This is a genomic window from Bradyrhizobium lablabi, assembly GCF_001440475.1.
Lineage (GTDB): Bacteria > Pseudomonadota > Alphaproteobacteria > Rhizobiales > Xanthobacteraceae > Bradyrhizobium > Bradyrhizobium lablabi.
Window position 1 is genome coordinate 17,864 of the sequence record NZ_LLYB01000094.1, and the last position, 92,891, is coordinate 110,754.

The 92,891-nt window shown below is 63.3% G+C and carries 89 protein-coding genes and 1 pseudogene; 46 read left to right on the forward strand and 44 right to left on the reverse strand.

Going from position 1 to position 92,891, the window contains the following annotated elements:
* A pseudogene (locus tag CQ14_RS46830) lies at positions 1 to 106 on the forward strand (DUF2076 domain-containing protein); the annotation flags it as partial.
* 157 nt (positions 107 to 263) lie between these two features.
* On the opposite strand, the gene CQ14_RS27130 reads toward CQ14_RS46830, so the two are convergent.
* The gene (locus tag CQ14_RS27130) at positions 264 to 1,052 is read right to left on the reverse strand and encodes a L,D-transpeptidase (protein WP_057860893.1); all 789 of its coding nucleotides are present in this window, start codon (positions 1,050 to 1,052) and stop codon (positions 264 to 266) included.
* Positions 1,053 to 1,360: 308 nt separating this feature from the next.
* On the opposite strand from CQ14_RS27130, the gene CQ14_RS27135 reads away from it, so the two are divergent.
* Entirely contained in the window at positions 1,361 to 2,134 is a 774-nt protein-coding gene (locus CQ14_RS27135; protein ID WP_057860894.1) for a protein phosphatase CheZ, read from the forward strand.
* A gap of 177 nt (positions 2,135 to 2,311) precedes the next feature.
* On the opposite strand, the gene CQ14_RS27140 is transcribed toward CQ14_RS27135, so the two are convergent.
* Positions 2,312 to 2,827, reverse strand: coding sequence for a hypothetical protein (locus tag CQ14_RS27140; protein WP_057860895.1), 516 nt, complete (start codon positions 2,825 to 2,827; stop codon positions 2,312 to 2,314).
* 333 nt (positions 2,828 to 3,160) lie between these two features.
* Here CQ14_RS27140 and CQ14_RS27145 point away from each other — a divergent pair, with 333 nt between their 5' ends.
* From CQ14_RS27145 to CQ14_RS27165, 5 genes are all read left to right on the forward strand, one after another.
* Positions 3,161 to 3,457: a co-chaperone GroES gene (locus CQ14_RS27145; RefSeq protein WP_057838092.1), complete on the forward strand. Its 297-nt coding sequence runs from the start codon at positions 3,161 to 3,163 to the stop codon at positions 3,455 to 3,457.
* Between the two features lie 257 nt (positions 3,458 to 3,714).
* Positions 3,715 to 5,361: a chaperonin GroEL gene (gene groL / locus CQ14_RS27150; protein WP_057860896.1), complete on the forward strand. Its 1,647-nt coding sequence runs from the start codon at positions 3,715 to 3,717 to the stop codon at positions 5,359 to 5,361.
* 214 nt (positions 5,362 to 5,575) lie between these two features.
* On the forward strand, positions 5,576 to 6,775 hold the full coding sequence (locus CQ14_RS27155) for a hypothetical protein (RefSeq protein WP_057860897.1): 1,200 nt from the start codon (positions 5,576 to 5,578) through the stop codon (positions 6,773 to 6,775).
* Positions 6,776 to 6,981: 206 nt separating this feature from the next.
* Positions 6,982 to 7,359, forward strand: a complete 378-nt coding sequence (locus tag CQ14_RS27160; RefSeq protein ID WP_057860898.1) for a hypothetical protein — start codon at positions 6,982 to 6,984, stop codon at positions 7,357 to 7,359.
* Between the two features lie 171 nt (positions 7,360 to 7,530).
* On the forward strand, positions 7,531 to 8,160 hold the full coding sequence (locus tag CQ14_RS27165) for a hypothetical protein (protein ID WP_156435483.1): 630 nt from the start codon (positions 7,531 to 7,533) through the stop codon (positions 8,158 to 8,160).
* A gap of 131 nt (positions 8,161 to 8,291) precedes the next feature.
* Here CQ14_RS27165 and CQ14_RS27170 read toward each other — a convergent pair whose 3' ends face one another.
* A complete protein-coding gene (locus tag CQ14_RS27170) occupies positions 8,292 to 8,708 on the reverse strand; it encodes an META domain-containing protein (protein ID WP_057860900.1) in 417 nt (138 codons plus the stop codon).
* Between the two features lie 226 nt (positions 8,709 to 8,934).
* On the opposite strand from CQ14_RS27170, the gene CQ14_RS27175 reads away from it, so the two are divergent.
* A complete protein-coding gene (locus CQ14_RS27175) occupies positions 8,935 to 9,411 on the forward strand; it encodes a hypothetical protein (RefSeq protein WP_199805628.1) in 477 nt (158 codons plus the stop codon).
* Between the two features lie 244 nt (positions 9,412 to 9,655).
* The gene (locus CQ14_RS27180) at positions 9,656 to 11,110 is read left to right on the forward strand and encodes an acetamidase/formamidase family protein (protein ID WP_057860902.1); all 1,455 of its coding nucleotides are present in this window, start codon (positions 9,656 to 9,658) and stop codon (positions 11,108 to 11,110) included.
* A gap of 71 nt (positions 11,111 to 11,181) precedes the next feature.
* Here CQ14_RS27180 and CQ14_RS27185 read toward each other — a convergent pair whose 3' ends face one another.
* Complete coding sequence (locus CQ14_RS27185; protein ID WP_057860903.1) at positions 11,182 to 12,846, reverse strand: L-lactate permease; 1,665 nt, start codon at positions 12,844 to 12,846, stop codon at positions 11,182 to 11,184.
* Between the two features lie 341 nt (positions 12,847 to 13,187).
* On the opposite strand from CQ14_RS27185, the gene CQ14_RS27190 reads away from it, so the two are divergent.
* Complete coding sequence (locus CQ14_RS27190) at positions 13,188 to 14,930, forward strand: ABC transporter ATP-binding protein/permease (protein WP_057860904.1); 1,743 nt, start codon at positions 13,188 to 13,190, stop codon at positions 14,928 to 14,930.
* Positions 14,931 to 15,041: 111 nt separating this feature from the next.
* On the opposite strand, the gene CQ14_RS27195 is transcribed toward CQ14_RS27190, so the two are convergent.
* The 6 genes from CQ14_RS27195 to CQ14_RS27220 all read right to left on the reverse strand — a co-directional run bounded on the left by CQ14_RS27195 (position 15,042) and on the right by CQ14_RS27220 (position 20,900).
* Entirely contained in the window at positions 15,042 to 15,554 is a 513-nt protein-coding gene (locus tag CQ14_RS27195; RefSeq protein WP_057860905.1) for an HPP family protein, read from the reverse strand.
* A gap of 67 nt (positions 15,555 to 15,621) precedes the next feature.
* Positions 15,622 to 16,632: a TorF family putative porin gene (locus CQ14_RS27200; RefSeq protein ID WP_057861043.1), complete on the reverse strand. Its 1,011-nt coding sequence runs from the start codon at positions 16,630 to 16,632 to the stop codon at positions 15,622 to 15,624.
* Between the two features lie 404 nt (positions 16,633 to 17,036).
* On the reverse strand, positions 17,037 to 17,387 hold the full coding sequence (locus CQ14_RS27205) for a hypothetical protein (RefSeq protein ID WP_057860906.1): 351 nt from the start codon (positions 17,385 to 17,387) through the stop codon (positions 17,037 to 17,039).
* Positions 17,388 to 17,622: 235 nt separating this feature from the next.
* Positions 17,623 to 18,948 carry a glycolate oxidase subunit GlcF gene (glcF, locus tag CQ14_RS27210; RefSeq protein WP_057860907.1) on the reverse strand — a complete coding sequence of 442 codons (1,326 nt, stop codon included), beginning with the start codon at positions 18,946 to 18,948 and terminating at the stop codon, positions 17,623 to 17,625.
* On the reverse strand, positions 18,945 to 20,183 hold the full coding sequence (locus tag CQ14_RS27215) for an FAD-binding protein (RefSeq protein WP_057860908.1): 1,239 nt from the start codon (positions 20,181 to 20,183) through the stop codon (positions 18,945 to 18,947). Before CQ14_RS27215 ends, glcF begins: the two co-directional genes overlap by 4 nt.
* A 33-nt stretch (positions 20,184 to 20,216) precedes the next feature.
* Positions 20,217 to 20,900, reverse strand: a complete 684-nt coding sequence (locus tag CQ14_RS27220; RefSeq protein ID WP_057860909.1) for an ArsR/SmtB family transcription factor — start codon at positions 20,898 to 20,900, stop codon at positions 20,217 to 20,219.
* A 337-nt stretch (positions 20,901 to 21,237) separates the two neighbouring features.
* On the opposite strand from CQ14_RS27220, the gene CQ14_RS27225 reads away from it, so the two are divergent.
* Positions 21,238 to 21,573: a putative quinol monooxygenase gene (locus CQ14_RS27225; RefSeq protein WP_057860910.1), complete on the forward strand. Its 336-nt coding sequence runs from the start codon at positions 21,238 to 21,240 to the stop codon at positions 21,571 to 21,573.
* Between the two features lie 155 nt (positions 21,574 to 21,728).
* Here CQ14_RS27225 and CQ14_RS27230 read toward each other — a convergent pair whose 3' ends face one another.
* Positions 21,729 to 22,904 carry an acyltransferase family protein gene (locus CQ14_RS27230; RefSeq protein ID WP_057860911.1) on the reverse strand — a complete coding sequence of 392 codons (1,176 nt, stop codon included), beginning with the start codon at positions 22,902 to 22,904 and terminating at the stop codon, positions 21,729 to 21,731.
* 32 nt (positions 22,905 to 22,936) lie between these two features.
* The gene (locus CQ14_RS27235; protein WP_057860912.1) at positions 22,937 to 24,430 is read right to left on the reverse strand and encodes an FAD-linked oxidase C-terminal domain-containing protein; all 1,494 of its coding nucleotides are present in this window, start codon (positions 24,428 to 24,430) and stop codon (positions 22,937 to 22,939) included.
* Between the two features lie 227 nt (positions 24,431 to 24,657).
* On the opposite strand from CQ14_RS27235, the gene cycA reads away from it, so the two are divergent.
* A complete protein-coding gene (gene cycA / locus CQ14_RS27240; protein ID WP_057860913.1) occupies positions 24,658 to 25,050 on the forward strand; it encodes a cytochrome c-550 CycA in 393 nt (130 codons plus the stop codon).
* A 221-nt stretch (positions 25,051 to 25,271) separates the two neighbouring features.
* Here cycA and CQ14_RS27245 read toward each other — a convergent pair whose 3' ends face one another.
* Together CQ14_RS27245 and CQ14_RS27250 are read right to left on the reverse strand one after the other, a co-directional pair.
* Entirely contained in the window at positions 25,272 to 25,565 is a 294-nt protein-coding gene (locus CQ14_RS27245) for an antibiotic biosynthesis monooxygenase (protein ID WP_057860914.1), read from the reverse strand.
* Positions 25,566 to 25,830: 265 nt separating this feature from the next.
* Positions 25,831 to 26,793: an alpha/beta fold hydrolase gene (locus CQ14_RS27250; protein ID WP_057860915.1), complete on the reverse strand. Its 963-nt coding sequence runs from the start codon at positions 26,791 to 26,793 to the stop codon at positions 25,831 to 25,833.
* A gap of 263 nt (positions 26,794 to 27,056) precedes the next feature.
* Between CQ14_RS27250 and CQ14_RS27255 the strand changes: the two genes are divergently transcribed.
* Positions 27,057 to 27,236, forward strand: a complete 180-nt coding sequence (locus CQ14_RS27255) for a hypothetical protein (protein WP_057860916.1) — start codon at positions 27,057 to 27,059, stop codon at positions 27,234 to 27,236.
* Between the two features lie 46 nt (positions 27,237 to 27,282).
* Here CQ14_RS27255 and CQ14_RS27260 read toward each other — a convergent pair whose 3' ends face one another.
* The 5 genes from CQ14_RS27260 to CQ14_RS27280 all read right to left on the reverse strand — a co-directional run bounded on the left by CQ14_RS27260 (position 27,283) and on the right by CQ14_RS27280 (position 29,711).
* A complete protein-coding gene (locus CQ14_RS27260; protein ID WP_057860917.1) occupies positions 27,283 to 27,564 on the reverse strand; it encodes a hypothetical protein in 282 nt (93 codons plus the stop codon).
* Positions 27,565 to 27,662: 98 nt separating this feature from the next.
* On the reverse strand, positions 27,663 to 28,262 hold the full coding sequence (locus CQ14_RS27265) for a tetratricopeptide repeat protein (RefSeq protein ID WP_245320546.1): 600 nt from the start codon (positions 28,260 to 28,262) through the stop codon (positions 27,663 to 27,665).
* A 158-nt stretch (positions 28,263 to 28,420) separates the two neighbouring features.
* Positions 28,421 to 28,546, reverse strand: a complete 126-nt coding sequence (gene ykgO / locus CQ14_RS27270) for a type B 50S ribosomal protein L36 (protein ID WP_002718645.1) — start codon at positions 28,544 to 28,546, stop codon at positions 28,421 to 28,423.
* 224 nt (positions 28,547 to 28,770) lie between these two features.
* On the reverse strand, positions 28,771 to 29,220 hold the full coding sequence (locus CQ14_RS27275; protein ID WP_057860919.1) for a MaoC family dehydratase: 450 nt from the start codon (positions 29,218 to 29,220) through the stop codon (positions 28,771 to 28,773).
* Positions 29,221 to 29,234: 14 nt separating this feature from the next.
* Positions 29,235 to 29,711 (reverse strand): MaoC family dehydratase, encoded by a 477-nt coding sequence (locus tag CQ14_RS27280; RefSeq protein ID WP_057860920.1) that lies wholly within the window; start codon positions 29,709 to 29,711, stop codon positions 29,235 to 29,237.
* A 108-nt stretch (positions 29,712 to 29,819) separates the two neighbouring features.
* On the opposite strand from CQ14_RS27280, the gene CQ14_RS27285 reads away from it, so the two are divergent.
* From CQ14_RS27285 to CQ14_RS27300, 4 genes are read left to right on the forward strand one after another with little or no spacing between them, the layout of a single operon-like run.
* Positions 29,820 to 30,704, forward strand: coding sequence for an amidohydrolase family protein (locus tag CQ14_RS27285; RefSeq protein ID WP_057860921.1), 885 nt, complete (start codon positions 29,820 to 29,822; stop codon positions 30,702 to 30,704).
* Positions 30,705 to 30,741: 37 nt separating this feature from the next.
* Complete coding sequence (locus CQ14_RS27290; RefSeq protein WP_057860922.1) at positions 30,742 to 31,584, forward strand: dienelactone hydrolase family protein; 843 nt, start codon at positions 30,742 to 30,744, stop codon at positions 31,582 to 31,584.
* Positions 31,581 to 32,327 carry a haloacid dehalogenase type II gene (locus tag CQ14_RS27295; protein WP_057860923.1) on the forward strand — a complete coding sequence of 249 codons (747 nt, stop codon included), beginning with the start codon at positions 31,581 to 31,583 and terminating at the stop codon, positions 32,325 to 32,327. Before CQ14_RS27290 ends, CQ14_RS27295 begins: the two co-directional genes overlap by 4 nt.
* A gap of 1 nt (position 32,328) precedes the next feature.
* A complete protein-coding gene (locus tag CQ14_RS27300) occupies positions 32,329 to 32,814 on the forward strand; it encodes a YbaK/EbsC family protein (RefSeq protein WP_057860924.1) in 486 nt (161 codons plus the stop codon).
* Here the strand turns inward: CQ14_RS27300 and CQ14_RS27305 are convergent.
* From CQ14_RS27305 to CQ14_RS27315, 3 genes are all read right to left on the reverse strand, one after another.
* Complete coding sequence (locus tag CQ14_RS27305; RefSeq protein WP_057860925.1) at positions 32,811 to 33,164, reverse strand: hypothetical protein; 354 nt, start codon at positions 33,162 to 33,164, stop codon at positions 32,811 to 32,813. The two genes, CQ14_RS27300 and CQ14_RS27305, sit on opposite strands and share 4 nt — an antisense overlap.
* A gap of 124 nt (positions 33,165 to 33,288) precedes the next feature.
* The gene (locus CQ14_RS27310; RefSeq protein WP_057860926.1) at positions 33,289 to 34,278 is read right to left on the reverse strand and encodes a tripartite tricarboxylate transporter substrate binding protein; all 990 of its coding nucleotides are present in this window, start codon (positions 34,276 to 34,278) and stop codon (positions 33,289 to 33,291) included.
* Between the two features lie 256 nt (positions 34,279 to 34,534).
* On the reverse strand, positions 34,535 to 35,446 hold the full coding sequence (locus tag CQ14_RS27315) for a LysR family transcriptional regulator (RefSeq protein ID WP_057860927.1): 912 nt from the start codon (positions 35,444 to 35,446) through the stop codon (positions 34,535 to 34,537).
* 117 nt (positions 35,447 to 35,563) lie between these two features.
* Here CQ14_RS27315 and CQ14_RS27320 point away from each other — a divergent pair, with 117 nt between their 5' ends.
* From CQ14_RS27320 to CQ14_RS27335, 5 genes are all read left to right on the forward strand, one after another.
* Positions 35,564 to 36,316, forward strand: a complete 753-nt coding sequence (locus CQ14_RS27320; RefSeq protein ID WP_057860928.1) for an SDR family NAD(P)-dependent oxidoreductase — start codon at positions 35,564 to 35,566, stop codon at positions 36,314 to 36,316.
* Between the two features lie 73 nt (positions 36,317 to 36,389).
* Positions 36,390 to 37,088 carry a pirin family protein gene (locus CQ14_RS27325; RefSeq protein ID WP_057860929.1) on the forward strand — a complete coding sequence of 233 codons (699 nt, stop codon included), beginning with the start codon at positions 36,390 to 36,392 and terminating at the stop codon, positions 37,086 to 37,088.
* Positions 37,089 to 37,265: 177 nt separating this feature from the next.
* Positions 37,266 to 37,865 carry an NAD(P)H:quinone oxidoreductase gene (gene wrbA / locus CQ14_RS27330; RefSeq protein WP_057860930.1) on the forward strand — a complete coding sequence of 200 codons (600 nt, stop codon included), beginning with the start codon at positions 37,266 to 37,268 and terminating at the stop codon, positions 37,863 to 37,865.
* Between the two features lie 68 nt (positions 37,866 to 37,933).
* The gene (locus CQ14_RS47680; RefSeq protein WP_283807275.1) at positions 37,934 to 38,065 is read left to right on the forward strand and encodes a hypothetical protein; all 132 of its coding nucleotides are present in this window, start codon (positions 37,934 to 37,936) and stop codon (positions 38,063 to 38,065) included.
* A 73-nt stretch (positions 38,066 to 38,138) separates the two neighbouring features.
* Positions 38,139 to 39,086 (forward strand): DUF5996 family protein, encoded by a 948-nt coding sequence (locus tag CQ14_RS27335; protein WP_057860931.1) that lies wholly within the window; start codon positions 38,139 to 38,141, stop codon positions 39,084 to 39,086.
* A 98-nt stretch (positions 39,087 to 39,184) separates the two neighbouring features.
* On the opposite strand, the gene CQ14_RS27340 is transcribed toward CQ14_RS27335, so the two are convergent.
* From CQ14_RS27340 to CQ14_RS27350, 3 genes are all read right to left on the reverse strand, one after another.
* Positions 39,185 to 39,379 carry a hypothetical protein gene (locus tag CQ14_RS27340; protein ID WP_057860932.1) on the reverse strand — a complete coding sequence of 65 codons (195 nt, stop codon included), beginning with the start codon at positions 39,377 to 39,379 and terminating at the stop codon, positions 39,185 to 39,187.
* 194 nt (positions 39,380 to 39,573) lie between these two features.
* On the reverse strand, positions 39,574 to 40,746 hold the full coding sequence (locus CQ14_RS27345) for a GNAT family N-acetyltransferase (protein ID WP_063800430.1): 1,173 nt from the start codon (positions 40,744 to 40,746) through the stop codon (positions 39,574 to 39,576).
* An 11-nt stretch (positions 40,747 to 40,757) separates the two neighbouring features.
* Positions 40,758 to 41,690 (reverse strand): cupin-like domain-containing protein, encoded by a 933-nt coding sequence (locus tag CQ14_RS27350; RefSeq protein ID WP_057860933.1) that lies wholly within the window; start codon positions 41,688 to 41,690, stop codon positions 40,758 to 40,760.
* A gap of 235 nt (positions 41,691 to 41,925) precedes the next feature.
* Between CQ14_RS27350 and CQ14_RS27355 the strand changes: the two genes are divergently transcribed.
* The gene (locus CQ14_RS27355) at positions 41,926 to 43,077 is read left to right on the forward strand and encodes a glycosyltransferase family protein (protein ID WP_057860934.1); all 1,152 of its coding nucleotides are present in this window, start codon (positions 41,926 to 41,928) and stop codon (positions 43,075 to 43,077) included.
* Here CQ14_RS27355 and CQ14_RS27360 read toward each other — a convergent pair.
* The 4 genes from CQ14_RS27360 to CQ14_RS27375 form a co-directional block, all read right to left on the reverse strand.
* Entirely contained in the window at positions 43,016 to 44,329 is a 1,314-nt protein-coding gene (locus CQ14_RS27360; RefSeq protein ID WP_057860935.1) for an O-antigen ligase family protein, read from the reverse strand. The genes CQ14_RS27355 and CQ14_RS27360 overlap by 62 nt on opposite strands.
* The gene (locus tag CQ14_RS27365) at positions 44,326 to 45,327 is read right to left on the reverse strand and encodes a glycosyltransferase family 2 protein (protein WP_245320559.1); all 1,002 of its coding nucleotides are present in this window, start codon (positions 45,325 to 45,327) and stop codon (positions 44,326 to 44,328) included. Before CQ14_RS27365 ends, CQ14_RS27360 begins: the two co-directional genes overlap by 4 nt.
* Before the next feature lie 261 nt (positions 45,328 to 45,588).
* Complete coding sequence (locus tag CQ14_RS27370) at positions 45,589 to 46,587, reverse strand: glycoside hydrolase family 26 protein (RefSeq protein WP_057860937.1); 999 nt, start codon at positions 46,585 to 46,587, stop codon at positions 45,589 to 45,591.
* Positions 46,574 to 48,472, reverse strand: coding sequence for an acyltransferase family protein (locus tag CQ14_RS27375; protein WP_057860938.1), 1,899 nt, complete (start codon positions 48,470 to 48,472; stop codon positions 46,574 to 46,576). The genes CQ14_RS27370 and CQ14_RS27375 overlap by 14 nt, the downstream gene beginning before the upstream one ends.
* Positions 48,473 to 49,041: 569 nt before the next feature.
* Here CQ14_RS27375 and CQ14_RS27385 point away from each other — a divergent pair.
* From CQ14_RS27385 to galE, 7 genes are all read left to right on the forward strand, one after another.
* The gene (locus tag CQ14_RS27385; RefSeq protein ID WP_057860940.1) at positions 49,042 to 50,559 is read left to right on the forward strand and encodes an oligosaccharide flippase family protein; all 1,518 of its coding nucleotides are present in this window, start codon (positions 49,042 to 49,044) and stop codon (positions 50,557 to 50,559) included.
* Positions 50,559 to 51,767 (forward strand): hypothetical protein, encoded by a 1,209-nt coding sequence (locus tag CQ14_RS27390; RefSeq protein ID WP_057860941.1) that lies wholly within the window; start codon positions 50,559 to 50,561, stop codon positions 51,765 to 51,767. The genes CQ14_RS27385 and CQ14_RS27390 overlap by 1 nt, the downstream gene beginning before the upstream one ends.
* 40 nt (positions 51,768 to 51,807) lie before the next feature.
* A complete protein-coding gene (locus tag CQ14_RS27395; RefSeq protein WP_057861045.1) occupies positions 51,808 to 52,605 on the forward strand; it encodes a class I SAM-dependent methyltransferase in 798 nt (265 codons plus the stop codon).
* Positions 52,606 to 52,609: 4 nt separating this feature from the next.
* Positions 52,610 to 53,362, forward strand: coding sequence for a polysaccharide deacetylase family protein (locus CQ14_RS27400; RefSeq protein ID WP_245320550.1), 753 nt, complete (start codon positions 52,610 to 52,612; stop codon positions 53,360 to 53,362).
* A 154-nt stretch (positions 53,363 to 53,516) separates the two neighbouring features.
* The gene (locus CQ14_RS27405) at positions 53,517 to 55,802 is read left to right on the forward strand and encodes an exopolysaccharide transport family protein (RefSeq protein WP_057861047.1); all 2,286 of its coding nucleotides are present in this window, start codon (positions 53,517 to 53,519) and stop codon (positions 55,800 to 55,802) included.
* On the forward strand, positions 55,795 to 56,619 hold the full coding sequence (locus tag CQ14_RS27410; protein ID WP_057860942.1) for a WecB/TagA/CpsF family glycosyltransferase: 825 nt from the start codon (positions 55,795 to 55,797) through the stop codon (positions 56,617 to 56,619). Before CQ14_RS27405 ends, CQ14_RS27410 begins: the two co-directional genes overlap by 8 nt.
* The gene (gene galE / locus CQ14_RS27415; protein WP_057860943.1) at positions 56,616 to 57,614 is read left to right on the forward strand and encodes a UDP-glucose 4-epimerase GalE; all 999 of its coding nucleotides are present in this window, start codon (positions 56,616 to 56,618) and stop codon (positions 57,612 to 57,614) included. Before CQ14_RS27410 ends, galE begins: the two co-directional genes overlap by 4 nt.
* A 105-nt stretch (positions 57,615 to 57,719) precedes the next feature.
* On the opposite strand, the gene CQ14_RS27420 is transcribed toward galE, so the two are convergent.
* Positions 57,720 to 58,322, reverse strand: a complete 603-nt coding sequence (locus CQ14_RS27420; protein ID WP_057860944.1) for a 3-keto-disaccharide hydrolase — start codon at positions 58,320 to 58,322, stop codon at positions 57,720 to 57,722.
* Between the two features lie 269 nt (positions 58,323 to 58,591).
* Between CQ14_RS27420 and CQ14_RS27425 the strand changes: the two genes are divergently transcribed.
* From CQ14_RS27425 to CQ14_RS27435, 3 genes are all read left to right on the forward strand, one after another.
* Entirely contained in the window at positions 58,592 to 59,002 is a 411-nt protein-coding gene (locus tag CQ14_RS27425; protein ID WP_063800433.1) for a cupin domain-containing protein, read from the forward strand.
* Positions 59,003 to 59,064: 62 nt separating this feature from the next.
* The gene (locus CQ14_RS27430) at positions 59,065 to 59,304 is read left to right on the forward strand and encodes a DUF2171 domain-containing protein (RefSeq protein ID WP_057838047.1); all 240 of its coding nucleotides are present in this window, start codon (positions 59,065 to 59,067) and stop codon (positions 59,302 to 59,304) included.
* A gap of 61 nt (positions 59,305 to 59,365) precedes the next feature.
* Positions 59,366 to 59,710 (forward strand): hypothetical protein, encoded by a 345-nt coding sequence (locus CQ14_RS27435; RefSeq protein WP_057860945.1) that lies wholly within the window; start codon positions 59,366 to 59,368, stop codon positions 59,708 to 59,710.
* On the opposite strand, the gene CQ14_RS27440 is transcribed toward CQ14_RS27435, so the two are convergent.
* Positions 59,684 to 63,772 (reverse strand): sensor domain-containing phosphodiesterase, encoded by a 4,089-nt coding sequence (locus CQ14_RS27440; RefSeq protein WP_057861049.1) that lies wholly within the window; start codon positions 63,770 to 63,772, stop codon positions 59,684 to 59,686. The genes CQ14_RS27435 and CQ14_RS27440 overlap by 27 nt on opposite strands.
* 353 nt (positions 63,773 to 64,125) lie before the next feature.
* On the opposite strand from CQ14_RS27440, the gene CQ14_RS27445 reads away from it, so the two are divergent.
* The 4 genes from CQ14_RS27445 to iaaH all read left to right on the forward strand — a co-directional run bounded on the left by CQ14_RS27445 (position 64,126) and on the right by iaaH (position 69,105).
* A complete protein-coding gene (locus CQ14_RS27445; RefSeq protein ID WP_057860946.1) occupies positions 64,126 to 65,178 on the forward strand; it encodes an Ldh family oxidoreductase in 1,053 nt (350 codons plus the stop codon).
* A 31-nt stretch (positions 65,179 to 65,209) separates the two neighbouring features.
* Positions 65,210 to 66,577 carry an LLM class flavin-dependent oxidoreductase gene (locus tag CQ14_RS27450; protein WP_057860947.1) on the forward strand — a complete coding sequence of 456 codons (1,368 nt, stop codon included), beginning with the start codon at positions 65,210 to 65,212 and terminating at the stop codon, positions 66,575 to 66,577.
* A 14-nt stretch (positions 66,578 to 66,591) separates the two neighbouring features.
* Positions 66,592 to 67,377, forward strand: a complete 786-nt coding sequence (locus CQ14_RS27455) for a fumarylacetoacetate hydrolase family protein (protein WP_057860948.1) — start codon at positions 66,592 to 66,594, stop codon at positions 67,375 to 67,377.
* A gap of 300 nt (positions 67,378 to 67,677) precedes the next feature.
* Entirely contained in the window at positions 67,678 to 69,105 is a 1,428-nt protein-coding gene (gene iaaH, locus CQ14_RS27460; RefSeq protein ID WP_057861050.1) for an indoleacetamide hydrolase, read from the forward strand.
* Positions 69,106 to 69,119: 14 nt separating this feature from the next.
* On the opposite strand, the gene CQ14_RS46835 is transcribed toward iaaH, so the two are convergent.
* Both CQ14_RS46835 and CQ14_RS27470 read right to left on the reverse strand, forming a co-directional pair.
* Positions 69,120 to 69,854: a helix-turn-helix transcriptional regulator gene (locus tag CQ14_RS46835; protein WP_057861051.1), complete on the reverse strand. Its 735-nt coding sequence runs from the start codon at positions 69,852 to 69,854 to the stop codon at positions 69,120 to 69,122.
* A gap of 60 nt (positions 69,855 to 69,914) precedes the next feature.
* Positions 69,915 to 70,904: a tripartite tricarboxylate transporter substrate binding protein gene (locus CQ14_RS27470; protein ID WP_057861052.1), complete on the reverse strand. Its 990-nt coding sequence runs from the start codon at positions 70,902 to 70,904 to the stop codon at positions 69,915 to 69,917.
* A gap of 173 nt (positions 70,905 to 71,077) precedes the next feature.
* On the opposite strand from CQ14_RS27470, the gene CQ14_RS27475 reads away from it, so the two are divergent.
* Positions 71,078 to 71,539 carry a carboxymuconolactone decarboxylase family protein gene (locus tag CQ14_RS27475; RefSeq protein ID WP_057860949.1) on the forward strand — a complete coding sequence of 154 codons (462 nt, stop codon included), beginning with the start codon at positions 71,078 to 71,080 and terminating at the stop codon, positions 71,537 to 71,539.
* Between the two features lie 15 nt (positions 71,540 to 71,554).
* A complete protein-coding gene (locus CQ14_RS27480) occupies positions 71,555 to 71,968 on the forward strand; it encodes a cupin domain-containing protein (RefSeq protein WP_057860950.1) in 414 nt (137 codons plus the stop codon).
* A 170-nt stretch (positions 71,969 to 72,138) separates the two neighbouring features.
* Here CQ14_RS27480 and CQ14_RS27485 read toward each other — a convergent pair whose 3' ends face one another.
* The 6 genes from CQ14_RS27485 to CQ14_RS27510 all read right to left on the reverse strand — a co-directional run bounded on the left by CQ14_RS27485 (position 72,139) and on the right by CQ14_RS27510 (position 77,403).
* The gene (locus CQ14_RS27485) at positions 72,139 to 72,996 is read right to left on the reverse strand and encodes a D-amino-acid transaminase (protein WP_057860951.1); all 858 of its coding nucleotides are present in this window, start codon (positions 72,994 to 72,996) and stop codon (positions 72,139 to 72,141) included.
* A gap of 150 nt (positions 72,997 to 73,146) precedes the next feature.
* A complete protein-coding gene (locus tag CQ14_RS43925) occupies positions 73,147 to 73,878 on the reverse strand; it encodes an amino acid ABC transporter ATP-binding protein (protein WP_057860952.1) in 732 nt (243 codons plus the stop codon).
* A 6-nt stretch (positions 73,879 to 73,884) separates the two neighbouring features.
* Positions 73,885 to 74,577 (reverse strand): amino acid ABC transporter permease, encoded by a 693-nt coding sequence (locus CQ14_RS43930; RefSeq protein ID WP_057860953.1) that lies wholly within the window; start codon positions 74,575 to 74,577, stop codon positions 73,885 to 73,887.
* A gap of 2 nt (positions 74,578 to 74,579) precedes the next feature.
* On the reverse strand, positions 74,580 to 75,311 hold the full coding sequence (locus CQ14_RS27500; protein ID WP_057860954.1) for an amino acid ABC transporter permease: 732 nt from the start codon (positions 75,309 to 75,311) through the stop codon (positions 74,580 to 74,582).
* Between the two features lie 168 nt (positions 75,312 to 75,479).
* Positions 75,480 to 76,331: an amino acid ABC transporter substrate-binding protein gene (locus CQ14_RS27505; RefSeq protein WP_156435507.1), complete on the reverse strand. Its 852-nt coding sequence runs from the start codon at positions 76,329 to 76,331 to the stop codon at positions 75,480 to 75,482.
* 103 nt (positions 76,332 to 76,434) lie between these two features.
* Positions 76,435 to 77,403, reverse strand: coding sequence for a LysR family transcriptional regulator (locus tag CQ14_RS27510; protein ID WP_063800431.1), 969 nt, complete (start codon positions 77,401 to 77,403; stop codon positions 76,435 to 76,437).
* A 421-nt stretch (positions 77,404 to 77,824) separates the two neighbouring features.
* Here CQ14_RS27510 and CQ14_RS27520 point away from each other — a divergent pair, with 421 nt between their 5' ends.
* The 4 genes from CQ14_RS27520 (at position 77,825) to CQ14_RS27540 (ending at position 82,555) form a co-directional block, all read left to right on the forward strand.
* Positions 77,825 to 79,084, forward strand: a complete 1,260-nt coding sequence (locus CQ14_RS27520) for an FAD-dependent oxidoreductase (RefSeq protein WP_057860957.1) — start codon at positions 77,825 to 77,827, stop codon at positions 79,082 to 79,084.
* Between the two features lie 349 nt (positions 79,085 to 79,433).
* Entirely contained in the window at positions 79,434 to 80,360 is a 927-nt protein-coding gene (locus CQ14_RS27530; protein ID WP_057860959.1) for a tripartite tricarboxylate transporter substrate binding protein, read from the forward strand.
* A gap of 194 nt (positions 80,361 to 80,554) precedes the next feature.
* A complete protein-coding gene (locus CQ14_RS27535; protein ID WP_057860960.1) occupies positions 80,555 to 81,040 on the forward strand; it encodes a tripartite tricarboxylate transporter TctB family protein in 486 nt (161 codons plus the stop codon).
* A gap of 6 nt (positions 81,041 to 81,046) precedes the next feature.
* A complete protein-coding gene (locus CQ14_RS27540) occupies positions 81,047 to 82,555 on the forward strand; it encodes a tripartite tricarboxylate transporter permease (RefSeq protein ID WP_057860961.1) in 1,509 nt (502 codons plus the stop codon).
* A gap of 167 nt (positions 82,556 to 82,722) precedes the next feature.
* On the opposite strand, the gene CQ14_RS27545 is transcribed toward CQ14_RS27540, so the two are convergent.
* Positions 82,723 to 84,108: a M20 family metallopeptidase gene (locus CQ14_RS27545; RefSeq protein WP_057860962.1), complete on the reverse strand. Its 1,386-nt coding sequence runs from the start codon at positions 84,106 to 84,108 to the stop codon at positions 82,723 to 82,725.
* Positions 84,109 to 84,297: 189 nt separating this feature from the next.
* Here CQ14_RS27545 and CQ14_RS27550 point away from each other — a divergent pair, with 189 nt between their 5' ends.
* A complete protein-coding gene (locus CQ14_RS27550; protein ID WP_057860963.1) occupies positions 84,298 to 85,686 on the forward strand; it encodes an LLM class flavin-dependent oxidoreductase in 1,389 nt (462 codons plus the stop codon).
* A gap of 236 nt (positions 85,687 to 85,922) precedes the next feature.
* Here CQ14_RS27550 and CQ14_RS27555 read toward each other — a convergent pair whose 3' ends face one another.
* The 3 genes from CQ14_RS27555 to CQ14_RS27565 all read right to left on the reverse strand — a co-directional run bounded on the left by CQ14_RS27555 (position 85,923) and on the right by CQ14_RS27565 (position 89,584).
* Positions 85,923 to 87,587 carry a thiamine pyrophosphate-binding protein gene (locus tag CQ14_RS27555; RefSeq protein ID WP_057860964.1) on the reverse strand — a complete coding sequence of 555 codons (1,665 nt, stop codon included), beginning with the start codon at positions 87,585 to 87,587 and terminating at the stop codon, positions 85,923 to 85,925.
* Between the two features lie 263 nt (positions 87,588 to 87,850).
* Complete coding sequence (locus CQ14_RS27560) at positions 87,851 to 88,363, reverse strand: GFA family protein (protein ID WP_057860965.1); 513 nt, start codon at positions 88,361 to 88,363, stop codon at positions 87,851 to 87,853.
* A 96-nt stretch (positions 88,364 to 88,459) separates the two neighbouring features.
* Positions 88,460 to 89,584 (reverse strand): alkene reductase, encoded by a 1,125-nt coding sequence (locus tag CQ14_RS27565; protein ID WP_057860966.1) that lies wholly within the window; start codon positions 89,582 to 89,584, stop codon positions 88,460 to 88,462.
* 106 nt (positions 89,585 to 89,690) lie between these two features.
* Between CQ14_RS27565 and CQ14_RS27570 the strand changes: the two genes are divergently transcribed.
* Entirely contained in the window at positions 89,691 to 90,074 is a 384-nt protein-coding gene (locus CQ14_RS27570; RefSeq protein WP_057860967.1) for a winged helix-turn-helix domain-containing protein, read from the forward strand.
* A gap of 238 nt (positions 90,075 to 90,312) precedes the next feature.
* Here the strand turns inward: CQ14_RS27570 and CQ14_RS27575 are convergent, their stop codons facing one another.
* Positions 90,313 to 91,809 (reverse strand): aldehyde dehydrogenase family protein, encoded by a 1,497-nt coding sequence (locus CQ14_RS27575; RefSeq protein WP_057860968.1) that lies wholly within the window; start codon positions 91,807 to 91,809, stop codon positions 90,313 to 90,315.
* Between the two features lie 194 nt (positions 91,810 to 92,003).
* Here CQ14_RS27575 and CQ14_RS27580 point away from each other — a divergent pair, with 194 nt between their 5' ends.
* Positions 92,004 to 92,855, forward strand: a complete 852-nt coding sequence (locus CQ14_RS27580) for an SDR family NAD(P)-dependent oxidoreductase (RefSeq protein ID WP_057860969.1) — start codon at positions 92,004 to 92,006, stop codon at positions 92,853 to 92,855.
* Positions 92,856 to 92,891: the final 36 nt, after the last annotated feature.

Here is a 92,891-nt window from a genome sequence, read left to right on the forward strand (position 1 = left end):
GCAGCAGGGATTCTTCGATCAGGGCTCGTACGACGACGAAGACGACATGGATCACGATTCCGACGGCTTCGACGGCGACGATGGCGGCGACAGCGATTACGCGTAAGCGTCGCTATATCTGAAAACGGAAACGGCCGCCCGATCGGGCGGCCGTTTTTTTGTTTCAGTAACCCGGATGGAGCGAAGCGCAATCCGGGATTCGGTGCCGGCCCGTTCGACGGTCCCGGGTTGCGCTGCGCTTCACCCGGGCTACGCAGAAACTCTCAGATCACCACAACCCTCGCCCCGACGCCGACGCGGCCGTAGAGATCGATCACGTCCTCGTTGCGCATGCGGATGCAGCCGGACGAAACGTTGGTGCCGATGGTCCAGGGCTCGTTGGAGCCGTGAATGCGATAGAGCGATGAGCCCAGATACATCGCGCGCGCGCCGAGCGGATTTTCCGGGCCGCCCTCCATGTAGCGCGGCAGATCGGGGCGACGCGCCAGCATTTCCGGCGGCGGCGTCCAGGCCGGCCATTCCTTCTTGGCCGAGATCGTCTTCACGCCCGACCAGGTGAAGCCGGGCCGGCCGACGCCGACGCCGTAACGCAGCGCCTTGCCGTCGCCCTGCACCAGGAACAGAAACTTGTTCGGGGTGTCGATCACGATGGTGCCCGGGCTTTCCTTGCCGTGATACTCGACCACCTGCTTTTCATATTTCGGATCGAGCCGGTGCTGTGCGGGGTCGATCAGCTCTTCCTCGCGTCGCATCGACTGCTGCGGATCCATCGGCGGCAGCAGCATGCGCTGCCCGCCATAGCCGTAATCCGGCTGCTGCTGATAGGCCGGCTGCTGGTAACGGCCGCCCTGCGGTGCGTCACCGAACAGGAATTCGATGAAGCCGCCGCCCATATTGGAGCGCCCGGCAGCGGCCACGCGCACCGGCGCAGGCTGACGGGCGTAGATCACGCTGGGTTCAGCCGACGATGAGGCGTCGATCGCTGCGGCCTCACTGGCAAGGCAAAGGCAAGACACGCTCGCGAGGAGCGCAAAAGGGATTTTTCCGGACATCGACGCACTCTGTACTGTTCGTCACTGCGGGTTCGACGCAACGGCGCGATTGAAGCGTCGCTGCACGCGAACAATACAAATCAAAACCTAATCGGTTTGGTAAACGGAAACCGCGTTTGGATTCACCATTTCGGCAAGCGCGCCCGGATTTGTCCGGTAGCGTTTATTTTGGGTGAACGCAGGCCTTCATGGTTAATCGTTGGTGTGCGGCCGCGGGCAAACCGCTGGCACGACGCGTTCCGGCGTGAACCTGACGTTAAAGGGCATCCGCTAAAAACACACGTGAAGTGAAGGGGTGGGAAAAACTCATGTCGGTCAATCGCAAACGTTTTCGTATCGAACAAGCCATTCTGGGCGACGCGCCAATTGTCATGCCGACCGAAGGCGGCGAGATCGGTCCGATGCATCGCGAGATCATGGCCGAGTTGCGCCAGATCCGCGCACAGATGGCGAGCTTCGGCCACGCCCGCGCCGCAGGCACCGAGGTTGCGGATGTCGCACGCGAGATTGCCGAATCCCACGCGCTGCTGGAAACCTATCGCGCGCAGATCGAGCAGTGCGAGAAGCTGAAGGTCGAGCTCGACCTCATTCACGACGCCATCAACCGCACCAAGCGCGAAATCGCCACCCTGCACGGCAAGAGCTTTGACGGCCAGGAAATGGCCAAGGTCAACGGCGAACTCGGCGCCGTCGTCGGCGGCACCGAACAGGCCACCCAGCAGATTCTCGAAGCCACCGAGGCGATCGACCAGGCGGCGACCGCGCTGTCGAAGAACATCTCGCCCGACCAGCAGAAGCTGCTCAGCGAAGAAATTCAGGAACGCGTCGTCTCGATCTTCGAAGCCTGCAACTTCCAGGACCTCACCGGCCAGCGCATCAGCAAGGTGATGACCACGATGAAGTTCATCGAGCAGCACATCTACACGATGATGGATATCTGGGGCGGCGTCGACGCCATCAAGGCCCACGCCCAACCGATCGTCGACACCCGCGAAGGCGACGCCAAGCTGCTCAACGGCCCGAAGCTGGACGGCGACGTCGGCCACGCCTCGCAGGACGACATCGACGCGCTGTTCGATTGATCGGACGGTTAACGCGGAACAAACAAAACGCCGGCAGCGATGCCGGCGTTTTTTGTTGTGCGATGGCCTGCCCCGTCATTGCGAGGAGCGAAGCGACGAAGCAATCCATCTATCCCCGTGCCGAGATGTGGATTGCTTCGCTTCGCTCGCAATGACGGCTTGTTGATTACCGGGGCCTCACGCCCGCGGGGCGCAGCGGACATAGACCATGTTGCCGTAACGGACCGCGGCGTCCTTTTCGATGAAGCGGGTCACCAGTACGCGGCCGTCGAACGAGACGATCTCGCGGTCCTGCTCGCCGCCGGCGGGACCGGGCGGACCGATATAGTTCTTGCCGCTCGGGCTGCCCTTGAGGCGCAGCTCCTGCGGGGTGGCCTGGTCGGCCAGATGCATGACGACGCCGCCGGACGTGCCGGCGCCGATCACATAGGGCTGTTTGCACTGCCCGCGCGCCGCAGCTTCGGTGCGGGCGCGGTCGTTGGGATTCTGGAACGAGGCGAGGCCCCAGCGGCCGACGATCTCGTCGGAGCGGATGGTGGCCGGCATTTCCGGCGCAACGCCGGGTTCGGCATCGGGTGCCGGGCTGGACGACAGCGACGGCAGGCTCATGCTGCTGCACGCCGCCAGCAAGACCGTCAGCGCCGATGCGATCGCCAGATTGGCAACCGTACGCGCATTACGAGAGCTGATCATCACATTCCCCCGAGCAATTTGGCCGCTCCCGTCAAGCAGCCAACCGTAAAAAGCCTGCCGGAGCAATGACGTCCGTTGAATTACGCCGCTGCACCGATTTGGTTTCCGTTGAGCATCCTATACTGGCCTCAAGAAGGCCTTAACCCCCTTGTTTGCTTGACAGGATCAGCGCCAAGCCATATTTCCCGGCCCCACGTTTAGCACTCAAATCCGAAGATTGCTAAGGGGTGTGCTGTCCCGCCCGGGGCGGCGTCGAATACCCGGCATTCCAGCCATTTTCAATGGCGCAGACCCGAAACCGAGCCTCCCAGAGGAACTTCAAGAGGAGACGTCATGGCCAAAACCAAATTCCGTCCGCTGCACGACCGCGTCGTGGTCAAGCGAATCGATGCCGAAGAGAAGACCAAGGGCGGCATCATCATTCCCGACAGCGCCAAGGAAAAGCCCTCGCAGGGCGAAGTTACCGCCGTGGGTCCCGGCGGCCGCGACGAGGCCGGCAAGCTGATTCCGATCGACCTCAAGGTCGGCGACCGCGTGCTGTTCGGCAAGTGGTCGGGCACCGAGGTCAAGCTCGACGGCGAGGAACTCCTGATCATGAAGGAGTCCGATATCATGGGCGTGCTGAGCTGACGCACATTTCCGCCGTCGCACGTCAGTCGTGGGCGGTTGCTTTTCCCTTCTCCCCTTGTGGGAGAAGGTGGCGCGGACAAAGTCCGCGCCGGATGAGGGGTCTCTATCCGCGGAGACAGACCCCTCACCCGTCACGAATGAGCTGCGCTCATTCATGCCACCCTCTCCCACAAGGGGAGAGGGAAAGAGAAGCCCTACACTGACAGTCAGAGACGCGCGGCAAGCGACCTTTATTCATTCAATCAGGAGCAACACACATGGCTGCCAAAGACGTTAAATTTTCCGGCGACGCCCGCGACCGCATGCTGCGCGGCGTCGACGTTCTCGCCAACGCGGTGAAGGTGACGCTCGGCCCCAAGGGCCGCAACGTCGTGATCGAGAAGAGCTTCGGCGCGCCCCGCATCACCAAGGACGGCGTCACCGTCGCCAAGGAAATCGAGCTCGAAGACAAGTTCGAGAACATGGGCGCGCAGATGCTGCGCGAGGTCGCCTCCAAGACCAACGACACCGCGGGCGACGGCACCACCACCGCCACCGTGCTGGCGCAGGCGATCGTGCGCGAAGGCGGCAAGGCGGTTGCCGCCGGCATGAACCCGATGGACCTCAAGCGCGGCATCGACATCGCCGTCCACGCCGTGGTCAAGGATATCGAGAAGCGGTCCAAGCCGGTCGCGGCTTCCTCGGAAGTGGCCCAGGTCGGCACCATCTCGGCCAACGGCGACACCGCCATCGGCAAGATGATCGCGCAGGCGATGCAGAAGGTCGGCAATGAAGGCGTGATCACGGTCGAGGAAAACAAGTCGCTGGAGACCGAGGTCGACATCGTCGAGGGCATGAAGTTCGACCGCGGCTATCTGTCGCCCTACTTCATCACCAACGCCGAGAAGATGACCGCCGAGCTGGAAGACGTCTTCGTGCTGCTGCACGAGAAGAAGCTCTCCGGCCTGCAGTCGATGCTGCCGGTGCTGGAAGCCGTGGTGCAGTCCGGCCGTCCGCTCCTGATCATCGCCGAGGACGTCGAGGGCGAGGCGCTGGCGACGCTGGTCGTGAACCGCCTGCGCGGCGGGTTGAAGGTCGCCGCCGTCAAGGCCCCGGGCTTCGGCGATCGCCGCAAGGCGATGCTGGAAGACATCGCGATCCTGACCGGCGGTCAGCTGATCTCCGATGAGCTCGGCATGAAGCTCGAAAGCGTCACCATCAACATGCTGGGACGCGCGGGCAAGGTCGTGATCGACAAGGAGAACACCACGATCGTCAAGGGCGCCGGCAAGAAGAAGGACATCGAAGCCCGCGTCACGCAGATCAAGGCGCAGATCGAGGAAACCACCTCGGACTACGACCGCGAGAAGCTGCAGGAGCGTCTGGCCAAGCTCGCCGGCGGCGTCGCGGTGATCAAGGTCGGCGGCGCGACCGAAGTCGAGGTCAAGGAGAAGAAGGACCGCGTGGAGGACGCCCTCAACGCGACCCGCGCGGCCGTGCAGGAAGGCATCGTGCCGGGCGGCGGCGTGGCGCTGCTCCGCGCCAAGAAGGCGGTCGGCCGCATCAACAACGACAATTCCGACGTCCAGGCCGGTATCAATATCGTGCTGAAGGCGCTGGAAGCCCCGGTTCGCCAGATCTCGGAAAACGCCGGTGTCGAAGGCTCGATCGTGGTCGGCAAGATCCTCGAAAACAAGTCGGAGACCTTTGGCTTCGACGCCCAGACCGAGGAATATGTCGACATGGTCGACAAGGGCATCATCGACCCGGCCAAGGTGGTGCGCACGGCGCTGCAGGACGCCTCCTCCGTCGCCGGCCTGCTGGTGACCACCGAAGCCATGGTCGCCGAACTGCCGAAGGAAGCCGCGCCGGCCATGCCCGGCGGTGGCGGCGGCATGGGTGGGATGGGCGGCATGGGCTTCTAAGCCCTGCCCCACCCCAACAACAGATCGAAGGCCGCCTCCGGGCGGCCTTCTTTTTTGGCGAATGACAAGCACCGCATCGGTCCAGATGGAGCACCGATACGGCGCTTTCTCTTTGTTTTGACGCGTTTTCCTCACGCAAAACCGGCATCGAAAACGCTACCGGGATTTGCTAGGTACGACGACGCCAATTCTGTCCCGTCTGAGGAACTTCCAAATGCGCCTGCTCTTGCCTTGCCTGCTCGGTCTGATGATGGCGGCTCCGGACTTCGCCTTCGCCCAGATGAAACTTCCCTCCAAGACGGCGCCGGGCACCACCGAGACGCGCTATTTCACCGCGATCGACGGCCTGATGGACGGCAATGCCGACGTCGTGCTGAAGGAAACCCGCCAGGGCAAGAATGTCACCGCGGCGACCCTCGACGTCTGCTATCCCGCCGCGAAAGGCTCCGACCGCAAGGACCGCTTCGTCGCCACCCTCACCGTCAACGGTCAGAACCTGACCGGCACCACGCAGAGCATCGGCGACAAGCTGCCGGTCACCGTCAAGCTGTTGCGCAAGCCTGTCGGCGACACTTTCGAATTCCGCGGCCAGATCACCGTCGGTTCGAACGTGACCGAAGTCGCTTCCACGGATAATTCCGATCTCAGCGAGAAGGAATTTTTGGACAACCAGACCAGCGACGACGGCATCACGCCGGCGCCGAAGGATTTTACCGACGTCTCGCCGGAGGCGATCGGCGTGCGGATCAAGCTCGACGCCGCGCTTGATTTCCTCAAAAGCCTGAAGGGCGAGGCCGTCGAGGTCGGTATCTCAAGCCTTTCGGTCTCCTGCGACGCGCTGCGCGCCGGCGAGCAGACCATCAACCTCACCGCCGATCCGGAACGCTCAGCTGCGCTGATTGCGAAGGTGAAGGCGACGCAAGGCGTGGTCACTGCCGGATGGACCAGCGGCGCGATCGAGATGGACCGCACCATCCGCTTTGCCGCCGCCGACTGGCGCGACGGCGACAAGATCAACCGCGACAAGATCGCGGCGGCCATTTCAGGCGTGCTTGCGAAAACGCTGGCCGCCAAGCCGGCGGGCGCCGACTGGAACGCCAACACCGGAAAACTGAAGCTGAGCTTCAAGCGGCCAAGCCCGATCTATCCCGCGCTCGCGCTGACCGAAACTGTCGAAATCACCGCACTGGTTTCGCCGGACAAACCGGGCTCCTCCGACCGGCTGATGCTGTGGATCTCAAGCCCGGTCACCACAACCGCCGATGAAGGAGCGGGTCCGAAACTGCATCTGTCGGAAGATTCCACCGGCGACGAGGAAGGCGGCGAGCCGAAGGAGGACAACGGCTCGATCGACGCGCTGGCGAAAGAGTTCAAGGGCCAGCGCTGGGACGCGGACAAGAGCGTGTGGAAGTAGGACGGTGCGAACATTCTCGGCTCGCTTTCGGTAGCCGGCCGGTTCGAGGCTCATTCGCGATGAATTGGAACGCTGGGGGATTGCTCTCAGACCGTCAACGTCCAGGGACCTTGGTCGTACATCTCGGGCTCGGGCTCATCGTTCTTGCCGTAGTGCAATCGCGCGCCTGCTCCTAGCCGCGTGCAAATCCGCACCACGAGCGGCTCTTGAGGCTCGACGCCATGGACAGCAAGAGCCGCCCGCAGTTGCCGCCACCGTTTCTCGGTGAAGGCGCCGGTATGGCACATGGCTTCGCAGCAGCAATACGTTCGACCGGCACGAAACGTGACGCGCAGTTCGAATGCCTCGCCGTGGCCTCGGATGTTCTCGACGCTCAGGGCATAATACTGGTCGGGACGTCCTTCGACGCCTCTGTTCCGTCGGAGCAAGTCAATCCAAGCAGCACAGATGCGGGCTTGAAGGGTCGCGTGTTCGTCCATGGGACTGGCGCTGACAGCGCGTTCTTTCGGATTAAGGACCTCGTGGTTCGGTCCGGTGTCGCAAACCAATACTGGCGCGACATCAGGAACAACCCCTCCGAGTGAATGTAAACCATGGTCAATCCGCGAGTACCCGACTGTAGTGTTAAATCAGCACGGATACTCACTCGAGCCTCGAAAATTAAGATTCGATTCAGCTTAAGGGAACATCATCGGCTGACCAAAAATTTGGGTTAAGCCATGTACGACCGCGAGCCGAGTACTGTTGAAAGCATCTTGTCGGGGAATGTGGCTGGCGGGCTGGGACCGTCGAGCCTGCGCAATTTTCTCAACTCCGATCGTGACGACATATTGGTGGTGCGGGAGTCGTCTCGCGACCGGGCGCGCAACGCCTCGCTGGTCATCGTGGCCGTGGTGGCAAGCTTCGGACTCGGATGGGCCGGCGGTCTGAGCTGGCCCGAATTCGCAGGCACGCTCGGCCTTGAAACGGTTGTGTATACGGAAATGCCGGCGCCGCGAATTGCCGAAGCACGGCCGGGCAAGATTGAAGGCGCCCGGAAGACGGCATCTGCATCTGATGCGCCCGCGATCGTCGGGAGCATTCCCAAGCCGTCGGCGCCATTGTCGGCGGCCGCGCGGCCGGCCGCCCAGGCCAATGCGAGCCCCTCCGCTGCGATCGCGATGCGGCAGCCGCTGGTGGCGGCGCCGGAAACCAGGCCGGCAACGATTCCCGGATGGACGGTCGTCGACGTTCGCGACGGCACCGCCGTTCTCGAAGGTCCTGACGGTATCAGGATGGCCGCGCGCGGCGACACCATCCCGGGACTCGGACGCGTGGATTCCATCGTGCGCTGGGGCAACCGCTGGGTGATCGCCACCGCCAGCGGCCTGATTGCGACGCAGTAACTGAGCGCCAGATTATCGGTTCTGATTGCATCAGAACCGAAGCTCTGGATTCTTGCTTTGACGCGTTTTCTTCCCGCGAACCGGTATCCACCCCGGATCAAGTCCGGGGCAGGCTTTCGCTCGAGAACGCTCTAATTCGTATTGATGCGGAAGCGCAGCGTCTTCGTGCCGATGAACGACACGAAATCGCCCTGCCGCTTCCAGGTGCCCGCAGCGGCGAGCGCTGCGATCAACTCGTCGTCCGCTTGCGCGCGGTCCGGCGGACAGGGCCGGTCTTCCATCGCGCCGGGTACGAAGATCACGGTGTTGCCCGCCACCGAGAACTGGCCCTTGCCGCCCTTGCACCAGAGTTCAATGGCCACCTCGCCGGCATCGCCGATATCGAGATTGGGAATCCGCTTCGAGCCGGGCTGGCGGGCGACATCGAGCTGCATCTCCGTGCCGAACGGAAAGCCGTCATCGGCGCGCGCCGGACTGAATTGCAGGGCGGTTGCGATCACCAGAAGCGAAGCGGCACCTGCCCGGGCCGTACGTACGAATGAAATCATGCATCCTCTCGAAATTGCGGGACCCTACCGCGCCGCGCCGTTCTATTGGACGGCGACGTGATTGGCTAGGGCCGTGAATGCCACCGCCCGGCAAATTGCAGCCAGCTTCGCCCGGCTTTGCGTTCCCTCCCCGACGTTCTATCGTTGGTCAAGCGATCCAGCAGCCGCCTGGCGAAAGAAGGGCCCTGTCGCGGTGCAGCAGCGAACCATCATCGTGAACGACCGGATGCAGCGCGGTTATCGCTACATCCTCGTCGCACCTGTCGGCCGCAGCTTTGACCCGGACTTCCGCCCCGACCTCACGCCGCCGGAAATGCTTCACCTCGGCGTCTTCGGCGGGAAGTACATGACCGATTGCGGGGACGAATTTCCGGCAAGCTGGTTCGCGAAGGCCAAACTCTCTCCCGAACGCGCGGACGCCAGGCTGAATTTCTTCGGCGTTGCCGCCAGCCAGCCGCTCTCGGTGTGGCGCCGAAAAGGCTGGATACATCCGGACGACCCGCGCGGCTGGTTTCAATGGTATTGCCGCTATTATCGGGGCCGCCGGCTTCCGGACGAAGATGCGCGGCAGATCAAACGCTGGGCCGCGATACGCAGGCACGTTCGACAGCTTCAGGCGAATTGCGAACGGGGCGATCTGTTCTGCCGCAAGCGCCAGCGGCAGGCGCTGCTGCATTGGGCCTATGACAGCAGGAAACTCTGAAGTCTCCGTGGGCTGTTGTCCGCGAGGACTTGGACGGCGCCGCTACTTCGGCACCAGCATCGTGAATGGATAGAAGCAGCAATGATGTGGGATCTCTCAAGAGTTGAGCGCGCAAGGCCCAAGCAATAAGCAAAGGAGCTATTTTTCATTCACTTCATGATGCAGCAACGCTTTGACTGTTGCGATGAACTGAGGTGGGATCAGGCGTGCGCCTGAATGCGCGTTCAAATCGGGGAGAGACACGATGTGCGCGGGTGATGACAAGAACTGTCCGGAATTTAAATTGCACCATCGCAAGTTCAAGGAAACGCTCGATCGCGAACGCCGATCGTTCTTGAGGTCCAGCTTCGCCGCGGCCGGAGGCGCCGCAGCGATGACCGCGGGCAGCATTTCTCTGGTGACGCCGCAGATGGCGGCTGCCGCCGAAAAGAACCAGCCCGCCAAACGCTCCTATCATCATTTGCCGGCAACTGCCGAAACGGTGCATTGGGGCTATTTCAGCAAGAAACTGAAACCGCAGGTCGAGATCGATTCCGGCGACTTCATTACCATCGAGGCGCTAACTCACCATGCCAATGACGACGCCGAGCGCATGGTGAAGGGCGATCCCGGCGCCGAAAGCGTGTTCCTGTGGACCAAGGAAAAGAAGGGCGTAAACCGCCGCGGCGCCGGACCGATGGATGCCTCGCTGTTCGGGCGTGGCGCCGGCGAGGGCCTTGGCGTGCACATCTGCACAGGCCCTGTCTACGTCCGCGGCGCCCAAGAGGGTGACGTGATCGAGTTGCGTATTATCGACGTCACTCCCCGGCCCTGTGCCAATCCGCAATATCGTGGAAAGGCTTTCGGCAGCAACGCGGCGGCATGGTGGGGTTTTCACTATAAGGACTTGTTGACCGAGCCTAAGCCGCGCGAAGTGATCACGATCTATGAGGTCGACGCGTCAGGCGAACGCAACTGGGCGAAAGCCGTGTACAATTTCCAATGGACTCCACAGACCGATCCTTCGGGCGTCGTGCACAAGACCATCGACTATCCCGGCGTTCCCGTTGATCACTCGACGATCAAGGAGAACCACGGCATCCTGAAGAATGTGCGCATTCCGATACGTCCGCATTTCGGCGTAATCGGCCTGGCGCCAAAGGAAGCCGATATCGTCGATTCAATTCCGCCGAGCTATACCGGAGGCAACATCGACAATTGGCGGATCGGCAAGGGCGCCACGATGTATTATCCGGTCGCGGTCGAAGGCGGCCTGCTGTCTGTTGGCGACCCGCACGCTTCGCAGGGAGACTCCGAGCTTTGCGGCACGGCCATCGAAAGCTCGCTGAACGGCACCTTCCAGATCATTCTGCACAAGAAAGCCGACCTCGTCGGCACGGCTCTCGAAGCCCTCGACTATCCGATGCTGGAAACCAGGGATGAGTGGCTGGTGCACGGCTTCAGCTTCGCCAATTATCTCACCGAATTGGGAGACAAGGCGCAGTCAGACATTTACTCGAAATCGTCGGTTGACCTTGCCTTGCGCGATGCGTTCCGCAAGATGCGCAAGTTCCTGATGACGACCAAGAAGCTGACCGAAGATGAGGCAATCTCTTTGATTACGGTTGGGGTCGACTTCGGCATCACCCAGGTGGTCGATGGAAACTGGGGCGTCCATGCGGTCATCAAGAAGGATATCTTCGCCGGTGGCGAGACCTGATCCAAAACACCGAGGTAGAAATCCCCGCGGCGGCGGCCGCGGGGATCGTCGACGGGTCGCCCCGACGGCGCCTACTTCAGCACCATCATCGTGAACGGAGAGACATAGGCCTGCAGCGTCACCAGCACGCCGACGAGGCAGGCCAGCACGATCGAGTGCAGGAAGACGTAACGCAGGATCGAGCCCTCATGGCCGTACCAGTTGGTGGCGGTGGAGGCGACGACGATGGATTGCGCATCGATCATCTTGCCCATGACGCCGCCGGAGGAATTGGCCGCGGCCATCAACACCGGCGACAGGCCGAGCTGTTCGGCGGTGATCCTTTGCAGATTGCCGAACAGCACGTTCGACGACGTATCCGATCCCGTCAGCGCAACGCCGAGCCAGCCGAGCAGCGTGCCGAAGAAGGGATAGAGCACGCCGGTGGCGGCGAAGGCGAGGCCGAGCGTGGCGTCGACGCCGGAGAGCCGCGTCAGCGTGCCGATCGCCAGCATCGCCGAGATCGTGATCAGCGAAATCGCGCATAGTCTGATGGTGCGGCCATACTCGGCGACCATCTTCACCGGCGAAAACCCCATCAGCAGGCCGGAGATGATGGCGGCGATCAGCATGCCGGTCCCGGTGAAGGACAGATAGGTGAAGTCGAACAGCGCGGCCTCCGGCGTCGGCTTGGCGGCCACCGGCGGCACCTTGTTGATCATGTTGTGCAGTTCGGGCACCTCGAATTTCCAGGCGAAGTTCGCGTTCGCCCAACCCTTGAACGCGCCGGTGCCCCAGATCAGCATCACGATGCAGACGATGATCCACGGCAGCAGCGCGCTCCAGAGCTGGGCCTGGCTGAGCTTCGTCGTATCCAATGGCCTGGCGGCCTTCATGGTCGCGGCCGATTCATCGTGGCTGCGCAGCGCCGGCGACAGCCAGAGCTCGCGCGGTTGCCAAACTTTAAGGAACAGGATCAGGCAGCCCATCGAGATCAGCGACGCCCCGATATCGACGATCCAGGGGTTGATGAAATTCGAGATCACGAATTGCGGGACCGCAAAGGAAACGCCGGTGACGAGGATGGCCGGCCAGATCGCGATCATGCCGCGCCAGCCCGCGAAGGCCCAGATCAGCCAGAACGGCACGATCAGCGAGAAGAACGGCAATTGCCGGCCGACCATGGCGCCGAGAACATAGGGATCGAGGCCGGTCACCGTTGCCAGGCCCTGGATCGGCGTGCCGAGCGCGCCATAGGCCACCGGCGCGGTGTTGGCGATCAGCGACAGGCCGGAAGCCGCCAGCGGCGAAAAGCCGAGCCCAATCAAAATCGCGCCGGTGATCGCCACCGGCGTGCCGAAGCCGGACGCGCCCTCGAAGAACGCCCCGAACGCAAACGCGATCAGGAGCAGCTGCAGCCGGCGATCGGTGGTGACGCCGCCGATCGCGCGCTGCAACAGCTCGAAGCGCCCGGTCTCGACGGTGATGCGGTAGAGGAAGATGACGTTGAGCACGATCCAGCCGATCGGGAAGAAGCCGATGACAACGCCGAGCAGCGAGGCGCGGATCGACATGCCGGCGGGCATGGTGAAGATGACGATGGTGATGATGTTGGCGACGACAAGCGCGACGATGGCCGCCAGATGCGCCTTGACCCTGCCGCTCGCAATCAGCACCAACAGGGTGACGACGGGTACGGCGGCAGCGATTGTCGACAGCGCGGCGTTGCCAAGCGGATTATAGTGTTGGTCCCACATTTGCGGTTCTCCCACATTGTTATTGACGCGCCGGGGTGGATGGTCCGGTCACGTGCTGATCGATCGGCGGGAACAACCTTGGAAAAGCGAGGTTGGGCAGCCTTGGAGCGCGCCTTGGACTTGTCCGTGGACCGTGCCTTGGACTTTGTCTTGGGCTCGCCAACGCTCACAACCTCGCGAAGTTCGATGGCCATCGCCCCTCGCCGCCGCAGCCATGCTAGGGTCTAGCCGAGGGCTGCGACAAGCCGTCGCAGGCGACGAATGGCCCAGCCTTTCGTAGCAGACCCCAATTCTTCCATTCTTTCAGGGCGTTAGGCCCAATTCTCCGGAGACGGTGATCTGTGAACAATATCCGCTCGACGCTCGCCACGGTGTGGCGCATCGCTGCCCCGTATTTCAGCTCCGAAGATAAATGGGCCGGCCGCGGGCTGCTGGCCGCGGTGATCGCCATCGAGCTTGCGATCGTCGGCATCAACGTCCTGATCAACCAGTGGAACCTTCGTTTCTACAACGCGCTGCAGGAACGGAATTGGGACAACTTCGTCTACGAGATCATCTATTTCAGCGTCCTGGCCGCCATTTTCATCGTGCTGGCGGTCTACCAGCTCTATCTCAATCAATGGCTGCAGATCCGCTGGCGGCGCTGGATGACCGCGCAATATCTCGGTGAATGGCTGCATCACGCCAACCACTACCGGATGCAGCTTCAGGGCGATGCCGCCGACAACCCCGACCAGCGCATGACCGACGACGTCAAGCTGTTTGTCGATCGTACGCTCAACATCGGCGTCGGCCTTCTAAGCTCGATCGTCACGCTGGGCTCCTTCGTCGCGATCCTGTGGGGCCTTTCGAACGCCGCGCCGCTGCATTTGTTCGGCCAGGAATATGCAATTCCCGGTTACCTCGTCTGGGGCGCACTGATCTATTCGGTGCTTGGCACCATCCTGACCCATCTGATCGGCTGGCCGCTGGTCGGCATCGATTTCAAGCAGCAGCAATATGAAGCGGATTTCCGCTTCAACCTGGTGCGCGTGCGGGAAAACTCCGAACAGATCGCGCTGCTGCACGGCGAGCAAGCCGAGCGCGAGCGCCTTCTCGTCCGCTTCGGACGCGTGGTGGACAATTGGCTCGCCATCATGAGCCGGACCAAGAAGATCACGGCGTTCACAGCGAGCTACAATCAGGCTTCGGTGATCTTCCCCTATGTGCTGGTGGCGCCGGCCTACTTCGCGGAAAAGATTCAGCTCGGCGGTATGATGCAGACCGCATCGGCGTTTTCGAGCGTTCAGGGTGCGCTGTCGTTCTTCATCGGCATCTATCGTCAGCTCGCGGAGTGGCAGGCGGTGGTCAACCGTCTCGACGGTTTCGAGGCGGGCATCGTCGCCGCGCGCGAACTTGCGACCCGCGATGACCGGGTTCACGTGGTCGAGACCGGCGCCGGCGCGATCGACCTCAAGGGCCTGGCGATACGTCTGCCGAACGGAACGCCGCTGGTGAACGCGGATGGATTCAGCCTGCGCAAGGGCGAGCGCACACTGGTCACTGGCCCGTCCGGCTCCGGCAAATCCACCCTGTTCCGCGCCATCGCCGGCATCTGGCCGTTCGGCGCCGGTACGATCGCCATACCTGCCGGTGCAACATTGATGATGCTGCCACAGCGACCGTATTTCCCGACCGGCTCGCTGCGCGCGGCAGTCGAATATCCGGCCAAGGAAGGGACGTTCACCGACAGCCAGATCAGTAATGCGATCGAAGCGGTGGGACTGCCGAAGCTTGCCTCGCAGATCGGCGAACTGGGACACTGGAATCGCACGCTCTCGCTCGGCGAGCAGCAGCGCCTCGGGCTCGTACGCGCGCTGTTGCACGCGCCGAACTACCTGTTCCTCGACGAGGCCACCGCCTCGCTCGACGAGCCGTCGGAGGCAGCACTGTATCGCCTGGTTGAGCAGAAACTGCCGCAGACCACGATCGTCTCGATCGGCCACCGCTCGACGCTGGACGCGTTTCACGGGCGCAATGTCGTGTTCACCCGTGATGGCGACCGCTTTGCATTGAGCGATGGAAAGCGCGCGGCCGCGTCATAGTCATGCAGGCGTAGATCGTAGCCCGGATGAAGGGGAGCGTAATCCGGGAAAATCTCTCCGCACGCGAAAGTGGTCCCGGATTGCGCTTCGCTCCATCCGGGCTATGGCGTTCTACAGCCAGCGCCGCGGCCAGGACTGGCGGCGCACCCAGCGGTGCCAGACGTAGGAGAACGCGGTCAACAGTAGCGCGCCGGCCAGCACCGGCGCCAGCAGAAACGTCCACGGCAGGTTGCCTGAAACCACCAGCAGCGGGTTGATGCCCGCGGGCGGGTGAAAGGTGCCGGTCACGTACATCGCCAGAATGGAGAGGCCGACGGCCATTGCTGCGGCCCAGGCTTGCGGCCCCGTCAGCTTCAACACGGCAAGGCCCACCAGCGCCGACACCAGATGACCGCCGATCAGGGCACGCGGCTGCGCCGGCGCCACCTCGGGCGATCCGATCACCAGCACGATCGAGGTGGCGAACGGAATCACCGCGAGAGGATAATGCGCAGCGAACGAGAACAGCTCCATGACGCCGATCGCGATCGCGCCGCCGAGACCTGCGACCGCACCCGCCACGACGCTGCGGTGATCGTTGCGGGAGACCGCATTTCGTAACGCGCGCCGCCAATCCCGTTTCATCCGCGCCACCCAAAAGAAATGGGGCGGCAGATCGCTCTGCCGCCCCCTCGTCTTCGACAGGAAGATCTTACTTCAGGTTGGTCATCGCGGTCAGGTCAGCCGAAAGCTTGACGATGCCGGCCGCGCCGCACCAGTTCGAACCGACGCCGGTGGGATTGATCGGGGTGACGAAGGTACCGAGGTTGGTTCCGTTGATGTTGCCACGAGCCGAGAAGTCGCTGGTGAAGGCGTTGCAATCACCCTTCGACAGGTTGGTGTCGGAGTAACGGAAGTCCAGCGTGAACACCTTGTAGGTGAAGCCGATGCCGATGTTCCAGGTGTTGTAGTCGGCATAGTTGATGCCGTTCGGGAATTGCGGGACGCCGTAGAAGGAGCTCGAGGTGCCGAGCCACTGGCGGCCGAACTCACCCGACACATACATGCCGATGCCGCTGGCGCCGAACCAGGCGCTGGGTGCGATCGCCTTGCCAACGATCGAGGCGTAAGTGCCTTCGGCGCCGCTGTTGAGGAAGCTCGGCGTATAATAGACGTTGCCGCCCATCGAGAAGTTGTCGTTGAAGGTATAGTTCACCTTGCCATAGACCTCGAAGAAGCTGAGGTCCTTCTTGATGACGTTGCCGTTGAGCAGCGCGTTCAACTGGCACTCGGTGCTGAGCGGGACGCCAGCCGTATCGGTGGCCGCGCCGTAGTGGCAGGTACCGCCCGGATAGAGATAGCCCCAGGCGCCGACGTCGAAGGCGAACTGGCCGACCGTCAGGCGGGCGCCGCCGTAGGCGTCGACTTCAGCCGCAGCGCGGTTCGGGAAGGAGATGCTCGCGGCGCCGAGGCCGACATAGAGCTGGAAGTCTTTGGTGACGTTGTAGCGCGGCTCGAAATAGGCGTTGACCGACGGCTTGTGATTGGACTGGGTGATGCCGCGGAAGATGTAGTCGTTGGCGATCCCGGCGCCGAAGGCGAAATCCCAGGGATCGAATGCCGGCGGCGGCGGCGCCTTCACAGCCTTCACCCGCAGGTCAGCAGCGAGAGCCGAACCCGATACCATTGCCAGCGCCGTTGCTAACAAAACCAGTTTCTTCATGACGATCCCCATCCACCCTTCTTGACAGTCCCGCTCCGGCCCCCCGGGGCAAACGATAAGAGACTGCGGCCAAATGTCTTAACGCGGTCACACAGTGGGCTGCGGCGTCATGGTCGTGAAGCAAAAAAGTCAAGCAGCAGCCGCCTTTTTAGGCATTCTGGCCGTTTCGTTAAACGTTGTCCGCGTGTGTTGCATTCTCACAACAATTTTGGAGGTCTAGCGCTCGTCAGCACGAGAGTTGGGACGGGAAAAGGCGACACCGGCGACACACCACAGCGCGCCTTTTTGCGAATCAACCTCCCCGTGAACGTACGGTCTGTGGCGCCTCGCAAGGGTCCACGAAAAAAGGCCGCAGCGCTGACGCTGCGACCTTTCGAAAATTCAAGCCCCTGACAGGCGACCGTCTAGTTGTGATCGCCGCCGTTGGACGAGCCGGCGGCCCATGAGGGATTGGACGGTTCCGGGCTTGCCCAGCTCGCCGCCGGAGCGGGCGCGGGTTCTGGCTCGGGAGCCGGCGCCGGCTCCGGCTTGGGAGCAGCGGGCTTCCTGGCAGCCGCCTTCTTTTTCTTCGCCGGGCTCTTCTTGGCGGCCTTCTTCGGCGCAGCCTTTGATTTCTTCGCAGCCTTCTTGGCCGATTTCTTTGCGGTCTTCTTCGCAGCCTTCTTCGCCGATTTCTTCGCAGCCTTCTTCTTCTTCGCCACTACGGCCTTCTTGGCCTTTTTAGCTTTCTTGGCCTTCTTACTCTTCTTCGCCATCTGGTCCTCCTGTTGACGCTGTCCATGTCTGTCGAGCGCTTCGAATAGTCCTGTTCGGACAGTCCTGGGCCAGACCGGGGCGACACTTCTTCGAAGTGTCCTCCCGCTCCATCCCACTATCAGGACACGATCTCCGGGCAGACATGTTCGCGTCTGTCCCGGTGAAGAATCGGACCCCAACCGGCGCCCCCGGTGCAGGGCAGGCTCTTCCAGATCATGCCCGTAGGCTGATCGATCAATTCAATCCTGTTAACGATCCAGGCTTTGGACCTCCCGTCGCCCAATCGAGAAGCTCAATCGTGTGCACCACAGGAACTGACGTACCGCCGGCAATCTGAACCATGCATCCAATATTGCCTGCAGCGATCATGTCCGGTTTGACTGTCGCAATGTTGGCGACCTTCCGATCGCGCAACCTGCTTGCAATGTCGGGCTGGAGAATGTTGTAGGTCCCCGCCGAACCGCAACACAAATGGCTCTCGGGTACATCTTTCACCACGAATCCATTCTTGGAAAGCAATTCTTTCGGAAGGCCTGTGATTTTCTGTCCATGCTGTAGCGAACAAGCCGAGTGATAGGCGATTGTGACGTCGCCTTTTTGCGTCGTTGGCGCGAGCGCGATGCCACTGAGAAACTCGGTGATATCCTTTGCCAGCGCGGAGATTTGCGCTGCGGCAGCAGCGTATTCGCGATCCTCGCGCAGCATGAAACCATAGTCCTTGATGACCGTGCCGCAGCCCGACGCGGTGATCAGGATGGCGTCGAGGCCGCCTTGTTCCGCTTCCTTTTTCCACACCTTGATGTTGGCGCGCGCCCGCGCCAGCGCGTCGCCGTCCTGCCCGAGGTGATGGGTTAGCGCGCCGCAGCATTGCTCGTCCCGGACCAGGACAACCTCGATGCCGTGGCGGGTGAGGAGATTGATGGCGGCCTGGTTGATGCGCGGCGCCAGCACCTGCTGGGCGCAACCCTGCAGCAGCGCGACGCGCCCGCGCTTCTCGCCGATCGCCGGGAACACGCTGCCGCCCGAGGGCCCCGGCGCCGGCAGGCCTTTGGGCGCGAGCGCCAGCATCGCCTTGATCCGCCGCAGCAGGCTAGGGGTCGCCGCCGCCTTTGGCGCCGGCAACAGCGCCGCGAACGGCCGGGCGAGCCGCGCCATGATCATGCTGGCGCGAAACAGGTTGGGCCGCGGCAGCACCAGTCCCAGCACTGCGCGCAGGGCCCGCTCGGTGAGCGGCCGCGAATAGTCCTTCTCGATCCGCACCCGCGCCTGATCGACCAGGTGCATGTAGTGCACGCCCGAGGGACAGGTGGTCATGCAGGCGAGGCAGGAGAGGCAGCGGTCGATATGCTTGACCACCTCCGCCGTCGGCGGCTTGTCCTTTTCCAGCATCTCCTTGATCAGGTAGATGCGCCCGCGCGGGCTATCGAGCTCGTCGCCGAGCAGCACATAGGTCGGACAGGTCGCGGTGCAGAAGCCGCAATGCACGCAGGCGCGCAGGATCTTGTCGGCTACGGCGATATCGGGGTCGGCGAGCTGGGCGAGGGAAAATTCGGTTTTCATGTCGCAGACCCCCTCAGCATCCGGCCGCGATTGAGGATGATCCTGGGATCGAAGCTGTGGCGCACGCGCTCGCTCAGGGCGGCAAGGCCGCTTGCCTGTGGATGGAAGACATCGACATGGCGCCGGACCTGCTCGGACGCCCGGATCAATGCTGCATGGCCGCCGGCCGCCTCGACGCGCTGCCGCACCAGCGCCGCCTGCGCATCCGGCTTGGGCGGCAACGCCGCCCAGATCAGGCCGCCGCCCCAATCATAGATCATGTCGCCCCCGCTCTCGCGGGCCAGCGCCTGGCCGAGCACACCGCCGGAAGCCGGCGGACAGACGATCCGCCACACCGGCCAGGCGCCGAGCGCGCCTCCGGCTGCGAACGGCTCGACATCGCGGATGGCGCTCCAGGCCGACGCCGAGGCCGCATCCTGCAGCGTGTCCACGGACCCGAACGGCGCCAGCGTCTTGGCGAGCGAGGTGGCGCGATCCGCAACCGAGGCCGCGATGCCTTCGAGCCGCAGCAGCGTGACCGCCCGCCCCTGCGCCGCAAGACCCGCCAGCGACCCCGTCGCGGGCCGGAACGCCTGATAGGGCAGATGCGCCGCGCCCGAGACGTCGTAGGGCGAACCGAGCGCCGCGGTCATCGCCCGGTTCGCGGCGACATCGTCGAGCCCCGACAGCACCAGCGTGCGCTCGGTCTCAGGCTTCGGCATCACCTTGAGCGTGACTTCCGTCATCACCGCCAGCGTGCCCCACGATCCCGTCAAGAGCTTGCAGAGATCGTAGCCGGTGACGTTCTTCACCACCCTGCCCCCGGTCTTGAAACTGTCGCCGAAGCCGGACACCGCATGCGCACCAAGCAGGTGATCGCGCGCGCCGCCGGCCCTGATGCGGCGGGGACCGGCCAGCCCCGCGCCGATCATGCCGCCGATGGTCCCGTTGCCCGATGCGCCAAGCAGGGACGACGTGTCCATCGGCTCGAAAGCGAATTGCTGGCTCTTGGAATCGATCAGCGACTGCACGTCGGCGAGCGGCGCGCCGGCCTGCACCGTGATGATCAGTTCGTTCGGCTCGTAGGAAGTGACAGCGTTCAGCGCGGAGACATCGAGCACAGCATTGGTCGGCATCGGATGACCGATGGCGCGCCTGGTGCCATGGCCGATGATCTCGAGCGGCTGCTCGCTGGCGATCGCCGCGCGCACCACTTCCTCGACGTCTTTGGCGTCTCTTACCTTGAGCGTATCCACGCCTTTAGCGGGTAGCCAAATTTGGCTCCGAAATCAAATGCGTGCACCGAACAGATTTCTGAACGCCGCAAGCCCCGCCTCGGTGATTTCGACGGAGCGGCCCTGTGGCCGGCGCCGGATCCAGTCCCGCTGGAACGCGAGGTCGGCGATCGAGGCCCCTGCCCGTCCGGCGAGATGCCGACGCCGCTCGCTCCAGTCGAGACAGGGTCGGCACAGCGCCCGCCGGCGCCGCGCCGGTGAACGCAGGTCGAGGCCGAGACTGCCGAGAAATACCACGCCCGCGGCGGTCAGTTCGCCGGCATCCTGGTCCAGGGCGAGATAGCCGCGTTCCAGCATCGCATCGGTGACCGCGACGCCAAGTTCGCCCGCAAGGTGGTCGTAACAGGTCCGGGCCCGCCGCATCTGATCGTCGATCCGTGGCGGCGGCCGGGATGGACCAGTGACGGCAACCGTCATCATGCCCTCGAGCATCTGCGCGACCAGCGGGGTGGCCAGTTGGTAGAGCCGACGCGGACCGCGCCGCTCCACCTTCAGAAGCGCGCGCTGAACCAGCCTGGAAAGATGCCAGCTCGCCGTCTGCGGCGTGATGCCCGCGAGCAGCGCCAGTTCGCTCGCCGTCTGCGCACGCCCGTCCATCAGCCGCGACAGGATGCGGGCGCGCCCGGGATCGGCGATCAGTCCGGCCAGTTCGGCAAGCTGCGGTGCGATGGTCGGCATGGCCAACTCCTGCTTCCGGCGAAGAATCCACCCTGCTTGTCGCATAGCGTTCGGACGCAACGCTTCGATTGCGATCGAAATGTTCACGACATCGATACTTCGATCGCAGGCGAATCGAGGCCGCCAGGCTCGCCGCTACAACGGTCGCACTGATCGCGATCGAAACCAACCGATGGAGACAGACATGGAGCGATCGATAACAGCGCGGCACACGCCGCGATCTACCGAAATGTTCAGCCGCAGGTCGGTGATCCGAGCATTCGGAGCGGTCCTGGCGATCTATCTCTCGCCATGGACGATATCGTCATCTCAATCCCAGGAGCAAGGAGCCCGGACCATGAATCAATATGCAACGAAGAAATCGATCAACGACGCTGTCGATGGCGGCGGGCTGCTCGTTGTCGCGCAATGGGAAGCGAAACAGGGGGAGGCCGACAAGGTCGCCGCGATCCTCGACCGCTTCCTGCCCGAGGCGCAGCGCGAGGAAGGCGTCAAACTGTTCCTGATCTCGAGAGCCAAGGATAATCCGGCCCAGTTCCTGTTCTACGAACTGTTCCGCGATGAGGCCGCCTTCAAGGCGCATCAGGACAGCGCGCATTTCAAGACCTACATCGCAGGCGAAGCGCTGCCGTTGCTGGCGAAGCGCGAGCGCACGCAATACGGGCTGCTGTAAGCCTTTCGGCACAACCGGATGGAGCGGCCTTGGCCGCGCCATCCGGCGCTAGAGCCTTTTCCGCTCCGATCGAATCGGAACGGAAAAGGCTCTAGATTTTTGATTTGACGCGTTTTCGTGACGCGAACCGGTCCCCCACTTCGCTGGAAAACGCTCTAGACGATGGCGCGCAGCGGCGATCTCCGCAACACGAAGGCGGAGGCCGCGAAACTGCCGATGGCGGCGACCACCGTCAAAAGCAACGCCTTGGCAATGGCATTCCACGCCAGCGTGTGCAGCAGGATGGCGGCGGCGATTAGGACCGGCGGGTGAATGAGGTAGACGCCGAAGGCGTTGTCGGACAGCCATTTTGAAACCGGCCCCTGCCAGTCGAAGTGATGGCGATAGACGGCGAGCATCAACAGACCCATGCCGACGCAAACCAACGCCTCCCACAGGCATTTGCCCGCGCTGACCCAGTTGAAGCCGCCGGAATATTGCTGCGTCTCGCCCTGCAGGCCGCCACCGAACAGGATCAGCACGGCGATCAACGGCACGGAACCCACGAGCGCTACAGTTCCAAGGCGGATGCAAAAGCGCTCGGGGAGCCCGCTCATCCAGTTGCCGCGGCAGCCGAGCGAGCCGGCGGCAAGCATCAGGACATATTGCGGGAAATCTCCGGGATGGACGTTGAGAACCGAGGCGCCCTCGTCGATCCCGATCCGGACCAGGAATGTCGATGCAGCCATCACGATGACGAACCCGGCGAGCCGGAGCCGGCTCGCACGATCGTCCCCCAGCGATACCAGAGGCTCGTTCCAGCCGCTGCGGCGGATCAAGCCGTAGACGATCGAGAACAGCAGCAGCGCCGCGCAAAACCACATCGGCCCGGTTTCCGACAGCCACTCGCCGTCCCTGATATGCTTGAACCATTGATGGCCGAAGCCGCCGCTGCCCCAGGTCCATGACAGAAAATACTGCGTCAGCGGTCCGATGACGAACATGAAGAGCAGGGTCGGAACGCCAAGCCGCAGAAAGCAGTCGCGGACGAACGGCGCAAAGCCCTTGCGGTCGTAGGCCGCGGCCGCGAAATAACCGGCGACAAAGAACAGCGCGGCCATGAAAAAGGCCTGCAGGAAGCTCTGGTAGATGCCGAAGAAGAGCGCCGTGCCGAGGTCCGTCTTTTGCCGGTCCACATAGTACCAGTTTCCGAACGGGCTGTAGGTGTCGCAGGCGTGCATGCTGAGCACGAGGATGATCATCGACCAGCGGATGTTGTCGATGAACAGCAGCCGCGGCGCGCGGCTTGCATTCGCTGTGGCGGCCGTCGTGCCCAGGGACAGATCAGCCATCGCGCATCACCGGGATCGGCATACGCACATCTTCAGAACCGCGGGATGTCCGGAAACGCCAGCTTGCCGCCGTGCACATGCATGCGGCCGAGTTCGGCACAGCGGTGCAGGGTCGGAAACACTTTTCCGGGGTTGAGCAGGCCCTGCGCGTCGAAGGCGCATTTCAGGCGCTGCTGCTGGTTGAGGTCGATCTCGGTAAACATCTCCGGCATCAGATCGCGCTTCTCGATGCCGACGCCGTGTTCGCCGGTCAGCACGCCGCCGAATTCGACGCAGGCGCGCAGGATGTCGGCGCCGAAGGCTTCCGCCCGCTCGATCTCGCCCGGCTTGTTGGCATCGTAGAGAATCAGCGGATGCAAATTGCCGTCGCCGGCGTGAAACACGTTGGCGACGCCGAGCTGGTACTTTTCCGAGAGGTCGCGAATGCGGGCCAGCGCCTTCGGCAGCGCCCCGCGCGGGATGGTGCCGTCCATGCAGAGATAGTCGGGCGAAATGCGGCCGACCGCCGGGAACGCCGCCTTGCGGCCGGCCCAGAACAGGTTGCGCTCGGCCTCCGATGTCGAGATCTGCAAGGTGACGGAACCGCAGCCCTTGGCGATCGCCTCGACCCGGGTGATCAGTTCGTCGACCTCGATGACCGGGCCGTCGAGCTCGATGATGAGGAGCGCCTCGACATCGAGCGGGTAGCCGGCATGGACAAAAGCTTCGGCGGCGTGGATCGCGGGCTTGTCCATCATCTCCATGCCGCCGGGAATGATGCCGGCGCCGATGATCCGCGCCACGCATTCGCCGGCGGCCTCGACCTCGGCGAAGCCGACCATCAGCGCGCGGGCCGTCTCCGGCTTCTGCAGGATACGCACCGTGATTTCGGTGATGACGCCAAGCAGCCCCTCCGAGCCGGTGATGATGCCCATCAGGTCGTAGCCGGCGTTCTCCGCGGCCTTGCCGCCGATCCGCAAGATCTCGCCGGACATCAGTACGATCTCGCAGCCCAGCACGTTGTTGGTGGTCATGCCGTATTTCAGGCAATGCACGCCGCCGGAATTTTCGGCGACATTGCCGCCGATCGAGCAGGCGATCTGCGACGACGGATCGGGCGCATAGTAGAAGCCGGCATGCGCGACCGCCTGGCTGATGGCGAGGTTGGTGACGCCGGGCTCGGTCACCACCACGCGGTTGTCGAAATCGATCTCGCGGATGCGCTTGAACTTGCCGAGGCCCAGCAGCACGCCGTCCACCAGCGGCAGCGCGCCGCCCGACAGCGAGGTGCCGGAACCGCGCGGCACCACCTTGATGCCCTGCTCGAAGCAGTATTTCAGGACCTGCGAGACCTGCTCGGTGGTGTCGGGCAGCACCACCACCATCGGCGGTTGCCGATAGGCGGTGAGGCCATCGGACTCATAGACCTGCATTTCGGCCGCGCTGTCGATCACGCCCTCGCCCGGCACGATCGCGCGCAGGGCCGCCACGATCTCGGCGCGACGGCCAAGAACCGCCTGATCTGCGGCCGGCATCATGATGGCCATGCGTGTCCCTCCAAGCCTAGCGAACCAACGATTTATGGTGGCAAATCAAGCACGTCTACCAAGGTTTGGGTAGATTATCCGAAGGTTGCATTGCGACGCGTCAAACGTCAGTTCTCTCTGGGACAAGTCGGCAATGGTGAAACCTGTCAAGGTTTCGTGGCTTGTCCAATCCAAGCGGGCCTGCCACAAGAAATCCGCCTCCCCTGGGAAGAAACGAAGAGCACCACATGAAAACATCGACTTTGAGCGCGCTGGTTGTCGTTACCTCGTTGGCCGCGGCGCCGGGCGCGCTGGCGCAGGACGCCGCCGCCGGCAAGACCTCGTTCAACAAATGCCTGGCCTGCCACGCCATTGGCGAAGGCGCCAAGAACAAGGTGGGTCCAGTGCTGAACGGGCTCGATGGCCGCCACTCCGGCAGCGTCGAAGGCTACTCCTATTCCGACGCCAACAAGAATTCCGGCATTACGTGGAACAAGGATGTATTCCTCGAATACATCAAGGACCCCAAGGCAAAGATCCCCGGCACCAAGATGATCTTTGCCGGCATCAAGAACGAGAAGGAGGCCGGCGACCTCTGGGCGTATGTCGCCTCGTTCGACAAGGACGGCAAGACGAAGTGAGGGTTGGGCCTCTGCACCCTCCCCTGGACGGGTCCGAGACGAGCGAAGCTCGCTCGAGGGTCGGCTCGCACGAGCGAAGCGAATGCGAGACGGGGTGGGGTGACGGTCTCTCCACTCGCTCACTGTTGGGTGTGGAGAGACCGTCACCCCACCCCGCCGCTGCGCGGCGACCCTCCCCCTCCAGGGGAGGATGATTGAGAGAGCTTCAGCCTTCATCCGCATCAAGCCAGCGTGTGCACGATCACCGGCCCGGCCATCGCGGTGGCCGGCCCGGTCAACAGCGGCGCCAGATCTTGCTCGATCCATGCCAGCGCACGCTTGTTGGATTCCTCGGCGGCGGCAAAATTATTGAACAGGCTGATCGCGATCACCGTGTCATCGGGCGCATAGACCACGTAGTAGCCCATGAATCCCTCGACCCCGCTGATGACGGGGATCGCGCCTTCCTTGATCCGGCGTGTCAGTTCTTCGGCCTTGCCGGGTTTGGCTTTTCCCTGACGGATGGCGGCGTACATGGGGCTCTCCCTCGAAGGTCGGCTGCCCGATATCGCAACTCCTAGAGCGTGATGACTTTTCTTCGAATCATCATCCCGCTCTATCTCTTTGATTTGAGCATGATCTTCTCGGAAAACCGGTACCCACTTTTCCGGATCATGCTCCAAAGCTTCATCCCGGCGGGACGAGCAGCGGAATCCCGCGCACGCCAATCGTAGCCCATCCGAAGCCGTCAGGCACGCACGGTCTCATCGTCCTTGATCGCACAAAAATTTCTCGGACGCCTCAATGGGCCGCCGCTGTCGCGTCCGGCGCCGAGGCAGACATCATCGCCTCGACCTCGGCAATGACGAGATCGGGAACCGCTTGCTGGATCATGTGGCCGACACCGGGCAGCACCATCAGTTTTACGTTCGGCGCAGCCGCCGCGAACGGCCGTGAATGCCGGTCGGTTGATACGGTCTTGTCGGCATCGCCGGTGATGATGGTGACCGGTGCCCTGATCTCGCCGTAGCGCGGCGCCTGCTCGGCCACCGCCGCCTTCAGCGTCACTAGATCGCGCGCATTGGCGATGAATTCGCGCGGGCGCAGCAGCAGCGGGGTGGCGGTATTGCGGACAAAGCCGTCCGGCATGGTCTGCGGCAGGAACACGCCCCGCGCCCCCGGCTCCGCCAGCAGGAGGCCGAGCGGCAGCGTGATGGTGTAGGCGAACAGCGGACCGATCACCGGCGTGGCAATCAGCCTGTTGTAGCGCCCGACGCCGCCGGGCCACGGATAGGCCACCGGGGCCAGCATCAGAAGGCCAGCGACGGTTTGCGGGTAATCCAGCGCGATCCGCGCCCCCAGCGCGCCGGCCCAGGAATGCACCACAAAGATCGCCTCGCCGACACCGAGCCTGGCCAGCGCCTCACTGATCATGCGGGCCTGAATTTCGGGCGTGGAGTCCTCCAGCCGGGCGCGGGTACTCCAGCCATGACCGGGGCGGTCGATCAGGATCACGCGGTGCTTTCTGGCCAGCAGTTCCCCGACCGGCTGCCGCATCACTTCGAGGTTGGAACTCGCGCCATGCAGCATCACGACCGGCGGACCGGCCGCGTCGCGCGGACCGATATCGAGGATGTGGAGGGCCCCGCCGTTGACCTCGACCATCCTGCCCTGGGGTGGATGGGCCCGCTGCGCGAGAACAACGCCGATCTGCGTGACCAGCGCCAGCACCGCCAGTGCCGTCACTGCAATCACTACAAACATCTGAAATTTCCGACTGATCTTTTGCACCTGCGAGCTACGGCTCGGGCCGGCGCAGGTTTCGGACGTTGTCCACAGCGGGACGATCCTGTGGATAGCGGGGTCATACTGACGTCATTGACAGGTTTGTACAGTGACGTTGCCACTTTCGCCATGTGTGCGCGTGCCTGATTGGGGGGTAGCCGGGCGCCTGCACTGTACCCAACATCCACAGGAACATGGCCGCTCACTACAAATTGTTCCAGCGTATCATCGGAGGACTACCCATGATTTCCGACGCAAGCGAAGCCGCCATCGATCAGATCGTTGCGAGTTGCAATGGCGACATCCGCGGCGCACTCAAGGCGCTGTTGCGGGTCAACGAGCAGCTTGAGACGGAATTGGCGCAAATCTACGCGGCAGTCGGCCTTGATGGTCTGGCCCGTGGCAGCCACGCCGTACACTAGAGCTTTGGGCCGCCGCGTTTCCTAACGCGAAACGGCTCGAAAATGGCTAGTCGGATTTTTTCTCGTCGTCCTGCGTTTTCGCGGGCGGTTCTTGCACCGCCGGACATTGGGGGATGGTCGAACGGGCCAGCTTGGCGTCATTGCGCGACTGGTAGGGTCCGGTTCCGAACCAGATATTCCCGCCGACCTGGGCGTTGATCACGGGGTTGCTCGTCACAATCTCGCATTTGCCGGTGGCTTGGTCGCCAACCACCCAATAGCCGCCTTGCGCCAAAGCGCAGGCTCCGGCCGCGACCATTATCGCGCCGGCCAGCAGCAATGATTTCATGGCCCGCTCCTGTCACGCAGTCAGCCAACAAGGCGCTTTGACGGCGCTACGTTCCTGCCTGAAGTAATTCGTCGGAAATCAGGGTTAACCGCGAGAGTTCAGATATCGCGGCCTTCGACCTTTTCGGTCAGCGTCTTGACCAGTTCCGGCACCTTCTCCAGATGCGGATTGACGGCCAGCGCCTTGCGGAACGCTTCCAGCGCGCGCCTGTCGTCGCCGATTTCCTGCATGATCATGCCAAGGCCGGCCAGCGCACCGAAATGCCTGGGCTCGCGGATCAGCACCTGCCGGATGTCATCCAGCGAACGGGTGTAATCGTTCTTCAGGTAGTACAGCGTCGCGCGCCGGTTCCACGCCTCGGTATAGTCGGGACGGAGCTTGACGACGGAGTCGAGCAGTTTCAGCGCAACGTCGATCTTCTGCGCATCCATCGCAGCCTTGGCGCGCAGCATCAACAGCGCAGCCGTGTCGCTCGGTGTCTGCATCCACAGCGCCCAGATCCGGGCCTCGACGTGCTTGGCGCTGGCCTCATCCGGGGCGGCTTTCAGCGCGCCGAACAGGAAATCCAGCCCGCGGGTGCGGTCGGCGCCGACCTTGGGAAGCTTGCTCGGCGCTTCCGGCAACTTCTTCTGTGCCTTCGGCGGGGGAATGACTCTGGGGTCTTCCTGGGCAAAAGCGGCCGCGGGCACGGCTGCCATGACAGCCGCGAGAATGACGATCCGGCAGTTGCGGGCGTCCAAGAATCTCAAAACCATAAGACAAGTCTAGACGTGCAAAATCGCGCCGCAAAGCAGCGTTTCGTCAAAGACCTGTGAAGCGAACGAAGATTTTGGCGGCTTAGCCCTTTTAAGGGGGCTTAGCCTTGGCGGGCCTTGAACCGGCGCTGCACCTTGTTGATCACGTACACCCGGCCCTTGCGGCGGACCAGACGGTTGTTGCGGTGACGGCCGCGCAGCGATTTCAAGGAGTTACGGACTTTCATGGGACAATCCTGATGCTTTGAAAGGCCGTGCTGGAGGCCCGAACCTGAGCTACCCGAAAGTGGCAAAATGGGATTTATCCCGAAAAGCGGCCAGCCACCCGGGATGGGCGGTTTCTAAGGAAGGCGGCACCGGATGTCAATCCGAATGGGGCCGGTTTTGGCTCCATCCGTCCCGTTCCGGACCTAACGCCGGACAGCCTCGCCCGCGGGAGAACGCTCCGGAATCACTGGCAAAACAGGTCGCGCGGGAACTCGACCAGGGCCTCGCCGGTCGCAACTTTTTCGCCCGCCTGGTTCTTCACCATCACGTCGATCAATACCCAGCGGGATTTCTCCGAGGTCTGCTTGGCCTTGATGATTCCAGAGGGCTGGATGGTGTCGCCGGGCCGGACCGGCTTGACCCAGCGCGTTTCCAGCCGGCGGTGGATAGCGCCCGCGGGATAGGCCCAGTCAGTCAGCATCCGCGAGATCAGCCCGAAATTGTTCATGCCGTGCATGATGATGCCGCCGAAATTGGTCTTGCCGAAACTGCCCTTCATGTAGTCGTCGTCGAGATGCAGCGGGTTGTAGTCGAGCGAGGCATCGCAGAACAGGCGGATGGATTCGCGTGAGACCGCGAATTTCGGACCGTCGATGACGTCGCCGGCGGAGAGATTGTCGAACGTGGCAGTCATTGATCGCTCCCCTCTTACATCGGCCGAATCGTCCAGCCACGGCCGGAGCAGATTACCTCGCCGCGCTGGTTGAAGAAGACGTTGTCGTGCACCACGAACAGCCGTTCGCGCTTGATGAACTTGTCGAGCGCGCGAGCCTGCAGCGTAATCACGTCATTGGGGCGCGCCGGAATGTTGTAGCTCCAGGATTGCCCGGCATTGACGGTTCCGGGCGAGCGCATCCAGTCGTCCGCCGGGGTGCAGGAAAACATCAGGAGGATGTGGATCGAGGGCGGCGCGATCAGCCCGCCATAGCGGGTGGTCCTGGCATAGGCCTCGTCGAAATAGATCGGGTGGGTCTCGCCAACCGATTTGCAGTACAGCTCGATCGCCTCTTTCGTCAGCGTGTAGGGAATGGTCTTGCGCGGCTCGCCGGGAACGATGTCGTCCCAGACCTTGCGCAGATTGGCGTCTTTCCAGAAATCGGTCTCGAAAGTCTGCGCTTCGGCCATGCCGCACTCCCCTTATTTTCCGCCTTTTATTTCTGCCGTCTTGCGGAATTCGTTATATAGTATAATCAATTTTCCAGACCCAAAAATCAAGCCGGCGGGAAACCCCATATGCCCAAGCTCAAGCTGCCCGATATCGAGAAGGTTGTCGCGATCGACATCCACACCCATGCGGAAGAGCCGTGCGGCCTGCATGGCGACGACGGCTATGACGACTTCCAGGAGCGCATGGCCGAGTACTTCAAATCCCCGCACAAGCATCCGCCGACCGTGCCGGAGACCGCGGCCTATTACCGCTCGAAGAATATCGCGGCCGTGATCTTCCCGGTCGATGCCGAGCGCGAGACCGGTTTCCGCCGCTACAACAATTACGAGATGCTCGAGGTCGCCTCCGACCATCTCGACGTCCTGATCCCGTTCGTCTCGATCGATCCGCACAAGGGCAAGTTAGGCGTGCGCGAGGCGCGCAAGCTGATCGAGGAATACGGCGTCCGCGGTTTCAAATTCCATCCGACCATGCAGGGCTTCTACGCCAACGACCGCATGGCCTATCCGCTTTATGAAGCGATCAACGAGGGCGGCGCGATCGCGCTGTTTCACACCGGGCAAACCGGCGTCGGCTCGGGCATGCCCGGCGGCATGGGCATGCGCCTGAAATATTCCAACCCGATGTACATGGACGACGTCGCGGCGGATTTTCCCGGCCTGAAGATCATCCTCGCGCATCCCTCTTTCCCCTGGCAGGAGGAGGCGCTGTCGGTCGCGACCCACAAGCCGAACGTCTATATCGATCTCTCCGGCTGGTCGCCGAAATATTTCCCGCCGATCCTGGTGCGCTACATCAACTCCATTCTGCAGGACAAGATGCTGTTCGGCTCGGACTGGCCGGTGATCACGCCGGACCGCTGGCTGGCGGATTTCGCAAAGCTCGAGATCCGCGAGGAAATCCGGCCGAAGGTGATGAAGGCCAACGCAAGGAAGATTTTGGGTATCTAAAAGAGTATCATCGGCGGCAAAACCTGCGAGGTGGTCGATGACGAACTTCGCCAGAATTATCGCCCTGCTCGCCGCGCTCCCAATCTGGGGAGCCGGCCTGAATATTGCGCCGGCGGCCGACAGTGCGCCACGCCTTATCGAATTCGAAAGCCCGCTGGCGGGCCCACAGGCGCTGCAGGGTTACCTGCGATTACCCGATGGTCCTGGCCCCTCGCCTGCAGTCGTGATGTTGCACGGCTGCGGCGGCGCATGGCGGGGAATCGACGAGCGCTGGGGCAAGCTGCTTGCGGAGTGGGGCTACGTCACGCTGACCATCGACCGGTTCGGCACGCGTGGCATCACGAACGCCTGCACGGGCGGACTGCCGCCACAGACCCTGAATGATGCCTACCGCGCGCTGAATTTCCTGGTCGGACAGTCATCGGTCGACCCGAGCCGTGTTGCCGTGGTGGGATTTTCCCAAGGCGCCATGTTGGCGCTGCTCTCGGTTGAGCGCGGTCAGCTCGAACGCAGCTCAGTAGAAAAATTCCGTGCAGCAATCGGTTTCTATCCGCCCTGCGTCGGTCTCAAGGGCAACATGACCGTGCCAACACTGATCCTGATCGGCGAGCTCGACGACTGGACGCCAGCCCAGGCGTGCCGCAACCTTGCCGAAGGCCGTGACGACTGGGGTATCTCGCGCGAGAAGGGACAGGGAAGTCCCATCGAGATCACCGTCTATGCCGGCGCCTATCATGATTTCGACGTGCCGCGCTTCCGAACGCCCGAGAAGTTCCTGGGCCATCACCTCGAATTCAACGAAGAGGCGCGGGATCGATCCGTCGACGCGCTCAGGAAATTCCTGTATGCGACGATCGGCGGAAAAGAGAAACAACCGTGACCATCAAAGCCGTTGTCTTCGATGCCTATGGTACGCTCTACGACGTCCAGTCGGTGGCTGATGTCACCGAGGACGCGTTTCCCGGCTATGGCGAGATCATCACGCAGGTCTGGCGCATCAAGCAGCTCGAATACACCTGGCTGCGCTCGCTGATGGGACGTTATCAGGATTTCTCGGTCACCACGCGGGACTCGCTGGCCTACACGCTGCGCAGCCTCGGGCTGGAATATGACGACGATACGTTTGCGCGCATTGTCGAGAAATACCTGCATCTCGATCTCTATCCGGATGCCCTTGCGGCCCTATCGGCGATGAAGGATTGCAAGCTCGCGATCCTGTCCAACGGCAGTCCTGATATGCTTGAGGCGCTGGTGCGCAATAGCGGGCTGGACCAAGTGCTCGACGCGACCATCAGCGTCGACGCGAAAAAAGCCTTCAAGCCCCGTCCCGAAGCCTACGCATTGATCGAGGAGGTGCTGCATGTGCCGCCTGCGGAAGTGCTGTTCATCTCCTCCAATCCATGGGACGTCTGCGGCGCCAAGGCGTTCGGGCTCAACGTTGCCTGGATCGAGCGGGTGACGCCGGAAGCGATGGCGCTGGCCTGCCTCGAAAGCGAGACGCTGCCGCCATTGACAATGTTCAAGATCCTGCGCACCCAGATGGACGAACTCGGCGTGATGCCAGACCATCGCATCCACAGCCTCTCCGAACTGCCTGCCCTGGTGTCCGCCCAAAGGTCCTGAAATGAGTCTTGAATCCGTTCGCGCCTTCTTCGCCGAGAAGGCGCCCGATATTGCCGTGATTGAATCAGAGGTGAGCTCGGCGACCGTCACACTGGCCGCCGAAGCCTACGGCGTCGAGCCGGCGCGCATTGCCAAGACGCTATCCTTGCGGATCGGCGAGCGCGTGATCCTGATCGTGGCGGCAGGCACGTCGCGGATGGACAACAAGAAGGTGAAGGCGCTGTTCGGCGGAAAGCCGAAGATGCTCGGCCTCGACGAGGTTGCCGAGATCACCGGGCACGAGGTCGGCGGCGTCTGTCCGTTCGGATTGAAGACACCGCTGCCGATCTATTGCGATGTTTCGCTGAAGGCGTTCGACATCGTGGTGCCGGCCGCGGGCTCAACCCACAGCGCGGTGAAGATCACGCCCGCGCGCATGGCGGAACTGACGGCGGCCGAATGGGTCGACGTCTGCGAGATCAGGCCGGTTGAGGCTGCGTCAGCCTAATCTTCCTCGAAGTACGGCCTCGGCGGTGGCGGCGCTTCTCGCTGCATTTGCTGCGGCGCGCGGCCGCGTGGCGCCTGCTGCGGCACACGCTGCCCAGGCGCACGATTGGCCTGCTGCTGCTCGGCGCTCGTTTCGAAAACCGCACGGCAACCGCTGGAGAGCTGCGGCGTGTTCTGCCGCAAGCAGGCCACGATCCGGTTGACATCCGGGATCTGGTCGCCGCAGAGCCGCCAGACATCGGGCGTGCACGCCATCTGCTGTTCCCAGGTTCCGCGATATTCCTGCGAGAATGCGGGGGCGACGCCGCCGATCGCAATGGCAAGGCCGAGGACAATCCGCTGCGTTCGCATGCACGGGTCCTTTCTTTGTGTTTTCTGTTAGGCGCGGAAGTTTCCGCGCGGCGATGCATTGAGCCTGCTGGATGAATGCGGCCACGCGACGTTGGTGCGAACAAAAAAATGTGAAGCGGGTTCCCTATTCCACCTTACCGATTTTCTTCACCGCCGCGACCAGCCGCGCGCTGTCTTCCGCGACGAATTTTGCAAACTCGGGTGCGTCGAGATAGGCGACCGGACTGCCGGCGGTCTCATACGTCTTCACCACCTCGGGCGCCTTCACCGCTTCCGCCATCGCTTCGCGCAGCCGCGTCATGATCGGCGCCGGCAACGCGCTTTGCGCGAAGAGTCCCGCCCAGATGTAGAACTCGACATCCTTGTAGCCGAGCTCCTTGAAGGTCGGCAGATCGGGAAAACTCTTGATGCGCTCGGCGCCCCAATTGGCGAGCACGCGCATCTTGCCGTCATCGACCTGCTGCTTCAGCGTGCCGGGCGCGGACGCCACCGCCTGAATGGTGCCGCTGAGCAGCGCGGTCAGCGCTGGGCCGGCGCCGCGGAACGGCACGTGCAGCAATTTGATGCCGGCGCTCGCGGCAAACATTTCCATCGCCACATGCAGCGTGCCGTACGGCCCGGACGAGCCATAGGGAATCTGCCCGGGACGCTTCTTCGCATCGTCGACGAATTCCTGCAGCGTCTTCCACGGCGCGGATGCGGGCACCGCGAGGAGCGTCGGGTCGGCGAGCACGCGCGCTACCGGTGCGAACTGCGCGACTTCATAGGCCACCGGGCGGTCGAACAGCCGATCGGCCTCGGGCAGCACTGCGAGCGAGGACAGCGTCATCAAAAGCGTATGCCCGTCAGGCTCGGCGCGTGCCGCCGCCGCGTTGCCGACCGATCCGCCGCCGCCACCGGCGCGGTTGTCGACGATCACGGGCTTGCCGAGAATCCGCTCCAACGCCTGCGCCACCGGCCGCGCGGCCAGATCGGCCTGCCCGCCGGGCGGGAACGGCACGATCATGGTGATGTTGCGCGAGGGGTATGGGGTTTGGGCGAAGGCGGTGTTGGAGAGCGCGGTATGCGTCAGCGGCAGCGCGGCGGCGGCCTTGAGAAGTTCGCGGCGGTTCATGGGTAGTTTCTCCCCGGCAGTTTGTTTTGGTTATCGGGCGAGCCTAGCCGATCCAGAGCATATGGCGATAGCACGCGACGTCTCACCCTCCCCTGGAGGGGGAGGGTCGGCTCGCGTTGAGCGTAGCGAAATGCGAGACGGGGTGGGGTGGTCTCTCAACACGGGCGCTGTTGGATGTGGAGAGACCGTCACCCCGCCCCGCCGCTTCGCGGCGACCCTCCCCCTCCAGGGGAGGGTGAAAGTTCAAACCTACCGGCTACTTCCGCTTCTTCGCTTTCGCAAACTGCTTTGCCAGAAAATCCGCCAGTACCTCCACCCGCGCAGGCCTCGGGCCGCCGGGGGGCGTCACCAGATGCACGGCGCCTTCGGGTTGGTGCCAGCCTTTCAGAATCACCTCGACTTCGCCGGACGCGATGGCGTCTCCGATGATGAAGTCCGGCAGATCGGCGATGCCGAGGCCGGCAATGACGCTCGGCAACAGTGCCTCGCCATTGTTGACGCGGAGCTGGCCCGCGGGGCGTACGCTGGCCTCCTCGCCTGAGGCATTGGTGTAGTGCCAGACATTTGCGGTCGAGAGATAGGCGTAGCCGAAGCATCTGTGCTGGGCGAGATGCATCGGATGCGTCGGGCGACCGTGACGCTTCAGATAGGATGGCGCCGCCACGGTGTAGCGCGGCATCGCACAGAGCCGCCGCGCGATCAGCGAAGAATCCGGCAGCCGCGCGATGCGCAGGCCGGCGTCAAAACCTTCGCCGATCAGGTCGACGGTTGCATCGCTCAGGTGAAGATCGATCGAGACCTCCGGGAAGGCTGCGAGAAACTCCGGCAACATCGGCGCTACCGCCTTCACGCCGAACGTCATCGGCACCGCGAGCCGCACCAATCCGCGCGGCACCATCGATTGCGACAGGGCTTCGTTCTCGGCGTCCTCGCCATCGGCCAGCAGGCGCGCGGCGCGCTCGGCCAGCCGTTGCCCGGCATCGGTCAGCGCGAGCCGCCGCGAGGTGCGGTTGAACAGCCGGGCGCCGAGCCGTTGTTCCAGCCGGCTGACCGCCTTGGAAACCGTGGCCTTGGACAGGGCGAGCTCAGTCGCGGCCGACGCAAACGACCGTAATTCCACGACTTTTGCGAAAATCGCCAGCGCCTCGAAATCCGGAAGCTTGGACATTGGGATCGCCTCCAAGGTTTAATTTTTGGAAACAATGAGTTTCAATAGTTTCTATTTCTATACCACGGCAGACGGCATATCCAATGCCCATCGGAATTCAAGCAACGGAGAAATCCAATGACCAAGAAGCTCTCAGGCAAGGTAGCCCTCGTCACCGGCGGTTCGCGCGGCATCGGCGCAGCAAGCGCACGGGCGCTTGCGGAAGAAGGCGCCAATGTCGCCATCAGCTACGTCGCCTCTCCCGACAAGGCCGAGGCTGTCGTCACCGAGTTGAAAGCAAAAGGCGTCAACGCCCGCGCTTACAAGGCCGACCAGGCCTCCGCCGCCGACGTCGACCAACTGGTGAAGAACGTCGCGAAGGATTTTGGCCGGCTCGACATCCTCGTCAACAATGCGGCCGTCGCCGTCGGCGGGGCGATCGATGACGCCAACACCGATAACACGGCGCTGGCCCGCCAGGATGCCATCAATGTGCATGGCGTGATTACCGCGATCCGCGCGGCGTCAAGGCTGATGGGTGAAGGCGGACGCATCGTCACCATCGGCTCCGGCATCGCCACCCGCGCCTCGTTCCCGGGCCTGGCCGACTACGCCGCCACCAAGGCTGCGATCGTCGGTTACAGCAAGGGCGCCTCGCGCGACCTCGGACCGCGCGGCATCACGGTGAACGTGCTGCAGCCTGGCTCGATCGACACCGACATGAACCCGAAGGACGGTGGTGATTTTGCCGAAGCCCAGCGTGTCCAGCACGCACTGCAGCGCTTCGGCACCGCTGAAGAAATCGCCGCCGGCGTCGTCTTCCTCGCGAGCCCCGAAGCCTCGTTCGTGACCGGCACGGTGCTCAACGTCGATGGCGGCTTCGGCGCGTAATGCAAATCCAGAGAGGCCGGGCGGATCCCCGCCCGGCCCCCGAATCAAAAAACTTTCAACGAAGGAACATCCCATGATCGAACTCAGACCTTTTGCAAAACTCGGCAGCGCCGATCACGGCTGGCTGAAGGCGAAGCACCACTTCTCGTTCGGCGGCCACTATGATCCCGACAATATGGGCCATGGGTCCTTGCGGGTGTGGAACGATGACGAGATCGCGCCGAACACCGGCTTTCCCGCCCATCCCCACGCCAACATGGAAATCATCACCTATGTTCGCGAAGGCGCGATCACGCATCAGGACTCGCTCGGCAACAAGGGCCGCACCGAGGCCGGCGACGTGCAGGTGATGAGCGCAGGTTCCGGCATCCGTCACTCCGAGTACAATCTGGAGCCGTCGAAGACCAAGATCTTCCAGATCTGGATCGAGCCGACGACGACGGGCGGCCAGCCGACCTGGGGCGCCAAACCGTTTCCGAAGTCGGATCGCTCCGGCAAGCTCGTCACCATCGCCAGCGGCATCGAAGGCGACAAGGACGCGCTGCCGATCCGGGCCGATGCGCGGGTGCTCGCCACCACGCTGAAGGCGGGCGAAAGCGCGGAGTATTCGGCGGAGAAGGCGCGGCATCTATATCTGGTGCCGGCGGCCGGCAGCGTCGAAGTCAACGGCGTGCGCGTCAACGCCCGCGATGGCGCCGCGATCCGCGACGAGGCGAAGCTGACCATTACCGCGCTGGAAGATTCCGAGCTGGTGCTGGTCGACGCGGCGTAGCTGCGAACACTGGTCGTCATGCCCGGGCAAAAGCGCGAAGCGCGTCTTCGCGCAGGTGGCCCGGGCATCCATCCGCTTTGCGAGAGTCTTCAAGGGCGATGGATTGCCGGGTCAAGCCCGGCAATGACACCTCAACAATCCACAACACCTCATATCAAACTCAAAGGAAAAGCCATCATGGCCAAAGTACTCGTGCTCTATTATTCCGCCTACGGTCACATCGAGGCGATGGCGAATGCCGTCGCGGAAGGCGCACGCAAGGCCGGCGCCACCGTCGACGTCAAGCGCGTGCCTGAGCTGGTACCGGAAGCCGTCGCCAAGGCCTCGTATTACAAGCTCGATCAGGCGGCACCGATCGCGAAGATCGAAGACCTCGTCAATTATGACGCCATCATCGTCGGCACCGGCACGCGCTTTGGCCGGATGGCGTCGCAGATGGCTAACTTCCTCGATCAGGCCGGCGGCCTCTGGGCCAAGGGGGCACTGCACGGCAAGGTCGGCGGCGCCTTTACGTCAACGGCGACCCAGCATGGCGGACAGGAAACCACGCTGTTCTCGATCATCACCAACCTCTTGCATTTCGGCATGACGGTGGTCGGCCTGAACTACGGCTTTGCCGGACAGATGACGCTCGATGAAGTCACGGGCGGTGCGCCCTATGGCGCGACCACGATCACCGGCGGCGACGGCAGCCGTCAGCCGAGCGAGAACGAGCTCGCCGGCGCGCGCTATCAGGGACGCGTGATCGCGGAGACTGCCAGCAAACTGCATGGCTGATGCGACAGAGGCGGCATTCTCATTCGAGAGTGCCGCCCTATCTGGTCCATCGGGGCGATGGATTTGGCATGATCGAAATTCTCTTTATTGCTCAACTGGCGCAGCGGCCGCTGCAGGCGGTCGTGCGGCGCTGGTGGTGCAGGAGCCTCTACCGCGCTTCGCGCGGGCAGCGCCGCTGCCCGGAGTGCACGAAATCGTGACGCACGGCTTCTAAACGCCCGATGAATTCTTGATAGCCTTCGACCTCCCGGTCGGCACGCTGGAGATTCTGGCATGAGCAGCAATTCGCAAGTTCCGTGGCCGGAATTGCCGACCGCGGCATGGCGTGACACCTGTGCGACGCTACAGCTCTGGACCCAGATCGTCGGCAAAATTCGCCTGACCAAGTCGCCGTGGCTCAATCATTCCTGGCATGTGGCGCTGTATGTCACGCCGCGCGGATTGACGACTTCACCGGTGCCCAACGGTGCGCAAACGTTCCAGATCGATTTCGATCTCATCGATCATTGCTTGCGCATCTCGACCAGTGACGGCGCGCATCGGGACTTTGCGCTGTCGGGTCATTCCGTCGCAAGCTTCTACACCGCTACGCTTGCCGCGCTCGGTGAACTCGGCATTGCCGTTGCCATCGACGAGACGCCGAACGAACTGTCCGATCCGATAAGATTCTCCGAGGATACCGCGCATGCTTCCTACGATCCCGACGCCGTCAGACGCTTCCTGCAAATCCTCGTCAATAGCGATCGCGTCTTCAAGCAATTCCGCACCGGCTTTCTCGGCAAGGCGAGCCCGGTGCATTTTTTCTGGGGCAGTTTCGATCTTGCGGTGACGCGTTTCTCCGGCCGCCGCGCGCCGCGTCATCCCGGCGGCGTGCCGCATCTGCCCGACGCAGTCGCACATGAAGCCTATTCACACGAGGTCAGCAGCGCCGGCTTCTGGCCAGGCGGCGGCGCGATCGATTACCCTGCGTTCTATTCCTATGCCTATCCCGAGCCACCGGGTTTCCGCGCAGCGAAGGTGCGACCGGATGCGGCCTTCTTCAGCGAAGCCCTTGGCGAATTCATCCTGCCTTACGACGCCGTGCGTACAGCTGCTGACCCCGACAAGGCGCTGCTCGATTTCCTGCAAAGCACCTATGAGGCCGCAGCGATTTCAGCGAAGTGGGATCGCGCCGCACTTGAGTGCGATCCTGGCCAACCCGGTGTGGTGCGCGAGCTTTGAGGTACTGTGTGGGGTGGGCAGCGCGTGCCCACCTTCCCTTCTGTAGTTATGATGGGAAGGTGGACACGGCGCGCCCGTTCCCCCCACGATCCCCCAAGCTAATGCCGCAGTTCCGGCTTCACGATGGTCTGGCGAACCTCGGCGCCGCAATCGGCGCACTCATAGGTGAAATCGATCTTCGCCATGCTCCAATGCGGCTCGACGTCGCGCACATACATTTCGAGCCCCACACAACTCGGGCAGATAACGATGCCCGGTTCGAATTCGTCGTGCTGATGGATATAGGCTGGCATGTCGGCTCTCCCCAAGAAAACGCCCAAGAAAGCATTTACCAGTGGTCCCTGACCCGTAGCGCAGCATACGCCTCTGACGTGCAGGCGATCATGAACTCTCGCGAACGCAGAGAGAACATCCCCACAATCCCAGCATGTGTGACAGATTTGCATCGTTGTGGAACTCAACCCAGAACGTGCCAAATCTCCTCGTGTCACAAGGGCTTACCGAACGCGCGTCGCAGCCTTGCATCGAGTTGCGGATGGTTTCGCAGGGCGAGCACCGCGCGATCGCGCAAGGCAAAAGGCCATCCGCGCCAGCTCAGGGCGGCGCTGATGTCGATCAGCGGCAACTGCATCACGCCGAAGCGGCGCTTGTAATCGTAATTGCCGACAGAGAAATCGAACTCGCGCACGCCATCCCTGTGCAGGGCTGCCATGGTGCGCTCGATGATCAGCCGGCCCGGCGAGCAGTTAGACCATTTCTCGCCGGCATTGCTGATGCGGACCATCACGTAGCGTGAGCCGGTCCTGATGCCGAGCAGTGTCGCCACGACTTCCTCGCCGACGGTGAGCGCCGAGACCAGCGCATAGCCGGTGCCGACGCCGTCGCGCACCAGGTTGCGGTAGAACGCCGCGCAGGCCTCGTCATCGAGAATGTAGTTCACCCCGAGGCTCTGCATCCGCGCGCCCTGTTGAACCTCGGTGGTCGAGAGAATTCGCAGCGCCTCGTTGGTATCGGTGACGATTGCGAAGGAAGCGGCCGGATCGCGCGTAAACACGCGCCAGCTCCGCTCCAGTTCCTTGCGCTGGGTCTTTTCCAACGTGTAGCGCCAGGCGTCGTAGTCCTCGCCCGTGGTGACGAGGTTGCCGTTGAGCACGCACGCTCCAGCCGCGTCGAGGAAGGCCAACGGGTTGGGCTTGCCGCCGAGATCGTTGGGCATCTTGCGAAGGCGGATGAGATCGGCGGCATCCTGCATCCGGCGCAGCGCCGACAAAAGGCTTCGCCACAACGCACGCGCAGCCTTCGCATCGCGCGGCGCGGCGCTGCCCAGGATCGGCGCGTTGTAGTCGGTCAGATTGAGATCGGCGAATTCGATCGCCGCGATTTTTTCTTGCTGGCGACGGATCAGCGGTAGCAGCGCCGCCGGTTCGCCGGTCGATGCATCCGTGACAACAGCGATCAGCGGCGCCACGCCCTCGGCGCCGGCGAAAGCGCGGTACCAGGCGTCATACCATTGCGGATGCTGGAACGGTGTCGACGGGCCGATGTCGTTCCAGCGCGCGGCGGCCTGTTGCCAGTCGCGCAGCAGCTCGACGCGGAATTGTGCCGCGCGGCCGGTTAAGCGCGCCGCCGGTAGCCCCGCACTGGTCGTCAGCACCGTCATCGGCGTTGCGATTATGCCGCCTTCGGCAGATCTACGATTTTGCTGGGCTCGTTGGCATCGAGGCGGAAATCGATCGCGCGGCGGGCCTTGCGCTCGCGCCTGACCCATTGGCTGTCACGCACGAGCTTCTGCAGCACCTTCTTGGCGAAGAAAGACGGCCCGCGCAGATTGCTGGTCTTCGGCATATAGCCGAAGCGATGCCGCAGCAGGCCGTTGGCGAGATGAACGATCTGGGCGCGGCGGATATCGTCATTGCCATAGGAGACCGTCATGGAGATGTTGACGGTGCCGAGATTTTCGACGCGGTGCGGCGCGTTCAGCGGCCAGTTCAGCATCTGCCCGGGTTCGAGATCGAACACCTGCGCGTGCGCGTCGTACCAGGGCGCGTAGGGCAGATCGACCTCGACGTCGAACAGCGCGATGTCTTCGAGATGCTCCGGCTTGATGAACGGCGCGGTGTTTGGATAGACGTAGACGCGCTTGCGGCCGGCGATCTGGATCAGGCCCTGCCCCGGCAGATCGGCGTGGTAATAAACCTGCGCGTCCGGCGAGGAGACGAGAATGCCGGCCTGATGGTTCGGCACCACAAAGCCCGGAACCTTGGCGGCGATCTCCTCGAACATCCGGTCGATCAGCTTGCGGAAGCGGCTATCAACCGCGCCGACGTCGCGCATGTTGAGCCAGAGCCCGCCGCGCGAAATCGCTTCGATCACCTGCCGTCCCGAGAGGTTGCCGATATCACCCTCGCGCCAGACGCGGCTGGAGCCCTTGGCACCGGTTTTCACCAGGCTGTAGTGCTCGCGCGGATAGCTCTCGATCAGTTGGGCGAGCTCGTCCATCGAGAACGCCGGCGATTTGTGCATCTCGTGCTGGAGCCGGATCGGCTGGTGGCTCCAAAGCTCGGAATGCGTCTCATCCCATGTGCTGAAGATCTTGCCCGTCATCGCCGCCGCTCCTGCTGACTTCCGTTGCCTCAGCGGCCGCCTTTTTCGGCTGTCCCGAAATCGCCGCCTGCAGCCATTGCCGTCGCCGCCCGATGTCCCGTTATGAGACGGCCGGACGATTTTCATGGTCGGATTGGCAAGAACAGTGCCGGGCAGACGCTGCCGCTTACCTGAAGCTAATGTCTGCGTTGTATGGCTAACGCCGACCGTTTCTGGAACCCCCGCCGCCGCAACGATGACTGGAGAAACCCGATATCGGGCGCTGTTTCTCGGCGCGGGACCGCAGATGCATTGCGGCGTCGGCCAGTTCACCCGGCTGCTGCAGGAAACGATCGAAAAGCTCCAGCCTGGAACCAGCGCGACGTTAACCCTGACGCGCAAGGAAGGAACGTTCGCCGAGATCTGGCGCGCGGTCGGTTCGGCGCAAAGCGTGGTCTGCAACTTTCCGATCGTGGCCTGGAAGCGCGTGATGTTTGCGCCGCTCGCGGCGATGGCGATCGCCCGGCTGCGCCGGCGCAAGGTCGTCCTGATTCAGCATGAGTGGCGCGGGCTGCACTGGCTGCGCCGCATCACCTACATGCCGGCGCTGGTCGTTGCCGATGTCATCGTCATGTTCTCGCCGCTGGTGCGGCAGGAGCTGGCAGGCGATCCCCTGCTCGGCTGGACCGCGAAAAAGAGCGTGCTGGCGCCGCTGCCACCGAACATCGAGGCACCGGCAGGCATCGAGGATTCGAAATTGCGGCATCGCCTCATCGCAGCCAAAGGCGACGGGCGGCTCCTGATCGGTCATTTCGGATCGATCTATCCGGGCAAGCAGCCCAACGCGCTGCTCGAGATCGGCGCCATTCTGAAGCAACGCGGGCTCAAGCCGCTGATCGTCTATGTCGGCTCCTTCATCCGCGGCATCGACAAGGTCGAGGAGGAATTTCATGCCCGCGCCAGAAAGCTCGACGTCGCCGAGGACGTGATCGTCTCCGGCTTCGTCGCCTCCGATCACGAGGTGTTCGGCCTGTTCAGCGAGATCGACGCGTTCTGCTATCCGCTCGACGAGGGGCTCACCGCGCGGCGCTCCAGCATTCTCACCTGCGTGCAATCGGGCCGTCCGCTGATCGTCGCGGGCTCCGTGTTGCCCGAGGAATTCGACCATCACCCGCGCTTCAAGGAATTGATCAGCCGCGGCGCCATCGTGCTGGTCGCGCGCGGTTCGGACAATGAGGCGTTTGCCGACCGGATCGCCGCGGTGGTCAAGCGGCCGCCGATACCGTTCCCGTTCGATTTTGACGGCTGGTGGAAGGATGTCGCTGACGCGGTGCAGGCGCAGCTCCCTATGCTTGCGCCCGAAACCGCGCGAGATAGTGCAGACCGAACACCGCCAGCAGAAACGTGAACCACAGCGGATCGGAGCGGTCGAGGAAGAAGCTTTCCATCGTCGACAGATAGAGCCCGAACAGCCAGATCCGCAGCAGCACCATGGCGAGCGGACCGTTGTTGCCGCCCTCGTCGGCTCGCTGGAAATTCCGCAGAGGCAAAATCACCAGGACCAGGATGAGCAGTGCAAGCCCAGGCACGCCCATGCCCAGCGCGGTGTCGAGATAGCCATTGTGGCTGTGCGCGGCGAAGCCGGCCCACTCCTTGCCTTCTGGGAGATTTTGAATGGCGCTGGAGCCCCAGAAGGACGCAAAGCCGTAGCCGGTAAGCATTCGCGCATGCAGCGACTGCAGCGCAAATGCCCAGATGTCGGTGCGGCCGGTGAACGTCGAGTCGAAAGGCAGCAGTTTTGAAATTCCGGCGAGGCTCTCCAGCATCACCGTGCCGATGCTCAGAAGATTCAGCAACAACAGCGGCGTGAGCAAGATGATCGCGCGAAGCCAGAACGCGCGGACGACTGATGTGACCGACGTCAGCAGCAGCACGGCAAAGCACAGCGTCAACGAGCTCTTGCCGGCCGAATACAGCAGGAACAGCGAGGCAAGCGCGATGATGGCGGCGCCGGAAAGCCAGAGGCCGGAGCGGACGCTGTAAACGCCGAGAAACAGCACCATCACCATGATGGCCGCGGCCTGGTTCTTGTGGCCGAACGCGCCGCGCCAGTTGCCGGCGAGCCCCGGCTCCTGCGGGTCGCTCGCCAGGTGGATCGAAAGATCCGGCGCCAGCAATATTCCGAGATAGCAGACCGCGAGCAATGCGAGCGCCGCGATCGTGAACCAGTGCATCAATTCCTGCTGCGATTTCGGCAGCAGCATCAGGGCAGCCGTCACCGCGACGACGCAGACCGTCAAGGAAAGACGCTTGATCGACGTCCCCGGATCGAACGACAGCAGCACCGTCAACACCAGCCAGGCGCCGAACAGCATGAATGCCGGTGATAACAACGTCGCCAGTCCGCGCGCGTCGTTTCGCATCGCCAGCGCGATGGTCAGCACACTCAGGGCGCCGAACAACGCGTAAGTCGCCAGCTCGTTGCCGGTGCCGACGTCGCCGATCTGCAGATCGCCGAGGCTTTCAAACGGATGCAGCGATATCCAGCCCACGAGCAGCGTTCCGACAAAGGTTGCGCCGCGAACGATATCCATCACCTGCTGCCGCTCGACTCCTGCTGCCACGAGGCGGATTTCGGATGCGTCGACGAGCTGGCTCATGAGGCGATCTTCGACGCCTTGTAGGGCTGCGGTTCGAGCCCGAGCGCGGCCAGCGCGCTGCCGATCGCTACCGTGACCGGATGCACGGCAATGGTACCCTTGCGTTCGGTCAGGATCGCGTACGCGGCATAGACGAGCGACAACGGCAGGGCCGCCAGCAGTTTGACGGTCAGCTTCGCCTGCAACCAGACCGTCGGCGTCGCCTTGCGCTGGACGTGATAGTTGATCGCACCGATCCGCAGGCCCCGCGTCATCAGCCATTTCAGGCTGGTCCGGCTTTCCGGCACCGTCTCGCTGATCGTAGCTTCGGCCACCCAGTGAAAGCGCATGCCGAGCCTTTTACAGCGGTAGAAGAAATCGGTGTCCCCACCACCGAGGAAATTGAAACGGAGATCGAACGCCGGCGCGCCCAGCCGGTCGAATACCGAGCGCCGGATCAGGCAGTTGCCGCAGCCATAGATCACCGGCACCGGACCCGACGCGTCGTACGCCGGTGCAAAAGCCGGGTGGCGCCGCAGTCCGCGCTTCCGTTCATCAACGAATTCAGGGAATACCGGCCCACCGACAATTTCGGCGCCGGTCGCGTCCGCGGTCCTGAGCATCAGCTCCAGCCAATCCGGTGAGGCGACCTCGTCGTCGTCGATCATCAGGAAGCTGCTGGCGTTCGGGAACATCTGCTGCGCCGTTTCGAAGGCGGCGTTGATCGCATGGCAATTGCCCTGCCGCGGCTCGATCACGCAGAGGCCTGACAATTTCGCCGACGCGAGATACTCGGCGGCCACTGGCACGCTCTCGCTCCTCGATGCATCGTTCTCGATCAGGACGACGGCGAAGCGGCGACTGGTGCGCTGACCGGCAAGCGACTCCAGTGTGCGGCGCAGGTAATCCGGACGGCGGAAACAGGGAACGCAGACGACAGTTTCGATCGTGGGATCGAGGCCTGCCGAAAGCGCCACCAGCGCGCGCAACGCCCTGACGGACGGATCGGGTCCGTCCATCCGGAGATCGCTGGTCGATATCCCTGCCATGACACTCAGGTCGTTCACGAATATGTCTCATCGTCTCGAAACGGGATCGCCGGCTTAAATTCCGGGACACTTCCGTCTCGATAAGGCCGTTCGTTCCGGAATGACCCGGCGTTTGCGAACGTAACGCCGGCGATGTTGCAAATTTCGATCCGCCGGCGCCGTGCGACATGCCGAACTCCGGGGACGGTTAATGGACGGAGTTAATCCGCGCTGAACAAGCCCGGCCGCAGATCAGCGGCTGAACAGCTTTCGGAACAGAAGCTGCGACTTCGGAAACGCGCCGTTGTCGATCTGTGTCGGCCATGCCCCGTCGACGTCGAAATAGGCGGCGTAGGCAATCCTGTCCTCGTTCCTCATGAACCAGTCGTGCATCTGCTGAATGAAGAACGGGTTGTCGCCGGCATTGCCGACGCCCCACTCGGGGTAGCTCATGCGCTTGCCGTGCAGACGCGCAAACTCGCGGTGCCATTCCAGGCCGAACGGCGCCTTGACGTAAAAATTGTTCCAGCGCTCCTCAGGCGTGCCTTCATGCTTGAAGTCGTAGACGTCGAGGCCGATGTAGTCGACGACATCGTCGCCGGGATAGCTCGCATCCGCCGGCATGTCCTGCGGTCCCCATCCCGGACACCAGTCGAACTTGAAGCCTGAGGAGTGGCGGCGGAATATTTCCACGACGCGGCGGAACGCCCCGATGTAATCGGCTTCATGCCCCTTCGCGAACCACGCCATCTCAGCCAGGTTCATTTCCCAGCCGAGCCGGATGATCGCCGTCGGATGCGCTTCCGAAATCGCCCGGGCCGCCGCTTCGAATTCGGCATCGTGGAGCCCTTCGGCGACGTCGGCGAGCGGCGTGCCTTTCATCGTCAGCGGGATCGACCAGACCACGTTGCGCGCGGAGTTGAGCTTCTTCCAGACACCGGGGACCCAATTCAGTTTGGAGAAATCTTCCCAGGTCGTCTGGCCGTAGAAGTCGACACCCAGCACCGAGGACGGCTTCTGCTTCAGCCATTTTTCCCACGCCTGCAGCGTATGCTCACGCCCGACCGGTCCCCAATTGACGAAGGCGCCGGCGAACTTCGCCGGGTTGGAAACGCCGCGCGAGGCCGCATTGCTGTCGACGCGGGCCAGCAGCAGCACCGTCAGAACGAAGACGGACAGCAACAGCAGCAGTCGCTTCAGGCCATGCCCCTTGCGTCGCCTGGGATCGATTCTTGGATCAGTTCGAAACATCGGCTGCCCTCGCATGCTTTCTGGCAAAGAGTACCGACAGCCTTCGCCCGACTTCGATGGCGCCCTCCGCCGTGAGATGACCGGCGTCGAACTGCATGGGGATGTTGCCCTGCACGAGTTCGTCGCAATGGTCGTCGCGGCATATGGCATCGTAGACGGAAAGATAGGTAGCGCCTCCGGCCATCACCATTCGCTTCATGGCCAGATCCCGCTCGCGAATGCCGGGTGTCCGCCTCGCGCTCGCCGTGGACGGCAGGTCGTGCAGGATACCGTCCACCAGAAGCCGCGGCAGCGCCGCATCATACTCGACGATCGGACCGAGCACCGTGACGTCGATGCCGCTTGATTTCAGGTACCGCAGCGTGGCCGACAGAAACGGCAGGTCCTCGTCCTTCCATGATGCGGCAAGGAGTACGCCATCGATCTTGGTGTGGACGAGAAAATCGCCAAAGACGAATTCCATCAGACTGCGGCATACGGGAGTGTCATGGCGCGAGCCCGCCGTGCTGGCCGGGCGGCAAAGGCTGGCGGTCGCCTGCATGATGTTGATGTCGGGCATCGCCAGCGAAAGCCCTGACCAGAGATGCGCGGCGTGGCTGTCACCGACGAGCAGGTAATTCGGCCGCACCGGATCGGACTTCAGGCAGGTCTCGGTGTCGAGTTGCTGGCGGCTGGTCGACAGAAAGCAGCGCCCGGTGCGGAAGGCGACCGAGGAATCGTAGGCCAGGAACGAACCGATCTCGACGATGCGCTTGGGAAAACGGAACGGCACGCCGCTCAACAGGATCACCAGTCCGCACAGCCCGACCGTCGAGGCCATCGTAGCCGAGGTCACTCCGAAAATGGCGGCCCTCGATGTTCCCTTTGCAAGGTTACGGAACGGCGTCTCGATCAGCTTCCACGACAGGTAAGCGATGCCGACGGAGAGCGCGATCAGGGACAGCCTGGCCGATGCCGACCTCTCCGTGAAGAAGATGGCATCGGTGCGCTGAAACACCGTCAGCGGCCAGTGCCACAGATAGAGCGAATAGGATATCAGCCCGACGAATACGATCGGCCGCAGCGACAGCAAGCGGCCCACCGCCGATGCTGCGTGTTCGCTGGAGGCGATCACCAGCGTCGCGCCGATCGCGGCGACGCCCGTCATCGCCAGCAGCGGCACCGAGGACGATCCGAACGTGATGACGCCCAGCAAGAGCGCCAGGCCCGACGCGCCGCTGGCGTTGCGCCAGAATACGGATTCCGGCACGGGAAGAAATTCGACCGAGAGCAGCGCGCCCAGCGCCAGCTCCCATGCCCGGAACGGGGTGAGATAGAATGCAAAGGCGGGATTTCGCACGCTCATCACCAGAGCGCCGGACAGGGAAACCGCGGCGATGACGGCGAACAGAAGTCCGACGCGCTTCGGCAGGAAGCGATGAACCAGCAGCATCAACAGCGGCGCGATGAAATAAAACTGCTCCTCGACGCCGAGCGACCATGTATGCAGCAGCGGCTTGGTTTCCGCGGGCGCGTCGAAATATCCGGCGGTCTGCGCGAAATAGACGTTCGAGACTGACGCTACGGCGCTCGCAAGGCTTCGCGCGTAATCCACCAGCTCGACCGGCAAGCAATAGATGGCGGCGAGTACACTGGTGACCAGGAACATCACGAACAGCGCCGGCAGAATGCGCAGGATGCGGCGCTTGTAGAAATTGGCGAGCGAGAACGATCCGTTGCGGATATCAGCGCCAATCATGCCGCAGATCAGATATCCTGAGATGACGAAGAAGATATCGACGCCGACAAAGCCGCCGGAAAAGCCGGGGACACCGACGTGGTAGAGCAGCACGGGAATGACGGCGATCGCCCGCAGGCCGTCGATGTCGGCGCGGTACCTCGTCACCTCGGAGCCACCGACCTTGCAAGGATATCCCGGACGGCGGTGCCGGAAGCCGCGGCGTTAACATGAGCTCTCGCCGTCGCAAAAGGAGACAGGCCGGACAGGGCGGCTGTCCCAAAAAGAACAGCAGCCTCGCGGCCCACTCTTTGTGAAAAGAGATTCCCTCGAAAAAAACCTAAACAAAAGCTCATCGGCAATCCATTCGCCGACAAGGCCGGCAATTTCGGCGATCCGCTTTGCAATATCCAGTCCACCGCGAACGCACGCCCGAGCCGCGCCGCCACCATGGTTACCGCGGAACCGCAGCGGCGCCGGGCGTGTCGCAAATGCGGACATCGCGGACAGGCCTGATGTGCCGAAAGTTCCCGGTCTTGTCGCCTATCCGCAGCAGACGACGGAAAACCGTCGGATTAACCACGCTGACGCACCGCAAGACATGCAGCGCGGGTTCGGCACCGATCTTGCTCCAATGGGCCATCGCGGGAGGTTTGCGCCTGATAACGGCGAGCCTTCGGTGGATTTGTCGCGATCAATAGTGCCGTGTTGTTAACCTTGGACCCATTGCCGAAGTAATGCTCAGCCAGACGTTCCATTATTCGGTTGCAAGCGTCGTGTCGGCCGCCGTCGGCCTGCTGAGCGCGGTCGTATTCACGCGCCTGCTCTCTCCGGACGAATACGGCGTCTATGTCGTCGGACTGAGCACGGCCGGCATCGTCTCGGCGCTGCTGTTCACCTGGGTTCGCGTCGCCGCGCTGCGTTTTCAGTCGGAGGGCGGCGCCGTCGATGTCAGGAAGACGATTTTTCTCGCCTATCTCATCTCCGCGCTCGCCACGCCGATCGCACTGCTCGTTGCGACGCTGACGACGTCGGTATCGCTTGAACGGAATATCGCCGCCATCTTCTTTGCCCTTGGGCTCGGCCTGTTTGAGCTCGGGCAGGAACTCTTGAAGGCGCGGCTGCAGTCGCTTGCGTTCATGACGGCGTCGATCATCCGCGCCTGCCTGGCGTTCGCGCTGTGCCTGGCCGCGGCACTCTTGGGCGGCGGCGGATTGTGCCAGCTCGCGATGGCGGCCATCACCTATTTCATCACAACGACGCTGTTCGCGAGCACGATCCTTCGATCCCCCGTCGCCGGGCCGAAGATTTCAGACCTGCGGACATTTGCATCCTTTGGCATTCCGATCACGCTGTCCGGTATCGTCTTCGCGATCCATGCCGCGCTCGACCGGATGCTGGTGTTTCATTTCATGGGCGACCATGCGGCCGGCCAGTACGGCGCTTCCGCCGATCTCGTCCGGCAGATGATCCTTATTCCCGCAGTCAGCATCGCATCGGCCACGATCCCGCTGGCGGTGCGCGCCTACGCCAACGGCGGCGACCGCGAAGCGCGGCCGCATCTGGAATTCAGCCTCGAAATTCTGCTGGCCGCCGTGCTGCCGGCGGTCGTCGGCGTGGCGCTGACGAGCAGCTATATCGCCGGCGTGATCCTCGGCATCGAGTTCCGGGAGACCGCGGCGCAGATCATGCCGATCCTGGCTTTTGCCTGGCTGTTCCAGTCCTTCTCCCAATCCTACATCCACGCGAGCTTTCATCTCGCCAAGACGCCGTTCATGATGACGACGCAGAGCATCGCGATGCTGATCGCCAACCTCGCCGTCATGCCGGTCCTGCTTGCCCGATTTGGCTTGGTCGGCGCCGCGGCTAGCCTCGTCATCGTCGAAGCCTTCGGTGCAGCGTTTGGATGGTATCTGACGCGGAAGGCGTTTCCGCTGCCCTTCAACGCGTTCCAGCTCATGCGCATCGTCGCGGCCACGGCGATCATGGCGCTGGTGCTGACATTCATCAAACCGCTGCTGCCAATCGGCGTGGTCTCATTTGCCGTACTGGCTGCAACCGGCTGCATCATATACACCCTCGCCGCCTTCGCGTTCGACATCGCGGGCCTGCGCAAGGCCGTGATCGCCTATGGTGCGCGACGCAATCTCTGGCCGGCTGCAGGCCAATCAAACCAGGAACGACACGTCCTCCCGGCCGCGTCCGTCACCGCCCCGTCCACGGGACTACCCAGCATGTCGGCAAGAGAACCATGATGCGGCTCGCCAACAAGAACGCAGTCGTTGCCGCCGACAATCGACACGCGATTTGTCGAACCAACCCGGTGTCGCTGTCGGACTTCACCGACAAGCGCCGCGAGGCGACGCGCCCGCTTGCCTTCCGGGGTGAGAATTTCGACCGCGACTTCGACAGCAACACGCTGTTCTACGACGCGGTGCAGGTAAGCAAATCACAGATCGCCCTCTTCGCGCCGCCGTTCTTCAACCTGGCGCGCGACGTCGCGACGACGACCTTCATCAGCGGCGCCGGGACCCGCAAGGCGCGGGCACGGCATCTCGACCGCCACGCCCAATTGTGGCTCGACATCCCTGAGAATACCGGTCCGGTCCAGGCATTGGGCGACCTTGGAAGCTTCGCGTTCTCGGTGTCGCCAAACTTTTCGGAGATGTTCCGGGATTGCCGCGTCATCTTCACGATGTCGAAGGACAATCCGATCGAATGGATCCTCGACTGGGTGAGGTTCAACCGCGACATTCACGACGCGGATGCCGTTCTCATCTATGACAACGGCTCCAGCGCCTACGACAGCGCCACCCTGAGCGCGGCGCTCCGGTCAGTTCCGGGCATCCGCTGCTCGGTCGTGATGGAATGGCCGTTCAAGTACGGCCCGCAGGGCGCCAATAGCTGGGATCACTGGGATTCTGATTTCTGCCAGTTGGGCGCTTGGGAGCACGCCAGATGGCGCTTCCTGCAGCATGCCCGAAGCGCCATGAACTCTGATATCGACGAGCTCGTGCTGTCGAAGACGGGACAATCGGTGTTCGAAGCCGCCGAACAGTCATGGACCGGCCTTGTCCGCTATCGCGGGCGATGGATCATCGGCATCGACGACGGCGTCCGCGACGAGGCGCGCGCTCCGCATCGCCATACCGACTTCTCGATCTTCATGCCGCCGAAATACGAACGTTCAAGGTTCGCGATCCGGCGCGACGCGAATGCATGCCTGCCGAAATGGACGGTGGTTCCCAGCCGATGCCCCACCCATGCGCAATGGCATGTGCACTCAATCTTCTCCTGGTGGGCTTCGTACTTCTGCACAGGGAATTTTTCGTTCCGCCACTTCCGCGAGATCGGCAGCAACTGGAAATATCAGCGCACCAACCGCGTGCCGTTCGATCCGTCGATTCACCGGGCGGACCAGGCATTGATGGACGCTTTCAAGCGCGTCGATTGGGAAAACTGAAATGAACAAGGCAACCTCCACGTCAGAATGGACGAAGTCGATGAATGAAGCGGTCACGATCCGACACGCGCAGGCGGCAGCCGCCAATCCGGAAGCCGTGCAGCACCCGCAGGCGCTGCTCGAACTGGTGCATGGTGAGGCGCGTCAGAGTCTGCTCACCGTTCACGGCATTCTCGAAGCGACGCTGCCCGAAGGCGAACTCTCGATCTACGAGGCCGGCGGCGGCTCGACCAGCTTCCTGCCGCTCAAGGTGCTGCATCGCGCCCACGTCACCGTGGTCGATATCGACGAGGACCAGATCCGCAACAACGACTATGCGCACAGGGCGATCCTCGGCGACATCCAGACCTATCGCTTCAAGCCCAACAGCTTTGACCTGGTGATCTGCTACAACGTGATCGAGCACGTGCCCGATGTCGAAGCGGCGCTACTGAACTTCTGCGAGGCGCTGAAGCCGAGCGGTATGATCCTGATCGGCGCACCGAACCCGCGCTCGCTGTCCGGCGTCGTCACCAAATATTCGCCGCACTGGTTCCACGTCTGGTTCTACCGCCATGTCCGCGGCGACAAGAAAGCCGGCCTGCCCGGCCACGCGCCCTTCCCGACGCTGTTCCATCCGCTGGTCACGCTTCCCAATCTGGAGGCGTTCGCCGAACAGCACGGCCTGCAGATGCTCCATCGCAAGCAGTATGAGAGCCCGCGCTATCCGGAGATGCGGCTGCGCATGCCCGCCTTCGCGGCCCTGGTCGATGCCGCCGCGCAAGTGATGAACTTCTTCCTGCCCGGCCGCACCGACGTACGCCACGGCGACTACCACGTGATCCTGCGGAAGCGCTGAGACCATGAACGCGATGTTGTCAGAGGCAAGGGCAAAGGTCGGCCACCGGCTGGCGATGCATCTGCGCGTCGATCTGTTCCGGCTGCGCAACAGCACGCCGATGGTCAGCTTCACGTTCGATGATTTGCCAAAGAGCGCGGTGACAACAGGCGCGGCGATGCTCGAAGCGCATGGTGCGCGCGGGACATTTTACGTCTCCGGCAGCCTGGTCGGCGCCGATGCGCCGGACTGGGTCGCGGGCAACGCCGACGACGTGGTCTCGCTGCACCGCCGGGGTCACGAGATCGGCTGCCACACCTTCTCGCATCAGCGCGCCTGCGACCTCGACGAAGCCGGGATGCGGCAGGAGATCGCGCGCAACCGCGCTTACCTTCGCGCGCTCGATCCTTCGATACGGGTCGACAGCTTCGCCTATCCGTTCGGCTACGGCTCTTACGCCCGCAAGTATCAGCTCAGAAAGGCGTTCCAGACCTGCCGCAGCATCGTCCAGGGTGTCAATTCCGGCGGCGTCGACCTGCAGTTCCTGCGCGCCATGCCGCTGATCGATCGCGAGATGGATCGCGACGGGATCGAGCGCGCATTCGACGAAGCGCAAAGCAATAATGGATGGTTAATTTTCTACGGCCACGACGTCACGGAACGGCCGAGCCCCTATGGCTGCTCGCCTGCCTTGCTCGAGCATGCGCTTCGGGCGGCATCCCGGCGGAACATTTCGGCCCTGACCATGGCGGAGGCGATGCGATGCGCCAGCGCTTAAACCCTTTGTTTGCCCTTTCAGTGGATAGTCCCTTGGTGAGTATGGTTAATTTTCCCTGTTGCGTTTCAGCGCTTTTTTTCCAGCGCACCCGGCGTAGCCCGAAGAGTAACCCCTCAGCCGATGCGTGCGGCAGTTCGAATGGAAGCTGGGGTCGATGCTGATCTATGACCAGCCGATAAAGCCTGACGCCCGGCCCGGCGCGGCAACCGCGCCGGCCGGCTTCAGCGTGCTCGATCTGGCCCAGCTCCTGTGGCAGCGGAAGGTCGCGATCGCCTCGGCGGCGCTGATCTCGGCCTGCGTCGCCATAACCGTCGGCAAGAGCCTGACGCCGAAATACACCGCCTCCGCGCAGCTCTACGTCGATCCCCGCGAATTGCAGCTGGTCGATCGCGAATTGACGCCCCGCGCCCAGGACATCTCCGGCCTCGCCATGGTGGTGGAGAGCCAGGCGCGCGTCATCACCTCGAACAACGTGCTGCTGCAGGTGATCCGCGATACCAACCTGGAAAAGGATGCGGAGTTCGGCGGCGGCGACGCCAAGGGTCTCGTCGGATCATTGCTCGGCCTGGTCGGGATCGAGCTGCAGCCGACCGCCGAGCAGCAGAGGCAGATCCAGATGGGCGCGCTGGAAGCGCTCATTCGGCACATCAACGTCAAGAAGACCGACCGCACCTTCATCGTCGATATCGACGTCTGGTCGTATGAGCCGGCCAAAGCGGCGATGCTCGCCAACGCGATCTCGAAGGCCTATCTTGCCGAATCCAAGCAGTCGCAGGCCGCAGCCGCGCGGCGCGCGACCAGCGATCTCTCCGGCCGGCTGAAGGAGTTGCAAGAGCGGCTTCGCAACGCCGAGAATGCGCTCGCGGTCTACAAGGCGCAGAACAATTTCGTCGGCACGCAGGACACGCTGATCAGCGACCAGCAGCTTTCCGCCAGCAATCAGCGGCTCGCCGCCGCGCGTGCGCTGACGCTCGACGCGAAGGCCAAACTCGACCAGATCGAAGCCAGCCGCAAGGCGTCAAGCGACGCCGGTGCGATCCCCGAGGCGCTGCAGTCGCCCACGATCGCCAATCTGCGCGCGCAGTATGCCGAAGCGCGCAAGCGCCAGGCCGAACTGCAGGCCGAACTCGGACCGCGACACCCGGCGCTGCGTCAGGCGGAGCAGCAGGTGCAGGATCTTCGCCGCACCATCAACGAAGAAATCGAGCGCTTCGCACAGGCCGCGAGGAACGACCTGGTCCGTGCCCGCGACTATGAAGCCTCGCTCAACAAGGCGCTGGAAGCCCAGAAGCGCCAGAGCGTCCAGATGAGCCAGGCCTCGGTTCGGCTGCGCGAACTCGAACGCGACGTCGAGGCCAGCCGCGACGTCTATCAGTCGTTCCTGAAGCGCTCGCGCGAGACCGAGGAACAGGAGAGCCTCAACACCTCGAACGCCCGCATCATCGGCGAAGCCACCGTGCCGCAGCGGCGCACCTTCCCGCCGGCCATGAGCCTGCTTGCGATGATCGGGTTTGTCCTTGGCGGGCTCGCTGCCGCCGGCTGGGTCATCGCCGTCAACCAGTTGATGCCGGGCAGCAGCCCGGTTCAACCCCGGGACAAAGCGCTATCGGACGCGTTGGAAAAGCCGGCCGCTCCTGAGGCCGCAAGTCAGCCGTCCGCCGCCGAACCCCAGCCGCAGCCCGCGGTCAGCCTGATCGAAAAGCCACCGATCGCGCAGCTGCAGGAAGCCGATGTGATACGCACGCTCGGCGGTATCCTCGCAACCGGCGACGCCGCCGACGTCACCCGTCTGGGCTGGCCGACGCTGCGCGCGGGCTTTCCGCAGATGCCCATCCTCAATGCCTTGCGCAAGATGCGCGGAGCGCTGGCCAGGCGCGCCGGAAACACGCCAGTGATGGCCGTGATCGGCGCCAGCCCGGACCAGGACCGCAGCATCGCCGCACTGAACATCGCGCTCGCCGCCGCGCGCGACGGCGCCAAGGTTCTGCTGATCGATGCCGATTTCAGGGAACGCGCGCTGTCGAACAAGGTGAGCCACCTGGACAAGACCGAGCCCAGCCGCTTCGGTTGGCTCAACATCGGCGCCAAGCCACCCCGCGCGATCGCGACAGCGAACGGAATTTCGATCCTGCCGGCCATCAAGGCCACGGACGCCAAAGCGGGTAACGCTATCTGCAAGGCGATTGCGCAGGCTCGTTCCGCCGGCAGCTATGACCTCGTGGTCCTCGACGGTCCCGCCATGCCGTGGAGCCCGGCCGACCGCAAACTGCTCGACATTGCCGAGGGCCTGGTCGCGATCCTGCCGGTGCAGCTCGATATCAACGATTGCATGGAAGACATCATCGCTGCCCTCGGCGGAACCGAGCGCAAGCTCGTTGGTGTCGTCCTCAGCGAAGTCAACCCGACGGTCAACCAGCAGCGAGACAAGCAATATGCTTGAGCGCCGCATAAATACCGTCGGGCGGGCGGCCACGGCCAGCATACCCCGCATCACGCTGGGCGGGCTGCGGCTTGCCGTGCTGGATCTCGAGCAGACCGCGAACTTCATGATCGACACGGTGTTCCCGCAGCGCCGCGCCAATCGTCCGCTCTACCTGACCTCGGCAAATGGCGAGGTGCTGGCGCGCTGCTCGACCGAGCCGATGACCGACCGGCTGTTCCGGGCCGCCGATCTGATCAACGCCGACGGCCAGCCGCTGGTGACCGTGTCGCGATTCAAATCGAAGACACCGCTGCCCGAGCGCGTCGCGACCACCGACCTGTTCCACGTCGTCGCCCGCAAGGCACAGGCGGCCGGCCTGACCTTCTACCTGCTCGGCGCGGATGAGGCGGAGAACGCCGCCGCGGTCGCCTGCGTCCGCAAACAATATCCCGATCTCAAGATCGTCGGCCGCTGCCACGGTTTTCTCCGCGGCGAAGCGCTGCGGGCCAAGGTTGCCGAAATCAACGCGCTGGCGCCGGACTATCTCTGGCTTGCGCTCGGCGTTCCCTATGAACAGGCGTTCGTCGAGGAATTCACCTCCGCCCTCTCCAATGTCGGCGTCATCAAGACGGCAGGCGGGCTGTTCAATTTCCTGTCGGGCAGCCGCGTCCGCGCGCCGCTATGGATGCAGCAAGCCGGCCTCGAATGGGCCTGGCGCATCTGGCTGGAGCCGCGCCGCCTGTTCTGGCGTTATCTGACCACCAATCCGCGCGCGCTCTATCTGTTGCTGAACCGGAGCCGATCGACGGACATCAACGGAAGACGCAATCGATGAGCAGCCGTCCAGCCATTCTCGTCACCGGAGGCGCCGGCTATATCGGCTCGCATTGCTGCAGGGCATTGGATGCGGCAGGCTACCTGCCCATCACCTATGACAATCTTTCGACCGGCCATCAGAGCTTCGCCGCGGGCACGCTCGTCGTCGGCGACATCGCCGACAAGGCGACGCTGGCGCGGACCTTTGCCGAGCATGACATCGTGGCGGTCATGCACTTTGCCGCGTCGAGCCTGGTCGGCGAGTCCGTTGCCGATCCGCAGAAATACTACGCCAACAACCTCGCCGGCACGCTGTCGCTGCTTGCGGCCATGCGCGAAGCCGGCTGCAATCGCCTGGTGTTTTCATCGACCGGTGCGGTCTACGGCAACGCCGACAGCAAGGCGCTGCGCGAGGATTATCCCTGCGTGCCGATCAACCCCTACGGCGCCTCGAAATGGATGATCGAGCGCGTGCTGGCGGATTATCGCTCAGCCTACGGCCTCGGCTCGTTCGCGCTGCGCTACTTCAATGCCGCGGGCGCCGATCCGGCCGGCGGCATCGGCGAGTTGCGCGACGTGGAGACACATCTGATCCCCCGCGCCATGATGGCGCTGCAGGGGCACGTGCCTGATTTCGCGGTGTTCGGCGACGATTACGACACGCCTGACGGAACGGCGATCCGCGACTATATCCACGTGACCGATCTGGCAGCCGCCCATGTGCTGGCGCTCAAGCTCCTCTTGGAAGGACATTCCGGCGGCGCCTTCAATCTCGGCACCGGCAACGGGTTTTCGGTGCGCGAGATCCTCGCCGCGATCGCAGCCGAGACCGGCCGCGAAGTCCCGCATGTCGTCAAGCCGCGGCGATCGGGCGATCCGACCTATCTGGTCGCCGACCCCACCGCCGCTCGCGCGACGCTGAAGTTCAATCCCGTTCATTCGGATCTTGCGACCATCATTCGCACCGCCTGGGCGTGGCACAAGAAGGCGCATCCGTTGAAGACGGGTGCTTGAGGCGAGCCAACCTTTCAGCAATCCCAATGCGGAAGCACCCCCACCCCGACCCTCCCCCGCAAGCGGGAGAGGGAGCCGCGCACCATGCAAAGTGAACGCTGCGATCTACAGCGACTTGATCTGCACCTTGCGGAACTTGATCACGCCGGAGCCGTATTGCAGGGCGAACGGACCGCCGGCGTGTTTTGAATCCTGAACGTCGACGGTCTTCTGGCCGTTGAACACGACGACGAGGTGCGGGCCCTTGGCCGTGATTTCGTAGGTGTTCCATTTGCCGCCCGCCTTCGGCATCGGATCGACCTTGGCGACATCGACAATGGCGCCGGTGCCGTAGGTCGGATCGGGGCGCTTGTCGAAGATGTTGACCTCGTAGCAGATCTTGGCGTCGATCTTGGCCGACTGGTCGCAGCGGATGAAGATGCCGCTATTGGCGTCGTCGTCGGCCCAGAACTCGACCTTCATCTCGAAGTCCTTGTAAGACTCCTTGCTGACGAGATAGGAGGGGTCCTTGCCCTCGGTGATCTTGTCGGCGACCAGCGCGCCGTCCTTCATCGCCCAATTGGCTTTTCCGACTTCGGTCCAGTCACCCATCTTGCTGCCGTCGACGAGCGTCACCCAGCCATCACTCTGGCCGGACGCCACGCTGGAAAATTGAATGGCGGCGGCCCCCATCAGCAGGCCGGCCGCAAGTATCGACAAACGCTTCATGAACGTAACCCTCCCATGGCTGCTTTTAGTTGGGCGGCAAACTAGCATTACAATATCAGGCGTAAATCCGTTTTTCATGCTGCAGTTGCGTCATGCGCATCGTATCCCGGAAGCCGCCGGCCACGCATGCAGATGCGCGCCTTGTGTCCGAAGAAGCGGACCGGCTAGCGTGCGGCAGGCAGTTCTGATTGTGCCGAGCAAGGGAGGAATCCATAAAGCTGGCAAGGCGGCCCTGGCGATACCTTACGACGCTGCTGGCGTTGACCGCGATGACGGGCATCGGCGCGGCTGCGGAACTCAATCCGGCCGCGGTCATCTACAAGCTGCCGGACCAGATCCCCTGGGGCCCGGTCAACCCGGCCGGCGCACAAAGCGCCGTCGTGGTCGGCGATCCCTCAAAACCCGGCTTCTACATGGTCTACAACAAGTGGACCAAGGGCAACCATTTCAGCCGCCCGCATTTCCATCCCAACGATCGCTACATCGTGGTGCTGCAGGGCACGTGGTGGGTCGGCTCGGGGCCGAAATTCGATCCGGCCAACTCGACGCCGATGCCGGCCGGCAGTTTCGTCACGCATTTCGGCAAGCAGGTGCACTGGGACGGCGCCAAGGATGAGGACGCGGTGCTGCTGATCATGGGCGAAGGCCCAGCGACCTCGACGGCGGCGGAGGAGAAGTAACCGCAGCAACCATTTGGGCGACGGCGCGTTTCATAACCCCAACCATCTTACGGATATGAAACATGGCTGTTACCGAACAGATCAAGGAACACATGGACGTCATCTCGTCGGATAAGAAGACGGTCGGCAAGGTCGACCACATGGAAGGAACCGACAAGATCAAACTGACCAAGCAGAGCTCGCCCGACGGACAGCATCACCACTTCATTCCGGTGTCATGGGTCGACCATGTCGATCAGCATGTCCACCTCAACAAATCGGGCGCGGACGTGACTTCGCACTGGCAGCATGGCCGGCAGTAACCGGCTGACGCGCATTTGCATGGCGTGAGGATACGGCTATCATCCACTGTCAGGAGATAGAATGCATCCGGCGGGGCGACTGCAATTCGAACGCATGATCGGCGAATACGCACGGTGGCGGGCTGTTCCCGAAGCGGAGCGGTCGCCCGCCCCGGCGTGGTGGTGGGGGCCCGCGATCGAGCTGCGCGACGCACCACAATCCTTACCCGCCGAATGGTGCGCTGAACTTGGCCTGCCCGATCGGGCGACGTATGCGGCCGCCGCTGAAATCTTTCTCCAGGCGTTCGCGGGGCAGACGTCCCTGCCCTGGCCGTACGACTTTCCCCGCATGGCTGAAGCTCCCGACGCAAAGGTCGTGCGCGAGCTGCACCCGCAGCCGTCAGACGACAGCGCCTTCCAGCCCTGAGCCTGCTTCCGGTTGCAGCGGCGGCGAGGCGAGCCGCGGCTCGGAGCGAAGCAGATCGGCCATCTGCTTGGCGGGCAGCGGCTTGGAGAACAGAAAACCCTGCATTTCGTCGCAGGCGTGGCTGCGCAGGAAGGCCTCCTGCTCCACGGTCTCGACACCCTCGGCAATGACGGTCATGCCGAGCGCCTTGCCCATGCTGATGATCGCCTGCGCAATGGCCTGGTCTTCGGAATCGACCGGCAGGTCGCGAACGAAAGAACGATCGATCTTGATCGTATCGATCGGAAACTGCTTCATCAGCGACATCGAGGAATAGCCGGTGCCGAAATCGTCGATCGCCAAGCGAATGCCGCGGCTCTGGATCGCATCGAGCACCTTGATCGCGCGCGAGACGTTGCGCATCACCATGCTCTCGGTGACTTCGAGCTGCAGCAGCACCGGCGACATGCCGCTTGCCAAGAGCGCCTCGTCGACGTCGTGCAACAGGTGGGAATCGGCGAATTGCCGCGGCGACAGGTTGACCGCCATCGTCACCGGTCGCAAGCCGCGGCGCTGCCAGGCCATGTTCTGCGCGCAGGCTTCATTGAGCACCCAGCGGCCGATCGGGACGATCAGTCCGGTTTCCTCGGCCAGCGGAATGAATTGGCCCGGCGAGACGGTGCCGAGTTCGGGATGATCCCAGCGCAAGAGCGCCTCCACGCCGGTGATCTGGCCGCTCGCCATGTCGATCTTGGGCTGATAGTGCAACGAGAACTGGTCGCGTTCCAGGGCGCGGCGCAAGGCGCTCTCCAGCGTCAGCCGCTCGATCGATTGCGTCTTGATCTCCTTGGTGAAGAAGCGGAAGCCGTTCTTGCCGTCCTCCTTGGCGAGGTACATCGCCATGTCGGCGTTCTTGGTCAACGTCTGGATATCGGTGCCGTCGGACGGGTACATCGCGATCCCGATCGAGGCCGTGGTGTGGCATTCGTGGCCGCTGAGCTGCAGCGGCTGGCTGAGCACGGCAAGAAGCTCGACGGCAATGCGCTCGACCTCGTCCCGCTCGGCCGTCTCCTCCAGGATGACCACGAACTCGTCGCCGCCGAGCCGCGCCACCACATCGCTCGAACGCAGCGCGCGGCGCAGCCTGCCGCCGATCTCCACCAGCAGCATGTCGCCGGCGTCGTGGCCCAGCGAATCGTTGATGACCTTGAACCTGTCGAGATCGATGAACAGCAGCGCAAACTGCCGCTGGTAACGCGCGGCGGCATCGATCGCGGCGCGGAGCATGCCGTTGAACATTTCGCGGTTCGGCAGATTGGTCAGGCTGTCATGCGACGCCAGATACTCGATCCGCTCGTCGGCGCGGGTCTTTTCATCGGCGCGATCGAAATTCTCCAGCGCGAACGACACATTGTCGGTGAGCCGCTGCAATAGCTCCGCAAACTCTGATGTGAACGTATCCTTTTCCATCGACATGAAAGACATCACGCCGACGACCTGCCCTCGCACCAGCAGGGGAAATGAGGCGCCGGAATTCGTGCCGTCACTGCGCGCGGTGCCGTGAAACGCCGCGGCGCGCGAGTCAGCAAGGTAGTCGTTGATAATGCAGGCCCGGCGTGAACGTATCGCCGAACCACAGAGCCCGCGTCCCTCCGGGCGCGCCTCGCTGGTCGATATCGTCGCCTGGCGCGCGCTGGAGGCGGTCGGACCGGCAGCGGCCACGACGTCGAGATATTCGCTGTCGGGTTTTGTCAGCGCGATGGAGGTCAGAGTAAACTTGCCGCCGTGTGCCGCCGCTTCGCACACCAGTCCGAACAGCTCCGTCCGGGATGACGCACGGATGATCGCCTCGTTGGTTGCGCTCAGCGCCGCCAGCATGCGCGTCAGGCGTTCCTTCTGGACTTCGGTCCTCGCCTTGTCGTCGGCGCGGTCGAAATTCTCCAGCGCGAACGACACATTGTCGGCTAGCCGCTGCAGCAGCTCAGTAAATTCCGGGGTGAAAGTGTCCTTGTCCAGGGACATGTAAATCATGACGCCGACCGGCTCGCCGCGAACCAGCAGGGGGAAGGCGGCGCCTGACTGAGCGCCATAGGTGCCGACGATGGCCTGGAACGCGGCGACGCGCTGATCGGTTACGTAATCATTGGTGATGCATGGCCGCCTGGTTCGGAATGCTGTCCCGCTGAGCCCACGGCCCTCGGGACGGTTTTCATCGATAGACAGCCTGACATGCCGTGTCGTTTCGGCCGCCGGGCCCGAGGCAGCGACGATTCTGAGAAGGTCGCTGCCGGAATCGGCCAATGCGATGGTGGTCGATGTAAACCTGCCGCCGCCCGCCGCGGCTTCGCACACCAGATCGAACAGCTCCTTGCGGGACTTGGCCCGCATGATGGCTTCGTTGGTTGCGCTCAGCGAGGCGAACATCCGCGTCAGGCGCTCTTTCTGGCTTTCGGTCCTCGCCTTCTCGTCGGCCCTGTCGAAATTTCCGATCGCGAACGACACGTTGTCGGTGAGCCGTTGCAACAGTTCGGCGAATTCGGGCGTGAACGTGTTCTTCTCGGAGGAGATGAAGAACATCACTCCGACCGGCTGACCGGAAACCATCAACGGGAATGCCGCGCCCGACATGGCGCCGTCGCTGTGAATGAATTGGTGAAAGGCCGACCCGCGAGGATCGGTACGCAAATCGTTGGCGATGCAGGCCTGGCGGGAACGGAAGGCGTTGCCGCACAGTCCGCGCCCTTCCGGATGATCCGCGTTGGTCGAAACCTTCACCCGGCGCATGTTGGCGGCGGTCGGTCCCGCCACGGCGACCATGTCGGTATAGTCGCTATCCGAACGGGCCAGCAGAATGCTGGTCGAGTTGAACCGTCCGCCTTTCGCGGCGGCTTCGCATACCAGCTCGAACAGCTCCGTCCGCGACGTCGCGCGAACGATCGCTTCGTTGGTGGCGCTGAGCGCCGACAGCATGCGCGCCAGCCGTTCCTTTTGCGCGTCGGCCCTCGCCTTTTCGTTGGTCCGCTCGAAATTGTCCAGCGCGAACGAGACGTTCTCCGCGATCCGCGCCATCAGCGCGACGATCTCTTCGTCCTCCGCCCACAACTTTCCGACAAAGAACAGCAATACGCCGATGCTCTCATCGGCCTTGATCAGGGGAACAGCGACGCAGGCGGTGACGCCTGTCTCGCGCGCGGCCTGATGCCAGGGCTGCCCCTGCGTCGAGTTGAGAATGTCGTTGTTGACGGACGGCTGCTGCGTTCGGAAGGCCTTGCCGCAGACGCCCGTTCCATACGGGTTGCCCGCGTCGATCGAGAACGGCGCGCGCATGATCTGTTCGACGATTTCGCCGGTGCCGGCAACCGGCTTCAGCCAGACCGAGTCCGGTTGTGCCAGCAGCACCACCGTGGCGGCGGACTTTCCGCTGTATACCGCAGCATCGCAGACGCGCTGGTAGAGTTCCTGCTCGGTCTTGGCGCGAAGAATGGCTTCGTTGGTCGCGCTGATGGCGCCGAACATCCGGTTCAAGCGGCGCGTGGTGCGTTCGCCGTTTTTGCGCGCGGCCTCATGGTCGAAATTGTCGAGCGCGAACGAAATGTTGGCCGACACGCGCTCCAGCATCGCGACGAGCTGGCCGTCGATCGAGTGCACCTCGCGCCGCGAAACCAGCAGCACGCCGACGCTCTCGCCATTGCAGAGCAGCGGCAGGGCGGCGGCCGCGCCGACCTGGTTGGCCTTGGCGCCCTCGCGCCAGGCCAGCGAGCGCTGGTCGTTGAGGAAATCATTGCTGACGCATACGCGCCGGTCGCGAAAGGCGGGCCCGGAAACCCCGGATCCCTCGGGCGTACCAGCCACAATCGAAATATCGATGCTGCGCAGGCGGGGCACGTCATCGCCGCAACCGGCGGCGAAGCGCAGAAGATTGGTTTCAGGTTCCAGCAGGAAGACCGCCACGGCCAGGAAGTCGCCGACCGAGAACGCGGCTTCGCAGACCTTCGCGTACAGTTCTTCGGGCGATTTGGCGTACAGAATCGCTTCGTTGGTCGCATTCAAGGCCGCGAGCGTACGCGCGATATCGGTATTCACCGTCCCCAAGCTCCTGCCGGCAGCGCCGGGCTGCCCCCGCGGATTTTATGCGTGCAGCAGGCCTAAATGCTCGTTATTGGCGGCATGCCGTTGCCAATCAGAGTAAATGTCAGACCAACGGCAATTGGCGTCGCTCAGGAGAACTACGGTACTTTCACGATTTGTCAGCCATATCGCCGGTCCGCATGGGCCGAATTTTCCTCTGATGGAAATCCCCGGCAGGCGAGAGCCGTGTCCGCAGCATGGCTAACAGGATATTTCCACCCTTGCCCTGCCGCCGTCGCTTTGAGAGCATGCCGGCACCAAGCAAGACCCGCCACCCGCGCGGGCGTTAAAAGTAAGAGGAAATTGCCATGCCGAGGGTCCAGGCCGACCGTCTCACGCGCATCGGCGCGGCGCTGCTCAGGGCCGCCGGTGCGTCGCAGGAGGAAGCCGATGCGGTTGCTGTCGGCTGCGTCAACGCCAACCTCGCCGGCCACGACTCGCACGGCGTGATCGCGATCCCGACCTATATCGACCGCATCAAGGCGGGCCATATCGTGCCCGGCGCCAAATGGACCATCGTCCAGGAATCGCCGACTACGACCGTGATCGACGGCCATTGGGGCTTCGGCTTTCATGTCAACGCCAAGGCGATGGCGCTGACGATCGAGAAGGCGAAGACCGCCAACGTCGCCGCCTGCACCGTGTTCCGCCAGAGCCATGTCGGGCGGCTCGCCGCCTATCCGCTGATGGCGATGCGGGCCGGCATGATCGGCATTGCGGCCGCCGATTCCGGCCGCTCGCCAAAACATGTCGCGCCGTTCGGCGGACGTGAGGCAAGGCTCGGTACCAATCCGATCTCGATTGCGGTGCCGTCCGATCTCGAGGCGCCGTTCTATCTGGACATGGCGACGTCAGCGGTCGCGGCCGGCAAGGTCGCGCTGTCGCTCGCACGCGGCGAACAGATTCCGCAAGGCTGGATCATCGACGCCGAGGGACGGCACACCACCGATCCCTCGCAATATCGCAAGGGCGGCGCGCTGCTGCCGCTCGGCGGCAGCGAGGGCTACAAGGGAAGCGGGCTGGCCGCGATGGTGGAGGTGCTGTGCGGCCTGCTCACGGGCCTGGGTTTTGGCGTCGAGCCGACCGGCCGGCACAATGACGGATGTTTTATGGCGGTGTTCAATGTCGCGGCGTTCCGTCCGCTGAGGGATTTCGAGAAAGAGGTCGGCGAATTCGCGCGCTATCTCAAATCAACCCCGCCGTCGGAAGGCTCGCCCGGCGTGTTCTATCCCGGCGAGATCGAGCATATCCGTGAGCAACAACGCCGACGCGACGGTATCGAGGTCGAGGACGCCACCTGGGAAAAATTGAAGGCGCTCGCCACCGATTACAAGCTCGCCGCCGAACTCGACCTGAAATGAAATCCAATCCCACGCGCGCAAGGAGAACGGCATGACACGGCAAATGGCGCTGGTGGGATTTTTGCAGGCGCAGAACTGCACCAACCTGCCGAGTTCGTGGCGCCACCCGGAATCGCGCGACGATTCGATGTCGGCCGATTACTACCAGGAAATCGCCCGAATTCTCGAAGCCGGCAAATTCCACATGGCGTTCTTCGACGACCGGCTGGCGATGCCGGACCGCTACGGCAACGATCACGCCCACACCGTCGAATACGGCATCCGCTGCGTGAAGATGGACCCGCTGATCGTGCTTACCACGATGGGCATGGTCACCGAGAAGCTCGGACTGGGATCGACCTGCTCGACCACCTATTACGAGCCGTTCGACGTCGCGCGCCGCTTTGCCACCCTCGATTTGATGTCGGGGGGACGCGCGGGGTGGAACGTCGTCACCTCGCTCAATGACGGCGAGGCCCAGAACATGGGCAAGGACGCCCATCTCGAACATGACTTCCGCTACGACCGCGCCGACGAATTCATGGAAGTCGTGCTCGGCCATTGGGACACCTGGGAAGACGGCTCGCTGATCACCGACAAGAAGAGCGGCCGCTTCGCGGATCCGGCCAAGGTGAAGCGGCTCGACCACAAGGGACAATTCTTCAAGTCGCGCGGGCCGTTCACCGTGCCCCGTTCGGCGCAGGGCCACCCGGTCATCATCCAGGCCGGCGCATCCGGTCGCGGCCAGCGCTTTGCGGGGCGATGGGGCGAGGTGATCTTCACGGCAGCACGCAACGTGGTCGCCGCCAAGGAAGGCTATGCGGCGGTCCGCAACGAAGCCGCGAAAGCCGGCCGCGATCCCGACCAGATGTTCCTCTGCAACCTCACCACGCCGGTCTGCGGCGCGACCAAGGCCGAGGCTGAGGACAAGATGGCCGTCATCAACAAGCTGCCGCTGGAAATCGATGCGCTGTCGCTGCTGGCGGAAGCACTGAACTACGATTTTGCGTCCAAACCGCTCGACGAGCCGCTGACCACGGAAGAGCTCAGGAGCATGCAGGGCATTTTGGGCATTCGCGACGGTGTGCTCAAGAACTCAGGCAAGACCAATCCCAGCGCGCGCGACTTCGTCACCTTCTCCGGCCGCGGCCAGGTGCAGGACGCCATCGTCGGCGGCCCGAAGGAGATCGCGGACAGGCTGGAGGAGATGTTCGTCGAGCGCGGCTGCGACGGCTTTGTCATCGCGGCCACCATCGTGCCCGGCTCCTACGCCGATTTCGTCAAGCACGTCGTGCCAGAACTGCAGCGCCGCGGCCTGTTTCACAAGGATTACGCCGGCAAGACGTTGCGCGAAAATCTCGGCCTGAAGCGTCCTGTTGCGGGTGCCTGGAAAACCAGTCCGCGGGCCGCGGCCGAATAAGAAAAGGAAGAACCATGCGTTGGCTCAAATTCACCGCCGCCGGCAAGACATCCTGGGGAATCGTCGAGGGCGACAAGGTGACCGCCGTCAATGGCGATCCGTTCGGCGAATGGCAGCGGGAGGCGCAGTCGCACTCACTGAAAGACGTCAAGATCGAGCTGCCGCTGATCCCGCGCACGTTCTATTGCGTCGGGTTGAACTACCTCAAGCATCTCAAGGAAGCCGCCGACAAGGCCGGCACGGTGCCGAACGTGCCTGACAGGCCCGAGATCGGCTACCGCGCGCAGAACGCGCTGATCGCCCATGACGAGGATGTGGTGATCCCGGCGAGCGCGACCGAGAAGATTCACTACGAGGGCGAACTCGTCGTCGTCATCGGCAAGAAGGCAAAACACCTCACCGAGTCCAATGCGATGGATTGCGTGTTCGGCTACACCATCGGCAACGATGTCAGCGAGCGCACCTGGCAGAAGGCCGACCGCAGCCTGTGGCGTTCCAAGAACGCCGATACCTTCAAGCCGATGGGGCCGTGGATCGAGACCGATGTCGACCTCGACAAGATGGAGACGGTCATCCGGGTCAGCGGCAAGGAGACCGGCCGCTTCCGCACCAATGACATGATTTTCGGGGTCGTTCCCTTCCTCGTCGAACTCTCCAAATACTTCACGCTGTCGCCGGGCGACGTGATCTGGATGGGCACCGACGGCGCCTCGCCTAACTTGAAGGCCGGCGACGTGGTCGAGATCGACATCACCGGGATCGGGACGTTGCGGAACAGGTTTGTGAAGGAGAAGGTTTGAGGCGCTTCGACCATCATCCCGAGAGACGGTGAAACTATGTCCACCCATCATTGCGAGCGCAGCGAAGCAATCCATCTATCCCCACGTCGAGATCTGGATTGCTTCGCTTCGCTCGCAGTGACGGGGAGACCGAGTCCTCAGAAATGAGGACAGGCGCCAGAAGCAGCAGCGGCTAAAGTTCGTCCGAACGGGTACCTATTCGCACGGAGGATCATCATGGCTCGGAGTTCCGTCCTGCTCGGCTCGGCCCTTGCCGGCTTCGCCCTTGCCGCGGCATTGCCGGCGACCGCCCAACCCGCAATCAATCTGGATCAGCTCACCGCAACGCAAGCGGCCGCCGATCTCTGCGCCGGCAAGACCACCAGCAAGGCGCTGACCGCAGCCGCGCTGGCCCGCGCCAGGGCGAAGACCGATCTCAACGCCTTCATCACCCTCGACGAGGCCGGCGCGATGAAGGCCGCCGAAGCCTTTGACGCCAGCCGCAAGAAAGGCTCGTGCAAGCCGCTCGGCGGCGTGCCCATCGTCATCAAGGACAATATCGAGGTGGCCGGTCTCCCCAGCACAGCCGGAACGCCGGCGCTGAAAAATTTCGTGCCGAAGAAGGATGCGCCGGTGGCCGCAAAGCTGCGCGCGGCGGGCGCCATCATCATCGGCAAGACCAACATGCATGAGCTCGCCTTCGGCATCTCCGGCTACAACGCGGCGTTCAAGACGAGTGCGGAGTCGGGGGTGCGCAGCGCCTATGACGCGACAAAGATTGCCGGTGGCTCATCATCCGGAACGGGCGCCGCGGTCGGCGCGCGGATCGTCACCGCGGGCCTTGGCACCGACACCGGCGGCTCGGTCAGGGTCCCCTGCGCGCTGAACGGCTGCGCGGCGCTGCGTCCGACGGTCGGCCGTTATCCGCAAACCGGCATCGCGCCTATCTCCCACACCCGCGACACTGCCGGCCCAATGGCGTCGACGATGGCCGACGTGACGATCCTCGATCGCGTCATCGCCGGCGGCGGCGCGATCGCGCCCGCCGAATTGAAGCAGGTGCGCATCGGCGTCGACAAGTCGATGCTGGCCAATCTGGACGCCGATACCGAAGCCGCATTCAAGGCTGCGCTGGAAAAACTCAAGGCGAGCGGCGTGACGGTGGTCGATATCGAGATGCCGAAGCTTGCCGAGCTCAACGGCCAGGTCGGATTTCCGCTCGCACTTTACGAGGCCTATGACGACATGGTCGCCTATCTCAAGAACAGCGGCTCTGGCGTCAGCATCGACAATCTCGCCAAGGAAATCGCGAGCCCCGACGTGAAAGGCACCTATGACGGGCTGGTGATTCCGCGCAAGCTGCCAGGACCGAACAACACGGTCTCCGATGCCAAGCCGGCCTATGATGCCGCGATGAAGACCGCCCGGCCTGCGCTGCAGGCGCTCTATCGCGATACATTTGCGAAGAACAAGCTCGACGCCATCGCCTTCCCGACCGTGCCGAAGGTAGCGATCGCCTCCAATCCGGACTCGTCGAGCATCGCCAACTTCATGCTGTTCATCCAGAACACCGATCCCGGCAGCAATGCCGGCCTTCCCGGCATCCAGTTTCCCATTGCGCTGGGTGCATCGAGCAAACTGCCCGTCGGGCTCGAGCTCGATGGCCCCGCAGGGAGCGATCGCAAGTTGCTTGCGGTCGGCATGGCGATGGAAAAGCTGTTCGGCCGGCTACCGCCGCCATCGCGCTAGCAAGGCTCGCGCGGCTAATGCCGTGCAAACAGGCTGGCGATGCCGCTGCGGCGGCGGACGCCGAGCTTGGCGAAGATGCGCTCGATATGGGTGCGGACAGTCGAGACCTCGACCTGCAGCCGGCGCGCGATCTCCTTGTCGCTGAGATCGTCCGATATCATCCGCGCGATCTCGAACTCGCGCACCGAGAGTTTCAGGATCGGTGAACCGTCCGCCGCGACGGCCGCCGCCCCGCCGGCGGCGCGGACCAGCGCTCCCGTGAAGGCCGGCTCGATCAGCCGCAACAGCTCCAGCGTATGGCCGTCGAAATTATCGCGGCCCCGGCCGCGCCAGATCCTGACGTCGCCGATGTTGCGGCCGCCGGCGAAACTATAGGCATTGACGCCCCAGTGCAGTCCGTCACGGGCGAGAAAATCGTTGAAGAACTCAGTTCGCATCAGATCGCGTTGCGGCATCACCTGGGTGACCAGCGTCGCCTCGCGGCGTGCCTGCAGCTTCAACGTGATCGGATCGTGCTGCTGGTAGTAGCGGTCGTAGGCCGCGATATTGGCCGGGTCCATGTTCAGGTACACGGCCTTTTCGAAACGGCCGGTCGCATCCTGCCAGACGAACGAGGCGTAGTGATCGGCTTCCAGCAATTCCAGCAGGTGATGGCCGACCGCCTCGCGCACGTCGTGTTCGCTGAGGTCCTCGGACAACAGCCCGAAAATGCGCGCCAGCACCCGGCTCTCGGAAGCGCTCACATACATGCGGAGCATCCTAGCGGGGAACCGCGGCCGGGGGAACCGACTTCGCGCCGTCCTGTCGCCTTACTCGGCCTTGATGCCCGCTTCCTCGATCACCTTGCGCCAGCGTTCCACTTCGCTGCGGTAGTAGCGGCCGAACTCCTCCGGCGGCGCGGCGATCAGGACGAGGCCTTCGTTGACGCTGAGTTTTTTGAAGGCGTCGGCCTGCACGGCTTTCGCCGCCGACCTGTTGAGACGATCGATGATGTCGGGCGGCGTTTTCGCCGGAGCAAACAGGCCGTACCAGGTTTCCGCCTCAAAGCCGGCAAGACCGGTCTCGGCGACCGTCGGCAATTGTGGAAAGGCGGGCGAACGTTCTGCTGATGTCACCGCCAGCGCGCGCAACTGGCCACCCTCGATCAGGGATGCGGCGCTTGCCACCGTCGTGAACATTACCTGGGTCTGCCCGCCGATCAGATCGGTGATGGCCGGCGCGGAGCCCTTGTAGGGCACCATCGTCATGTTGACGCCGGCCATGCGCTTGAACATTTCACCGGCAAGATGCGCCGAGGTACCGGTGCCGAACGTGCCATACGAGATCTTGTCCGGCTCGGCCTTTGCCGCCGCGGTCAGATCGGCGATGGAACGAAATGATGACTTCGGATTGACGACAACGATGTTGGGGGAACGCGCGATGAACGCGACCGGCGCAAAGTCCTTGTTCGGATCGAAGGGCAGTTTGGCGTAAAGGCTCGGGTTGACCGCATGGGCAAATGATCCCATCAGCAGCGTGTAGCCGTCGCCTTCAGCAGAAGCGACCGCCTGTGCGCCGATGATGGTGCCAGCGCCCGGCTTGTTCTCGATGATGATGCTGGCGCCGAGATCCTTTGCCATCTCCTGCGCCAGCACGCGCGCGATGGCGTCGGTGCCGCCGCCCGGCGCAAAGGGCACGATGACCTTGATGACGCGCTCCGGATAGGCCGCGAAAGCCGTATGGCTGAGCAGCGGCAGCAATAGCGCGGCGAGCGCGAACAGGAAGGCAATGCGGCATCGATCGACCGCAGTCAGTGGCATCGCACGGCTTCCCGCCGACACCCGCTCGCGCGCAAACATCCGTCGCCTCCCCTGCTTTTCTTCAGATCACTTTATTGTATCCGACGGCATCGATCCAGACCGTGACTATCGTCCCGATCGGGATAGACTTGGGCAATCGTTCAAATTGAAAGCGTCCAGAGAGGAGAACGTGCATGAAGCCCCGGATGAACTATTACCAGGCCGCGCCCGACACCATCAAAGCGCTCGTCGCGGTGGAAGCCCAGATCGTCGCCTCAGGGCTCGAAAAGTCGCTGATCGAACTGGTGAAGACACGCGCCTCGCAGATCAACGGCTGCGCCTATTGCATCAACATGCACACCCAGGATGCCCGCAAGCTCGGCGAGACCGAACAGCGGCTCTATTTGCTGAGCGCCTGGCATGAGTCGCCGCTCTATACCGACCGCGAACGCGCCGCGCTGGCATGGACCGACGCGTTGACGCTGATTGCCGAGACGCACGCCCCCGACGACCTCTATGAAGAGCTCCGCGCCCATTTCTCCGAGACGGAGATGGTCAACCTGACCGTGCTGATCGGGGCCATCAATGCCTGGAACAGGATCGCGATTTCCTTCCGCGCCGTTCACCCGGTGAAGGCAAAGGCAGCGGTGGCGTAGAGCGAGGAGGCTGACATGACACGATCGATTTGCGGCATGACGGCAATCGCCCTGCTTGCACTCGTCACGGGCACCGTGCCGGCCGCACATGCCGAGGGCGACAAGGTGACGCCCGTGCGTTCGGAAAAGCTGCCGAACGTTCCCGGCAAGAGCCTGACTACCGTGCTGGTGAACTACGCGCCCGGCGGCAAGTCGGCCGGTCATCATCACGCCGGCAGCGTGATGGCCTATGTGCTGACGGGCAGCATCCGTTCGGAGAATTCGGCGACCGGACCGGCCAAGGTCTACAAGGCCGGCGAGGCTTTCTTCGAGCCGCCCGGCAGCGAGCATCTCGTCAGCGAGAATGCCAGCACGACGGAGCCGGCAAGCCTGCTCGCGATTTTCGTCGCCGATGATGGGGCGCAACTGACGACGTTCGGGAAGAAGTGAGGGGTGGTGTGGTGGGGAACCACGCGCACCACACACTCCGCTGTCATGCCCCGCTTCAAGCGGGGCACCCAGTACGCCGCGGCTTCTCGGCTTAAGCGCGACATCTCTGGAATACTGGGTCGCCCGCCCCTGTGCGCAATTCCGCACAAGGCGGGCGACGACATTAGGCGCTAAACCGCCGTCGCCTTGGCGAACTCCACATAGATCTCGCGGAGCCGGTTGGTCATCGGGCCGGGCTTGCCGTCGGCCACCTTCTTGCCGTCGATCGACACCACCGCCTGCACGAACAGGCTGGCGCTGGTGATGAAGGCTTCCTTGGCGGCCAGCGCCTCCTCGACGGAAAACGCACGTTCCTCGACGCGAAGCTGGCGCTCTTCCGCCAGCGCAACCACAGCCTTGCGGGTACAGCCGGGCAGGATCTCGCTGCCGTTCTGCCGCGTCACGATCACGTCGTCCTGCGTGAGGATGAAGCAGGAGGACGAGCCGCCCTCGGTCACCTTCCCGTCCTCGATCATCCAGGCCTCGCCTGCACCGGCCGCAGCCGCCGCCTGCTTGGCCAGCACCTGCGCCAGCAGCGCCACGCTCTTGATGTCGCGGCGGGTCCAACGCAGGTCGGGCACCGTGATCACGTTGATGCCGGTCTTGGCCGAGGGCGCGTTGACGATGTCCTTGGTTGAAGTGAACATGATCAGGGTCGGCTTGACGTCCTTGGGGAACGCAAAATCACGCCCGGTATCGGCGCCGCGCGTCACTTCGAGATAGACCATGCCGTTGACGAGATTGTTGCGCTTGACCAGCTCCTGCTGGATCTCCTGGATGCGCGCTATCGTCTCGGGGAGCGCCAGCTGGATCTCGCCGACCGAGCGCTCCAGCCGCGCCAGGTGCGAGGCATTGTCGATCAGCTTGCCGTCGAGCACGGCGGCGACTTCATAGATGCCGTCGGCAAACAGGAATCCGCGGTCGAGGATCGAGACCTTCGCCTCTGAAAGGGGGACGAAAGAGCCGTTGACGTAAGCGATCTGTTCCAAAGTAGAATCTCCTCGTAGCGATGCCGCCGTGGCGGAAGTTATAGCTAACCGTCATTGCGAGGAGCGAAGCGACGAAGCAATCCATTCCTCCACTTGCGGCACCATGGATTGCTTCGCTTCGCTCGCAATGACGGGGACAGGCCAGCGAATCTAATGCGACAGAATCTTCGACAAGAACTTCTGCGCGCGTTCGCTGCGCGGACTGCCGAAGAAATCGGTCTTCTGCGCGTCCTCGACGATCTCGCCCTTGTCCATGAAGATCACGCGATGCGCGACCTTGCTGGCAAAGCCCATTTCGTGGGTGACGACCATCATGGTCATGCCCTCATGGGCGAGATCGACCATGACGTCGAGCACTTCGCTGATCATTTCGGGATCGAGCGCCGAGGTCGGCTCGTCGAACAGCATCGCAATCGGGTCCATGGCGAGCGCGCGCGCAATCGCCACGCGCTGCTGCTGGCCGCCGGAGAGTTCGGCCGGATATTTGTTGGCGTGCGCCTTCAGCCCGACGCGCTCGAGCAGCTTGTCGCCCTTGGCCACCGCCTCGTCATGCGAACGGCCCAGCACCTTCTCCTGCGCCAGGCACAGGTTCTCGATGATGCGCAGATGCGGAAACAATTCAAAGTGCTGGAACACCATGCCGACGCGCGCGCGCAGTTTCGGCAGGTCGGTCTTGGGATCATTCACCTTGACGCCGTCAAGGATGATCTGGCCCTCCTGGAACGGCTCCAGCGCGTTGACGCATTTGATCAGCGTCGACTTGCCCGAACCCGACGGGCCGCAGACCACCACCACCTCGCCCTTGGCGACGCTGGTGGTACAATCCTTCAGCACCTGGAAGCTCGGCCCGTACCATTTATTGACGTGGCTGATTTCGATCATTGGCTCTCACCGAACAATAGCAATGCGTGCCTGCAGGCGCCGGACGCCCCAGGACGCGAGACAGGAAATCACGAAATAGACCGCGGCCGCGAACAGATACATCTCGACCAGCCGGCCGTCGCGCTGCGCCACCTTGCTGGCCGCGCCGAGGAAGTCCGGGATCGACAGCACGTAGACCAGCGAAGTGTCCTGGAACAGCACGATGGTCTGCGTCAGCAGCACCGGCAGCATGTTGCGGAACGCCTGCGGCAGCACGATGTAGCGCATGGACTGCGCGTAGGTCAGGCCGAGTGCGCTGGCTGCCGCCGGCTGCCCCCTGGAGATCGACTGAATGCCGGCGCGCATGATCTCGGAGAAATACGCCGCCTCGAACATGATGAAGGTGACGAGCGACGAAGTGAACGCGCCGACACGGATCGGCCGCGACGCCCCCGTCAGCCACTGGCCGATATAAGGCACCAGGAAATAGAACCAGAAGATCACAAGCACCAGCGGCAGCGAGCGCATGAAGTCGACATAAAGCCCGGCGATGCGGCCGAGCAGCTTGTAGCTCGACAGCCGCATCAGCGCGATCAGCGTGCCGAAGACCAGGCCGCCCAGCGCCGACAGCCCGGTCAGCATCAGCGTAAAACTCATGCCGTCGAGGAACAGGTAGGGCAGCGAGCGGCGGATGACGTCGAAATCGAGATTGCCGAACATCGTCATTTCCCCGTGATGTAGCCGGGGATCGCCAGGCTGCGTTCGAGGAAGCGCATGCCAGTGACGACGATGATGTTGATCGCGAGATACATGATGGTCGCGGCGGTGAAGGCCTCGAACACCTGGAACGAAAACTCCTGCATCGCCCGCGCCTGGCCGGTCAGCTCAATCAGGCCGATGGTGATGGCGACGGAGGTGTTCTTGACGGTGTTGAGAAATTCGGAGGTGAGCGGCGGCATGATGATGCGAAACGCCATCGGCAATAGCACGTAGCGGTAGCCCTGCGTGGTCGTCAGCCCAAGCGCGGTCGCGGCCTGCTTCTGCCCGCGCGGCAATGAGGCGATGCCGGCCGCAAGCTGCACGGCGACGCGCGCCGACATGAACAGGCCGACCCCGATCGCCGCGGTCCAGAACGGCGCGTTGGGAAGCTGCTTCAACCAAAGCCCCGCGGTGCGCGGCAACAGTTCCGGCAGCACGAAAAACCAGAGGAACAGCTGCACCAAGAGCGGCATGTTGCGGAAGAATTCGACGTAGCAAAAGCTGATCCACGACGCCGCCTTCGACGGTAGCGAGCGCAGGATGCCGATGATGGTGCCGAAGATCAGCGCGATGATCCAGGCCAGCAGCGCCGTCTTGATGGTCAGCCATAGCCCCGACACCAGCAGGTCGAGATAGGTGCCCGCCCCGGTCGGGTTCGGCTCGAAGAAGATGTGCCAGTTCCAATTATAGTTCACGAAGCACCCTACGGAAAACGCCGGCAAAGCCTTGGTCGCTAACGCTTATGCAAAAGTCCGGCCATTCGTCACTGCAAAATGGCCGGACTCTTCTGATTAGACGCTCAACTGTGGCATCCCGGTTCGAGACGGCGCTAACGCGCCGCCTCGCGCCATGAGGATTGCAACTTACTTATACGAATCCGGATCTGGCGAGTCCGACGGCTTGGCGAATTCGTTCTTGAGTTCAGCACTGATCGGCGTGTTGAGGTTCAGCCCCTTCGGCGGGATCTTCTGCGTGAACCACTTGTCGTAGATCTTCTGCGCCTCGCCACCGGTATAGAGGGCCGAGGTCGCCGCATCGACCACCTTCTTGAACGCCGGATCATCCTTGCGCAGCATGATGCCGTAGGGCTCCGGCTTGGAGAACGCATCCTTGGAGATCGTGTAGTCGTCCGGCGCTTTCGAGCCGGCAACCAGGCTCGCCAGCAGGATGTCGTCCATCACGAAGGCCACCGCGCGGTCGGTCTCGACCATCAGGAACGCCTCGGCGTGATCCTTGGCCGGGATGATGTTGATGTTGAGGCCGCGTGCTGCGTTGGCCTCGGTAAGCTGCTTGATGTTGGTGGTGCCGGCGGTGGAGACCACCGACTTGCCCTTGAGGTCGTCGATCGCGTTAATCTTGCTCGCCTTCTTGGTGACGTAGCGGCTGGCGGTCAGGAAGTGGGTGTTGGTGTAGGAAATCTGCTTCTGACGCTCGGCGTTGTTGGTGGTCGAGCCGCATTCGAGATCGATGGTGCCGTTGGCGAGCAGCGGAATACGGGTCGACGACGTCACCGGGTTGAGCTTGACCTCGAGCTTGTCGAGCTTGAGCTCCTTCTTCACGGCATCGACGATCTTGTAGCAGATGTCCATCGCGTAGCCGACCGGCTTCTGGTTGTCGTCGAGATAGGAGAACGGAATCGACGAGTCGCGGAAGCCGAGCGTGATCGCGCCGGTCTCCTTGACGTTTTTCAGCGTCCCGGTGAGTTCCTGGGCCATTGCCGGAGTGGCGCACAACGCACCCGCGAGCAGACAGCCGATAATCTGACGGTGTTTCACGTAACTTCTCCCTCAAAAGGTTTCAGATGATTGCTCATCCACCCTAACTCAGCAACTTGCCGGGCCGTTTGGCCGGCGGTCTCGAGCCTGTCCTGGCAAGACCGCCTCCGGCATGCGCGGCACTATGCCTGCACAATTCGGACCAAAACAGATTTAGTGCCCGTTGGCCATCATGCATTCGACCCCTGAATGCGACTAAAGACAAAGGCAACGCCCATTTGTCGCCACCGATCGGGACCAGCCGCTTTCGGCCCGAAGCCGCCGCGGTGCCCTCCGTTAACCAAGCCACGCCGCGCCCGCCGAGCGCCATCCCGCACAATACGTCCGACATGTCGCTTTCGATGACCCGGACGCCGAAAATCGGGGCATTCTCCAGGATGAGATCGACCAGGCGGGCAAAGTAGACGCCGGGCGAATACATCAAGAGCGGCACCGGATGCGACGCCCGTCCCGGCAGCGATGCGCCGCCCTTCGCCACCAGCGCCTCGCTGGCATAGGGTCGCAGGAACTCTGTGCCGAGGATCACACGCTCGTAACGATCCGGGTCGAGATGGATCGGTTGCTGCGCGTGGTGGTAGCAGATCATCAGGTCCACATTCTCGGAGACCAGCGAGGTTACGAGATCGTGGATGTTGCCCACGACCACCGAACAGCTCAATCGCCGCTCCTGTGACCAGGCCTGCCACCATTGCGGCAATCGCGCGGTGGCCATCGCGAACGGCAGCGCGATGCGGATGTGCTCGTTGCGGTGAAGCGGCTTGCCGCCAAGCTCGAGACGGCTGTCGAGCATCTGCCGCAGCAGTTCGCCGGCATGCTCACGGAAGCGCTCGCCTTGCGGCGTGAGCTGCGTCGGGTAGACGCTGCGGTCGATCAGGTCGAAGCCGAGCCAGGCTTCCAGCGACTTGATGCGGCGGCTGAAGGCAGCCTGCGACGTATTCCGCCTTTCAGCCGCGCGGGTGAAATTGCCGGTCTCGGCCACCATCAGAAAATCCTGCAGCCAGCGAAGCTCCATCACACTCCTCGCTTTGCAGGCGATCGCAGCGCCACGGCCGCGATAACCGCCTTCGGGCAGCCCATGGAAGCGGACGCCCACCGGCGCTGGTTGAGAACAGGAAATGTGATGCCCCATGCCGGCAAACGTAGCGGATCGGGCTGCGGCATGACCAATGCAAGCTTTGCATCGCCCCGCGTCGCCGCCGTCTCTGCGGCAATTTCCCTGATTCCTTGCCCGCCCATGTCAGCCGTTCCGCGATCCGCCGCCGATGTCCTCGCCTTCATTAGCCTGCCACGCCGCCGACAGGTTATGCAAATTTTGCATCATGCAGACTTGGCATCAATGGCGGCGTTCGGACGCCTTAAACCTGGTGGGTGACAACCCCTTCGCCCGATCGGCTCATGGCTTCGATCGGTCGATCATCAGGATGAGACCAGAGATGAAAATCTGTGTACTGGGCGCCGGCGTCATCGGACTGACGACCGCATGGTGCCTTGCCGAGGCCGGCCACGACGTCGTCATCGTCGATCGGCACACTTCCACCGCGAAAGATGCCAGCGCCGCCAACGGCGCCCAGCTCTCTTACGCGTTCGTGGCGCCGCTGGCGTCGCCGGCAACCCTGAAGAAGCTGCCGTCGCTGCTGCTGTCGCCGGAATCGCCGATGCGCATCCGCGCCGGCCTCGATCCAGCCTTGATCTCCTGGGGCCTGCGCTTCCTCTTCGCCTGCCGGCCGGCAGCCGTGCGCGAGACCGTTGCAGCGCAGCTCGCGCTCGCCGCCTTGAGCCGAAGCGAACTGGCGCGGCTGTCGCAAAGCCTGATGCTCTCATTCGGATTGCGAACCGCCGGCAAGCTCGTCATATTCCGGCGCCAGAGCGAATTCGACGCAGCTCGGCGCGCGATCACCGCGAATCCCGGCGAGGATGGCCAACAGGCATTGACGCCGGCGGAATGCCTTTCGCTCGAGCCCGCGCTCAGGCTCGATGCCGGCGAACTCGCAGGCGGCATTTTCACAGCCTCGGAGCAGGTCGGCGATTGCGCGGCATTTTGCGCGGGCCTCACGTCCCGACTGAAACGGCAACGCAACGTCGAATGGGTACTCGGCACAGAAGTTCGCGGGCCGGTTCGATCCGGCGGCCGGCTGGTGGCCATCGACACGGACAAAGGCCATGTGCAGGCGGATCATTTCGTTTTGTGCATGGGCGCGGCATCGGCTGCATTTGCGAAAGCGTGCGGATTCCATCTGCCGATCTATCCGCTCAAGGGCTACAGCATCACCCTTTCACCGGCGACGGGGGCGCCCGTGCTTCGGCACAGCGTTACCGATATGGAGCGCAAACTGGTGTTTGCCCCGCTGGCGCGCGATGACCGTACCGCCATCAGGGTTGCCGGCATTGCCGATCTCGAACGCGGCACCACGATCGATGCAGAACGCCTCGACGTGTTGCGCCGCGCTTCAGCCGAATTGCTTGGGATCGAAGCGACGGGCGACGTCGAGCCCTGGTGCGGGCTTCGTCCGACGACGCCCGACAGCCGGCCGATCATCGGCTGGTCGCCGCTCGACGGCCTCTTCATCAATTCAGGCCACGGCATGCTCGGCTGGACGCTGGCATGCGGCAGCGCGCGGCTGACGGCTGACATGATCGAGTGCAAGCGCTCGGTCACCACGGCGAGCGCGTTTGCCCTGCGCCGCGCCGCCTGACGGGCAACAACGTTGCAAACGAGCGGAACCGACCGCCCGGGCCGATCCGCGCCATATCTTGGCCAAAACATGCACGATGCGGCGCCACCGAAATTCCGCAATCCGGGATGCCGCAGCAGACCAATTGTCGCATGCATCATTTCCAGCTTGTTGCGGCGCGGATGGCGCGAGCCACCGCGGCCAACAAGCTTTTCTTCCAGGGCGATTTCAGGGAAGATCGCGCGCGGGAAAGAAAACAAGCGGCTCCGGTATCAAGGGAAGCCGCAGGGGAGTGTTGCATATGTTTCGATTTGCGTTTCGACGTGTATTTCCACTTGGTCGTCTGACGATCGCCGTCGTCGCCCTCGGGATGCTGGTCTCAGCAACCGCCGGCGCGCAGGAATATCCCACCAAACCGATCACGCTGATCGTCCCGTGGCCCGCGGGGGGCTCGACCGATATCTCGATGCGGGCGATCGCCGAAAGCGCATCCAAGGTGCTTGGACAGCCGATCGCCATCGACAACAAGGCCGGTGGCGGCGGCACTGTCGGCCCGGCCACCATGGCGGCGGCGGGAAAGCCGGACGGCTACACCATCGCGCAGATTCCGATCACGGTGTTTCGCCTGCCCTTGATGCAGGAAGTCTCCTGGAATCCCGACAAGGACTTCACCTACATCGTTCATCTCACCGGCTACACCTTCGGCGTCACCACCAGCGCCGAGTCGCCATTCAAGACCTGGCAGGACGTGATCGACTACGCCAAGCAAAATCCCGGCAAGGTGACCTACGCGACGCCGGGCGCCGGCACGTCGCTGCATATCGGCATGGAGCAGATGGCGTCCATGGCCGGCATCAAGCTGACGCAGGTGCCGTTCAAGGGCGGCGCGGAAACCAACGCCGCGGTGCTCGGACAGCACACCATGCTGCAGGCGGATTCGACCGGCTGGCGGCCGCTGGTCGACGCCGGCAAGTTGCGGCTTCTGATGGTGTGGACCTCGGCGCGTTCGCCGAACTACCCCGAGGTGCCGACGCTGAAGGAGCTCGGCTATCCCATGGTCTATGATTCCCCGTTCGGCATCGCCGGGCCGAAGGGCATGGATCCGAAGATCGTCGCCAAGCTGCACGACGCCTTCAAGAAGGCACTTGATGATCCGGCCGTGATCGCCACGCTCGCCAAATTCGACATGGTGCCGAACTACAAGAACACGGAAGACTACAAGAAGTTCGTCGTCGAAGTTACCGAGTCCGAGCGCAAGGTGATCGACAAGCTCGGACTGGCGAAGAAGACGAACTGAACTCCTGCCACGTCCCGGACGCGGTGCAGCGTGCAACGCTGCTCCGCGGAGCCGGGACCCACTGCACCCGCATACGCTACACTTGCAAACACATGGACCCGGCTCTGCAGCGCTCCGCCATAGCGCGTCAAGACGCGCGTAAACGCGCTAACGGCACTGCGCAGCGTCCGGGGAACGGCTGAGAGAGTGTATCAATGAGTGATCAATCCAACGTCAAATTCCGCCTCAACAACTCCGAACTGTGGGGCGGGCTGATCGGGCTTGCGCTCGGCGGCTTCGTGATCTGGTCCGGGCTCAAGCTGAAGCTCGGCACCATCAACGATCCCGGATCGGGCTACGTCCTGTTCTATACCGGCATCCTGATGTGCCTGTTCGCCGTCTCGATCATCATCGCGGCGCTCACCGAGGGCGGACCGACCTTCGGCTCGCGCTGGCAGAACACGCGCTGGACCAAGCCAGTGATCGTCATCGCCTGTCTCACCGCGTTTTCTTTTGCGCTCAATCCGCTCGGCTTCCTGCTGTCGTCGATCCCGCTGATGCTGCTGTTGTTGCGGCTGATCGACCCGGTGCGCTGGCAGCTTGCGATCCCGATCGCCGTGCTGGTCCCGCTCGGCATGTGGTGGATCCTCAAACGCTTGCTCCTGATCCAACTGCCTTCCGGCATCTTTGAAATCGGCTGACGCACCATGGACACGCTCATCAACGTCGCGCATGGCTTTGGCGTCGCTCTTCAGCCAGTCAATCTGATCTACTGTTTCATCGGCGTCTTTATCGGCACGCTGGTCGGTGTGCTGCCCGGCATCGGCCCGATCTCGGCGATGTCGCTGCTGTTGCCGATCACGCTGTCAGGCACGCCGGAATCCGGCATCATCATGATGGCGGGCATCTATTACGGCTCGATGTATGGCGGCTCGACCACCTCGATCCTGGTCAACATTCCCGGCGAAGCCGCTTCCGTCGTCACCTGCATCGACGGGCATCAGATGGCGAAACAGGGCCGCGCCGGTCCGGCACTCGGCATCGCCGCGTTCGGCTCGTTCATCGCCGGCACCTTCGCGCTGATCGCGCTGATGCTGGTGGCGCCCAAGCTCGCCAGCGTCGCGATCGCCTTCGGTCCGGCCGAATATTTCAGCCTAATGGTGCTCGGCCTCGTTGTGCTCACCTTCCTGACGCAGGGCTCGATGGCGAAAGCGCTGTTGATGGCCTGCATCGGCATCGTGCTCGGCCTGATCGGGCTCGACAGCATCACCGCACAGCCGCGCCTGACCTTCGGCCGGGTCGAACTGATCGACGGCATTGGCCTGGTGCCGGTCGTCATGGGCCTGTTCGGCGTCGCCGAAGTATTGCTCAACACCGAACAGGTCATCAAGCGCGACGTCATCAACGCCAGGATCACGCATCTGTTGCCGAGCCGAGCGGACTGGAAGGCCAGCGCCGGCCCGATGTCGCGCGGAACGATCATGGGATTCTTTCTCGGCATTTTGCCGGGCGGCGGCGCGGTCGTCGCCTCGTTCGGCTCGTATGCGCTGGAGAAGCGGCTATCCAAGACACCGGAGCGGTTCGGCAACGGCGCCATCGAGGGCGTGGCGGGACCGGAGGCCGCCAACAATGCCGCCGCCGGCGGCGCCTTCATTCCGCTGATGACGCTCGGCATTCCACCGAACGTGGTGATGGCGCTGCTGCTCGGCGCCTTCGTCATTCACGGGCTGCAGCCGGGCCCGCTGATGATCACGCAGAACCCGGGCCTGTTCTGGGGCATCGTCGCCAGCATGTATATCGGCAACCTGATGCTGCTGGTGCTGAACCTGCCGATGATCGGCATGTGGGTTCAGTTGCTCAAGCTGCCGTACAATATCTTGTTTCCGCTGATCATCCTGTTCACCATCATCGGCGTCTATTGCTCGAGCAATAACGTGTTCGACGTCTATGTGATGATCGCGTTCGGCATCATCGGCTATTTCATGCGCAAGCTCGGCTACGAGCCAGCGCCATTGGTGCTGGCCTTCGTGCTGGGACCGATGCTGGAGAACAATTTGCGCAAATCGTTGATCCTCTCGCAAGGTAATCTGATGACCTTCATCGAGCGGCCGATCTCGGCCGCCTGCCTCGCGCTGGCGGTCGTGCTGCTGGTCGGCCCGCTGCTGCCGGCCCTGCGCAAGAAGCGCGAAATGGTCGCGCTGGATGAGGGGGCGTGAGGTCTCTCACTCCCTCTCCCCGCTCTTCGCGGGGAGAGGGTCGGGGTGAGGGGCTCCATCCGCGAGTGATGCACGCGGTAAGTCCGGTGCCCCCTCACCCGGATCGCAATAGCGATCCGACCTCTCCCCGCAAGCGGGGCGAGGTTAGGTCTGAACCGGCCTATCTTCTAGAATGCTCGCTTCTTCTCGCCGAGGTCCCAGAAGATCCCTGCCATGATCGCCAGCGCCTCCTCCGTCACCGGCAGTAGAATGTGCTCATCCGGCGCGTGCTGCGAGCAGCCGGCATAGGAATGCGGCACCCAGATCGTCGGCAGCCCCAGGCCTTCGGCAAATACGTCGTTCGGCAGCGAGCCCCCGAAATTCGGCAGGATCGCCGGCGCCTTGCCCGTCGTCTTCAGGATCGAGTTCGCCGTCCAGTTCACCCAGGGGCTGTCGACATCAGTGCGCGAGGCGGCGAAGCGCTGTGCGCCGCTGACCTGCACCATCGGAAAGCCATTGGCATGCAGATGCGCGCGCACGGCGTCGACGACTTCTTCGTATCTGGTGCCGACGACGAAGCGAAGCTGCAGCACGGCGTTGGCGTGCCCGGGAATCGCGTTCGCCGGCTTCTCGATATTCCCCGACGACATCGCCAGAACTTCCAGCGTATTCCAGGCGAACAGCCGCTCGGCTGGCGTCAGTCCCTCTTCGCCCCAGTCGGCCGCCAGCGCCGGCTCATCCGCGGTCGGCTCGATCTTCACGTCCGCTAGCGCCGCGCGAACGGCGTTCGATATCCGCGGCGGCTTCAGCGCATCGAGCTTCATCCGCCCCTTGCCGTCGACGAGGCTCGCGATGGCATTGCAAAGGATCGTCGCGGGATTGGCGAGTACGCCGCCCCAATTGCCGGAATGATTGCCACCCTCACGCAGATTGACGTCGAGATGAATGCGGTTGCCGCCACGGCAGCCGAGGAAAATGGTCGGGCGTTCTATCGACAGCCGCGGCCCGTCAGACGCCAGGAACAGATCGGCCTTCAACTCCTCGCGGTGGGCCTCGCAGACCTGCCGCAGATCGGGCGAGCCGATCTCCTCGCCGGTCTCGATGATGAATTTGGCGTTGAAGCCAAGCTTGCCGCCGCGGGTCTCGCGCACGGCGCGGAGTGCCGCGAGATTGATGCTGTGCTGGCCCTTGTTGTCGGCGGTACCGCGGCCATAGACGCGCTCGCCTTTGGTGGTGATTTTCCAGGGATCGAGATTGTCGCGCCACTCGCCTTCCATGCCATCGACGACATCGCCATGGCCATAGGTGAGCACCGTCGGCAGCGAAGCATCTTCGCGATAGTCCGCCAGCAGATACGGACCCCTGCCGGAAGGCGATTCGATCAGGCGGGTGGAGAAGTCGAGCGCGGCGAAAGCAGGCTGAAGGTCCTCGACGAGATAGGCGCGCAACGCGTCCTCGCAGCCGGGATTCTGGCTCTCGGTCTTATATCCAACCCTGCGGCCTAGTTCGGCGAGAAACGCGCCGGAATGGAGATACTCGCGTGCCCGCGCCACCGCGGCGGCCCTGTCAGCCATATTTTCTTCCTTTGTTCGTTGCCGTGTTTGGCAGCAACCTATCGGGATAAGCCGCTCGCTGGAAGTGGCAGGGCGTGCCGAATGGGGTCTTGCCAAACGCAGCGGGGATGCAACAATTTCGGGCAACAGCCCGGCGTTTAAGCGGGCGGATGCGCGAGGGAACTCTTGCGCACATTCGAGGCTAGCTTCATGACAAAACAAATCCGGCTCAACGCCTTCGCCATGAACTGCGTGGCGCATCAATCGCCGGGGCTCTGGACCCATCCGCGCGACCGCACCCTCGGCTACAACCGCCTGCCCTACTGGCTCGATCTGGCGAAAACGCTGGAGCGCGGCCGGTTCGACGGACTGTTTCTCGCCGACGTGCTCGGCGTCTACGACGTGTTCGGCAACAGCCCGGACGCGGCGCTGCGCAACGCCGCGCAGACGCCAGCCAACGAACCCTTGATGCTGATCCCGGCGATGGCGGCGGTGACGCAGAATCTCGGCTTCGGCGTCACCAGCAATCTCTCCTTCGAGCCGCCCTACCCGTTTGCGCGGCGCATGTCGACGCTCGATCATCTCACCGAGGGCCGCGTCGGCTGGAACGTGGTGACCGGCTATCTCGACAGCGCCGCCCGCGGCGCCGGCAAGGACAAGCAAACCGCGCATGACGACCGATACGAGATCGCGGATGAATATATGGAGCTGGTCTACAAGCTCTGGGAGGGAAGCTGGGAGGACGGCGCCGTGCTGCGCGACCGCGCGCGCGGCGTTTTTGCGGATCCTTCCAAGGTTCATCGCATCCAGCACGAAGGCAACAATTACCGGCTCAACGCCATTCATTTGAGCGAACCGTCGCCACAGCGCACGCCAGTGCTGTATCAGGCCGGTACCTCGCCGCGTGGCCGGCAATTCGCCGCCCAGCATGCCGAATGCGTGTTCATGTCGGGGCCCTCGGCCAAGATCATCGGTCCTCGGGTGGCCGCGATCCGGGCGCTGGCGCAGGAGATCGGGCGCAACCCGGCTGAAATCCTGATGTTCTCGATGATGACGATCATTCTCGGCCGCACCGAGGCCGAAGCAAAGGCGAAATACGCCGACTACCGCAAACACATCGCGCCCGAGGGGGCGCTCGCGCTGATGTCGGGCTGGATGGGCGTCGATTTCTCGAATTACGACCTCGAGCAGCAGGTGCGCCATGTCCAAAACGATGCCGGCCGCACCGCGCTTGATAACGTCACGCGCGCCGATCCTGACAGGGTCTGGACCGTGCGCGAGGTCGTAGAGCATGTCGGGATCGGCGGCGCTGGCCCGGTCGTGGTCGGCACGCCCGAGAAGGTTGCCGACGATATCGAGGCCTGGTTCGAGCAGACCGACGTCGACGGCCTCAACGTCGCCTTCGCCACCTCGCCCGGCGATTTCGAGGATATCGCCGACATGCTGGTGCCGGAACTGACGCGGCGCGGGCGGTACAAGAGCGAGTATGCCGAGGGGACGTTGCGGGAGAAGCTGTTCGGCAAGGGCCGTGCGCGGCTGACGGAGCAGCATCCGGCGGCGAGGTATCGTGTTGGGCCGAAGGCAGCGGCTGCGGAATAACTTGTAGGGTGCGCAAAGGCGCACTTAGCGCCGTGCCCACCATCTATCCGCATCGCGCTTGCGAATGGTGGGCACGCTTCGCTTTGCCCACCCTACGATTCCTCCACGCGTCATTGCGAGGAGCCAACGGGTCCGGTCTTCGGCCGGCCCGATGACAGGCTCCGCGACGAAGCAATCCATGCTTCCGTTATGCCGCAAGATGGATTGCTTCGCTTCGCCCGCAATGACGGGGGTAATCAATTCACCGAATTGCTCACGACCACTTCGATCAGCTTCGCACCCGGGCGGCTGAAGGCCGACGACAACACCGACTTCAACTCGCCGGGATCGGTCACCTTCGTCGCCTCAAGCCCCAGCGATCTGGCAACGCCGGTAAAATCTACCGGCGGATCCACAAAATCCATGCCGACGTAATGATCGTCGCCATGGAAGGCGAGCAGCCGCTGCTTGATGATGCGGTAGCCGCCATTGTTCACGATCACGAATGTCAGCGGCAGCTTGTGGTTCGCCGCGGTCCACAGCGATTGGATCGAATACATCGAGCTGCCATCGCCGGAGTAACAGACGACCGGCCGCTGCGGATTGGCGAGACTGACGCCGACGGACGCCGGCAATCCCCAGCCGATGCCGCCCGAGGCCAGCGCGTGATAGCCATAGCGATCGCGATGCGGACGCAGCGCGATCATCTGCCGCGACGACGTCAGTCCCTCGTCGACCAGGATCGCGTTATCAGGCATCGCCTCGACCACCTGCAGCGCCAGCCAGTCCGGATCGATCGGCGAGGTCTTGGCATGCTTCGAAATTTGTTCGATCAGCGGCTTGCGCCGGGCTGTCCAGTTCTTCGACGCCAACGTGTCCAATCCACGGCGTGCACGCGCCTGCAGCCCGCTGCCGCCGGCGGTCTTCAGTGCCGGCACCAGCGCCCGTAAAGTCTCCTTCACGTCGGCCTTCAGCGCGATGTCCACGCCGTAATTCCTGGCGAGGTCGTGATCGACCAGTCCAACCTGAACGATCGATAACCCGTCCGGCAACGGATCGGTCTCGCTGTAGACCGACATCCGTAAGGGATCGCCGCCGAGCGCGATGAGGAGATCGTAGGGCGCGAGCGTCTCGCGGGCGATTTTCTGGATGCGCGCGATCGCGCCCATGAAGCACGGGCTTTCGGAGAGGAAATGCGCGCCATAGGGCGTCGACGACTGATACGCCGGACAGCCCAGCGTTTCCGCCAGTTCAGCGGCCTCGCGCAATGCATCGCTCTTGACGATCTCGTCGCCGACGATGATCACCGGCCGCTCGGCTCTCAGGATGCGCGCCGTCAGTGCCTGCAGCGCCTCTTCCGACGGCTTGACGCTTGTATCGACGCGGGTCGAGCGGCCGAGTTCGATGCCGGCTTCGGAATTGAGGATATCGCCCGGCAGCGAGATGAAGACCGGTCCCGTCGGCGGCGTGGTCGCGATCTTGGCGGCGCGGCGCACGATCCGCGGCAGATCCTCCAGCCGCGTGACTTCCACCGCCCATTTCACCAAAGGCTGCGCCATCTGCACCAGCGGGCCATAGAGCACCGGCTCGGTCAGGCCGTGGCCCTGCTCCTGCTGGCCGGCGGTGAGGATCAGGGGCGTGCCGGTGAAACTGGCGTTGTAGAGCGAGCCCATCGCATTGCCGAGGCCGGGCGCGACATGGACGTTGCAGGCAACGAGCTTGCCCGACGCGCGGCTGAAACCGTCGGCCATGGCGACGACCAGGCTTTCCTGCATCGCCATCACATAGGTGAGGTCGGGGTGGTCCTTCAGCGCGTGCATGATCGGCAATTCGGTGGTGCCGGGATTGCCGAACAGATGCGTGACGCCCTCGTCCTTCAACAGCGCAAGGAATGCGGAGCGGCCGGTGATCTTGTTCTTCATTTTTCCTCCCGCCCGCCGCTTCGTCGACGTGCGAGGCAAAGGCAGATGATCAAACTTGAGGGTTGTGTGCAATGGAGCGAGGTCATGGCTGCCCTGCGCGGACACTTCGCATCCCGGCGCGGTGAACCGGGGGCCCCGGACACAAAATCGCGAAAACAACCCCATGCAAAGTAGAATGGGCCGCGGCTCGCAGCCCTCAGGCCGCTTGCGCCGGGGGCACGAGATGGTCAGGTCGTCACGGCCCAACCTGATCTCATGCCGCCCTAGACCATCCCTTCACGGTCGGCCCGCTTCTTCTTTTTCGAGCGCTGCCAGACCACGCCGGGATATCCCTTCAGCGGCACCAGCGGCTCGCCGGTGTAGGCCCATTCCTGCAGCTCCTCGATGGCGATGTGATAGAGCGGCTGACGGCCGGTGCGGCCCGAGAATAGCGCGCGGGGAATATTGACCATATGGGGCGAGCGCGGGCGTTCATAGGCCACCGGCGTGCCGCAGTTGGAGCAAAAGCTTCGTACGGTCTTGGTGGCCTCGTCTTCGTACCGTGCAAGGCTGGTCTTGCCCCTGGTGATCCGAAAACGCTTGCGCCAGCTCCCGACATAGGTCGCATATGCCGCACCATGCGCTCGGCGGCTCGACGGCGAATGATCGTGCCAGGCCCAGCGCGCCGGCACGTCGATCTCGAAGGCGACCTTGCCGCACAGGCATTGACCGGCGGCGGGTTTGCCGAGCGCGACAGCCTTGGTTTTCTTTTTCTCTAATTCCTCTTCCGGAAACATGGCGAGCCCTTGTAGCCCGGATGAGCGAAGCGACATCCGGGAACGCTGCTGATACCGGCCCCGGATATCGCTTCGCTCATCCGGGCTACGATCTGGTCACGCCTGCTCCAGCTCGTCGTGCTCCGGATAATCCGTATAGCCTGCCACGTCGCCGCCGTAGAAGGTGGCGCGGTTGTAGGGCGTCAGCGGGAAGCCGCGCTGCAAACGCCGCGGCAGGTCCGGATTCGAAATGAAGATGCGGCCGAAGGCGACGGCATCGGCATGGCCGTCCCGGATCGCCGCATCGGCGGTCTCGCCGGTGAAGCCGCCGGCGGTGATCAGCACGCCCTTCCAGATCGGGCGGAACAGCACCATCGCGGACGGCACGTTCTGGTGGTTGACCTCGGCGCGGCCGGCGCCGGAGGAGCGCGGCTCGATGAAATGCAGATAGGCCAGCCCAAGCGGATTGAGCTGCTCGACAGCATAGGTGTAGAGCGACATCGGGTCCGGTTCACCGCTGCCATTGGCGACGCCATAGGGCGACAGCCGCAAGCCGACGCGGTCGGCGCCCCAGACCTCGACCACTGCCTGCGTCACCTCCATCAGGAAACGCACGCGGTTCGGTATAGAGCCGCCATACTGATCGGTGCGCAGGTTGGTGTGCGACTGCAGAAACTGCTCGATCAGATAGCCATTGGCGCCGTGCACCTCGACGCCGTCGAAGCCGGCAGCAAGCGCGTTCTTCGCGGCCTGGCGATAGGCATCGATGATGACTGGTATTTCCGATGTCTCGAGCGCGCGCGGCGTCTCGTAGAGCACCGCCTTGCCATCGGCCGTGCCGGTCTTGAGATCGGCGATCGGCACCGCCGATGGCGCCACCGGCAGCACGCCGCCCGGCTGGAACGAGGAATGCGAGACCCGTCCGACATGCCAGAGCTGCAGGAAAATAATTCCGCCCTTGGCATGAACCGCATCGACCACCTCGCGCCAGCCTTCGATCTGCGCTTCCGTATAGATGCCGGGCACGCCGGGGCTGCCGAATCCCGTCGCCATCACGGGCGAGGCTTCGGCGATCAGCAATCCGCCCGGCGTCGCGCGCTGCGCGTAATACTCCGCATTCAACGGCCGCGGCGCCAGCGAGGGCTTGGTCGCCCGCATCCGCGTCAGCGGCGCCAATGCGAGACGATGCCGGAGCTGATAGGGACCGACCTTGAGCGGCGAAAACAGCGATGGATATTTCATGTCTTACCCAGAACCCCGTGTTGATACGGATATGTAACCGCTTCAGCTTGTTCGTAAAAGGCTCCGGTGGCAATCTTGCCACGCGCTGCAAGAGAGCAGGTCGCCCATGCCGAAAACGAACGCCAGATCGCTGCCTTCGCTGAGCGTCCGGATCGATCTGGCCGACGAGGCACGCATCGGACCCGGCAAGATTCAGTTGCTGGAGAGTATCGGCGCCTGCGGCTCGATCTCGGCCGCTGGCCGCGCGATGGACATGTCCTACAAGCGCGCCTGGGATCTGGTCGACGAAATCAACCGCATCTGCCGGCAGGCCGCAGTCGAGCGCCAAACCGGCGGCAAGAACGGCGGCGGCGCGGTACTGACGCCGTTCGGCACGTCGTTGATTGCGCGCTATCGCAAGATCGAACGCAATGCGGCCAGCGCCGCGCGCAAGGAGCTCGAGGCGCTGAGCAAGGAGATCGGGCGGCCGAAGAAGGCCGCCAGCCGGTAAAAGAGAAAGTGATGGCTCGAAGCCGCCGCAGACTCTCTTCACCTCTCCCGCTTGCGGGGGAGGTCGGATCGCATCGGATGATGCGATCCGGGTGGGGGCTCTCTCCACCTTATGACTCGTGGAGAGAGCCCCCACCCACAGCCGATGCTCCGCATCGGCGTTCTACTAAAGAACGGCGGCCATGGGCCGCCTATGCCTCCCCCGCAAGCGGGAGAGGGTGCGCAGTCCCTACGCGGCGCTAACCGGTCTTGATCCAGACCGCTTTGACGTTGAGATATTCCTCGACGTGCTGCTTGCCGGACTCGCGGCCATAACCGCTCATCTTGTAGCCGCCGAACGGCACGGCCGGATCCATTGCCTGATAGCAGTTGACCCAGACCGAGCCGGCGCGCAGCGCCTTCGCAACCTGATGCGCCTTGCTGACATTGGTGGTCCAGACGCCGCTGCCAAGGCCGAAGGTGGTGGCATTGGCGCGCTTGACCAACTCATCGGTGTCCTTGAAGGAAATCGCCGAGATCACCGGCCCGAAGATCTCTTCCTGCGCAATCCGCATATTGTCCTGCACATTGGCGAACACGGTCGGCTGCACGAAGAATCCCTTCGAAAGCGCGCCTTCGGTCAGGCGGCCGCCGCCGACCATCGCCTTGGCGCCCTCCTTCTGGCCGATGTCGAGATAGCCGGTGACGCGCGCAAGCTGATCCTTCGACACCAGTGGCCCGATCTGGGTATTCGGATCGATCCCGTTGCCGACCTGCAGCTTCTTGCCGAATTCGGCGACGCGGCCGACGAACTCGTCATAGACCTTCTGTTCGACGAACAGCCGCGTACCGGCGCTGCAGATCTGGCCCGAATTGGCGAACACCGCCATCGCGGCGCCCGGCACCGCGGCGTCGAGATCGGCATCGGCGAACACGATGTCGGGTGACTTGCCGCCGAGTTCGAGCGACACGCGCTTGAGGTTGCCGGCGGAGGCGCGGATGATCGATTGCCCCGTGATATGCGAGCCGGTGAACGCGACCTTGTCGACATCGGGATGTGAAGCCAGCGTAGCGCCCGCGGTTTCGCCATAGCCGGGCACGACGTTGACGACGCCGGGCGGAACGCCGGCTTCCATGCAGAGCTCGGCGAGCCGCAACGAGGTCAGCGGCGCTTCCTCGGCAGGCTTCAGCACCACCGTGCATCCGGTTGCGATCGCGGGGCCGATCTTCCAGACCGTCGCGGCGAGCGGTCCGTTCCAGGGAATGATCGCACCGACGACGCCGATCGGCTCCTTCAGCGTGTAGGAGAAGATCTCGCCGGGCAGCGAGTTCTCGATGGTTTCGCCGTGCAGCGCCGTCGCCTGCCCGGCGTAATAGCGCAGCATGCCGAGCACACGCAGCTTGTTGCCGCGGGTGCGGCTGATCGGCGCGCCCATGTCCAGCGTGTCGAGCTGCGACAGTTCCTCGAAATTCTTCTCGACGAGATCGGCGAGCTTCAACAACAGGCTCTGCCGCTCATACGGCTTGACCTTGCTCCACGGCCCCTCGAAGGCGCGGCGGGCCGCCGCCACGGCGCGGTTGATGTCCTCCGCGTCGCCTTCGGCGACGGTTGCGAGCAATTCGCCGGTCGCCGGATTATGGGTCTCGAACCGCTTCCCGGAGGCGGCATCGACCCATTGGCCGTCGATCAGCATCTTCTTGTAGGAGCCGTCCGCATAGGGATGACGGGTGATCGGAATTGCCTGTGTGACAGCCATGTCTACACTCCCTTGAAGTCAGGATTCTTGTGGTCGCTATATTTGACTATCTATAACGATGGGCGGGAAACCGTAACGCAGCCGAACGCTTGCCGAAAGCGGCCGACGCGAAGACCTCCCATGCCCGTTCGTCCATGGTAGTCTGGGGTATCCGTCCAGCGAAACCATACCTCAGATATGTCCGGAGAATGACGATGCCCCATCCCGCAATGTCGCCAAATCATGTTGCCGTGATCACCGGGGGCGCCTCCGGCATCGGGCTGGCTGCCGCGACGCGTTTCGCCGGCTTCGGTATGAAGGTGTGCATCGCCGATATCGGCGCCGAGCGCCTCGCCGAGGCCGCGGCCAAACTGGCGTCTGTCGCCAAGGGCGGCGCGGCGGACATCATGACGGCATCGGTCGACGTCAGCCGCTTCGATGACGTGGCCGGACTTGAAACCGCGGTGCAAAAGCGGTTCGGCGGTACCGACATCCTGATGAACAATGCCGGCATCGGCCCCGACAGCAACAGCTTTGGTCCGCTGGAGAACTGGCAGCGCATTCTGGCGGTGAACCTGTGGGGCGTCATTCACGGCACGCAGGCTTTTGTACCTTACATGGTCGAACGCGGGCGACCCGGCCTCGTGATCAACACCGGCTCCAAGCAGGGCATCACCACGCCGCCCGGCAATCCCGCCTACAACGTCTCGAAGGCCGGCGTGAAAGCGCAGACGGAGGCGCTGCAGCACGAATTGCGAAACCTGCCGGGCTGCCAGATCAGCGCGCATCTGATGATCCCCGGTCACGTCTTCACGGCCCTGACCGCGCGCGGCCGCAGCGAGAAGCCGCCCGGCGCCTGGACGCCGGAGCAGACCGTCGACTTCATGATCGCACGCATCGACGCTGGCGATTTCTACATCCTGTGCCCGGACAACGATGTGCCACGACAACTCGACGAACGGCGCATGCTATGGGCCGCCGGCGACATCGTCGAAAATCGGCCCGCGCTGTCGCGCTGGCATCCGGATTACGCGGAGGCGTTTGCGAAGTTCGTGAAGGGAGAATGATTGGGCGGGTGCACCCTCTCCCCTTGTGGGAGAGGG

Excerpts from the sequence above, each read along its gene's own strand:
- CQ14_RS27130 (WP_057860893.1), bottom strand. The coding sequence starts at position 1,052 with ATGTCCGGAAAAATCCCTTTTGCGCTCCTCGCGAGCGTGTCTTGCCTT.
- CQ14_RS27135 (WP_057860894.1), top strand. The coding sequence starts at position 1,361 with ATGTCGGTCAATCGCAAACGTTTTCGTATCGAACAAGCCATTCTGGGC.
- CQ14_RS27140 (WP_057860895.1), bottom strand. The coding sequence starts at position 2,827 with ATGATCAGCTCTCGTAATGCGCGTACGGTTGCCAATCTGGCGATCGCA.
- CQ14_RS27145 (WP_057838092.1), top strand. The coding sequence starts at position 3,161 with ATGGCCAAAACCAAATTCCGTCCGCTGCACGACCGCGTCGTGGTCAAG.
- groL (WP_057860896.1), top strand. The coding sequence starts at position 3,715 with ATGGCTGCCAAAGACGTTAAATTTTCCGGCGACGCCCGCGACCGCATG.
- CQ14_RS27155 (WP_057860897.1), top strand. The coding sequence starts at position 5,576 with ATGCGCCTGCTCTTGCCTTGCCTGCTCGGTCTGATGATGGCGGCTCCG.
- CQ14_RS27170 (WP_057860900.1), bottom strand. The coding sequence starts at position 8,708 with ATGATTTCATTCGTACGTACGGCCCGGGCAGGTGCCGCTTCGCTTCTG.
- CQ14_RS27175 (WP_199805628.1), top strand. The coding sequence starts at position 8,935 with ATGCAGCGCGGTTATCGCTACATCCTCGTCGCACCTGTCGGCCGCAGC.
- CQ14_RS27180 (WP_057860902.1), top strand. The coding sequence starts at position 9,656 with ATGTGCGCGGGTGATGACAAGAACTGTCCGGAATTTAAATTGCACCAT.
- CQ14_RS27185 (WP_057860903.1), bottom strand. The coding sequence starts at position 12,846 with ATGTGGGACCAACACTATAATCCGCTTGGCAACGCCGCGCTGTCGACA.
- CQ14_RS27195 (WP_057860905.1), bottom strand. The coding sequence starts at position 15,554 with ATGAAACGGGATTGGCGGCGCGCGTTACGAAATGCGGTCTCCCGCAAC.
- CQ14_RS27200 (WP_057861043.1), bottom strand. The coding sequence starts at position 16,632 with ATGAAGAAACTGGTTTTGTTAGCAACGGCGCTGGCAATGGTATCGGGT.
- CQ14_RS27205 (WP_057860906.1), bottom strand. The coding sequence starts at position 17,387 with ATGGCGAAGAAGAGTAAGAAGGCCAAGAAAGCTAAAAAGGCCAAGAAG.
- glcF (WP_057860907.1), bottom strand. The coding sequence starts at position 18,948 with ATGAAAACCGAATTTTCCCTCGCCCAGCTCGCCGACCCCGATATCGCC.
- CQ14_RS27220 (WP_057860909.1), bottom strand. The coding sequence starts at position 20,900 with ATGCCGACCATCGCACCGCAGCTTGCCGAACTGGCCGGACTGATCGCC.
- CQ14_RS27225 (WP_057860910.1), top strand. The coding sequence starts at position 21,238 with ATGAATCAATATGCAACGAAGAAATCGATCAACGACGCTGTCGATGGC.
- CQ14_RS27230 (WP_057860911.1), bottom strand. The coding sequence starts at position 22,904 with ATGGCTGATCTGTCCCTGGGCACGACGGCCGCCACAGCGAATGCAAGC.
- CQ14_RS27235 (WP_057860912.1), bottom strand. The coding sequence starts at position 24,430 with ATGGCCATCATGATGCCGGCCGCAGATCAGGCGGTTCTTGGCCGTCGC.
- cycA (WP_057860913.1), top strand. The coding sequence starts at position 24,658 with ATGAAAACATCGACTTTGAGCGCGCTGGTTGTCGTTACCTCGTTGGCC.
- CQ14_RS27245 (WP_057860914.1), bottom strand. The coding sequence starts at position 25,565 with ATGTACGCCGCCATCCGTCAGGGAAAAGCCAAACCCGGCAAGGCCGAA.
- CQ14_RS27250 (WP_057860915.1), bottom strand. The coding sequence starts at position 26,793 with ATGTTTGTAGTGATTGCAGTGACGGCACTGGCGGTGCTGGCGCTGGTC.
- CQ14_RS27255 (WP_057860916.1), top strand. The coding sequence starts at position 27,057 with ATGATTTCCGACGCAAGCGAAGCCGCCATCGATCAGATCGTTGCGAGT.
- CQ14_RS27260 (WP_057860917.1), bottom strand. The coding sequence starts at position 27,564 with ATGAAATCATTGCTGCTGGCCGGCGCGATAATGGTCGCGGCCGGAGCC.
- CQ14_RS27265 (WP_245320546.1), bottom strand. The coding sequence starts at position 28,262 with ATGGCAGCCGTGCCCGCGGCCGCTTTTGCCCAGGAAGACCCCAGAGTC.
- ykgO (WP_002718645.1), bottom strand. The coding sequence starts at position 28,546 with ATGAAAGTCCGTAACTCCTTGAAATCGCTGCGCGGCCGTCACCGCAAC.
- CQ14_RS27275 (WP_057860919.1), bottom strand. The coding sequence starts at position 29,220 with ATGACTGCCACGTTCGACAATCTCTCCGCCGGCGACGTCATCGACGGT.
- CQ14_RS27280 (WP_057860920.1), bottom strand. The coding sequence starts at position 29,711 with ATGGCCGAAGCGCAGACTTTCGAGACCGATTTCTGGAAAGACGCCAAT.
- CQ14_RS27285 (WP_057860921.1), top strand. The coding sequence starts at position 29,820 with ATGCCCAAGCTCAAGCTGCCCGATATCGAGAAGGTTGTCGCGATCGAC.
- CQ14_RS27290 (WP_057860922.1), top strand. The coding sequence starts at position 30,742 with ATGACGAACTTCGCCAGAATTATCGCCCTGCTCGCCGCGCTCCCAATC.
- CQ14_RS27300 (WP_057860924.1), top strand. The coding sequence starts at position 32,329 with ATGAGTCTTGAATCCGTTCGCGCCTTCTTCGCCGAGAAGGCGCCCGAT.
- CQ14_RS27305 (WP_057860925.1), bottom strand. The coding sequence starts at position 33,164 with ATGCGAACGCAGCGGATTGTCCTCGGCCTTGCCATTGCGATCGGCGGC.
- CQ14_RS27310 (WP_057860926.1), bottom strand. The coding sequence starts at position 34,278 with ATGAACCGCCGCGAACTTCTCAAGGCCGCCGCCGCGCTGCCGCTGACG.
- CQ14_RS27315 (WP_057860927.1), bottom strand. The coding sequence starts at position 35,446 with ATGTCCAAGCTTCCGGATTTCGAGGCGCTGGCGATTTTCGCAAAAGTC.
- CQ14_RS27320 (WP_057860928.1), top strand. The coding sequence starts at position 35,564 with ATGACCAAGAAGCTCTCAGGCAAGGTAGCCCTCGTCACCGGCGGTTCG.
- CQ14_RS27325 (WP_057860929.1), top strand. The coding sequence starts at position 36,390 with ATGATCGAACTCAGACCTTTTGCAAAACTCGGCAGCGCCGATCACGGC.
- wrbA (WP_057860930.1), top strand. The coding sequence starts at position 37,266 with ATGGCCAAAGTACTCGTGCTCTATTATTCCGCCTACGGTCACATCGAG.
- CQ14_RS47680 (WP_283807275.1), top strand. The coding sequence starts at position 37,934 with ATGATCGAAATTCTCTTTATTGCTCAACTGGCGCAGCGGCCGCTGCAG.
- CQ14_RS27335 (WP_057860931.1), top strand. The coding sequence starts at position 38,139 with ATGAGCAGCAATTCGCAAGTTCCGTGGCCGGAATTGCCGACCGCGGCA.
- CQ14_RS27340 (WP_057860932.1), bottom strand. The coding sequence starts at position 39,379 with ATGCCAGCCTATATCCATCAGCACGACGAATTCGAACCGGGCATCGTT.
- CQ14_RS27345 (WP_063800430.1), bottom strand. The coding sequence starts at position 40,746 with ATGACGGTGCTGACGACCAGTGCGGGGCTACCGGCGGCGCGCTTAACC.
- CQ14_RS27350 (WP_057860933.1), bottom strand. The coding sequence starts at position 41,690 with ATGACGGGCAAGATCTTCAGCACATGGGATGAGACGCATTCCGAGCTT.
- CQ14_RS27355 (WP_057860934.1), top strand. The coding sequence starts at position 41,926 with ATGACTGGAGAAACCCGATATCGGGCGCTGTTTCTCGGCGCGGGACCG.
- CQ14_RS27360 (WP_057860935.1), bottom strand. The coding sequence starts at position 44,329 with ATGAGCCAGCTCGTCGACGCATCCGAAATCCGCCTCGTGGCAGCAGGA.
- CQ14_RS27365 (WP_245320559.1), bottom strand. The coding sequence starts at position 45,327 with ATGGACGGACCCGATCCGTCCGTCAGGGCGTTGCGCGCGCTGGTGGCG.
- CQ14_RS27370 (WP_057860937.1), bottom strand. The coding sequence starts at position 46,587 with ATGTTTCGAACTGATCCAAGAATCGATCCCAGGCGACGCAAGGGGCAT.
- CQ14_RS27385 (WP_057860940.1), top strand. The coding sequence starts at position 49,042 with ATGCTCAGCCAGACGTTCCATTATTCGGTTGCAAGCGTCGTGTCGGCC.
- CQ14_RS27390 (WP_057860941.1), top strand. The coding sequence starts at position 50,559 with ATGCGGCTCGCCAACAAGAACGCAGTCGTTGCCGCCGACAATCGACAC.
- CQ14_RS27395 (WP_057861045.1), top strand. The coding sequence starts at position 51,808 with ATGAATGAAGCGGTCACGATCCGACACGCGCAGGCGGCAGCCGCCAAT.
- CQ14_RS27400 (WP_245320550.1), top strand. The coding sequence starts at position 52,610 with ATGAACGCGATGTTGTCAGAGGCAAGGGCAAAGGTCGGCCACCGGCTG.
- CQ14_RS27405 (WP_057861047.1), top strand. The coding sequence starts at position 53,517 with ATGCTGATCTATGACCAGCCGATAAAGCCTGACGCCCGGCCCGGCGCG.
- CQ14_RS27410 (WP_057860942.1), top strand. The coding sequence starts at position 55,795 with ATGCTTGAGCGCCGCATAAATACCGTCGGGCGGGCGGCCACGGCCAGC.
- galE (WP_057860943.1), top strand. The coding sequence starts at position 56,616 with ATGAGCAGCCGTCCAGCCATTCTCGTCACCGGAGGCGCCGGCTATATC.
- CQ14_RS27420 (WP_057860944.1), bottom strand. The coding sequence starts at position 58,322 with ATGAAGCGTTTGTCGATACTTGCGGCCGGCCTGCTGATGGGGGCCGCC.
- CQ14_RS27425 (WP_063800433.1), top strand. The coding sequence starts at position 58,592 with ATGACGGGCATCGGCGCGGCTGCGGAACTCAATCCGGCCGCGGTCATC.
- CQ14_RS27430 (WP_057838047.1), top strand. The coding sequence starts at position 59,065 with ATGGCTGTTACCGAACAGATCAAGGAACACATGGACGTCATCTCGTCG.
- CQ14_RS27435 (WP_057860945.1), top strand. The coding sequence starts at position 59,366 with ATGCATCCGGCGGGGCGACTGCAATTCGAACGCATGATCGGCGAATAC.
- CQ14_RS27445 (WP_057860946.1), top strand. The coding sequence starts at position 64,126 with ATGCCGAGGGTCCAGGCCGACCGTCTCACGCGCATCGGCGCGGCGCTG.
- CQ14_RS27450 (WP_057860947.1), top strand. The coding sequence starts at position 65,210 with ATGACACGGCAAATGGCGCTGGTGGGATTTTTGCAGGCGCAGAACTGC.
- CQ14_RS27455 (WP_057860948.1), top strand. The coding sequence starts at position 66,592 with ATGCGTTGGCTCAAATTCACCGCCGCCGGCAAGACATCCTGGGGAATC.
- CQ14_RS46835 (WP_057861051.1), bottom strand. The coding sequence starts at position 69,854 with ATGTATGTGAGCGCTTCCGAGAGCCGGGTGCTGGCGCGCATTTTCGGG.
- CQ14_RS27470 (WP_057861052.1), bottom strand. The coding sequence starts at position 70,904 with ATGCCACTGACTGCGGTCGATCGATGCCGCATTGCCTTCCTGTTCGCG.
- CQ14_RS27475 (WP_057860949.1), top strand. The coding sequence starts at position 71,078 with ATGAAGCCCCGGATGAACTATTACCAGGCCGCGCCCGACACCATCAAA.
- CQ14_RS27480 (WP_057860950.1), top strand. The coding sequence starts at position 71,555 with ATGACACGATCGATTTGCGGCATGACGGCAATCGCCCTGCTTGCACTC.
- CQ14_RS43925 (WP_057860952.1), bottom strand. The coding sequence starts at position 73,878 with ATGATCGAAATCAGCCACGTCAATAAATGGTACGGGCCGAGCTTCCAG.
- CQ14_RS43930 (WP_057860953.1), bottom strand. The coding sequence starts at position 74,577 with ATGTTCGGCAATCTCGATTTCGACGTCATCCGCCGCTCGCTGCCCTAC.
- CQ14_RS27505 (WP_156435507.1), bottom strand. The coding sequence starts at position 76,331 with ATGGCCCAGGAACTCACCGGGACGCTGAAAAACGTCAAGGAGACCGGC.
- CQ14_RS27510 (WP_063800431.1), bottom strand. The coding sequence starts at position 77,403 with ATGGAGCTTCGCTGGCTGCAGGATTTTCTGATGGTGGCCGAGACCGGC.
- CQ14_RS27520 (WP_057860957.1), top strand. The coding sequence starts at position 77,825 with ATGAAAATCTGTGTACTGGGCGCCGGCGTCATCGGACTGACGACCGCA.
- CQ14_RS27530 (WP_057860959.1), top strand. The coding sequence starts at position 79,434 with ATGCTGGTCTCAGCAACCGCCGGCGCGCAGGAATATCCCACCAAACCG.
- CQ14_RS27535 (WP_057860960.1), top strand. The coding sequence starts at position 80,555 with ATGAGTGATCAATCCAACGTCAAATTCCGCCTCAACAACTCCGAACTG.
- CQ14_RS27540 (WP_057860961.1), top strand. The coding sequence starts at position 81,047 with ATGGACACGCTCATCAACGTCGCGCATGGCTTTGGCGTCGCTCTTCAG.
- CQ14_RS27545 (WP_057860962.1), bottom strand. The coding sequence starts at position 84,108 with ATGGCTGACAGGGCCGCCGCGGTGGCGCGGGCACGCGAGTATCTCCAT.
- CQ14_RS27550 (WP_057860963.1), top strand. The coding sequence starts at position 84,298 with ATGACAAAACAAATCCGGCTCAACGCCTTCGCCATGAACTGCGTGGCG.
- CQ14_RS27555 (WP_057860964.1), bottom strand. The coding sequence starts at position 87,587 with ATGAAGAACAAGATCACCGGCCGCTCCGCATTCCTTGCGCTGTTGAAG.
- CQ14_RS27560 (WP_057860965.1), bottom strand. The coding sequence starts at position 88,363 with ATGTTTCCGGAAGAGGAATTAGAGAAAAAGAAAACCAAGGCTGTCGCG.
- CQ14_RS27565 (WP_057860966.1), bottom strand. The coding sequence starts at position 89,584 with ATGAAATATCCATCGCTGTTTTCGCCGCTCAAGGTCGGTCCCTATCAG.
- CQ14_RS27570 (WP_057860967.1), top strand. The coding sequence starts at position 89,691 with ATGCCGAAAACGAACGCCAGATCGCTGCCTTCGCTGAGCGTCCGGATC.
- CQ14_RS27575 (WP_057860968.1), bottom strand. The coding sequence starts at position 91,809 with ATGGCTGTCACACAGGCAATTCCGATCACCCGTCATCCCTATGCGGAC.
- CQ14_RS27580 (WP_057860969.1), top strand. The coding sequence starts at position 92,004 with ATGCCCCATCCCGCAATGTCGCCAAATCATGTTGCCGTGATCACCGGG.